Annotated in this window: 96 protein-coding genes (2 of these 96 cut by a window edge); 41 read left to right on the plus strand and 55 right to left on the minus strand. The window is 72.1% G+C overall.

All coding sequences use genetic code 11. The features are described 5' to 3' along the window. Positions 1-588 carry the 3' portion of a LacI family DNA-binding transcriptional regulator gene (locus BLW14_RS03490; RefSeq protein WP_093704192.1) on the plus strand. Its footprint begins 453 nt before the window's first position, so the window shows 588 of its 1,041 coding nt (coding positions 454-1,041); its start codon lies beyond the left edge, outside the window; it ends in the stop codon at positions 586-588. Here the strand turns inward: BLW14_RS03490 and BLW14_RS03495 are convergent. Further along, on the minus strand, positions 551-1,462 hold the full coding sequence (locus BLW14_RS03495; RefSeq protein ID WP_093704194.1) for an oxygenase MpaB family protein: 912 nt from the start codon (positions 1,460-1,462) through the stop codon (positions 551-553). The two genes, BLW14_RS03490 and BLW14_RS03495, sit on opposite strands and share 38 nt — an antisense overlap. Before the next feature lie 238 nt (positions 1,463-1,700). Here BLW14_RS03495 and BLW14_RS03500 point away from each other — a divergent pair, with 238 nt between their 5' ends. Then, on the plus strand, positions 1,701-2,603 hold the full coding sequence (locus BLW14_RS03500; RefSeq protein WP_093704196.1) for an oxygenase MpaB family protein: 903 nt from the start codon (positions 1,701-1,703) through the stop codon (positions 2,601-2,603). Positions 2,604-2,612: 9 nt separating this feature from the next. On the opposite strand, the gene BLW14_RS03505 is transcribed toward BLW14_RS03500, so the two are convergent. The 3 genes from BLW14_RS03505 to BLW14_RS03515 form a co-directional block, all read right to left on the minus strand. Further along, the gene (locus BLW14_RS03505) at positions 2,613-3,245 is read right to left on the minus strand and encodes a TetR/AcrR family transcriptional regulator (RefSeq protein WP_093710635.1); all 633 of its coding nucleotides are present in this window, start codon (positions 3,243-3,245) and stop codon (positions 2,613-2,615) included. 403 nt (positions 3,246-3,648) lie between these two features. After that, positions 3,649-4,623, minus strand: a complete 975-nt coding sequence (locus tag BLW14_RS03510; RefSeq protein ID WP_093704198.1) for a GNAT family N-acetyltransferase — start codon at positions 4,621-4,623, stop codon at positions 3,649-3,651. Positions 4,624-4,652: 29 nt separating this feature from the next. Further along, complete coding sequence (locus tag BLW14_RS03515; protein WP_093704200.1) at positions 4,653-5,129, minus strand: macro domain-containing protein; 477 nt, start codon at positions 5,127-5,129, stop codon at positions 4,653-4,655. A 134-nt stretch (positions 5,130-5,263) separates the two neighbouring features. On the opposite strand from BLW14_RS03515, the gene BLW14_RS03520 reads away from it, so the two are divergent. Continuing rightward, positions 5,264-5,995 carry a MerR family transcriptional regulator gene (locus BLW14_RS03520; RefSeq protein ID WP_093704202.1) on the plus strand — a complete coding sequence of 244 codons (732 nt, stop codon included), beginning with the start codon at positions 5,264-5,266 and terminating at the stop codon, positions 5,993-5,995. A 52-nt stretch (positions 5,996-6,047) separates the two neighbouring features. Here the strand turns inward: BLW14_RS03520 and BLW14_RS03525 are convergent, their stop codons facing one another. Genes BLW14_RS03525 through BLW14_RS03540 form a run of 4 tightly spaced genes read right to left on the minus strand, consistent with a single transcriptional unit; the run spans position 6,048 to position 11,820 of the window. Further along, the gene (locus BLW14_RS03525; protein WP_093704204.1) at positions 6,048-8,219 is read right to left on the minus strand and encodes a 3-hydroxyacyl-CoA dehydrogenase NAD-binding domain-containing protein; all 2,172 of its coding nucleotides are present in this window, start codon (positions 8,217-8,219) and stop codon (positions 6,048-6,050) included. Positions 8,220-8,250: 31 nt separating this feature from the next. Next, positions 8,251-9,465, minus strand: a complete 1,215-nt coding sequence (locus BLW14_RS03530; protein WP_093704206.1) for an acetyl-CoA C-acetyltransferase — start codon at positions 9,463-9,465, stop codon at positions 8,251-8,253. A 52-nt stretch (positions 9,466-9,517) separates the two neighbouring features. Then, on the minus strand, positions 9,518-10,660 hold the full coding sequence (locus tag BLW14_RS03535) for an acyl-CoA dehydrogenase family protein (RefSeq protein ID WP_093704208.1): 1,143 nt from the start codon (positions 10,658-10,660) through the stop codon (positions 9,518-9,520). After that, on the minus strand, positions 10,660-11,820 hold the full coding sequence (locus BLW14_RS03540) for a CaiB/BaiF CoA transferase family protein (protein ID WP_093704210.1): 1,161 nt from the start codon (positions 11,818-11,820) through the stop codon (positions 10,660-10,662). Before BLW14_RS03540 ends, BLW14_RS03535 begins: the two co-directional genes overlap by 1 nt. 212 nt (positions 11,821-12,032) lie before the next feature. Here BLW14_RS03540 and BLW14_RS03545 point away from each other — a divergent pair, with 212 nt between their 5' ends. Further along, entirely contained in the window at positions 12,033-13,223 is a 1,191-nt protein-coding gene (locus BLW14_RS03545) for a saccharopine dehydrogenase family protein (RefSeq protein WP_093704212.1), read from the plus strand. 19 nt (positions 13,224-13,242) lie between these two features. Here BLW14_RS03545 and BLW14_RS03550 read toward each other — a convergent pair whose 3' ends face one another. After that, the gene (locus BLW14_RS03550; RefSeq protein ID WP_093704214.1) at positions 13,243-13,905 is read right to left on the minus strand and encodes an endonuclease V; all 663 of its coding nucleotides are present in this window, start codon (positions 13,903-13,905) and stop codon (positions 13,243-13,245) included. Between the two features lie 59 nt (positions 13,906-13,964). Between BLW14_RS03550 and BLW14_RS03555 the strand changes: the two genes are divergently transcribed. From BLW14_RS03555 to BLW14_RS03570, 4 genes are all read left to right on the plus strand, one after another. Then, positions 13,965-14,258 carry a YciI family protein gene (locus BLW14_RS03555; protein WP_018520194.1) on the plus strand — a complete coding sequence of 98 codons (294 nt, stop codon included), beginning with the start codon at positions 13,965-13,967 and terminating at the stop codon, positions 14,256-14,258. 147 nt (positions 14,259-14,405) lie between these two features. Then, on the plus strand, positions 14,406-14,819 hold the full coding sequence (locus BLW14_RS03560; protein ID WP_093704216.1) for a spore wall synthesis regulator SsgD: 414 nt from the start codon (positions 14,406-14,408) through the stop codon (positions 14,817-14,819). Between the two features lie 302 nt (positions 14,820-15,121). Beyond that, a complete protein-coding gene (locus tag BLW14_RS03565) occupies positions 15,122-16,753 on the plus strand; it encodes an ABC-F family ATP-binding cassette domain-containing protein (RefSeq protein WP_093704218.1) in 1,632 nt (543 codons plus the stop codon). Positions 16,754-16,919: 166 nt separating this feature from the next. After that, complete coding sequence (locus BLW14_RS03570) at positions 16,920-17,894, plus strand: acyl-ACP desaturase (RefSeq protein ID WP_093704220.1); 975 nt, start codon at positions 16,920-16,922, stop codon at positions 17,892-17,894. A 64-nt stretch (positions 17,895-17,958) separates the two neighbouring features. On the opposite strand, the gene BLW14_RS03575 is transcribed toward BLW14_RS03570, so the two are convergent. After that, positions 17,959-18,252: a hypothetical protein gene (locus BLW14_RS03575; protein WP_256332666.1), complete on the minus strand. Its 294-nt coding sequence runs from the start codon at positions 18,250-18,252 to the stop codon at positions 17,959-17,961. A gap of 257 nt (positions 18,253-18,509) precedes the next feature. Here BLW14_RS03575 and BLW14_RS03585 point away from each other — a divergent pair, with 257 nt between their 5' ends. Further along, positions 18,510-19,424, plus strand: coding sequence for a chitosanase (locus BLW14_RS03585; RefSeq protein ID WP_093704224.1), 915 nt, complete (start codon positions 18,510-18,512; stop codon positions 19,422-19,424). A gap of 27 nt (positions 19,425-19,451) precedes the next feature. On the opposite strand, the gene BLW14_RS03590 is transcribed toward BLW14_RS03585, so the two are convergent. Together BLW14_RS03590 and BLW14_RS03595 are read right to left on the minus strand one after the other, a co-directional pair. After that, positions 19,452-21,035, minus strand: a complete 1,584-nt coding sequence (locus BLW14_RS03590; protein ID WP_093704226.1) for a GMC family oxidoreductase — start codon at positions 21,033-21,035, stop codon at positions 19,452-19,454. Between the two features lie 97 nt (positions 21,036-21,132). After that, a complete protein-coding gene (locus BLW14_RS03595; RefSeq protein WP_093710636.1) occupies positions 21,133-21,387 on the minus strand; it encodes a WhiB family transcriptional regulator in 255 nt (84 codons plus the stop codon). 158 nt (positions 21,388-21,545) lie between these two features. Here BLW14_RS03595 and BLW14_RS03600 point away from each other — a divergent pair, with 158 nt between their 5' ends. Beyond that, positions 21,546-23,735, plus strand: coding sequence for a DEAD/DEAH box helicase (locus tag BLW14_RS03600; protein WP_093704228.1), 2,190 nt, complete (start codon positions 21,546-21,548; stop codon positions 23,733-23,735). A gap of 3 nt (positions 23,736-23,738) precedes the next feature. On the opposite strand, the gene BLW14_RS03605 is transcribed toward BLW14_RS03600, so the two are convergent. The 3 genes from BLW14_RS03605 to ligD all read right to left on the minus strand — a co-directional run bounded on the left by BLW14_RS03605 (position 23,739) and on the right by ligD (position 26,904). After that, complete coding sequence (locus tag BLW14_RS03605) at positions 23,739-24,689, minus strand: multicopper oxidase domain-containing protein (RefSeq protein WP_093704230.1); 951 nt, start codon at positions 24,687-24,689, stop codon at positions 23,739-23,741. 146 nt (positions 24,690-24,835) lie between these two features. After that, complete coding sequence (locus tag BLW14_RS03610) at positions 24,836-25,897, minus strand: hypothetical protein (RefSeq protein WP_093704232.1); 1,062 nt, start codon at positions 25,895-25,897, stop codon at positions 24,836-24,838. Next, positions 25,894-26,904 (minus strand): non-homologous end-joining DNA ligase, encoded by a 1,011-nt coding sequence (gene ligD / locus BLW14_RS03615; protein ID WP_093704234.1) that lies wholly within the window; start codon positions 26,902-26,904, stop codon positions 25,894-25,896. The genes BLW14_RS03610 and ligD overlap by 4 nt, the downstream gene beginning before the upstream one ends. Before the next feature lie 98 nt (positions 26,905-27,002). Between ligD and BLW14_RS03620 the strand changes: the two genes are divergently transcribed. Continuing rightward, positions 27,003-28,067 carry an ATP-dependent DNA ligase gene (locus BLW14_RS03620; protein ID WP_093704236.1) on the plus strand — a complete coding sequence of 355 codons (1,065 nt, stop codon included), beginning with the start codon at positions 27,003-27,005 and terminating at the stop codon, positions 28,065-28,067. A gap of 31 nt (positions 28,068-28,098) precedes the next feature. Here BLW14_RS03620 and BLW14_RS03625 read toward each other — a convergent pair whose 3' ends face one another. From BLW14_RS03625 to BLW14_RS03690, 14 genes are all read right to left on the minus strand, one after another. Then, the gene (locus BLW14_RS03625; RefSeq protein ID WP_093704238.1) at positions 28,099-29,325 is read right to left on the minus strand and encodes a lytic transglycosylase domain-containing protein; all 1,227 of its coding nucleotides are present in this window, start codon (positions 29,323-29,325) and stop codon (positions 28,099-28,101) included. A 36-nt stretch (positions 29,326-29,361) separates the two neighbouring features. After that, positions 29,362-30,099, minus strand: a complete 738-nt coding sequence (locus BLW14_RS33960) for a nuclear transport factor 2 family protein (RefSeq protein WP_107468437.1) — start codon at positions 30,097-30,099, stop codon at positions 29,362-29,364. Positions 30,100-30,133: 34 nt separating this feature from the next. After that, entirely contained in the window at positions 30,134-30,664 is a 531-nt protein-coding gene (locus BLW14_RS03635) for a nuclear transport factor 2 family protein (RefSeq protein WP_371128044.1), read from the minus strand. 92 nt (positions 30,665-30,756) lie between these two features. Then, positions 30,757-31,401: a hypothetical protein gene (locus BLW14_RS03640; RefSeq protein WP_093704242.1), complete on the minus strand. Its 645-nt coding sequence runs from the start codon at positions 31,399-31,401 to the stop codon at positions 30,757-30,759. Beyond that, positions 31,398-31,919, minus strand: a complete 522-nt coding sequence (locus BLW14_RS03645) for a hypothetical protein (RefSeq protein ID WP_093704244.1) — start codon at positions 31,917-31,919, stop codon at positions 31,398-31,400. Before BLW14_RS03645 ends, BLW14_RS03640 begins: the two co-directional genes overlap by 4 nt. Then, positions 31,916-33,175 (minus strand): MCE family protein, encoded by a 1,260-nt coding sequence (locus BLW14_RS03650; RefSeq protein WP_093704246.1) that lies wholly within the window; start codon positions 33,173-33,175, stop codon positions 31,916-31,918. The genes BLW14_RS03645 and BLW14_RS03650 overlap by 4 nt, the downstream gene beginning before the upstream one ends. After that, a complete protein-coding gene (locus BLW14_RS03655; RefSeq protein WP_093704248.1) occupies positions 33,172-34,353 on the minus strand; it encodes an MCE family protein in 1,182 nt (393 codons plus the stop codon). Before BLW14_RS03655 ends, BLW14_RS03650 begins: the two co-directional genes overlap by 4 nt. Next, a complete protein-coding gene (locus BLW14_RS03660; protein ID WP_093704250.1) occupies positions 34,350-35,489 on the minus strand; it encodes an MCE family protein in 1,140 nt (379 codons plus the stop codon). Before BLW14_RS03660 ends, BLW14_RS03655 begins: the two co-directional genes overlap by 4 nt. A 1-nt stretch (position 35,490) precedes the next feature. Then, entirely contained in the window at positions 35,491-36,507 is a 1,017-nt protein-coding gene (locus BLW14_RS03665; protein ID WP_093704252.1) for an MCE family protein, read from the minus strand. Beyond that, on the minus strand, positions 36,504-37,535 hold the full coding sequence (locus BLW14_RS03670) for an MCE family protein (RefSeq protein WP_093704254.1): 1,032 nt from the start codon (positions 37,533-37,535) through the stop codon (positions 36,504-36,506). Before BLW14_RS03670 ends, BLW14_RS03665 begins: the two co-directional genes overlap by 4 nt. Beyond that, positions 37,532-38,842 (minus strand): MCE family protein, encoded by a 1,311-nt coding sequence (locus tag BLW14_RS03675; RefSeq protein WP_093704256.1) that lies wholly within the window; start codon positions 38,840-38,842, stop codon positions 37,532-37,534. The genes BLW14_RS03670 and BLW14_RS03675 overlap by 4 nt, the downstream gene beginning before the upstream one ends. Further along, a complete protein-coding gene (locus BLW14_RS03680) occupies positions 38,842-39,645 on the minus strand; it encodes an MlaE family ABC transporter permease (protein WP_026243064.1) in 804 nt (267 codons plus the stop codon). The genes BLW14_RS03675 and BLW14_RS03680 overlap by 1 nt, the downstream gene beginning before the upstream one ends. A gap of 3 nt (positions 39,646-39,648) precedes the next feature. Continuing rightward, the gene (locus tag BLW14_RS03685; RefSeq protein ID WP_093704258.1) at positions 39,649-40,509 is read right to left on the minus strand and encodes an MlaE family ABC transporter permease; all 861 of its coding nucleotides are present in this window, start codon (positions 40,507-40,509) and stop codon (positions 39,649-39,651) included. Further along, entirely contained in the window at positions 40,506-41,501 is a 996-nt protein-coding gene (locus BLW14_RS03690) for an ABC transporter ATP-binding protein (protein ID WP_093704260.1), read from the minus strand. Before BLW14_RS03690 ends, BLW14_RS03685 begins: the two co-directional genes overlap by 4 nt. 771 nt (positions 41,502-42,272) lie before the next feature. Between BLW14_RS03690 and BLW14_RS03695 the strand changes: the two genes are divergently transcribed. Beyond that, on the plus strand, positions 42,273-43,205 hold the full coding sequence (locus tag BLW14_RS03695; RefSeq protein ID WP_177153891.1) for a hypothetical protein: 933 nt from the start codon (positions 42,273-42,275) through the stop codon (positions 43,203-43,205). Positions 43,206-43,285: 80 nt separating this feature from the next. On the opposite strand, the gene BLW14_RS03700 is transcribed toward BLW14_RS03695, so the two are convergent. The 3 genes from BLW14_RS03700 to BLW14_RS34980 all read right to left on the minus strand — a co-directional run bounded on the left by BLW14_RS03700 (position 43,286) and on the right by BLW14_RS34980 (position 46,293). Next, the gene (locus BLW14_RS03700; protein ID WP_256332668.1) at positions 43,286-44,734 is read right to left on the minus strand and encodes a DUF6801 domain-containing protein; all 1,449 of its coding nucleotides are present in this window, start codon (positions 44,732-44,734) and stop codon (positions 43,286-43,288) included. Between the two features lie 214 nt (positions 44,735-44,948). After that, positions 44,949-45,563 carry a hypothetical protein gene (locus BLW14_RS34975; RefSeq protein ID WP_256332669.1) on the minus strand — a complete coding sequence of 205 codons (615 nt, stop codon included), beginning with the start codon at positions 45,561-45,563 and terminating at the stop codon, positions 44,949-44,951. Between the two features lie 112 nt (positions 45,564-45,675). Further along, positions 45,676-46,293 carry a hypothetical protein gene (locus BLW14_RS34980; protein ID WP_256332670.1) on the minus strand — a complete coding sequence of 206 codons (618 nt, stop codon included), beginning with the start codon at positions 46,291-46,293 and terminating at the stop codon, positions 45,676-45,678. Between the two features lie 754 nt (positions 46,294-47,047). Between BLW14_RS34980 and BLW14_RS03720 the strand changes: the two genes are divergently transcribed. The 6 genes from BLW14_RS03720 to BLW14_RS03745 all read left to right on the plus strand — a co-directional run bounded on the left by BLW14_RS03720 (position 47,048) and on the right by BLW14_RS03745 (position 53,566). After that, positions 47,048-48,262, plus strand: a complete 1,215-nt coding sequence (locus BLW14_RS03720) for a PucR-like N-terminal domain-containing protein (RefSeq protein WP_093704266.1) — start codon at positions 47,048-47,050, stop codon at positions 48,260-48,262. A gap of 215 nt (positions 48,263-48,477) precedes the next feature. Continuing rightward, a complete protein-coding gene (locus BLW14_RS03725; RefSeq protein WP_026243061.1) occupies positions 48,478-48,741 on the plus strand; it encodes a hypothetical protein in 264 nt (87 codons plus the stop codon). A gap of 93 nt (positions 48,742-48,834) precedes the next feature. Next, positions 48,835-49,308, plus strand: coding sequence for an SCP2 sterol-binding domain-containing protein (locus BLW14_RS03730; RefSeq protein WP_093704268.1), 474 nt, complete (start codon positions 48,835-48,837; stop codon positions 49,306-49,308). Between the two features lie 4 nt (positions 49,309-49,312). Continuing rightward, positions 49,313-50,527 carry an acyl-CoA dehydrogenase family protein gene (locus BLW14_RS03735; RefSeq protein WP_093704270.1) on the plus strand — a complete coding sequence of 405 codons (1,215 nt, stop codon included), beginning with the start codon at positions 49,313-49,315 and terminating at the stop codon, positions 50,525-50,527. Between the two features lie 83 nt (positions 50,528-50,610). Next, on the plus strand, positions 50,611-51,438 hold the full coding sequence (locus tag BLW14_RS03740; RefSeq protein ID WP_093704272.1) for an ATP-grasp domain-containing protein: 828 nt from the start codon (positions 50,611-50,613) through the stop codon (positions 51,436-51,438). A 55-nt stretch (positions 51,439-51,493) separates the two neighbouring features. Beyond that, a complete protein-coding gene (locus BLW14_RS03745; protein WP_093704274.1) occupies positions 51,494-53,566 on the plus strand; it encodes an MDR family MFS transporter in 2,073 nt (690 codons plus the stop codon). Positions 53,567-53,581: 15 nt separating this feature from the next. Here the strand turns inward: BLW14_RS03745 and BLW14_RS03750 are convergent, their stop codons facing one another. The 3 genes from BLW14_RS03750 to BLW14_RS03760 are packed head-to-tail and all read right to left on the minus strand — an operon-like array spanning position 53,582 to position 55,193. Continuing rightward, complete coding sequence (locus tag BLW14_RS03750; protein ID WP_093704276.1) at positions 53,582-54,037, minus strand: YchJ family protein; 456 nt, start codon at positions 54,035-54,037, stop codon at positions 53,582-53,584. Positions 54,038-54,096: 59 nt separating this feature from the next. Further along, on the minus strand, positions 54,097-54,333 hold the full coding sequence (locus tag BLW14_RS03755) for a DUF397 domain-containing protein (RefSeq protein WP_073965751.1): 237 nt from the start codon (positions 54,331-54,333) through the stop codon (positions 54,097-54,099). Continuing rightward, on the minus strand, positions 54,333-55,193 hold the full coding sequence (locus BLW14_RS03760) for a helix-turn-helix domain-containing protein (RefSeq protein WP_093704278.1): 861 nt from the start codon (positions 55,191-55,193) through the stop codon (positions 54,333-54,335). Before BLW14_RS03760 ends, BLW14_RS03755 begins: the two co-directional genes overlap by 1 nt. A gap of 206 nt (positions 55,194-55,399) precedes the next feature. On the opposite strand from BLW14_RS03760, the gene BLW14_RS03765 reads away from it, so the two are divergent. The 7 genes from BLW14_RS03765 (at position 55,400) to BLW14_RS03795 (ending at position 66,679) form a co-directional block, all read left to right on the plus strand. Next, positions 55,400-55,858 (plus strand): ATP-binding protein, encoded by a 459-nt coding sequence (locus tag BLW14_RS03765; protein ID WP_093704280.1) that lies wholly within the window; start codon positions 55,400-55,402, stop codon positions 55,856-55,858. Continuing rightward, entirely contained in the window at positions 55,852-56,283 is a 432-nt protein-coding gene (locus BLW14_RS03770) for a hypothetical protein (protein WP_018519736.1), read from the plus strand. Before BLW14_RS03765 ends, BLW14_RS03770 begins: the two co-directional genes overlap by 7 nt. 137 nt (positions 56,284-56,420) lie before the next feature. After that, complete coding sequence (locus tag BLW14_RS03775; RefSeq protein WP_256332672.1) at positions 56,421-59,795, plus strand: DUF4132 domain-containing protein; 3,375 nt, start codon at positions 56,421-56,423, stop codon at positions 59,793-59,795. Then, the gene (locus BLW14_RS03780; RefSeq protein WP_093704284.1) at positions 59,792-60,931 is read left to right on the plus strand and encodes an ATP-binding protein; all 1,140 of its coding nucleotides are present in this window, start codon (positions 59,792-59,794) and stop codon (positions 60,929-60,931) included. Before BLW14_RS03775 ends, BLW14_RS03780 begins: the two co-directional genes overlap by 4 nt. Next, positions 60,931-63,465: a DUF5682 family protein gene (locus BLW14_RS03785; protein WP_093704286.1), complete on the plus strand. Its 2,535-nt coding sequence runs from the start codon at positions 60,931-60,933 to the stop codon at positions 63,463-63,465. Before BLW14_RS03780 ends, BLW14_RS03785 begins: the two co-directional genes overlap by 1 nt. After that, positions 63,462-64,640: a VWA domain-containing protein gene (locus tag BLW14_RS03790; RefSeq protein WP_093704288.1), complete on the plus strand. Its 1,179-nt coding sequence runs from the start codon at positions 63,462-63,464 to the stop codon at positions 64,638-64,640. The genes BLW14_RS03785 and BLW14_RS03790 overlap by 4 nt, the downstream gene beginning before the upstream one ends. Beyond that, positions 64,637-66,679 carry a hypothetical protein gene (locus tag BLW14_RS03795; RefSeq protein WP_093704290.1) on the plus strand — a complete coding sequence of 681 codons (2,043 nt, stop codon included), beginning with the start codon at positions 64,637-64,639 and terminating at the stop codon, positions 66,677-66,679. Before BLW14_RS03790 ends, BLW14_RS03795 begins: the two co-directional genes overlap by 4 nt. On the opposite strand, the gene BLW14_RS03800 is transcribed toward BLW14_RS03795, so the two are convergent. The 9 genes from BLW14_RS03800 to BLW14_RS03840 form a co-directional block, all read right to left on the minus strand. Further along, positions 66,676-68,016, minus strand: a complete 1,341-nt coding sequence (locus tag BLW14_RS03800) for a 6-phospho-beta-glucosidase (RefSeq protein WP_093704292.1) — start codon at positions 68,014-68,016, stop codon at positions 66,676-66,678. The genes BLW14_RS03795 and BLW14_RS03800 overlap by 4 nt on opposite strands. Before the next feature lie 177 nt (positions 68,017-68,193). Next, positions 68,194-69,771 (minus strand): cytochrome P450, encoded by a 1,578-nt coding sequence (locus BLW14_RS03805; protein WP_093704294.1) that lies wholly within the window; start codon positions 69,769-69,771, stop codon positions 68,194-68,196. 85 nt (positions 69,772-69,856) lie between these two features. Continuing rightward, positions 69,857-70,471, minus strand: coding sequence for a GTP-binding protein (locus BLW14_RS03810; RefSeq protein WP_093704296.1), 615 nt, complete (start codon positions 70,469-70,471; stop codon positions 69,857-69,859). Beyond that, entirely contained in the window at positions 70,452-70,823 is a 372-nt protein-coding gene (locus BLW14_RS03815) for a DUF742 domain-containing protein (RefSeq protein WP_018519745.1), read from the minus strand. Before BLW14_RS03815 ends, BLW14_RS03810 begins: the two co-directional genes overlap by 20 nt. Then, positions 70,820-71,227 (minus strand): roadblock/LC7 domain-containing protein, encoded by a 408-nt coding sequence (locus BLW14_RS03820; RefSeq protein WP_018519746.1) that lies wholly within the window; start codon positions 71,225-71,227, stop codon positions 70,820-70,822. Before BLW14_RS03820 ends, BLW14_RS03815 begins: the two co-directional genes overlap by 4 nt. Next, positions 71,224-72,843, minus strand: coding sequence for a sensor histidine kinase (locus tag BLW14_RS03825; RefSeq protein WP_093704298.1), 1,620 nt, complete (start codon positions 72,841-72,843; stop codon positions 71,224-71,226). The genes BLW14_RS03820 and BLW14_RS03825 overlap by 4 nt, the downstream gene beginning before the upstream one ends. A gap of 320 nt (positions 72,844-73,163) precedes the next feature. Beyond that, positions 73,164-73,670 carry a MarR family winged helix-turn-helix transcriptional regulator gene (locus BLW14_RS03830; RefSeq protein WP_093704300.1) on the minus strand — a complete coding sequence of 169 codons (507 nt, stop codon included), beginning with the start codon at positions 73,668-73,670 and terminating at the stop codon, positions 73,164-73,166. Then, the gene (locus tag BLW14_RS03835; protein WP_093704302.1) at positions 73,667-75,343 is read right to left on the minus strand and encodes an FUSC family protein; all 1,677 of its coding nucleotides are present in this window, start codon (positions 75,341-75,343) and stop codon (positions 73,667-73,669) included. The genes BLW14_RS03830 and BLW14_RS03835 overlap by 4 nt, the downstream gene beginning before the upstream one ends. Positions 75,344-75,479: 136 nt before the next feature. After that, positions 75,480-76,313 (minus strand): LURP-one-related family protein, encoded by an 834-nt coding sequence (locus BLW14_RS03840; protein ID WP_093704304.1) that lies wholly within the window; start codon positions 76,311-76,313, stop codon positions 75,480-75,482. 116 nt (positions 76,314-76,429) lie between these two features. Between BLW14_RS03840 and BLW14_RS03845 the strand changes: the two genes are divergently transcribed. The 4 genes from BLW14_RS03845 (at position 76,430) to BLW14_RS03860 (ending at position 79,568) form a co-directional block, all read left to right on the plus strand. Continuing rightward, the gene (locus tag BLW14_RS03845; protein WP_093704306.1) at positions 76,430-76,849 is read left to right on the plus strand and encodes a hypothetical protein; all 420 of its coding nucleotides are present in this window, start codon (positions 76,430-76,432) and stop codon (positions 76,847-76,849) included. A 95-nt stretch (positions 76,850-76,944) separates the two neighbouring features. Continuing rightward, positions 76,945-77,595, plus strand: a complete 651-nt coding sequence (locus tag BLW14_RS03850; RefSeq protein WP_093704308.1) for a DUF3105 domain-containing protein — start codon at positions 76,945-76,947, stop codon at positions 77,593-77,595. After that, positions 77,592-78,242, plus strand: coding sequence for a DUF305 domain-containing protein (locus tag BLW14_RS03855; protein WP_093704310.1), 651 nt, complete (start codon positions 77,592-77,594; stop codon positions 78,240-78,242). Before BLW14_RS03850 ends, BLW14_RS03855 begins: the two co-directional genes overlap by 4 nt. Before the next feature lie 81 nt (positions 78,243-78,323). Continuing rightward, positions 78,324-79,568: an ROK family protein gene (locus BLW14_RS03860; RefSeq protein ID WP_093704312.1), complete on the plus strand. Its 1,245-nt coding sequence runs from the start codon at positions 78,324-78,326 to the stop codon at positions 79,566-79,568. Positions 79,569-79,630: 62 nt separating this feature from the next. Here the strand turns inward: BLW14_RS03860 and xylA are convergent, their stop codons facing one another. Then, the gene (gene xylA / locus BLW14_RS03865) at positions 79,631-80,800 is read right to left on the minus strand and encodes a xylose isomerase (RefSeq protein ID WP_093704314.1); all 1,170 of its coding nucleotides are present in this window, start codon (positions 80,798-80,800) and stop codon (positions 79,631-79,633) included. Positions 80,801-81,028: 228 nt separating this feature from the next. Here xylA and xylB point away from each other — a divergent pair, with 228 nt between their 5' ends. The 3 genes from xylB to BLW14_RS03880 all read left to right on the plus strand — a co-directional run bounded on the left by xylB (position 81,029) and on the right by BLW14_RS03880 (position 84,702). Then, positions 81,029-82,519 carry a xylulokinase gene (gene xylB / locus BLW14_RS03870; protein WP_093704316.1) on the plus strand — a complete coding sequence of 497 codons (1,491 nt, stop codon included), beginning with the start codon at positions 81,029-81,031 and terminating at the stop codon, positions 82,517-82,519. Positions 82,520-82,603: 84 nt separating this feature from the next. Next, on the plus strand, positions 82,604-83,869 hold the full coding sequence (locus tag BLW14_RS03875) for a VWA domain-containing protein (RefSeq protein ID WP_177153892.1): 1,266 nt from the start codon (positions 82,604-82,606) through the stop codon (positions 83,867-83,869). After that, entirely contained in the window at positions 83,869-84,702 is an 834-nt protein-coding gene (locus tag BLW14_RS03880) for a hypothetical protein (RefSeq protein WP_093704320.1), read from the plus strand. Before BLW14_RS03875 ends, BLW14_RS03880 begins: the two co-directional genes overlap by 1 nt. A 75-nt stretch (positions 84,703-84,777) precedes the next feature. Here the strand turns inward: BLW14_RS03880 and BLW14_RS03885 are convergent, their stop codons facing one another. The 4 genes from BLW14_RS03885 to BLW14_RS03900 form a co-directional block, all read right to left on the minus strand. Continuing rightward, positions 84,778-85,965, minus strand: a complete 1,188-nt coding sequence (locus BLW14_RS03885; protein WP_093704322.1) for a GDSL-type esterase/lipase family protein — start codon at positions 85,963-85,965, stop codon at positions 84,778-84,780. 64 nt (positions 85,966-86,029) lie between these two features. Beyond that, positions 86,030-86,608 (minus strand): TetR/AcrR family transcriptional regulator, encoded by a 579-nt coding sequence (locus BLW14_RS03890; RefSeq protein WP_093704324.1) that lies wholly within the window; start codon positions 86,606-86,608, stop codon positions 86,030-86,032. A 159-nt stretch (positions 86,609-86,767) separates the two neighbouring features. Further along, positions 86,768-89,047: an alpha-xylosidase gene (yicI, locus tag BLW14_RS03895; RefSeq protein WP_093704326.1), complete on the minus strand. Its 2,280-nt coding sequence runs from the start codon at positions 89,045-89,047 to the stop codon at positions 86,768-86,770. Between the two features lie 58 nt (positions 89,048-89,105). Further along, on the minus strand, positions 89,106-91,970 hold the full coding sequence (locus tag BLW14_RS03900; protein ID WP_093704328.1) for a glycoside hydrolase family 3 C-terminal domain-containing protein: 2,865 nt from the start codon (positions 91,968-91,970) through the stop codon (positions 89,106-89,108). A 522-nt stretch (positions 91,971-92,492) separates the two neighbouring features. Here BLW14_RS03900 and BLW14_RS03905 point away from each other — a divergent pair. The 6 genes from BLW14_RS03905 (at position 92,493) to BLW14_RS03930 (ending at position 101,252) form a co-directional block, all read left to right on the plus strand. Next, entirely contained in the window at positions 92,493-94,100 is a 1,608-nt protein-coding gene (locus tag BLW14_RS03905) for an extracellular solute-binding protein (RefSeq protein WP_093710640.1), read from the plus strand. 100 nt (positions 94,101-94,200) lie between these two features. Beyond that, positions 94,201-95,283, plus strand: coding sequence for an ABC transporter permease (locus BLW14_RS03910; RefSeq protein WP_093704330.1), 1,083 nt, complete (start codon positions 94,201-94,203; stop codon positions 95,281-95,283). Further along, a complete protein-coding gene (locus tag BLW14_RS03915) occupies positions 95,280-96,242 on the plus strand; it encodes a carbohydrate ABC transporter permease (RefSeq protein ID WP_093704332.1) in 963 nt (320 codons plus the stop codon). The genes BLW14_RS03910 and BLW14_RS03915 overlap by 4 nt, the downstream gene beginning before the upstream one ends. A gap of 48 nt (positions 96,243-96,290) precedes the next feature. Beyond that, positions 96,291-98,267 (plus strand): beta-galactosidase, encoded by a 1,977-nt coding sequence (locus tag BLW14_RS03920; protein ID WP_093704333.1) that lies wholly within the window; start codon positions 96,291-96,293, stop codon positions 98,265-98,267. Continuing rightward, on the plus strand, positions 98,264-100,507 hold the full coding sequence (locus tag BLW14_RS03925; protein WP_093704335.1) for a glycosyl hydrolase family 95 catalytic domain-containing protein: 2,244 nt from the start codon (positions 98,264-98,266) through the stop codon (positions 100,505-100,507). The genes BLW14_RS03920 and BLW14_RS03925 overlap by 4 nt, the downstream gene beginning before the upstream one ends. 31 nt (positions 100,508-100,538) lie before the next feature. After that, on the plus strand, positions 100,539-101,252 hold the full coding sequence (locus tag BLW14_RS03930; RefSeq protein WP_093704337.1) for a glycoside hydrolase family 12 protein: 714 nt from the start codon (positions 100,539-100,541) through the stop codon (positions 101,250-101,252). A gap of 50 nt (positions 101,253-101,302) precedes the next feature. Here BLW14_RS03930 and BLW14_RS03935 read toward each other — a convergent pair whose 3' ends face one another. The 6 genes from BLW14_RS03935 to BLW14_RS03960 form a co-directional block, all read right to left on the minus strand. Next, positions 101,303-102,310 (minus strand): LacI family DNA-binding transcriptional regulator, encoded by a 1,008-nt coding sequence (locus BLW14_RS03935; protein WP_093704339.1) that lies wholly within the window; start codon positions 102,308-102,310, stop codon positions 101,303-101,305. A gap of 242 nt (positions 102,311-102,552) precedes the next feature. Continuing rightward, positions 102,553-103,806 (minus strand): cytochrome P450 family protein, encoded by a 1,254-nt coding sequence (locus BLW14_RS03940; RefSeq protein WP_093704341.1) that lies wholly within the window; start codon positions 103,804-103,806, stop codon positions 102,553-102,555. Next, on the minus strand, positions 103,803-105,086 hold the full coding sequence (locus tag BLW14_RS03945; protein WP_093704343.1) for a cytochrome P450: 1,284 nt from the start codon (positions 105,084-105,086) through the stop codon (positions 103,803-103,805). Before BLW14_RS03945 ends, BLW14_RS03940 begins: the two co-directional genes overlap by 4 nt. Before the next feature lie 135 nt (positions 105,087-105,221). Next, the gene (locus tag BLW14_RS03950; protein WP_093704345.1) at positions 105,222-107,288 is read right to left on the minus strand and encodes a phosphocholine-specific phospholipase C; all 2,067 of its coding nucleotides are present in this window, start codon (positions 107,286-107,288) and stop codon (positions 105,222-105,224) included. Between the two features lie 188 nt (positions 107,289-107,476). Further along, entirely contained in the window at positions 107,477-108,499 is a 1,023-nt protein-coding gene (locus BLW14_RS03955) for an alpha/beta fold hydrolase (RefSeq protein WP_371128112.1), read from the minus strand. 147 nt (positions 108,500-108,646) lie between these two features. Then, positions 108,647-111,850, minus strand: a complete 3,204-nt coding sequence (locus BLW14_RS03960; protein ID WP_093704349.1) for an Eco57I restriction-modification methylase domain-containing protein — start codon at positions 111,848-111,850, stop codon at positions 108,647-108,649. Positions 111,851-112,076: 226 nt separating this feature from the next. On the opposite strand from BLW14_RS03960, the gene BLW14_RS03965 reads away from it, so the two are divergent. The 3 genes from BLW14_RS03965 to BLW14_RS03975 form a co-directional block, all read left to right on the plus strand. Further along, positions 112,077-112,805 carry a response regulator transcription factor gene (locus tag BLW14_RS03965; RefSeq protein WP_256332673.1) on the plus strand — a complete coding sequence of 243 codons (729 nt, stop codon included), beginning with the start codon at positions 112,077-112,079 and terminating at the stop codon, positions 112,803-112,805. 103 nt (positions 112,806-112,908) lie between these two features. Beyond that, on the plus strand, positions 112,909-114,909 hold the full coding sequence (locus BLW14_RS03970) for a sensor histidine kinase (RefSeq protein ID WP_093710641.1): 2,001 nt from the start codon (positions 112,909-112,911) through the stop codon (positions 114,907-114,909). Positions 114,910-115,013: 104 nt separating this feature from the next. Further along, positions 115,014-115,343, plus strand: the 5' portion of a protein-coding gene (locus tag BLW14_RS03975; protein ID WP_093704353.1) for a hypothetical protein. 51 nt of this gene lie beyond the right edge of the window; the window shows 330 of its 381 coding nt (coding positions 1-330); its start codon is at positions 115,014-115,016; the stop codon falls past the right edge of the window.

A 115,343-nucleotide genomic window follows, 5' to 3' on the forward strand; every position in this document is an offset into this window, starting at 1 on the left:
CGTTTCCGCGTCCCGGCCGTCTACGGCGGCAGGCCCGGGCGGCCGGGCGCGCCGACCGACGCGGTGCCCTTCGTGGACTGCGACAACCGCGGCGGCGCGCGGGAGGCCGTCCGCCATCTGGCCGGGCTGGGCCGCCGCCACATCGCGCACATCGCGGGGCCGCGCGACCAGACCTCGGCGCTCGACCGGATCGACGGCTACGCCGACGTCCTGCCCGATGCGGACCCGGCGCTGCTGGCGGACGGCGACTTCACGGTGGAGGGCGGTGCCCGGGCGATGGCGGAGCTGCTGGAGCGGCGGCCGGACGTGGACGCGGTGTTCGCGGCCAACGACCTGATGGCCTCGGGCGCGCTGCGGGTGCTGCGCGAGCGGGGGCGGCGGGTGCCGCAGGACGTGGCGCTGGTCGGGTTCGACGACATGGAGTCGGTCGCCGAGGCGACGGATCCGCCGTTGACGACGGTACGTCAGGACGTGGTGGGGATGGGCCGGTTGATGGTCAGGCTGCTGATGGAGCGGCTGGAGGGCGGGGGCGCGGGGCCGGAGTCGGTGATCACTCCGACGCGGCTGGTCCGCCGGGCCTCGGCCTGAGCCCGCCGCCGCGGGCCGCCCGGTGCGCCGCGCGGGCCCGGCGCGCCCGGGGCAGGTAGCGCAGGCGTTCCGGCAGCGCCGGGACCACCGCCCGCACCACCGCGCAGAACCGACGCAGCGCGCGTTCATGCGCGTCGGTCCACTCCAGGCCGATGGCCTCGCGGGCGTCGGGCGGCATCAGTCCGACGGTCAGGAAAACACGGAACCGGGCGAGCGGTGGGAGCAGCACCGGCCACAGCGCCCCGAGCAGCAGCCGCAGCGGCCACGGCCCCCGGTCCGGCGGCGGGACGGCGGTGTCGGTGGCGACGAGTTCCGCGACGACGGGTGTCTTCTCGATCTCGTCGGCGAGCATGGCGCGGTAGTAGGGCCAGAACTCCTCGACGGTCTGCGGCATGTCCCGGTCCTGTATCCCGAGCACCCGGCCCACCTGGAGCCATTCCGCGTACAGTGCGCGTTCCTGTTCGCGGCTGAGCGGGCGCAGCAGATAGCGGGCGCCGTGCCGGTAGACGGGGAACCCGGTGGCGTGCACCCAGGCGTAGTTCGCCGGTGACAGGGCGTGGTAGGCGCGGCCCCGGGTGTCGGTGCCCTGGATGGTGCGGTGCAGCCGGCGGAGCCTGCGCCCCTCCTCGGCGGCCTCCTCTCCGCCGTACACCCAGAGCTGGAGCGAGCTGAGGGAGCGCTCGCCGCGGCCCCACGGGTCCGTACGGAACACGGAGTGCTCGTCGACACCGGCGCCCACAGCGGGGTGGGCGACCTGGAGGGTGAGGGCGGCGGGCAGCATCAGCAGGGCCCGGATGTCCCCGGACAGGCTCCACAGCACTCCGCCGGGCGGCGGTGGCGCCGGGTCGTTCCTGCCGGCTGCTGCGCTGCTCATGCCGTACTCCCGGCCGCTCGACGGGCACCGGACCGAAGCGCCCGGCCCCACGTGATCCAGTATGCGAGCCGCGGGCGGGGCGTGCGCAGCGGGCTCCCGTTCCGCGGTGTTGACGGGGTCGATGAAACAAGTCGATAGTATTTGTAACTTTGACTCCCGGGATCGCACGCCCCGTCATATCGTCTCCGTCACACGCTTGTTGGGGCCGCTGTTCCGGACACGGACAGGAGGGCGCACCATGGGCCGGTACAGCCGCCTGCGTGAGATCCGCCGGATGGATCCGGCGCGGGATTACGCCGAGATCCTCCGGCTGATCTCGCAGTACGAGTTCCCCTGGGACTACCGCCAGGGTGTGAGCGTGGCGTTCCTGCGCGACTACGGTGTCCCCCGGATCTCCGTACTCCTCGACCGCACCCAGGAGTTCGAGCGCAACGGGCAGAAGCGGTACGACGACACGGTGCTGATCGGGTACGAGATGGCCGTCGACGGGTTCGACTCGGAGCGGGGACGGGCTGCGGCGCGGCACCTGAACCGCATCCACGGCAGGTACCGCATCCCGAACGACGACTTCCTCTATGTGCTCGCGACCACGGTCGTGGGCCCGAAACGCTGGATCGACCGGTACGGCTGGCGCCCGCTGTGCGCCCAGGAGGTGCAGGCACTGGCGGAGGCGGCGCGGAAGACCGGGGCGATGATGGGCATCGAGGACGTCCCCGACACCTATGCGGGGTTCGAGCGGCTGCTCGACGCATACGAGCAGCGGATGTTCTCGTACGACCCGGCGAACCGGCGGGTGGCGAGCGCCACGTTCCGGGTGATGGCGAGCTGGTACCCGCGCCCGCTGCGTCCTCTGGTCGCCCGGTTCTCGCTGGCGCTGCTGGACGAGCCGCTGCTGAAGGCGCTGGGCTTCCGGCCGCAGCCCCGGTGGGTGCGGACCTCGGCGTCGGCGGCGCTGCGGCTGCGGGCGCGGTGCGTACGGGGGATGCCGGCCCGGCCGCGCCGGTTCCCGTCCCGGCCGCAGCCGCGTTCGTACCCCTTCGGCTGGCGGCTGGACGACCTCGGGCCGCACTGGGCGCGCAGCCGACCGCTGGAGCCGCTGCCGGACGAGACCGCCGTCCGGCCGGGGCCGGAGCGCGGCTGAGACACCCGGTCAGGCGGCGAGCAGCGGGACCAGGCAGCGGCGGGCGAAGTCGCGGACCTGGGCGTCGTCGTCGAGTTCGAAGCAGCTGACCGGGTTGAGGAGGAAGGAGACGGTGATCCGGACCATGAGTTCGGCGACGGGTGTCGGGTCGGTCTCCGGTCCGCCCTCCAGGCGCCGTGCCTCGCGCAGTCGCCCGGCCAGGTAGCCGCGGATCGCGAGGAAGGCCGGGCCGCTCTCCACGGTGAGGAAGGGCAGCATGGTCTCGGGCTCCAGGCGCAGCAGCCCGCCGATGAGCGGGTGTTCGCGGATGTGCCGCAGCACGGCGGCGAAGCCCTCGACGAGCCGGTCCTCCGTCGTGGGCAGCGCGGCCACGGCCTCGTCGACCTCCACGACGAACCGGCGGTACTCGCGCAGCAGGCACGCCGAGACCAGGCTGTCCTTGCCGCCGATCCGCCGGTACACCGTCACCCGGGAGACCCCGGCCCGCTTGGCGACGTCGTCGACGGTCGAGCGGCGCAGCCCGAAGGTCATGAACTGCTCGCGCGCGGCATCGAGGATCTGCTCCCCCAGCGCGTCGGAGGGCGTCGCGGCTCCCACGGTCCCGAAGGCGGGGGCCGCCCCGCCGGTGTCGCGTGCCGTCATGGGCCCTCCCTGTTCCGCCGGTCCGCCCCACGATAGGAGCCGGATCAGAGTGACACGCGGCGTACCCCCGTAACAGGCCGGGGCGGGACCGCTCGTGTCGAGCCAGGCGATGCGGCTGCCGTCACCGAGCGACGGGGCCGGCTGGGCGTCGGAGGAGCAGGAGACCCGGCTGAACCCGTCGACGCCGGCGAGCACGTCGTCGACCGTGGCGGCCTTCACCGGCACCGGACAGGTTCAGCCGCCTGCCCCGCTCGAAGTGCGCACCTCGGTCCTGGCCCGCCGCTGCACGGTCAGCAGCCGACGCCTGGTCGCCGCGTGCCCCGACAGCACCTCCACCGGCGCACCGGCGCCGTACAGCTGGGCGGAACGGTGCCGTTCGGCGAGGTCCGGACGGGACGGCCTGTCAGCCCCGCAGGGGCTTGCGGTAGCGCACGTACTCGTTGCGGCGCCGGAAGCCGACGCTCTCGTAGAGGTCGTACGAGCGGTAGGGGTTGGCGGTCCCGGTGTACAGGCGGGCGCGGGCGGCCCCGTGGTCGCGCAGGGCGCACAGGCCCGCGAGGAGGACGGCGCGTCCGACGCCGAGCCGCCTGGACCGGTCGCGGACGCTCAGCTCCTCGACCTCGCCCGTAGTGCGGTCCCGGGCGCGGAGCGAGCACAGGGCGACGCCCGCCATCTCCTCGCCCTGCCAGGCGCCCCGCCAGCAGGCCGGTTCCGCCTTGGCCACGAAGCGGGCGTACGGCCATTCCTCGGTGAAGCCGGCCTCCCGGTACGAGTCGACGACCGTCCGCCAGGCCGAGCGGTAGCTGTCCGGGCCGATGGGCCCGAGCCGGATGCCGGCCGGCGGCTCGGCGGGGCCCGGCAGCGCGCCCAGGTCCGGCAGCTCCAGCTCCACGAGGCTGAAGACGCGCTGGTACCCGGTGTCCGTCAGCAGCCGCGCGGCCTCCCGTTCCCCGGCCATGGCGTTGGCACCGAGGACCGCCGTCTCCGCCGTGCCCTGCTCCGCCACGAGCCGGCGGATGTGCTCCTCGGCCCACGCGACCATGGCCGACCCGACGCCGCGTCCCCGGTGTCCGGGCAGCAGGTGTCCTCGGTGCAGATAGAGCTGGGTCCCGTCCCGCTCCCGCCACCAGCGGACGGCCGCGTAGCCGACGACCGCGCCGTCGTGTTCGACGAGGACCTGGTCGCGGGCCGGGTCCGCGAGGGCGGCGGACGCCGTGCCGATCTCCTCGGCGTCGGGCAGCCCCTCCACGACCGAATCGGCGTCGATCCCATCGTGCTCCGCGCTGCCGGCCCGCACGGCGGCCATCGCCTCGTGGTCCGGGGCGCCCCGGTAGGCCCTGAGGACATATCCGGGCACACCGGTGCCGCTCTCCGCCATCGCTCCCCCTCGGACGCCCCGGACGGGGCTCAGTCGAAGTCGTACACGCTCACAGACAGGCCCCGGCCGGTCAACCGGCTTTCTATGAGCGGCTCGATCCGCGACCACGTGCCGCCCGCGAGCCCGCAGCCGATGCGGGGCATGTGCAGCGAGGCGCCGAACTCCAGGGCGTGGTCGGCCACGGTGGCCAGGCCCGTGTCGATGGCCTCGTAGCGCACCGGGACACCCTTGCTCCCGCGGCGCATCCCGTGCTGGCCCACCAGATTCGCCACCCGGACGAACGGGGAGACCTGGACGAACTGCACCGCGCCGAGGCCGAAGTCGTTGTGCGCGCGCTCGCGGTGCCATCTGCGGTACGCGGCCTCGGGCTCGGGCCACCGGCGGGAGAGGGCGAGGACGAACCCCTTTCCCCAGCCGCCGAGATCGTTGCAGACGTGCACGATCACCTTGACACCCTTGCCCTGCGGCGCGGTCGCGTCCCCTCGTACGTAAGTGATCTCGGACATGCGTTCAGGCTAGGGCCCACCACTGACAGCCGCCGGTCACCACTTTCACATCGATGGTGAGACAGCAATACTGTTGCACCGAGCGGGGCGCGCGCATCGCGGCCCGTTCGCAGCACCGGACACGAGGAGCGGAAATGGCGACCGAGGCCGAGGAGCCGAAGCTCACCGTCGACGAGCTGGCGGCTCGCGCCGGGGTGACCGTGCGCACGGTGCGGTTCTACAGCACCCGGGGGCTGCTGCCGCCGCCGGTGATCGGGCCGCGCCGGGTCGGGCGCTACGGGCACGACCACCTCTCGCGGCTGGCGCTCATCGAGGAGCTCCAGCACCAGGGCATGACGCTCGCCGCGATCGAACGGTACCTGGAGCAGCTGCCGCCCGACCTCAGCGCCCACGATCTGGCCATCCACCGGGCCCTGGTCGCCTCCTGGGCACCGGACTCGGCGGAGGACGCCTCGCGGGCGGAGCTGGAACGGCGGGCCGGCCGGTCACTGAGCGAGCAGGACCTCGACCGGCTGGCCGCGATGGGGGTGCTGGAGCGGTCCGCGCCCGACGACGGAGTCTTCCGGCTGGATCCGGGGCTGCTGCGGCTCGGCGTGGAGCTGCTGGACGTGCCGATCGCGCACGAGACGATCCTCGCCGCCCGTACGGTCCTGCTGCAGCACACCCGCTCGGCGGCGCAGGAGCTGACCCGGCTCTTCCGGGACGAGGTGTGGAATCCGTACCGGGAGCGGGAATCGGACCCCGAGCACGTCAGGGCGATGAAGTCGCTGTCGGCGCACATGCAGCCGATGGTGCTCCAGGCCCTGGTGACCGCCTTCCAGCGGTCGCTGAAGGAGGAGCTGCGGGCCGCGTTCACCGCCGAGTGACCGCGGCCGTACCGCCCCGGTGGAGGGGCGGTACGGCACGCATCGCGTCGGGTCAGTCGTGGAAGGTCTCGCCCTTCTCCGCCTTCTCGACCAGCAGCGCGGGCGGCAGGAAGCGGTCGCCGTAGCGCTCGGCGAGTTCCCGGGCGCGGGCCACGAAGCCGGGCAGGCCGCCCTCATACCCGTTGATGTACTGGAGCACGCCGCCCGTCCACGGCGGGAAGCCGATGCCCATGATGGAGCCGATGTTGGCGTCGGCGACGGTGATCAGGACGTTCTCCTCCAGGCAGCGGACGCTGTCCAGCGCCTCGGAGAAGAGCATGCGCTCCTGCATGTCGGTGAACGAGATCCCGGTGTCCGGCTTGGCGAAGTGCTCGCGCAGACCGGGCCACAGGCGCGTGCGCTTGCCCGCCTCGTCGTACTCGTAGAAGCCCGCGCCGCCGCTGCGGCCGGGGCGGCCGAACTCGTCGACCATCCGGTCGATCACCTCGTCCGCCGGGTGGCCGGGCCAGGTGCCGCCCGCCTCCTCGACGGCCTTGCGGGTCTCGTTGCGGATCTTGCGCGGCAGGGTGAGGGTCAGCTCGTCCATCAGGGAGAGCACCTTGGCCGGGTAGCCGGCCTGCGCGGCGGCCTGTTCGACGGAGGCGGGCTCGACGCCCTCGCCGACCATGGCGACGCCCTCGTTGATGAACTGGCCGATGACACGCGAGGTGAAGAAGCCGCGCGAGTCGTTGACGACGATCGGGGTCTTCTTGATCCGGCGGACCAGGTCGAACGCGCGGGCCAGCGCCTCGTCCCCGGTCTTCTCGCCCTTGATGATCTCGACCAGCGGCATCTTGTCGACCGGCGAGAAGAAGTGCAGCCCGATGAAGTCGACCGGGCGGGAGACGCCTTCGGCGAGCACGGTGATCGGCAGGGTGGAGGTGTTGGAGCAGAGCAGCGCGTCGGGCTCGATGACGTCCTGGATCTCCTGGAACACCTTGTGCTTGAGGGCGGTGTCCTCGAAGACGGCCTCGATCACCGCGTCGCAGCCGGCGAGGTCGGCCACGTCACCGGTCGGGGTGATGCGGGCCAGCAGCTCGTCGCGCTCGGCCTCGGTCGTACGGCCCCGGGAGAGCGCCTTGTCGAGCAGCTTCTCGCTGTACGCCTTGCCCTTGGCGGCGGCCTCCGCGGAGACGTCCTTGAGGACGACCTCGATCCCGGCCTTGGCGCAGGAGTACGCGATGCCGGCGCCCATCATGCCGGCGCCGAGGACGGCCACCTTGCGGACCTGGCGCTCCTCGATGCCCTTGGGGCGGCTGGCACCGGAGTTGACGGCCTGGAGGTCGAAGAAGAACGCCTGGATCATGTTCTTGGAGACCTGGCCGGTGACCAGCTCGGTGAAGTACCGGGCCTCGATGGTCAGGGCGGTCTCGAAGTCGACCTGCGAGCCCTCGACGGCGGCGGCGAGGATGTTGCGCGGCGCGGGCATCGGGGCGCCCGCGATCTGCTTCTTCAGGTTCGACGGGAACGCCGGCAGGTTCGCGGCGAACTTGGGGTTCGACGGGGTACCGCCGGGAATCCGGTAGCCCTTGACGTCCCAGGGCTGCTGGGATTCGGGGTGGGCGTCGATGAAGGCGCGGGCCTTGTCGAGCATCTCCTCGGGCGTGGCGGCGACCTCGTGGACGAGGCCGTTCTCCTGCGCGCGCCGCGGGGTGTACTGGGTGCCCTGGAGGAGGACCTTGAGCAGCGCGTCCGCGATGCCCATGAGGCGTACGGTGCGGGTGACACCGCCGCCTGCGGGGAGCAGGCCGAGGGTGACCTCGGGCAGGCCGATGCGGGAGCCGGGCGCGTCGAGGGCGATGCGGTGGTGGGCGGCGAGCGCGATCTCGTAACCGCCGCCGAGGGCAGCGCCGTTGATGGCCGCGACGACGGGCTTGCCGAGGGTCTCGATGCGGCGCAGCGAGTTCTTGATGGCGGTGCCGGTGTCGAACGCGAGCTGCGCGCTCGAAGGACCGATCCTGATCATTTCCTTGAGGTCGCCGCCGGCGAAGAAGGTCTTCTTCGCGGAGGTGTAGATGATGCCCCGGATGGAGTCCTTCTCGGCCTCGGCGCGGTCGGCGATGGCCGCGATGGAGTCCTTGAAGGCCTGGTTCATCGTGTTGGCGGACTGGTTGGGGTCGTCCAGTACGAGGGTGACGACGCCGGTCTCGTCCTGTTCCCAGCGGATGGTCGTGCTCTCGGTCATGGGTTTGTCTTCTCCGTAGGAAGGGGGACGGTCAGAGACGCTCGACGACGGTGGCGATGCCCATGCCGCCGCCCACGCACAGGGTGGCGAGGCCGTAGCGCTTGTCGCGGCGTTCCAGTTCGTCGATGAGGGTGCCGAGGATCATCGCGCCGGTGGCGCCCAGCGGGTGGCCGAGCGCGATGGCGCCACCGTTGACGTTGATCTTGTCGAGGGAGAGCCCCATGTCGCGGGCGAAGCGCAGGACGACGCCGGCGAAGGCCTCGTTGATCTCGACCAGGTCGATGTCGTCGATGGTCAGCCCGGCCTTGGCGAGGGCCTTGCGGGTGGCCGGGGCGGGGCCGGTGAGCATGATGGTGGGCTCGGAGCCGGAGACGGCGGCGGAGACGATACGGGCGCGCGGGGTCAGCCCGTAGCGCTCGCCGGTCTCCTTGTTGCCGATGGCGACGAGGGCGGCGCCGTCCACGATGCCGGAGGAGTTGCCCGCGTGGTGGACGTGGTCGATCTTCTCGACCCAGTGGTACTTCTGCAGCGCCACCGCGTCGAAGCCGCCCATCTCGCCGATCGTCGCGAAGGACGGCTTGAGCGAGGCGAGGGAGTCGGCGGTGGTGCCGGGGCGCATGTGCTCGTCGTGGTCGAGGACGACGAGGCCGTTGCGGTCCTTGACGGGGACGACGGAGCGGGCGAAGCGGTTGTCCTTCCACGCCTCGGCGGCCCGCTCCTGGGAGAGCGCGGCGAACTCGTCGACGTCGCGCCGCGAGAAGCCCTCGATGGTGGCGATGAGGTCGGCGCCGACGCCCTGCGGGGCGAAGCCGGTCTCGTAGTTGGTCATCGGGTCCATGGCCCAGGCGCCGCCGTCGGAGCCCATCGGCACGCGGGACATCGACTCGACGCCGCCCGCCAGGATCAGGTCCTCCCAGCCCGAACGCACCTTGGCGGCAGCCAGGTTGACTGCCTCCAGGCCCGAGGCACAGAAGCGGTTCTCCTGGACGCCGGCGACGGTGTCCGGCAGACCGGCCGCGATGGCTGCGATCCGGGCGATGTCGGAGCCCTGGTCGCCTAGCGGGCTGACCACGCCGAGGACGATGTCGTCGATCGCGGCGGGGTCGAGGCCGGGGATGCGGGCGCGGATCTCGTGGATCAGGCCGACGACGAGGTCGATGGGCTTGGTGCCGTGCAGGGCGCCGTTGGCCTTGCCGCGGCCGCGCGGGGTGCGGATCGCGTCGTAGACGAATGCTTCGGTACTCAAGACAGCTGCCTTTCGAGGGTGGTGGCGCGAGCGTGGTGCGACGAGTGCGGGGTCAGGCGAGCAGCGAGCGGCCGATGATCTCCTTCATGATCTCGGTCGTGCCGCCGTAGATGGTCTGGATGCGGCCGTCGGTGAACGCGCGGGCCACCGGGTACTCCGCCATGTAGCCGTAGCCGCCGTGGAGTTGGAGGCAGCGGTCGGCGACGCGCTTCTGGAGTTCGGTCGCCCACCACTTCGCCATCGAGGCGTGCACGGCGTCGAGGGTGCCGTCGGAGTGGTCGACGATGCAGCGGTCGAGGAAGGCCCGGGTGACGGCGCACTCGGTGGCCATCTCGGCGATCTCGAAGCGGATGTGCTGAAGCTTGGCGAGCGGCCGGCCGAACGCCTCGCGCTCCTTGACGTACGCGGTCGTGATCTCCAGCAGGTGTTCGGCGGCGGCGATCCCGGCGACGGCTATGCCCATGCGCTCCTGGGCCAGGTTGGTCATCAGGTGGATGAAGGCGCCGTCCAGCTCGCCGAGAAGGTTCTCCTTCGGGACGCGCACGTCGTTGAAGAACAACTCGGCGGTGTCCTGGGACTTCTGGCCGATCTTGTCGAGGTTGCGGCCCCGCTCGAAGCCCTCCGCGCCGCGTTCGACGACGATCAGCGAGAGGCCCTTGGCTCCGCCGTCCGGGGTGGTCTTCGCGACGACGACCACCAGGTCGGCGAGGATGCCGTTGGAGATGAACGTCTTGGAGCCGTTGATCAGCCAGTGGTCGCCCTTGTCCTCGGCGGTGGTGCGGATGGCCTGGAGGTCGGAGCCCGCGCCGGGTTCGGTCATGGCGATGGCGGTGATGGTCTCGCCGCTGCAGAAGCCGGGCAGCCAGCGCCGCTTCTGCTCGTCGGTGGCCAGGCCGGTGAGGTAGGGCCCGATGATGTCGTTGTGCAGCCCGAGTGCGAGGCCGGGGGTGCCGGCCCGGGTGAACTCCTCGGCCAGGACGGCGCTGTAGCGGAAGTCGGTGTTGCCGCCGCCCCCGTACTCCTCGGGCACGGCGAGACCGAGGAGGCCCTGCCTGCCTGCGGCGCGCCAGGCCTCGCGGGAGACGATGCCGTCCTTCTCCCACTGCTCGTAGTACGGAAGGACCTCCTTGGCGAGGAAGGTGCGCACGGTCTCGCGGAACGCGTCGTGCTCTTCGGTGAAGATCTGCCGCTGCATCAGTCGGTGGTGTCCTTCCGGGTGGTCCGCAGACCGGGCACGTCCCAGTCGGCGGCGACGGCTTCGGTGTCCGCGCCCGGCAGCGCCGGACCGGTGCGCACCGACGCGGGGGTGGCCGAGAAGCGGGGCGCGGGCGCCGGCTGGGTGAGTCCGCCGTGCTCGACGAAGGTGGCGCGGGCGGCGAGGTGCGGGTGGTGGGGTGCCTCGCGGAGCGAGAGGACGGGTGCCACGCAGGCGTCCGACCCGTCGAAGACCTCGGTCCACTCGGCGCGGGTGCGGGTGCGGAACCGGTCCGCGACGGCGGTGCGCAGCTCGGCCCAGCGGGCGAGGTCGTTCCGGTCCGGGGCGGTGTCCGCGATGCCGAGGAGCCGGACGAACTCGTCGTAGAACCGTTGCTCCAGCGGCCCGACGGCCATGTACTCGCCGTCGGCGGTCTCGTACGAGCCGTAGAACGGGCAGCCCCCGTCGAGGAGGTTGGAGCCGCGCCGGTCCTGCCAGCCGCCGGCCGCGAGCATGCCGTGGATCATCGTGGCGAGGTGGGCGGCGCCGTCGACGACGGCCGCGTCGACCACCTGTCCGGTACCGCCGGGCGTACGGGCGTGCTGCAGGGCCGCGAGGATGCCGACGACGAGGTAGAGCGAGCCGCCCGCGTAGTCGCCGACCAGGTTGGCCGGGACGGTGGGCGGCTCGCCGGGCCGGCCGATCATGGAGAGGGTGCCGGTGAGCGCGATGTAGGAGATGTCGTGCCCGGCGCGCTCGGCCAGTGGCCCGTCCTGGCCCCAGCCGGTCATCCGGCCGTAGACGAGCTCCGGATTGCGGGCCAGGCAGGCGTCGGGGCCCACGCCGAGGCGTTCCGCGACGCCGGGGCGGTAGCCCTCGATGAGGACGTCGGCGCGTTCGACGAGGTCCAGGACGGCGGCCGGGCCCTCGGGGGCCTTGAGGTCGACGAGCACCGAGCGCTTGTTGCGGTTGGTGAGGTCGCGGGCCGGATCGATGCCCAGGCCGGCGCCGCCGGGGCGGTCGACCCGCACCACGTCGGCGCCGAGATCGGCCAGGAGCATCGCGGCGAACGGACCGGGGCCGATGCCGGCGAGCTCCACCACCCGCGTCCCGTCGAGGGGACCGCGCGAGCCGCGCGGACCGTTCCCTGTACTCGCCATCGAGCCCCCAGCGGTATGACACAACTGATGTAACATCGATGATGCTAAGAACGCACCGCGCTCCGCACAACCCCTTGGGGAGAGCAAGCGCTTAGTTCTTTAGCGGATACTCATGGATACTCCCCCATCACCCCCTCCCGCCCGCACACCGCCACGGGGACCGCGCTAACCTCTGCTCGCTCCATCCGGTGCCGTCCTCCGCGGAGGCTTTCGTGAACAGGCAGAACGGGGCCGCGCGCCCCTATGACGTAGTCCTTTTCGGCGCCACCGGGTTCGTGGGTGTGCTCACCGCCGAATATCTGGCCCGGCACGCCCCGGACGACTGCCGCTGGGCCGTCGCCGGGCGCGACCGCGCCAAGCTGGAGAAGCTGCGCGCCCGGCTGAGCGACCTGAATCCGCGCTGCGCGGACCTCCCGATCGTCGAGGCGGACGCCTCCGACGAGGACTCGCTGCGCGCGCTGGCCGAGTCCGCCCGGGTGGTGGCCACCACCGTCGGCCCTTACGTCTGGTACGGCGAGAAGCTGGTCGCCGCCTGTGCCGATGCGGGCACGGACTACACGGACCTCACGGGCGAGCCGGAGTTCGTGGACCGGATGTACGTGGAGCACGACGCCCGCGCCCGCGAGACCGGCGCCCGGCTCGTGCACGCCTGCGGCTTCGACTCCGTGCCCCACGATCTCGGCGCCTACTTCACGGTCCGGCAGCTGCCGGAAGACGTGCCGCTGCGCGTCGACGGCTTCGTCCGCAGCAACGCCGTCTTCTCCGGCGGTACGTTCGCCTCGGCGCTCACCGCGATGGGCCGGGGCCCGCAGACCGCGCGCGCCGCGAAGGAGCGCCGGCTGCACGAGCCCCGGCTGGCCGGGCGCCGCGTCCACGCCCCGCTGGGCCGCCCCCGCTTCAGCCCGGAGACCGGCACCTGGGCGCTGCCGCTGCCCACGCTCGACGCGGGGATCATCGCCCGCTCGGCGCGGGCGCTGCCCCGTTACGGCCCCGACTTCCGCTACCGCCACTACGCCTCGGTCAAGCACCTGCCCGTGGCGCTCGGTGGTACGGCGGCGCTCGGCGCGCTCCTGGGTGCCGCCCAGGTGCCGGCCGCCCGGGACTGGCTGATGGGGCGCTACGAGCCCGGCGCGGGCCCGGACGCGGAGCGCAGGCGGCGCAGCTGGTTCACCGTGCGGTTCGTCGGCGAGGGCGGCGGGCGGCAGGTGTTCACGGAGGTGTCGGGCGGCGATCCGGGCTACGACGAGACGGCGAAGATGCTCGCGGAGTCCGCGCTGTGCCTGGCACTGGACGAGCTGCCGGCGACCTCGGGGCAGGTCACCACGGCCGCCGCGATGGGCGACGCGCTGCTGGAGCGGCTGATCGCGGCCGGGCTGCGCTTCCGGGTGGCGGCGGTCCGCTGAGCGGCCGGCGACCGCCGGCTCAGGCGGCCGCCTCGCGCAGGGCCCTGCGGCACAGGGAGTCGGCCCTGCGCGTCGTCTCAGGCTGCCGGAAACCCCGGGTCAGCGCCAGGGTGTGCGCGACGGCGTTGTCCAGGCCGGTGCGGTGCCCGACGGAGACGTACACCGGTTTGACGCCGTCCCGAGTGCGCAGCGCGCGCCCGACCTCCTCCTCGCCGTCCAGCAGGGGCGACTGGTCGCCGCGCCGGGGGCCGGGCGGCTCGAAGGTGAAGGTGAACGGGCTCTTGGCGACGCCGATGACCGGGAGCCCCGTGAGGACGCCGAGATGGCTGGCGAGGCCGAAGCGGCGGGGGTGGGCCCTGCCGTATCCGTCGCAGACGACCAGGCCGGGATCGGCCCTCAGGTTCTCCAGGGCGGCCAGCACCGTCGGGATCTCGCGGAAGGCCAGCAGCCCCGGGACGTACGGGAAGCTGACCCGGCCGACGGCGGTCGCCTCCTCCACCACCTCCATCGTGGCGGCGTCGAGCACGACGGCCGCCGCCGCCACGATGTCGCGTTCGTCGTCGTAGGCGACGTCGACCCCGGTCACCCTGCCCTGTCCCGGCGGCGGGCCGGGCTCGTCGAGGACCACCCGGGTCCGCAGGGCGTCCTGGACCGCACGGGCCTCGGCGGCGTCGGAAGGCATCTGAAGCGCTGTCATGGTGCGCTCACCCTAAGCGCTGCCCCGGCCGGTAGCCTGAACCCATGTTCGTACTTGAGCTGTCCTACACCGCCCCGCTGGACCGCGTCGACGCGGTGATGAAGGAGCACGTCGCCTGGCTCGACGAGCAGTACGCGGCGGGGGTGTTCATCGCCTCCGGGCGCAAGAACCCCCGGGACGGCGGAGTGATCCTCGCGGTCGGGGACGAGCGGGCGGCGATCGAGCGGCTCGCGGCGACCGACCCGTTCGTGGTCGAGGGCGTCTGCGCGTACCGGATCACGGAGTTCATCGCCACCAAGACCTCGGACGCGCTCGCCCCGTACCGCCAGCGGCTCTGACGGGTGCTCCGCCCGTAACGGGGCACGTGAACAGGCAGCGGTGTGCGGTGATGCAGCTCACGCCGTCTCCCGGTGCACGGATCGGCGGCTTCCGTCGTCTCTACGTGTGCCGGGAACCGTTGTCCGGTCGCGAGAGGGAGCAGGTTCGTGTCCACGGTCATCGAACAGTCCGTACAGGCCCGCATGGTGGCGTCCGCGCCGCAGATGGAGACCCTGCCCGCCGTCCTGAGCTACGACCGGGCCGACCCCTTCGCCGTACGCATGGCGTTCCCCGCTCCGGCGACGCTGGAGGGGACGGACGTGTCCTGGCAGTTCTCCCGGGACCTGCTCGCCGCCGGGATGGAGGTCCCGTCCGGACTCGGGGACGTACGGATCAGGCCGTTCGGCTACGACCGCACGGTGCTGGAGTTCCACGCTGCCGAGGGGATCGCCATGGTGCACGTCCGCACGGCGGATCTGCGCCGGTTCCTGCGGCGGGCGGAGGATCTGGTGCCCTGCGGCGACGAGCGCCGCTACCTCGACCTGGACCGGAACCTGACCGAGCTTTTCGGGTCGCGCTGAGTCCGCGTCCCGCTTCCGCAAGGCCCTAATTCGATTGCTCCCTCCCCGGGCCCCGCGTAGCGTCTGCGTCGTCCTTGTTGTCGGTGAACGGAGCAGGACGTTGCAGATCTGAGGTCTTGAGACACCGTGTCGCGTGCCGTGCCGGCCCTCTGCCGTGACCGCGCGCCCGAGTGCGACCTCAGCTCGTCGAGCCGTCCTCCGTGACCAGGGCCTTCCTTCCGTCATCCCGGAATCCTCGTGGAACGTCCGTGGCCGGTGTCTCGCCCGTTGCCCTGTCATTCCTCGCAACCGGGAGATTCCTCATGTCAACCCCCGCAGCCCACCTCACCTGTTCCTCCCTCTCCTTCGCCTGGCCCGACGGCACCCGGGCCCTGGACGCACTCGATGTCACCGTGGGCCCCGGCCGCACGGGGCTCATCGGTCTCAACGGGGCCGGGAAGTCGACCCTGCTCCGGCTGCTCGCCGGCGAACTCCGGCCCACCGGGGGCCGGGTCAGTGTGTCCGGTGAAGTGGGCTACCTGCCGCAGAACCTGGTCCTGGACACGGAGCTGCGTGTCGACGCCGCGCTCGGCATCGACACGGTCCGCGCGGCGCTGCACGCCATCGAGGCCGGTGACGTCGGCGAGGAGCGGTTCGCCGCCGTCGGCGACGACTGGGACGTCGAGGAGCGGGCCCGCGCCGCGCTCGACGGACTTGGCCTCGGCCACATCGGGCTCGACCGCACGATCGGCGAGATGTCGGGCGGCGAGTGCGTGATGCTGCGGCTGGCCGCGCTGCTGCTGGCCCGGCCCGACGTCCTGCTGCTCGACGAGCCGACCAACAACCTCGACCTGTACGCCAGACAGCGGCTCTACGCGGCCATCGACGCGTGGCACGGGGTGCTCGTCGTCGTCAGCCACGACCGCGAACTCCTGGAGCGTGTCGACCAGATCGCCGATCTGCGCGACTCCACCGTCACCTGGTACGGCGGCAGCCTCTCCGCGTACGAGGCTGCGCTCGCCGTCGAGCAGGAGGCGGCCGAGCGCATGGTGCGGGTCGCGGAGGCCGACGTACAGCGCCAGAAGCGCGAACTGGCCGAATCGCAGGTCAGGTCGGCCCGGCGCAGACGGTACGGCCAGAAGCTGTTCGACGAGGGCAGCGTGCCGAAGATCGTCGCGAGCGCCCGCAAACGCTCCGCCCAGGAGTCGGCGGGCAAGCAGCGCCTGATGCACGCGAGCCGGCTGGCCGACGCGAAGGAGCGCCTGGACGAGGCCGTCGACGCGGTGCGCGACGACGACGAGATCCGGGTCGAGCTGCCGCGCACCAAGGTCCATCCGGGCCGGGTCGTGCTGGTGCTGCGCGATCTGGAACTCGCGTACGGGGCACGGGTGCGGGGACAGTACGAGGTGCGCGGTCCGGAGCGCATCGCGCTGGTGGGGCGCAACGGGGCGGGCAAGACCACGCTGCTGCGCACGCTCGCCGGTGAGCTGGCTCCCGTGTCCGGCGAGGCGGTGACCGAGGTCCCGCTGCGCTTCCTGCCGCAGCGGCTCGATGTGCTCGACGACGCGCTGAGCGTGGTGGAGAACGTGGCGCGGTTCGCGCCGGACGCCACGAACAACCACATCAGGGCGAAGCTGGCGCGCTTCCTGTTCAGGGGGGCGCGGGCGGACCGCGCCGCGGGCACCCTGTCGGGCGGGGAGCGGTTCCGGGCGGCGCTGGCCGCGCTGCTGCTCGCCGAGCCGGCGCCGCGGCTGCTGTTGCTGGACGAGCCGACGAACAACCTGGACATGGCCAGTGTGCGCCGGCTCACGGCGGCGCTCGACGCGTACGAGGGGGCGCTCGTCGTAGCCAGTCACGACGTGCCGTTCCTGGAGTCGCTGGGGATCACGCGCTGGCTGCTGATCGACGGCGAACTGCGCCCCACGACGGCCGAGGAGGTGCGCGCCGGGCTCTGACACGGCGGGTGGGTACGCGGTGACTCACCGCGTACCCATCGGCGGCGGTGACGCAGAGTGAGCGACTTTCGCCCGTTAGGGCTTGGCTCAGGGCTTACCGCCGCTTTAACCTACGGTCTCGTAACCTACGAGTCCGTAGGTAATTCTCCCGTCCCCAGGAGCCTCCATGACGATCACTTCTCCCCATCTCGGCAGTTCACAGGAATGGACCGACGCCCACCTCCTGTTCGCGCTGGAAGAGGTGGTCGAGAAGGAGCTCAACCGGCATCTCAAGGTCGCCAAGGACTGGATGCCGCACGAGTACGTGCCGTTCTCCGACGGGCGCAACTTCCCCGGCGTCTTCGAGGACGGCGAGGCCTGGCAGGCGGACCAGTCCAAGGTCACCGACATCGGCAAGATCGCCCTCGTGGTCAACCTCCTCACCGAGGACAACCTCCCCAGCTACCACCACGAGATCGCCACGCTCTTCGGCCGCGACGGCGCCTGGGGCACCTGGGTGCACCGCTGGACGGCCGAGGAGGGCCGGCACGGCATCGTGATGCGCGACTACCTGCTCACCTCGCGCGCGGTCGACCCGGACAAGCTGGAGCAGTTCCGGATGGCGCACATGGCCGAGGGCTTCGAGTCGGACAACCGGCACTCGATGCTGCACTCCGTGGCCTATGTGGCCTTCCAGGAGCTGGCGACCCGCGTCTCGCACCGCAACACCGGGCACCAGTCGGGCGACCCGGTCTGCGACCGCATGCTGGCGCGCATCGCGACCGACGAGAACCTGCACATGGTCTTCTACCGCAACCTGCTGGGCTCGGCCTTCGAGCTGGCCCCGGACCTGACGATGCAGGCCGTGCGCGACGTCGTCGTCAACTTCCGGATGCCCGGCCACGGCATGCCCGGTTTCGAGCGGGCCGCCGCGCAGATGGCGATCGGCGAGATCTACAACATGCGCATCCACCACGACGACGTCATCCAGCCGGTCCTGCGCTTCCTCAAGGTGCTCGACATCGACGGTCTCGGCCCGGAGGGCCTGAAGGCGCAGGAGGAGCTCGGCCTGTACATGCACGGGCTGGACTCCGAGGCGGCGAAGTTCGACGAGAAGCTGGCCGCGCGCAAGGCGCGGATGGCGGCCCGCGCCCAGGGCTGACCCGCAGGGAGGGCCGCCGCCCCGAATCCTCGGGAGCGGCGGCCGGACGGCTCCGGGAGGCCGCTCACTCCCGGACCGTCACCTCCGCGTACGCCGCGTCCCGCGCCTCCGCCTCCGGGTGCCACCGCAGCAGCCGCAGCTGGGTCCGCCACGGCCCGGTCCAGCCCGCGTGCCGCCCTCCCACGGTGACCAGCTGGACGGCCAGCAGACCGTGCGCGAGGCCGCCGTCCTCGGCGAGCCGCCCCGCCGCGGCGAGCCGGTTCACCAGGTGGACGGTCCGCTGACGGGCCGGGTGGTCGCGGTCGCTGCCCGCGTCATCCGTCTCCACGGTGTCCGCGAGAGTCGTCAGCGCCCCCATGAACGCCTGCGCGGCCTCCCCCGGCGCGGTGGGCGCCGCGCCGGCCAGCGCGTCGGCCGCCGAACGCCACGAGCGGCGGCGCGCAGATCTCCCGAAGCGGACAGCGCGCGTGCGCGGGCGGCGAGTTCACGCATGCGCCGCCGGTACGGAAGCGGATCGAGGGCCTTCAGCAGGGCGTCGGTCATGGGCCGATCGTGCCGTGCGGGGGTATGGCCTCCCCGAGCGGGCGGGGACCGTACTCTGTGCCGGTGAAACCTGTGACCCGCTTCGCTCTCATCGCCGCGCCGCTCGTGATAGCCGTCTCCCTCCTCCTCAACCCCGGCGACGACTCCGGGCTGCCCACGGACTCCCCCGAGGCCGTCGGGGCGAAGGCCACCGGGCCGGTGAACGCGGACCCGTTCGCCGCGGCGGACGACGAGGAGCGCGCGGAGATGAACAGGACGGTCGAGCGGGCACCGGCCGGGCTCGCCGCTCCGGAGATGCGCGAGGTCGCCTGGCAGTTGCTGGCGAGCGCCGAGGGCTCCACCCTCGACTGGCGCACCCAGTACGGGACGATCGAGGACAGCGGCGACGGCACCGGCTACGCGGCGGGCCTCGTCGGCTTCTGCTCGGGTACGCACGACATGCTCGTGTTCGTCGAGGCGTTCACGAAGGACCACCCGGACAACCCGCTCGCCCGGTACCTCCCGGCGCTGCGCGAGGTCGACGGGACCGGCTCGCACGAGGGCCTGGATCCGGGGTTCACGGCCGCGTGGAAGAAGGCGGCCGAGGACCCGGCGTTCCGCAAGGCGCAGGAGGAGGTCCGGGACAAGCAGTTCTTCGAGCCGGCGGTGCGGCTGGCGAAGCTCGACGGGCTCGGCGCGCTGGGCCAGTACATCTACTTCGACACCATGGTGCTCCAGGGGCCGGGCCACGAGGCGGACTCGTTCTACGGCATCCGGCAGGCGGCGCTGGCCGAGGCGGACACGGTCGCGGAGGGCGGTGACGAGTCGGCGTACCTGGACATCTTCCTGGACACCGCGCGGTCCGTGATGAAGTCGAAGAAGAACCAGCAGCACGACACATCGCGCATCGACACCGCGCAGCGCGTGTTCCTGGAGGACGGCGAGCTGGACCTGGAGCCGCCGCTGACCTGGAAGATGTACGGGGAGACGTTCCGCATCCCGTCGTGATCCCGGCCCCGCGGCAGCTCCGGTCGCCTACCCGCGGGCGTCCTGCCTGATCAGCTCGGCGGCCTTCTCCGCGATGGCGACCGTGGGCGCGTGGGTGTGGCCGCGGGTGATGCGCGGCATGACCGAGGCGTCGACGACGCGCAGGCCCCGGACGCCGCGCACCCGGAGCCGGGGGTCGGTGACCGAACCGGGGTCCTCGCCCATCCGGCAGGTGCCGACGGGGTGGTAGAGGGTCTCCGCCCCGGTACGGATCGCCTCGGCCAGCCGGCCGTCGTCGACCTGCCCCGGGTAGTGGCCCATGGGGGTCGAGGTGTGCGGGGCGAGGGCCGGGTGGGCGAGGAGCCGTTCCGCGTGACGGACACCGTCGATCATGCACCGCAGATCGGCCTCGGCGGCGAGGTAGCCCGGGTCGATCCGGACGGCCGAGCCGGGCTCCGCGTGGGCCGGGTCCAGGGTGATGCGCCCGGTGCTCTCCGGCTGGAGCAGGACGATGCCGATGGTGACGCCGTGCTCGGTGGGCGGGGTGAGCCCGTGGTCGACGAACGGCGCCGGAGCGAAGATGAGTTCGAGGTCGGGGGCGGCCGGTTGCGATGTGCTGCGTACGAAGGCGACGGCCTCGGCCAGGTTGGAGCTGAGCGGCCCGCGCCCGGCCAGCAGGTAGCGGGCGATGTTCGCCGGGGTGTCGGCGCCGGTCATGGTCACCGGGCGCGGGCAGTGCAGGGTGACGGCGAAGGACAGGTGGTCCTGGAGGTTGCGGCCGACGTCCGGGGAGGCGGCCACCACCTCGATGCCGGCGTCGCGCAGTTCGCCGGGGTCGCCGATGCCCGAGCGCAGCAGCAGGTGCGGGGAGCCGATGGCGCCGGCGCTGAGGATCACCTCGCGGCGGGCGGTGAGCGTGCCGGAGCCCTCGGTCAGCACCCCGGTGGCACGGTCGCCGTCGAAGGCGAGGGCACGGACGCGGGTGTGCGGGAGGACGTCCAGATTGGCGCGCCGGGCGGCCGGCCTGAGGTAGCCGTCGGCCGCGCTCCAGCGCCGCCCGCGCCGCTGGTTGACGGGTGTCATGGCGACCCCGCTGTGGTCCGGGGCGTTCAGCTCGTCGAGGAACGGCAGCCCGTCCTCGCGGCAGGCGGTGACGAAGTCGGCGGTCAGCGGGGACGGACTGCGGGGCGGCGCGATGTGCAGCGGGCCCTCGGTGCCGTACACCGTGCCGGGCGCGGTGGGGCCGGCCCACCGCTCGGCGCGCCGGAAGTAGGGCACGATAGCGTCGTGGCCCCACTCGGGTCCGGCGGCGCCGGCCCACGCGTCGTAGTCGTCGCGGTGGCCGCGCACCCACATCATGGCGTTGATCGAGGACGAGCCGCCGAGGGTGTGACCGCGCGGCCAGAAGAGCTCACGGCCGCCGAGCGCCGACTGCTTCACGGTGCTGAAGTCCCAGTCGAACGGGGTCTTGAACAGCTTCGGGAAGGCGGCCGGGATGCGGATCTCCTGCTTGCGGTCGGGCCCGCCCGACTCGACGAGGGCGACCCGGACGGTGGGATCCTCGGACAGCCGCGCGGCCAGCACGCAGCCGGCCGAACCGGCCCCGACGACGATGTAGTCGTACTCGCTCAACTCGGCTTCTCCTCCTGGTCGACGCGGGTTCCCGAGCGGTCACGGACTCCGCGTGCCGAACAACGGAAGGCCGAAGTCTCGCACGGGCGGGGCGATTTCAGGCCCGGTCGCGCCCGATTCTGCGCAGCCGCTCGCGCTCCTTCTCGGACAGGCCGCCCCATACGCCGAAGCGCTCGTCGTTGTCGAGGGCGTACTCCAGGCACGCCTGCCGTCCCTCGCAGGCGTTGCAGAGCTGCTTGGCCTCACGGGTGGAGCTTCCCGGCGCGGGGAAGAAGAACTCGGGGCCCGCTTGCGCGCACAGTGCTGTCTCCTGCCAGGAGAAGGCGGGGTCGGTCGAGGTGTTGATCAGCATGGTGGCCACAGTGCCCTGCGTCGATAAACGACTGATCAACGCCGCGTCAATGGGGCGTCATCCCGCCCCGTGTCCGGCCCGGCCGTCGGTGGTGCGTGGGACGATGTGCGATGCCGGGGACGGAGACCGGTGGGGCTCGCGGGGACAGAGGGACGCACATGACTGAGGGCGGGACCGCGGAGGGCGCGGCACCGGCCGGGCGGGCCGCCCGGGAGCTGCTCGTACGCGCCGGCGGACTGCTGGACGCGGCGCGCGGCGTCCTCACGGACCACACCCGGGCCGTCACCGCCGTGCGCACGTGCCTCGACCCGCTCCTCGACGACCTGGTACGCGCCGGTCTCGCCGCCATCCCCGTCGCCCGGCTGAAGGACGTCACCGAGGGCCGGCTGCGCCTCGGCGCGATCGAGCAGGCGGGCCTCACCACGGTCGGCCAGGTGTACGGGGCCGGCCGTTACGAGCTCCGCCAGATCCCCGGCGTCGGCGCGCAGACCGCCGACCAGGCCCTGGCCGCGGCGGGGCAGATCGCGCACGCGGTCCGGGACACGGTCGCCCTGCGGATCGACGTGGACACCCAGGACGAGGCGGTGACCGCGCTCCTCGGCGCCCTGTACCGGCTGGTGGAGGCGGGTCCCGACGTACGGCGGGCGGTGGACGGGGCCCGCGCGCTGGCCGAGCGGCTGGAGCCGTTGATCACGGCGGCCGGACCGGCGCGGGGCCGGCTGCGGATGCTGCTCACGGGGCGGCGGGCGCGGGCCGGGGTGCGGGAGGCCGTGTCCGGCGTGCGGGTGGCCGTCGCCGACGCGGTGGAGCGCGGGCTGCCGCCGCTGTTCGCCCAGGTGTCGGCCGACCTGCTGCGGGAGCCGGAGTCCGCGGTGGCCGCCTGGGTCGACTTCGAGCTGCGGTCCGCCGAGTACTACAGCCTGCTGGCGGAGCTGTCCGGCTCGGGGCCCGACCGGGACGCGGCGGAGGGGTTCCTGCCGTCCGGCATGGCGGACCGGGTGCGCGGGCTGCGGCTGGACGACGCCCGGCTGAGGGTCTCGCTGCGTGGGTACCAGTCGTTCGGCGCGCGCTTCGCGCTGGTCCAGAAGCGGGTGATCCTGGGCGACGAGATGGGGCTCGGCAAGACCGTGCAGGCCATCGCGGCCCTGGCGCATCTCGCGGCGCGCGGGGAGACGCACTTCCTGGTGGTGTGCCCGGCGAGCGTCCTGATCAACTGGTCGCGGGAGGTCCGGGCCAGGTCCACGCTGCGCGCCCTGCCGGTGCACGGGCCCGAGCGGCGGGAGGCGTTCGCGGAGTGGCGCGAGACCGGCGGGGTCGCCGTGACCACGTTCGACGCGCTGCACACGCTGCCGGGCGCGGCGGACGCCGGCGTCCGCCCCGGAATGCTCGTGGTCGACGAGGCCCATTACGTGAAGAACCCGGCGACCCGCCGTTCGCGCGCGGTCTCCGGCTGGTCGGCGCGGACGGACCGGGTGCTGTTCCTGACCGGGACGCCGATGGAGAACCGGGTGGAGGAGTTCCGCAGCCTGGTCCGCCAGCTCCGGCCCGAGCTGGCCCCCGCGGTCAGCGCGGGCCAGGGCGCCGCGGGCTCGGAGGCGTTCCGCCGCGCCGTGGCCCCCGCCTATCTGCGCCGCAATCAGCGGGACGTCCTCACCGAGCTGCCCGCCGTGGTCCAGGTGGACGAGTGGGAGGAGTTCAGCGAGGGCGATCTGCTGGCGTACCGGGAGGCGGTGGCCGCCGGGCACTTCATGCGGATGCGCCGTGCCGCGTACGCCCGTCCGGAGACCTCCGCCAAGCTGAACCGGCTGCGCGAACTGGTCGCGGAGGCGGCGGGCAACGGCCTGAAGGTGGTCGTGTTCTCGTACTTCCGCGAGGTGCTCGCCGTCGTGCGCGAGGCCTTGGGCGACGGGGTGTTCGGGCCGCTGTCGGGCAGCGTGGCGGCGAACAGGCGCCAGGAGCTGGTCGACGGATTCGCCGCGGCGGACGGGCACGCGGTGCTGCTGTGCCAGATCCAGGCCGGCGGGGTCGGGCTGAACCTCCAGGCCGCGTCCGTCGTCATCCTGTGCGAACCGCAGATCAAGCCGACGACGGAGCACCAGGCGGTGGCCCGCGCGCACCGGATGGGCCAGATACGGACGGTCCAGGTGCACCGGCTGCTCACCGCGGACAGCGTCGACCAGCGGATGCTGGACATCGTGGCCCGCAAGGAGCGCCTGTTCGACGCGTACGCCCGGCGCAGCGATGTCGCCGAGACCACGCCGGACGCGGTGGACGTGTCGGACGGCGAGCTGGCCCGCCGCGTCGTCGAGGAGGAGCAGCGGCGCCTCCGGGCGTTCGCGAGCCCGTAGGACCTACGCGTCGTGGCCGGGCACGTGGCCGTCCCGGTCGGCGACGAGCAGCATCCCGCCCATGCCCCGGTCGGCGTGGCTCTGCACGTGGCAGTGGTACATCCAGGCTCCGGCGCCCACGTCTTCGCCGGCGATCACCTGGAAGCCGAAGGAGTCCGCCGGGCCGACGATCTTCGTGTCGACGATCCGGCTCGGGTCCTCGGGGCCGGTGAGCATGCCCGTACGGTTGTCGGCCCAGCGGTGACCGTGCATGTGGAACGTGTGGTAGAAGTCACCGTGCGTGATCATGACCACTTCGAGCCGTTCGCCGAGCGTGGCCGTGAAGTCGGGGGTCTTGCCGGCCGGGGTGTTGTTGATCGACATGCCGTTGAACACGATCGTGATCGTCCTGTCCGGCAGGATGTCGCCCCGGCGCCGGACGATCAGCGGCCCGTAGAGCCCCTGGCGGATGCCCTCGGTGCCGTGGTCGGAGCCGACGGCGTGGTCGTGGTAGTGCCAGTAGCCGGCGCTGCCGGGCTGCCAGGTGCCGTCGCGGCGCAGGCCGGGCCGGTGGGTGCGCCAGGTGTACGTGCGGGTGGAGCCGGGCTCGACGGTGCTGCCGTTCATCCGGGTGCCGTCGCTGGCGATGTCGTAGTCGACGCCGTGGGCGTGCAGTCCGGCCGGCACGTCCAGCGTGTTGACGAACTCGATGTGCAGGGTGTCGCCCTCGTCGAGCTCGATGAGCGGGCCCGGCACGGTCGCCTTGCCCTTCTCCAGGCCGTAGCCCATCCGGCCGTCCGCCAACTGCTCCACGTACATGCGGATGTGCCGGACCACTCCCCCGGCGGCCGCCGTCCGCAGGGCGGTCGGGGCGGCGGCGGCCTGGGCCGGGGGGAGGGACAACGATGTCACCCCTGCCGCCGCGGCGACCCCGCCGCCCATCAGCATCCGCCGGCTGAAGCTTCTGCGGTCCATGTCGAACTCCCCACTGCTGACGGGTGGTGCCGAGGATGTGACGACGGGCCGTCACGAGCCCGGGAAAATCGCTTACCCACAGTAAGGACAAGTGTGCCCCGGCACCGCCAAGGCCGTGGGCGAGTCGCGAAATGCCGTGCGGCGGATCAGGTGAGCGTCGCCGCGTGCTGCGGCATGTGCTCACGGCCGCCGGGGTGCCGGTGGCGCCACACCCAGAAGACGGTGCACGAGACCAGCGCCCAGCCCGCCAGCACCAGATACGGGAAGACGCGCTGGTGCCCCTGGTAGTAGACGGCGGTGTGCTGGGCGTTGACGGAGGCGCCCGGGGGCAGCCAGCGTCCGATGTGGCCCAGCAGCGAGGGCAGCAGCGGCCAGGAGACGGCGCCGCCGGACGAGGGGTTGCCCAGGAGCACCATCACGCCCCAGGTCGGCAGCATCGCCCAGCGGCCGATCAGGGTGTTGAACATGGTGAAGACCATGCCCGAGGTGAACATCGTGAACGCGAGGATCAGCCAGGACTCGACGAATGGCAGGTCCACCGCCCCCAGCAGCCAGTCGACGACGGCGGCGATGGCGAAGGCACCGAGCAGCGAGTACGCGACGGTGAACCCGATCCGCTCCAGCGGGATCAGCGACCGGGCGTGCACGCTGAGCTGGATGGCGCCCACGAAGCCGATGATCACCGCGGCGAGCGAGATGTAGAAGAGCGCGAGCCCGCGCGGGTCGCCCTTCTGGAGGGGCTTCACGTCCTGAACGGCGACGGGGATGGAGAGCGAGTCCCCCACCTTCACGGCGGACTCGGCGAGCAGCTGGGCGACGGCCGCACCGGATGCGGCGGCCACGTCCAGGGACACGCCCCGGTCGCCGGAGCGCACGATCGCGAAGACCTCCTGATCCTCCAGCGCCTCGCGCGCGGCGGCGGCCGTCGGGAAGACGTGGATGACCAGGGAGGCGTCCAGGGCCTTGTCCATCCCCGCGACGAACTCCCGGCCGCGCGCGGTCTCCGGCTCGCTGACCACGGCGGTGGGGATGCTGTGCGGGGTCGGGTTGGCCATCGCGTACGTGTAGGAGCCGGCGAAGAGCCCGGCGGCGGCCGCGAGGATGAACAGCAGGACGATCGCCGGGAAGTACGGGGACTCCTTGAAGCCCTCCCACTTCTGGCTCCGGGTCAGCGGCCGCCCGTGCGCCCCGTGCTCCGGCTCGCTCACGCCTCGTCGTCCTCGTCACGGCGGGCGCGGCTCGGCTGCACGCGTTTGGGTTCGCCCGGCATCTTCGGGTACTCGGGCGGGTAGGGCAGGTCGCCGGGGCCGCCGTCGCTCGCGTGCCGGTCGGCGAGTTCCAGCAGCGAGTCGAGGCGGAACGCCTCCTGGTCCATGTCGGCGTGCACGTCGCCGTGTTCCGCGTACCGCACGGGCATGGTGCGCAGGTCGAAGTCGCGGGGTTCGGCGTCGTCCAGCTCCTCCCAGCGCAGCGGGGCGGAGACCGGTGCGTGCGGGAAGGGCCGTACGGAGTAGGCGGAGGCGATGGTGCGGTCGCGGGCGGTCTGGTTGTAGTCGACGAAGATCCGCTCGCCGCGCTCCTCCTTCCACCAGGCGGTGGTGACCCGGTCCGGCATCCGGCTCTCCAGCTCGCGGCCGACCGCGATGGCCGCGCGCCGCACCTCGGTGAACGTCCAGCGCGGCTCGATGGGCACGAAGACGTGGATGCCGCGCCCGCCGGACGTCTTCGGCCAGCCGCGCAGCCCGTGCTCCTCCAGGACACCGCGCAGCTCCTGGGCGGCGCGGACCGCGTCGGCGTAGCCGGTGCCGGGCTGCGGGTCCAGGTCGATGCGCAGTTCGTCGGGGTGGTCGGTGTCCCCGCCCCGGACCGGCCAGGGGTGGAATGTGAGGGTGCCGAGGTTGGCGGCCCAGAGGACGGCGGCGACCTCGGTGGGGCACATCTCCCGGGCGGACCGCCCGCTCGGGAAGGCAATCGTGGAGGTGGGGATCCAGTCGGGAAGGTTCTTGGGGGCGCGCTTCTGGTAGAAGAACTCGCCCTCGACGCCGTCCACGAACCGCTGGAGGGTGGTGGGCCGGTTGCGCAGGGCGCGCAGGATGCCGGGGCCGACGGCGAGGAAGTACTCGGCGACGTCCCGCTTCGTGTAGCCCTTCTCCGGGAAGTAGACCTTGTCCGGATTCGACAGCCGGACCGTCCGCCCGGCCGCGTCCAGCTCCACCGCTGTGCCCGCTGCTGCCATGTCGGCCACGGTAGGCCGGGCACACATATGGCGCATATCGGGAGACTCCGGTCGCCGTACGGTTCACAATCGGGTCCATGGACCTGCCGGTGATGCCGCCCGTGAAGCCGATGCTCGCCAAGTCCGTGAAGCGGATTCCGCCGGGCATGCAGTACGAGGGCAAGTGGGACGGCTTCCGGGCGATCGTGCACCGGGACGGCGACGAGGTGGTGATCGGCAGCCGGACCGGCAAGCCGCTCACCCGGTACTTCCCCGAGCTGGTCACCGCCGTCCGGGACAATGTGCCGGAGCGCTGTGTGGTGGACGGCGAGATCGTGGTCGCGCACGACGGGCGGCTGGACTTCGACCGGCTCAGCGAGCGCATCCACCCCGCCGAGTCCCGGGTGCGGCTGCTGGCCGAGCGGACCCCGGCCGCGCTGGTCGCCTTCGACCTCCTGGCGCTGGGCGACGACTCACTCCTGGACACCCCGCAGAGGGACCGGCGCACGGTCCTGGAGGCGGCGCTCGCCGGGGCGTCGGCGCCGGTGTACCTGGCCCCGTCGACGACCGATCCGGACCGCGCCCAGGAGTGGTTCGAGCAGTACGAGGGGGCGGGCCTCGACGGGGTCGTGGCGAAGCCGCCCGACGCCCCGTACCGGCCGGACGTCCGGTCCATGTACAAGATCAAGCACGAGCGGACCGCCGACTGCGTGGTGGCAGGCTACCGCTTCCACAAGAGCGGCCCGGTCGTCGGTTCGCTGCTGCTGGGCCTGTACGACGACAGCGGCGCGCTCCAGCACGTCGGGGTGTGCGCGGCCTTCCCGATGAAGCGCCGCGCCGAACTCGTCGCCGAGCTGGAGCCCCTGCTGACCGACGCCGAGGACCACCCGTGGCACGCCTGGGCCGAGGCCGAGGCGCACGCGGGCGCCCGGCTGCCGGGCGCCCCGAGCCGCTGGTCCGGCAAGAAGGACATGTCCTGGGTGCCGCTGCGGCCCGAGCGGGTCTGCGAGGTGGCGTACGACCACATGGAGGGCGACCGGTTCCGGCACACGGCCCAGTGGCGTCGCTGGCGGCCCGACCGTACGCCGGACAGCTGCACGTACGCACAGCTGGAGGAGGTCGTGAGCTACGACCTCGCCCAGGTGCTGGCGGGCGGCGGCTGAGCCCTTCGGAACACCCGGCCGCCGCCCGGGTTCAGTCGGCCTCGGGCGACGAGGTCGGGGTGGTGCAGGGCTCGCCGGTCTCCGTGGGGCCGGGCGAGGGCGAGCCGCTGGGGTCGGCGGTCTCGCTCGGGTCGGGCGACGGGGCGGTCGTGGTGCAGCCCGGGTCCGGCTCCGTGGTGGTCGGGTCGGGGTCCGGGGTGGTGGTCGGATCCGGCGTGGTGCTGGGGTCCGGGGAGCCGGAGTCCGTCGGTTCGGGCGAGGGGCCGGCGGTGTCGGTCGGGTCCGGGCTGGTGCTGGGGTCCGGGGTGGTGCTCGGGTCCGGGTCCTTGCTGCCGGGCGTGGTCGGGCGGGTGCTGGGCTGCGGGCCGACCTCGATGCCGCCGCCGCCCTTGGAGCCGGACTTGCCCACCGGGTGCCTGGCCTTGTTCGGACTGCCGGCGCCCGGGCTCTTCGGGATCGGGCCCTTCCCGTCGGCCACCGGGTGGATGCCCTTGAGGTAGAACCCCAGCCAGGACAGCACCGTGCGCAGATAGGTGTCCGAGTGGTTGTAGCTGAGGATCGCCCGGTTCAGGTCGGCGGGAACCGACAGATCGCGCGTCCCGGCACACAGATAGGCGCCCGCGGCGAGCGCCGCGTCGTACACGTTGTTCGGGTCGCGGCGTCCGTCGCCGTTGCCGTCCCGGCCCCAGTGCGCCCAGGTCGACGGGATGAACTGCATCGGGCCCACCGCCCGGTCGTACGTCGAGTCCCCGTCGAACGCGCCGCCGTCGGTGTCCGCGATGTTGGCGAACCCGGCGCCGTTGAGCACCGGTCCCAGGATCGGTGACGAGGTCGTGCCCCGCTTGTCGACCCGGCCGCCGGCCGCGTGCCCGGACTCGACCTTGCCGATCGCCGCCAGTAACTGCCACGGCAGCCGGCAGCCGGGATCGCCGCGCCCCATCGTGGTCTCGGCCTTGCGGTAGGCGGCGAGCACCGTAGCGGGGATACCCGCCTCGGCCCAGGACTGCTTGGCGGCGGGGCTCTGCTTCTCACCCTTCCTGGGCGGCTTCGGGCTTTTCAGCGGCGGGAGTTCGGTGTGGTACGAGTCGTCGTTGGGGACCTCGGACCAGACGACGTCGTCCGCTTCCTGGCGGTGCTTCGGGGCGGTCTCCTTGTGAGCGGCGGGCTCGGGTGCCTGGGACGCCGTGAGCGCGGCCATCGCGGCGACGGCCGCCGCCGTGCCGCCCAGTCCGCGGCGCATGGTGCCGTTGAACCTCATGCGTGCCCTCCTGAGTATGGGGTCGGCTCCGGCGGGTCACCGGGTGAACGTGTCGATGGAGGAGATCCGCCAGGTGCCGCCCTTGCGGACGGCGTCCACGCTGAACATGGCGGCGGCGTAGGTGGTCTCCTCGGACTTGCCGGTGCGGGTGTTGCGCTGGTCGGCATAGATCAGCAGCCGGGCCCGGTCGCCGTCGAGCATTTCCACGCCGCTGTCGGTGACGGTCGTGGTGAGGACGAGCTTCTGCTTCGGCGCCTGCGCCCGGACCTCGGCGAGCATGTCCGCGTGCTGCTGGACCGCCTTGCCGGTCAGGTACCTCGTCACCGCCGTCTCCGCCTTGGTGGGCGAGGCGTAGTCGTACGAGAAGACCGCGCCGACGGCCTCCGTGATCTGGCCCTTCACCTCGCTGGTGCGGCTGATGTCGGTGAGCGCGGTGTTCTGCCGGCTGGGGTCGTCGCGCAGGCTCGCCGCCGAGGTGAACGCCCAGGCGGCGAAGGAGCCGAGGAGCACGGTGAGGACGCAGAGGATGACGGGCAGGGTCGGGCGCGGCAGGTGCCGGGCGGGGGCTTTCCCGCCGTCCGGCTCGCCCTCCGCGTCGGCCTCCTCGTCGTTCGGGGTGTCCTCGGCCGCTTCCCCGGCCGCCTCGGAAGGCTTCTCCGGGCCGGGTCCGCCTCCGGTGCGGGGGCGGGCCGGAGCGGGCGTCGCGGCGCGATCCGCCGCGGCGACGGTGGCCAGACGGCGCTGACGGTTGACCAGGTGACGGGTCGTCGACATGTCGGGGGTTCCTCTCGGTGCGGGGGCGGGGGTGTCAGCCGGCGGTATTGCCGACGGGCGCCTGGCCGAGGGCGCTGAGCTTCCACCCGTCGGGGGTGCGGGTGAGCTGCCCGAGCATCCGGCTCTCCTTCACCGCGGGCTTGCCCTTCGGCGCGGTCACGGTCACCCGCAGCGCCACCATCACCCCGGCCTTCCCGGCCCGGTCGTCGAGCTCGGTGACCGAACCGGCCAGCACCTTGGCGGTGCTGACGGTCTTCGCCTCCTGGATCTGCTTCACGAACCCGTCCCGTCCGTCGACGAGTTGCTGGTGCAGGTCCCCGGTGGTGGAGTCCTCCCAGCTGTCGAGCCCCTTGTCGAGCTGTGCGTGGTCGAGGGTGTTCATGTTCTGCACGGCCTGCTCCCCCGCCGCCAGCACGTCGTCGCGGGTCTGGGCGTACGCGGCCGAGCTGTCGTGCCCCGCCTGGTACCGGGACACCCCGCCCCAGCCCGCGGCGCCGGTCGCCGCGACCGTCAGCACGATCGCCGCCGCCACCAGCGGATTCCTCGTCATCGCTACCCGTGCCATCGCTGCCTCTCCCTGCCGGCGGTCCCGCCGTGCTGTGCTGTCCGTGCTCGGTGGTGCGGTGGTGCGGTGGTGCGGTGGTGCCGGTCGGCGCGCTACCGGGAGGTGATCTCCACGATCGTCCAGCGGCCCTCGCGCAGTCGGGCCGTGACGGAGAGCTGCGCCGCCGCCTTGCTCGCGGCCCTGCCCTTGCGCTCGTAGACCTGGTCGAGGAGGACGAGCAGGTGGGCGCTGTCGGGCGTGAGCCGGGTGACCCCGGCGCGCACGACATGGGTGGTGAGGGTGAGCTTCTGGTCGGCCGACTGCTTCTCGACCTGGCCGAACAGTGCCGCGTACTGCTGGAGCGCCTTGCCCGCGAGTAGTTTCTGCGCGGACGCCTTGGTCGCGTCGGTGCCGTCGGGGCTGTACGAGAACACCTTGCCGAGGGCGTTGGTGACCTCGCCGGCCACCTGGGCGGTCGCCGCGCTGTCGGTGAGCGCCCGGTTGGAGGTGGCGGGGGTGTCCCGCAGCTGCCGGCCCGCCGCGTACATCACGGCCCCGGCGGCGAGCAGCGCGACGACGAGGACCCCGGCGAGCACGCGCGGCCAACGACGTTCGCGGCGGGCGCCGTTGTCGTCGTCGTCCGTCTGCTCAGGAGGCTCCGGTGCGGGCTCCTTCGCGGCCTCCAGTGCGGGCTCCGCCTTCTCGTCGGCCGCCTTCGCGGTAGCGGTGTCCTCGTTCTCCTCGACGTCCGTGTTCATGCGCCGCTCCCTATGCCGAGCGCCGTGAGCGCCTTGATCTTCCAGCCGTCCCCGGTCCGGGTGAGCGTGGCCTCGAAGCGTTTGCGCTCGGTGCCGGCTTTGCCGGTGCGCGGGGTGATCTCGACGTCGACGGTCGCGATCATCAGCGCGGTGCCGGTGCGGTCGTCCAGTTCGGTGAGCGCGGCGTCGGTGACCTTGCCGCGTGCGGTGGTGCCGGACTTCGCCAGGTCGGCGGCGTCCTTCTTGTGGGTCCGCTTCAGCTGGTCGTGCAACGGACCCGTGGCGGACTCGAGCCAGCCGGCCAGGCCCGCGTCCACGCTCTTCGCGTCCTTGCCGTCCAGGGTGTTGAGCCGGGCCAGCGCCTGCCGGCCGTCCGCGAGTGCGGCGTCCCGGCTCTTGGCGTAGGCCAGGTCGTCGTCGCCGCGCGCCTGGGCGTACGACCAGCCGCCCAGGGCGCAGACGAGGGCCGCGACGAGCAGGACGGCCCAGCCGCCGAGGCTTCGCGTACGGGGGTTCACTCGCCGTCCTCCTGTCCCAGGCCGAGCAGCCCGGCCATGCCGCGCACCGGTGCGTCGTCGGACCCGGCGCCGAGCGCTCCGGGCATCCGGTCGTCCTTGGAGTCCCCGAAGTGCAGCGCGCCGGCCTTCGCCGGTTCGGGGAGCGGGCCGCCCTTGGGGGCGTTGGCGCTGCCCCGGACATCGATGCCGGTGCCGGGCGAGGCGGTGCAGCGGGCCTTGGTGTTGAGCGCGGGGGCGGGTGAGAGGTCGAGGCCGTTGCGGTAGGTCGTACCCCCGTAGCCGGCGGTGCAGGGCAGCGGCTCGAAGAAGGTGACCGACATGCCGAACCGGGCACCGTCCTCGTCGACCGCGCTGGACCCGGCCGCCACGACGGCGGGGAGCTTCACGAGCAGTTCCTCCAGCCCGCGCTGGCGGGTGACGGCGACGTCGGAGGTGGTGAGGAGGTTGGCGACGACGACGCCGAAGCTGGGTTCGACGTCCCGGAGGAGTCCGCTGATCTGGCCGGTCGCGTCGGGTGCGGCGGCGATCAGCTTGCGCAGGTCGGTGTCGGAGCCCTTGAGCTGGGCGGCCAGCTCCTTGGCGCCGGAGGCGAACCCCTTGAGCGCTTCGCCCTGTTCGACCTGGGTGCGCAGGACGGTCTTGCCGTCCTCCATCAGCTTGGTGGTGGCGGGCAGGGCGTCGTCGGCGGCGTCGACGAACTCGCTGCCGGTGTCCAGGAGGACCTGGAGGTCGTCGCCGCGCCCGCTGAAGGCGGTGCCGAACTCGTCGACGACGGTGCGCAGGGACTCCAGGTCGACCGAGGAGGTGAGGTCGTTGACGCTGGTGAGCACGTTGGTCACGGGCGCCGGGACGGTGGTCTCGGCCTCGTCGATGACCGAGCCGTTCGCGAGGTAGGGGCCGTCGGTGCGGGTCGGCCGGAGGTCGACGTACTGCTCGCCGACGGCGGAGAGGCTGGCCACGACCGCCTTGAGGTCGTCGGGGATGCGGGGTGCGTCCTTGTCGATCCGCAGCTCGGCCTCGACGCCGTCGTCGGTGAGCTCGATGGGCCCGACCCGGCCCACCGACACGCCCCGGTAGGTGACGTTGGAGTGGGTGAAGAGGCCGCCGGTGCGTGGGAGTTGCATGTTGACGGTGTAGTAGTCGCGCATGCCGATGTAGTGGCCGAGGCCGGCGTAGCGGACGCCGAGGAAGCCGAGGACCAGCACGGCGATGATCAGGAAGGCGATGTTCTTGAGCCGGATGGCGAGGGTGATCATCGGTTGCTCCCCTTCGAGTCCGTGGGCCGGCTCGTCGTGGGCGCCGAGGTCGTGGGAAGGGGCAGCGGCAGTCCGGCGCCGGCGACCGCCTTCGCCTGCTCGGGGGTCCCGGGCTCGGGGTCGGGGTCGGGGTTGTAGGCGGGAATGATCTGGGTGCCGGGTTCGGCCGTCAGGTCCAGATACACGTTGAGGTAGTCGCCCTTCACGCCGCGCAGCACCTCGTCCGTGAACGGGTAGGTGAGCAGCACCTGGAGGGAGTCGGGCAGGTCGTTTCCGGAGTCGGCCAGGGCCCGCAGGGTGGGGGCGATGGCCTTGAGGTCGGCGACGGTGTCCGCCTTGCTCCTGTTGATGGTGTCGACGGCGACGTCCGAGAGGGTGTCCAGGGAGCGAAGCATCGTCATGAGGGAGCCGCGCTGCTTCTCCAGGACCTTCATGCCGGGGCTGAGCTTGGTGAGAACGGTGCCGACCTGCTGCTTGCGGCCGGCGAGCGTGCTGGAGAGCCGGTTGACGCCGTCGAGGGCGGCGGTGATGTCGCCGCGATGGTCGTCGAGGTTGGTGACGAGCTTGTCGACCCGGTGGAGCATGGACTTGACCTGGGGCTCCTGCCCGGTCAGCGCCTTGTTCAGCTCGGTGGTGATGGTCTTGAGCTGCTGGACGCCGCCGCCGTTGAGGAGCATGGACAGGGCGCCGAAGACCTCTTCGACCTCGGGGTTGCGGTTGGTACGGGTGAGCGGGATGCGGTCGCCGTCGGTGAGGGTGCCCTGCTCCTTGCCCTTGGCGGGCGGTGAGAGCTGGATGTACTTCTCGCCGAGCAGGCTGGACTGCTCCAGGTGGGCGTAAGCGTTGGCCGGGAGGCCGATCTTCCCGTTGACCTTCATGGTGACCCTGGCCCGCCAGCCGTCCGGGGCGAGCGAGATCTTGGTGACGCGGCCGACGGCGACGTCGTTGACCTTGACCGAGGACTGCGGGGCGAGGCTGAGCACGTCCCCGAAGTCCGCGGTGATCTGGTACGGGTGGTCGCCGAGGTCCGCGCCGCCGGGCAGCGGCACGTCCTCGATGCCGGAGAAGTGCGGGACTCCGCATCCGGTGACGAAGAGGGTGCAGCACAGGCCGAACGCGACCAGTACCGTCCCGCTCGTGGTCCCGAGGGCCGCGGGTCTGCGCGGTGTGCGGCTCATTGCTTCGCCCCCTTGGCGTCCTTGGCGGCCTTGGTGTCCTTGCCGGACTTGGCGTCCTTCGGAGTCCCGTAGACCGTGCCCACGGCCGGCAACGGCAGTGCGGGGAGAGTCTGTTGCCGTTCGGCGTCCACCGGCGAGAGCCCCTGGAGGGCGAGGGTGGAGTCCAGGAGCGGGCCGCCCATGCTGAGTTCGTTGAGGTTGGTCCGGCCGTTGAGCGTGCGGTGCTCGGGGTCGTACGCGTTGAGGACGTTGCCCGCCGAGAGCGGCAGGACGTCCATCGACTCGGCCAGCGAGGCGCGCTGGTCGACGAGGGCCTGGGTGATCGGCACGAGGGCGTCCACGTTCTTCTTGAGCTCGCCCCGGTTGTCCTTGATGAAGGTCTTGACCTGGCCGAGGGCGGTGCCGAGTTCCTTGAGGGCTGCGCCGAGGTTCTGCTTGTCGTCGGCGAGGAATCCGGTGACGGAGTTGAGCTGCTCCTCGGCGGCGCGGACGTTGCCGTCGTTGTCCTTCAGCATGGTGGTGAAGGTCTGCAGGTAGGACAGCGTGTCGAAGAGGTTGCCGCTCGACTTGTCCAGGGTCTTCGTCGCCTTGCCGAACTGTTCGATGGAGTCGCCGATGTCCTTGCCGTTGCCCTTGAGGTTCTTGGCCCCGGTGTCCAGGAGCCCGGCGAAGGCCCCGTCGGCGTTGGCCCCGTCCGGGCCGAGCGCGGTGGACAGTTCGGTGATCGACTCGTAGAGCTGGTCGACCTCCACCGGGGTCGCGTTGTTCGCGGCGACCAGCTGGGCACCGTCCTTCATGACCGCTCCCCCGGTGTAGGCGGGGGCGAGCTGGACGTACCGGTCGGCGACGAGGCTGGGGGCGACGATGACGGCGTGCGCGTACTTGGGGACCTGGACGCCCTTGTCGATGTGCAGGACGACCTTGACGTCCTTGCCGCGCGGTTCCACGGATTCGACGCGGCCGACGCGTACGCCGAGTATGCGCAGGTCGGACCCGGCGTAGACGCCGGTGACCCGGTCGAAGTAGGCCGTGACGGTGGTGCCTTCCTCCTCCTCCAGGGCCATCACGCCGGAGGTGGCGGCGACGGCCACGACGATGAGGCCGGCGCCGATGCCGATGAAGCGGGTGAGTCTCATATCAGTGGCCTCCTTCCTGCTTCGGAGGCATGCAGCCGGTAGCCGGGGGCCTGTTCGCGGGCAGGTAGTTCTTCGGGACGACACCGCACACGTAGTTGTCGAACCAGCGGCCGTTGCCGAGGGTGTTGCCGACGAGCCGGTTGTAGGAGCCGGCGAGCGCGAGTACCTGGTCGAGGCTCTTGCGGTTCTTCTTCAGGACCGCGGTGACCCGGCCGAGCGCCTTGAGCGTCGGCTTCAGCTGCTTGTTGTTGTCGGAGACGAGACCGGTGAGCTGGGTGCCCAGGTCGCGGGTGCCGGTGAGCAGCAGGTGGATGGAGTCGCGGCGGGCCTGGATCTCGCCGAGGAGCAGGTTGCCGTCGTCCAGGAGGGTTTCGAAGCCGCTCTTCTTGTTGGCGAGGGTCTTGGTGAGCTTCTTGCTGCCCTTGAGCAGGGTCGCCAGCTGGGCGTCGCGTTCGGAGACGGTCTTCGACAGCGCGGAGAGACCCTTCGCGGCGCTCTTCACGTCCGGCGGGGAGTCCTTGAAGGTGGCGGAGATAGTCTCGAAGCTCTTGGCGAGCTGCTCGGTGTCGATCTCCCCGATGGTCTCGCCCAGTCCGTTGAACGCCTGGGTGACGTCGTACGGGGAGGTGGTGCGGGAGGCGGTGATGCGCTCGTCCGGGTCCTGCGGGGAGTCGCCCAGCGGGTCGACGGCGAGGTACTTCTCGCCGAGGAGCGTCTTGATGGCGATGCCGACGGTGCTGGCGTTGCCGATCCAGGCGTCCTTGACCTTGAAGGTGACCTTCACCTTGGCGCCGTCCAGGGATACGCCGGTGACCTTGCCGACCTTGACGCCGGCGATGCGGACCTCGTCGCCCTCGCCGAGGCCGGCGGACTCGGTGAAGTCGGCGCTGTAGGTGGTGCCGCCCCCGACGAAGGGGAGCGAGTCGGCCCGGTAGGCGCCGAACCCGATGAGGGCCAGCAGGAGGAGTCCCACGATGCCGACGGCGACGGGGTTGCGGTGGCGTATCGGCTTGATCATGACAGGCACCTCGGCTGGGTGATCTCGATGCCGGTCGGCGGGGTGCTGCCGTCACTGGTCGTCACGCCGCTGACCTTGGCCTCGCAGAGGTAGAGGTTGAGCCAGGAGCCGTACGACGTGAGACGGCCGATGGCCTTCATCTTGGCCGGGGTCTTCTGGAGGAAATTCTCGATCTTCGGGGTGTTGTCGGCCAGGTTCCCGGAGAGCCGGCCGAGCTGCTTGATGTCGTCCTTGAGGGGCTTGCGGCCGTCCTCGAAGAGGTCCGCGGTGACCGTGGTGAGCGCGCCCATCGCAGTGACGGCCTCCCCGAGGGGCTTGCGGTCGCCCGCGAAGCCGGTGACGAGGGCCTGGAGGGTGTCGACGAGGTCGTTGAAGCCGGCTTCACGGTCGTTGACGGTCTTCAGGACCGTGTTGAGGTTCTTGATCACCTCGCCGATCACCTTGTCCTTGGCGGCGACCGTGCCGGTCAGCGAGCCGACGTGCTGGAGGATGGAGTCGACGGTGCCGCCCTCGCCCTGGAGCACCTGGACGATGGAGCCGGCCAGCTCGTTGACGTCGGGCGGCGAGAGCCCCTCGAAGAGGGGCTGGAAGCCGTTGAAGAGCTGGGTGAGGTCGAGCGCCGGGGTGGTGCGCGACAGCGGGATGGTGGAGCCCGGGGTGAAGCTCTCCCCGACGGGTCCGGCGCCCTGGTCCAGGTCGATGTAGCGCTGGCCGACCATGTTGAGGTACTTGATCGACGCGGTGACCGAGGCCGGCAGCTTCTTGCTCTTGCGGACGCTGAAGCGGACCTCGGCGACCCGGCGGTCCGCGACCTTCACGGACTCGACCTGGCCGACCTTGACGCCGGCGATGCGGACGCTGTCGCCGGCGATGAGGCCGGTCGCGTCCGTGAACCGGGCCTTGTACGAACGGGTGTCGCCCACACCGGTGTTGGCGATGGACAGGGCCAGGACCGTGGTGGCCAGGCTCGTCACCACGATGAAGACGATCGATTTCGCGAGCGGTCCCGCGAGGGAGCGGCGCTTCACTTGAGCTTCACCTCCACACCGCGGAAGGCCGGACCGATGAGCACGCTGCTCCACTCGGGCAGGGCCTGCGGCCGGACTTTCAGTGAGGGAGCGACCAGTTCGTTGACGAGCCGGCTCTCCTGCGGGGAGTTGGGCATGCCGAGCGACGGATTCGCGGCCGGGACCTCCACCGGGGTGCTGGTGTCCGGGCCGGGCTGCGACGGGGTGTCATCGGCGGTGGTCCTGGCGTCCGCGGTCGGCACGGTCGCGCCGACGTACGGGACGGAGTAGCAGCGCGGTCCGCCGGTGGCGTTGTAGACCGGGGTGTCCTTGCCGGCGACGTACTTCCCCTTGGAGGGAACGGTCTTGAGCGTGACGTGCAGCCCTGGCCGGTCGGTGCCCTTGCCGAGCGCCTTGTCCATCGCCGGCACGAAGTTGGCGACGGTGCGCAGGGTGCAGGGGAACTCCGAGGAGTACTTCGCCAGGGTCTCCAGGGTGGGCCTGCCGCTCGCGGCGAGCCGGATGAGGTTGTCCTTGTTCCGCTGGAGGAAGGCGTTGACGTCGCGGGCGGACGCGGTGGTGGAGCCGTACACGTTCGCGAGGTTCGCCTGCTGTTCGGCGAGGGTGCCGCTGGTGGTGGTGAAGTCGGTGAGGGCGTCCAGGACGTCGGGGGCGGAGTCCGCGTAGAGCCGGCTGACCTTGACGAGTTCTTTGATGTCCTCGTTGAGCGTGGGGAGTTGCGGGTTGAACCGCTGGAGGTGGGCGTCGAGCTTCACGAGGGTGTCACCGAGCTTCTCGCCCCGGCCCTCAAGTGCGGTGGAGACCGCGTTGAGGGTGGCGGACAGCTTCTCCGGCTTCACGGCGGTCAGCAGCGGCAGGACGTTGTCCAGGACCTCCTCCAGCTCGATGGCGTTGCTGGAGCGGTCCTGCGGGATGACGTCGCCGGCACCGAGGGTCTTCGTGGAGGGCACGGCGGGCGGTACGAGCGCGACGAACCGTTCCCCGAAGAGGGTGGTCGGCAGCATCTGCGCGGTGACGTCGGCCGGGATGCGGTCCAGCTTGTCCGGCTGGATCGCCAGGGTGAGCCGGGCCCCGTCGCCGTCGGCCGCGATGTTCCGGACCTGGCCGACGACGACGCCGCGCAGCTTCACGTCGGCGTTCTCGTGCATCTCGTTGCCGACGCTCGACGTGCGTACGGTGACCGTCGCGTCATTCGTGAAGTCCTTGTCGTACACCGCGACCGAGACCCAGATGAGAACGGCGGGCACGAGGAAGAAGGCGACCCCCGCGGTTCTGCGGGTGGTGGTCCTGGTGGCGGGGGATGTCATCAGCCGGCCACCTTCACCGTCGTCGTGGCGCCCCAGATGGCGAGCGAGAGGAAGAAGTCGGTGACGCTGATCAGCACGATCGCGTTCCGCACGGACCGGCCGACGGCCACCCCCACCCCGGCGGGGCCGCCGGTGGCGTGGAAGCCGTAATAGCAGTGGGCGAGGATCACCATCACGCTGAAGATCAGCACCTTGAGAACCGACAGGAGCACGTCCGCCGGGGACAGGAACAGATTGAAGTAGTGGTCGTACGTGCCCGCCGACTGCCCGTTGAACAGGACGGTGACGTAGCGGGACGCGACGTACGAGGAGAGCAGGCCGATCGCGTACAGCGGGATGATCGCGACGACGCCGGCGATGATGCGCGTGGTGACGAGGTAGGGCATGGAGCGCACGCCCATCGATTCGAGGCCGTCGACCTCCTCGTTGATGCGCATGGCGCCGAGCTGCGCGGTGAAGCCGGCCCCGACGGTCGCGGAGAGGGCGAGTCCGGCGACGAGCGGGGCGATCTCGCGGGTGTTGAAGTACGCGGAGATGAACCCGGTGAACGCGGCGGTGCCGATCTGGTTGAGGGCCGCGTACCCCTGGAGTCCGACGACCGTGCCGGTGGCCAGGGTCATCGCGATCATGACGCCGATGGTGCCGCCGACGACCCCGAGGCCGCCGCTGCCGAAGGCGACCTCGGCCAGGAGGCGCTGGATCTCCTTGAGGTAGCGGCGCAGGGTGCGCGGGATCCAGATCAGTGCCCGTACGTAGAAGGTGAGCTGGTCACCGGATCTGTCGAGCCAGCCGAGCATTGACATGGGTCAGCTCCCCTTCGCGGGGACGATCTGCAGGTAGATCGCCGTGAGGACCATGTTCACGAAGAACAGCAGCATGAAGGTGATGACGACGGACTGGTTGACCGCGTCACCCACCCCCTTCGGGCCGCCGCGCGGGTTGAGGCCGCGGTAGGCCGCGACGATGCCGGCGATGAAGCCGAAGATCAGCGCCTTGACCTCGCTGACGTAGAGGTCGGGCAGCTGGGCGAGTGCGGAGAAGCTGGAGAGGTACGCGCCAGGGGTGCCGTGCTGGAGGATCACGTTGAAGAAGTAGCCGCCGAGGGTGCCGACGACGGAGACCAGGCCGTTGAGCATGACGGCGACGAGCATGGTGGCGAGCACGCGCGGGACGACCAGGCGCTGCACGGGCGAGACGCCCATGACCTCCATCGCGTCCAGCTCCTCACGGATCTTGCGGGAGCCGAGGTCGGCGCAGATCGCGGAACCGGCGGCCCCGGAGACCAGCAGGGCCACGATGATCGGGCTGGCCTGCTGGATGACGGCGAGGACGCTGGCGCCGCCGGTGAAGGACTGGGCGCCGAGCTGCTGGGTGAGCGAGCCGACCTGGAGCGCGATGACCGCGCCGAACGGGATGGACACGAGGGCGGCGGGCAGGATGGTGACGCTGGCGACGAACCAGAACTGCTCGATGAACTCCCGCACCTGGAAGGGCCGTCTGAAGGTCTCGCGGCACACGGTCCCGGCCAGCGCGAACAGCCGCCCGGTCTCGCGCAGGGGCGCGGCGAGCTTACTGGGGCGCAGGGCCTCGGGAGCCTTCGCGGGCTCCGGTGCCCGGTCCATCGGCTCCGGTTCGTCGGGGGGCCGTACGGGCATGGGGGCGGTCACAGGCGTCCACCGCCCACGGCCGGGCTGTAGCTGTTCAGGATGGCGGTGCGGGCCGCCTCCGGCAGCTCGCCGAGCATCGACATGACGCGTTCCCGGCGGCGCAGGGCGCCCTGGCGCACCGGCAGGCCGGGCGTGGGCTCCAGCTGGGGGACGACGGTGCGCGGGGCGTTGGCCGAGCTGATGCCCTGGCCGTAGCCGTTGAGCTCCTCGGCGGCGAGGGTGGCGGCGTCCTTCTCCTCGGACATGCCGATGGGCCCCTCGCAGCGGCCGGCGAGGAACTGGTTCACGACGGGCAGGTCACTGGTGAGCAGCACCTCGCGCGGCCCGAAGGTGACGAGGTTGCGGCAGAACAGCATCCCCATGTTGTCCGGCACGGTGGAGGCGATGTCGAGGTTGTGGGTGACGATGAGCATCGTCGCGTCGATCTGCGCGTTGAGGTCGACGAGGAGCTGGGAGATGTACGCGGTGCGGACCGGGTCGAGGCCCGAGTCGGGTTCGTCGCAGAGGATGATCTGCGGGTCCAGGACGAGGGCGCGGGCGAGGCCGGCGCGCTTGCGCATACCGCCGGATATCTCGCCGGGGAGCTTGTTCTCCGCCCCCAGGAGGCCCACGACCTCGATCCGCTCCATGACGGTGCGGCGGATCTCGGATTCCTTCTTGCGGGTGTGCTCCCGGAGCGGAAACGCGATGTTGTCGAAAAGCGACATCGAACCGAAAAGGGCGCCGTCCTGGAACATGAGGCCGAAGAGCTTGCGCGTCTCCATGATGTCCCGCTCGGAGCCGTTCACCATGTCGACGCCATTGACGAGAACGCGCCCGCGTTCAGGTTTGAGGAGGCCGATGATGGATTTGAGGAACACCGTCTTTCCCGTCCCGGACGGGCCGAGCATGACACTGACCTCGCCTGCGGGAAGCGTGAGCGACACATCCTGCCAGATGTTCTGCTTGCCGAAAGACTTGGTGAGCCCTTCGACCACTACTTCGATTCCCATCCCACCTCCTGCGTGCGCTCACGAAGTGACAGAAATGCGCTGAGGGGCGCACGTTAAGTTCACCGGCACCGCCAGGACAAGCCCTTGAGCAGCCCATTCGCAAAGATCCGGTCCGCTTGTCATCGGATGACAAATTCCGGTTCCGATCTTGTGAAGTACTGCGCACTGCCGTCCGTCGGTGCAGGCCGGAACCCCGCGGCCCGGGGAGGCCGGACACGCGTCCGGGCTCCCCGCCGACGGGTGAGCAATCTCCGGACGCGCCGGAGGAGTTGCTGACGGAGGCGACGCTACGGGTGAGTAACCTGGGCCGCAATACCAGGTCATCAAGTTTTCGCGCGAGAGTGCGATGGGGTCGCTTCTTTCGCATCGACTGAGCAGAGCGGCCGGAAAAACTGTCTCCCGATGACAAGTTCCGGGGGCGGCCTGCGAAGCCCGTATGCCGCACAGCGCATCGAGAAGCGCTCCGGACCGGCTCGAATACACAAGTGACAGACGGGATTCCGCATGTCTGGCCGGCCCGAGTCGCCGCGGCGCAGGCGAGGGTCTGCGCACGAAGTGACAAGACGGCCGGATCTCGTACTCATCCCTGACGGAGATACGGGCCCCGCCCATAGATTCTCATACGACGGCATTGTGTCCCGGTGTTTCCCGCCAGTAACCTCACGGCTCGGTGAATGGGATTTCGTATCGGCCCCGTCCGACGCCGTCCCGGCACCCGCATTCCGCATTCCGTGCTCAATTCGCTGCGCACATCGGAAACAAGGGGAAGACATGAGAACCTCGAACCGGGTACGTGTGGGGCTGTTGGCCTCCTTCACCGCTCTCGCCGCCGTCGCCTCCATCGGGTCGGCCACGGCCGCCACCCAGCTGAACGGCGACTGGGCACCCTTCAGCCGCTGCCCGGTGGACGACCCGGCCATGCTGGCGGCGGACGGGGCGACGGACATCGCCATCTGCGTCACCTCGCACTCGGCGAGCGGCTCCATCAAGCTGGGCAACACCGTGGTGCCCTTCGGCGCCAGCGACCTCCAGATCGGCGTGGTCAACCACCCGGGCGCCGTCTCGACCGTGGTCTCCCCGAAGGGAGGGGCACTCGTCGCGGACTCCGCGAAGGTGCCGGGCGGTCTGCTCGGCCTGATGTGCCCCAGCGACGTCCCCGTGATCACGGGGATCTGCAACACGCTCACCGACGCCAGTCTGAACCGGGTGACGGCGACCCTCGAGTCGGTCAACACCCCGACCGGCTTCCAGCTCCTGGCCGGCGCGACCACCGGCAAGCCGATCATCACCCTCCCGGTCCGCATCCACCTGCAGAACCCGCTCCTCGGCGACAAGTGCTACATCGGCTCCGCCTCGGACCCGATCCTGCTGAAGCCGCAGAACCTGACCCAGCCGGCCGTCACGAGCGAGAACTTCGCCGGTGACGGAACCCCGGACCCGAACGGCCCGATGAGCCGGCTCAGCCTCCAGGGCGCCACCCAGACCGACACGACGTACGCGGTCCCCGGGACCAACGGCTGCGGCCTCCTCGGCTCGTTGAACTGGGCGGTCAACCTGAAGACGGGCCTGCCGGCGGCCGCGGGCAAGAACAGCGTCACGCTCAACAACGCGCAGACCGACGTGGCGGCGATGGGCGCCCCGGGTGACATCGCCCCGAACGCGGGCAAGGTCCTGTCGCAGTACTGGCACTCGGCGGTGCGGTAACCGTCCTCGCGTCCGGAGCCCGAAGGGGCCACCTCCCTCGCGGAGGTGGCCCCTTCGGGGTGTGCCGGCCGGGCGGCGGGCTACGACTTGGGCTTCGTGCCGGGCAGTTCCGCCGGAGCGGGCGGGCAGTAGGAGCTTTCGGGGAAAGCGGGATAGCAGGTCGGAGCCTGATTCATGAAGATCCGGTTGCCCGGGCCCGAGATCGCGGCGGTGAACAACGGATTCAAGTCCTCGCCACCCGTTCCGCAGCCGGTGAAGGGCGGGATGGTGACCTCGCCGTCCAGGCGTCCGCCCAGGGCCACGTTCGTATACGCCGACCCGCCGCTCAGCACGACATCGAACGGCTTCGCCGTCCTGCAATTGTTTCCCACGTCCAACGGCGTGCCGTTGACCTTGACGTCGTGGATGCGCAGGGACTGCTTGAAGTAGACCGTGGAGAACGCGGCGTCGAGGTCGTAACCGATGTTGCCGATGGAGATGGTCATGGGTCCGGTCTCGAAGGACACCTTCGCGGTCACCGGCTGGAAGCCGAAGGTGAGAAAGGTCGAATCGGCGTCCGGGAGTTCGATGTTCGCGAGGTTGTCGATGCGGAGGTAGCGTCCGCGGCCCTCCGGATCCTCCCAGTCGTCCGCCTCTCGGCTCGATATGCGCTTCGTCGACAGCACGGAGATGAGCGCCGGGTGATCGGGATCATTGACGACCATGGCCCCGTTCAGCTTTTGGACATTGGCGAGACCCAGCACGTTGGCACACATGAAGGCACCCGGGAGTTCGATCACATTGACAGGACGGCCCGGTGAGGCTTGTGGTGCATGGCTCGAGTCCATCTCTCCCACCGGCGGGTCGACCGGGCAGTAGTCGGGGTCCTCGTCTTCCTCAGCGGCCGACGGTTCCACCGCGATGCTCTTGTCCCTCGTCCGGCCGGAGCCACCAACCGGAGTGGGGGACGTCTCGGGGGTGCCCGACGGCTCGGCGCCGGTGCCGGTGCCGTCGGTCACACGCGTGGTCGCGAGGTGACCGTTCGCGCCCTCCTTCAACCGGCACGTCACCGTGGTCAGAGGGGGCGCGGTCTTCTCGGGTTCCGCCGTGGCGGACCGCAGCTCGATCGTCAGCTCCTTGACGGAGAAGTCGACGTCACCCGCGGCCCCCAGCGTCACGTAGGGGACCTCCCCGGAGTGGACGAGCGCCACGTCACCGTCGGCGGGAAGGGGGGTGCTCGGCGCGTGCAGCTCCCACGGGGCCTCTGTGGACTCGCCGTTCTGGGCGACTTTCACCTTGAGCGACGCCCGGCTCACGAACGCCTCGGTGCCTTCCGGCAGCAGCCCCGCGAGGTCTGCCCGCGAGAGGGTGACGGTGAGCGTCACGGGCCCCGGTTGTACCGGGCGGCCGACCTCGCCGGTCGCCGGCACGTCCACCGCAACGCCGACCGCTGCCGTCACGGTGCCCGTGTCGTTTTCCTCGGCCCCACAGGCTGCGGCAAAGCCGACCGGTCCGGTGCTCTCGTCAGCGGCCGAACCTCCGCCGGACAACAGACCGGCGAGCAGGGCGAGACCGGCAACGGAGGCGACCCTCACGGAACGCCCCGCACGGGTCACGGGTATCTGGGTGTGCATGTCGGGGTTGTCCTCCACGGGTGCGATCGGTAGTACAACTGCGGTGGCGCCCGCCCGCGAGCGCCGGAATCACTGAGGCCGGGCCCGGCCGGAGAAACATCGCGGTCGGCCCACGCCGGCACCTTGAGCCCTACGAGACCCTGATCACTGGTGCTGTGCCGGATGACGCCATGACCATGTGCAACGAGGCGTGGAGCGAGACGACGTCGCCGTTGTTGATGAGCCCGAGGCAGTTCGCACCAGAGGTGAGCAGGCCACCGGCCGTGTCACCGAGGACGAGGTTGCCGGTGCCGTTCTCGTAGTGCCCGTGGAGCGTCCCCTTGAAGTCGGCGGTGCAACCGAACCCCTGCCAGTGTGCCGAGACGTCGCTGACACGGACGTCCACCCACGTCGCATGGGAAGCGTTCTGCCCGAGGAGGTGGATGGCCCACGGAGCAGCGCCCTTCGTCATGACGAACTCGATGCCACCGATCGAGCAGTCGGTGGCGATGGCGTCGATCGCGCCGATCCGGCCTCCGGTCGCAGTGGTTGCCTCGAGCTTCCCAGCGGTCACGTCGAGGGAGGCGCATGCCAGTGCCGCGGCCGGAACATCCAGCCAGGGCTGGACAGCGTGAGCGGTGTACGCCCCTGCGGGCGTCACGCGCCACGAGCCCGTCGTGGCGGCCGAGGCCGACGACACGGCCATCCCGAGGGCAGCGGCAAGGGCAGCGGCCACGACGGTGAACCGTCGTGCGGGGAAGTTCACGAACTCACATCCTCTGGGTCGTGGCGCCGCCTGCGCGATGCCCCCAACGAGAAGGCCGGGCCGGCCGCGAAGAGGCTTCGCGGCCGGCCCGTACCCGTGTGCTCCTGGGCCCTTACGGCGTCGTGATCTTCGGCGAGGTGCCCGTCGAGGTCACCTTGACGAGGTACGAGGCCTTGAAGGAGGCCACGTCGCCGTTGTTGATCAGGCCGAGGCAGTTGGCGTTGGACGCCTTCAGCTCCGTGCCCGAACCGTCGATGACCAGCCTGCCGGTGCTGTTGTCGTAGTACCCGTACGCCTTGCCCTTGAAGTCGGCCACGCAGCCGAAGCCGGTGATGTGGGCCGAGATGCCGGTGACGTTGCCCTTGACTCGGTTCGCGTTCGAGGGGTCCACCCCGGTGACGTTGATCGTCCACGGCGTCGCGGTCATGGAGACGGTGAAGGTGATGCCACCGACCGAGCAGCTGGTGAAGCCGATCGTGCCGATGGTCGCCATGTTGGCTCCCGTGGCGCTGGTCGCATTGACGTTGCCCGCGGTCACGTTGGAGGAGGCACACGTCAGGGTCGCGGCGGGGACGGTCAGCGTCGGGTTGGCCGCGCTGGCGGTGTACGCGCCGTTCGGGGTCGCCGACCACGAGGCCGTGGCGCCGGCGGAGGCCGAGGTGGCCGCCATACCGAGGGCGGCGCTGGCGGCGGTGGCGATGATGGCGGCTCTACGTGCAAGGGTGTTCACGGAATCCGGTTCCCTTCGAGGGTGTGTGACCTACACCGGGGGGCCACTTCCGGCCGGGTAAGGGGCGCTCCCGGAGTGGGGGGTCACGAGACAGGAATGTGGCAGTCCGACCTGACGGGCTGCTCGACCTCTTGCGTTCGGCGATGACGCTACGGGCGAGTAATGTCGCTCCGCAACACGCTGGGACAAAGAATCTCCACAATCATCGTTCTCTCTCAGAAATTGCTTGCGAGGCGAGTACGGCGCGCGGATTTTTTATCGAGAAGTGAGCAGTTCCCCGGAGCCGGGACGCCGACTCCTGCTCACCCGATGACGGAACGGCACCCCGCTCAACCTAACGCCCCACGTCACGGCCCTAACGTACGGCCTCACCCGCCCAACGCGCCGATCGCCCCGCCACACCCTTGACTTCGCCCCGCCGGCCCAGTGGAATTCACCGCGAATAGCGAGGGGGAATTTTTCGGGAGCCGGGACCACGCGGCGGAGCCACCGCCGCATTACCGGAATCCTGGCCCCCGCATCAGCGCCGCACGAGTCATCCGCGAGTCGGTCGCGAGTGCGGAGGCCCATCGAAGCGGTGGCTGAAAACAGCCGATACATGGCCCATACATTTCGTCTTGTCCTGCCTGTGTTCAGAGCCACATACGTGGACTATCTTCGGCAACCGAAGTTGGTACGCACCTGAGAACGGCTGGGAGCGCTCTCCCGTCCGTCACCCCCCATCGGGCGCCGAAGAGCAAGAAGGGGTCAAGGTATGCCGGGAGTTGCGCAACCCTCGGAGCTGGGAGAGCCGCTGGGACCGCTGCCGCAGGAGTTCGCCACGATCGTGCGGCCCGAACTGCCCAGCCTCATCAAGGAGATCGGCCTTGAGGTCACCCGCGCCTACCCCGAGTACGCGCGACTCCTCGACGGCCCGTACGGCCAGGGCATCCGGGTCGGCGTCGAGCAGAGCATCTCCGTGTTCGTGGACCAGGTGGCCGAGCCGACCGCCCCCTCCGCGCTGCGCGACGAGATGTGCCGCAGGTTCGGCCGGTTCGAGGCGTACGAGGGACGCAGCCTGGACCAGTTGCAGGGGGCGTACCGGCTGGGCGCCCGGGTGGCCCTCCGCCGCGCGAAGAAGATCGGCAGGCGTTACAACCTCTCCCCCACGATGATGCTGACGTTCGCGGACGCACTGTTCAGTTACGTGGACGAGCTGGAAGCCCTGTCGCGCGAGGGGTACCTGGAGGTGCGGTCGGCCTCCGACGACCACACGGACACCTTGCGGCGCAGGCTGCTCCACCTGATCCTCGCCGGGCGGCCGGTGCCGCGCGTGGCCATCGCGGAGCTGTGCGAGCAGACCGGCTGGACGCTGCCGGACGAGGTGACCCTCGTAGCCGTCCGCCCGTCCCCCGATCTGGACCGGCTGGCGATCGACCGCGACGTGCTCGTCGACTTCACCGACCCCCAGCCGCACTTACTGATCCCGGGTCCCTTCGACGACATGCGAAGACGCATGCTGGAGCACGCGCTCCCGGGGGTCCGCGCCGCCATCGGCCTGACCGTCCCCTCGTCGCTGGCCTCGGACTCCATCCGCTGGGCCCGGCGGGTGCTGGAATTGGTGGACGCCGGCGTCATCGACGACGCGCCGGCCATCCTCTGCGACGACCACCTCATCACCCTGTGGCTGCTGTCCGATCCGGTCCTCCTCGACCAGCTCGCGCGCCGCGAACTCGCCCCGATGGCCAACATCAGCGCCAACCGGCGTGAACGGCTCATCGAAACCCTCAGGATCTGGCTCGACACCCGGGGCACGGCGGCCCAGATGGGCGAGCTGCTCGACGTGCACCCCCAGACCGTCCGATACCGGATGCGCAATCTGGAATCGATCTTCGGCGATCAACTGGTCGATCCGGAGGCGCGGTTCTCGACGGAGACCGTGCTCCGCGCCATGCAGCTGCGCGCCCGCAGCAACGACACACCCATCTGAACAGCGCGACGCGTCCTCAGCCCGACGAGCACTTCACGCGAAGTCAACCTACTTGCTGGTAAGGGGAAATAGCCGGTCATTCCCAAACGGTTGCCACACGGAGACGTACTCAACGAGAAACCAGGAACTGCGTCTCGTTATATGGAGTGGAGTCGGTCCGCCCACCCGGCGGCCCGAAGCCCGACCTCCTGGCCACCATCGAGAGGGAACCCCCAATGACCGCCTCACACCTGCTCGTCCCCGTCCCGATCCCGGACCGCATCGCCGCGCTCATCGGCGCCTGCACCCCCGCGCACATCCTCCAGGCGGAATTCGACGCCGACTGCGCCGCGCGCGAGGTCCGCAGGTTTCGCGGGCCCCGGCTGGGCATCGAGGACCAGGCCGACCGCGAGCAGGCCCTGTCGGAACTGGCCCGCGCCAACAAGGTGCTCGCCGCCCACCATCCCCGTCTGGTGGTGCGCCCCGGTTCCGCCTGGTGAACCCGTAGGGCGACCCGCTCCCGCACCTTGCGAAGAGACCGCCGCACCCTTACCTTACTCAAAAGTAAGTTTACTCCAGAGTAAGGAACTGGCGTGGCCGACAACAGCAGCGGCAATGTCACCGACGAACTGGCCGCCCTCGACTTCGCGGCCGTCTCCCCGGAGGAGTTCGCGCGGATCGTGAAGGGCCTGTCCGCCAAGCAACTCGGCGAGGTCATGCACGGGGAGCTGCGCGCCCGGGTTCTCGGCGAGGTCTTCGGCCGGATGAAGCAGCAGTTCCGCCCGGAGGCGGCGGGGGCGCTCACGGCGCTGATCCGCTGGAAGATCACCGGTGACACGGAGGTGGTCTACGAGACCTCGATCGCGGACGGCACCTGCGCCGTCAGCGAGGGCCGCTCGGACGCCGAGCCGCGTACGACGCTGATCATGGCGGACGCGGAGTTCCTGAAGCTGGTCTCCGGCAACGGCAACCCCATCACCATGTTCATGATGCGCAAGCTGAAGGTGGCCGGTGACGTCGGTCTGGCCTCGGGCCTCACGCGCTACTTCGACATCCCGAAGGCGTGAGCCGATGAGCTACTTCTCCCTCGCGCTCACCGAGGAGCAGCAGGACCTGCGCAACTGGGTGCACGGCTTCGCCGCCCAGGTGGTGCGCCCGGCGGCGGCCGAGTGGGACGCCCGCGAGGAAACGCCCTGGCCGGTCATCCAGGAGGCCGCGCGGATCGGTCTCTACGGGTTCGAGTCGCTGGCCGACATGTACGGCGACCCGTCGGGGCTCTCCCTCCAGATAGCCAACGAGGAGCTGTTCTGGGGCGACGCCGGCATCGGCATGGCCCTGTTCGGCACCTCGCTCGCGGTCGCCGGGATCTTCGCCTCCGGCACCCCGGACCAGCTCGCCGAGTGGGTCCCCCAGTGCTACGGCGACGAGGACGACCCGAAGGTCGCGGCGTTCTGCGTCTCCGAACCGCAGGCCGGCTCCGACGTCTCCGCGATGACGACGAGAGCCCGGTACGACGAGGCGAGGGACGAGTGGGTGATCTCCGGCCAGAAGGCGTGGATCACCAACGGCGGGATCGCCGAGGTCCACGTCGTCGTCGCCTCGGTCGACCCCGCGCTCGGCGCGCGCGGGCAGGCCGCGTTCATCGTGCCGCCCGGCACGAAGGGCCTGGCGGCGAGCCGCACCATCAAGAAGCTCGGCCTGCGTGCCTCGCACACGGCGGACGTCTTCCTGGACGAGGTACGGGTGCCGGGGCACTGCCTGCTCGGCGGAAGGGAGAAGCTGGACGCCCGCCTCGCCCGCGCCCGCGAGGGCTCCACCGCCAAGGGGCAGGCCGCGATGGCCACCTTCGAGGTCAGCCGCCCCACGGTCGGCGCCCAGGCACTGGGCATCGCGCGGGCCGCGTACGAATACGCGCTGGAGTACGCGGGCGACCGCGAGGCGTTCGGGCGGCCGATCATCGAGAACCAGTCGATCGCGTTCGCCCTGGCCGACCTCCGTACCGAGATCGAGGCCGTACGGCTGCTGATCTGGCAGGCCGCGTGGATGGCCCGCAACGACCGCACCTTCGACGCCGGACAGGGCTCCATGTCCAAGCTCCGCGCGGGCGAACTCGCGGTGGCCGCCACGGAGAAGGCCGTCCAGATCCTCGGCGGCGCCGGCTACAGCCGGGAGCACCCGGTGGAGCGGATGTACCGGGACGCCAAGATCTACACGATCTTCGAGGGGACCAGCGAGATCCAGCGCCTGGTCATCGCACGGGCGATCTCCGGGCGCCACATCCGCTGAGCGCGGGGGCGGCGGGCGGGCGCGGAACCGGGCCAGCGAGGATGAGCGGGTCCGATACCACAGCCGCACCCGGGGGAAACGTCATGCCCGCCGTCCCGCGCCCGTCCGTCCTCCTCGTCACCGACCTCGCCTACGAGGCGCGCGGCCGGCGCTACTGCGACGAGGACATCCGCCTGACGTCGCGGCTGCGCGAGGACTTCGACCTCGCCCTCTGCCATCCGCGCGACGCCGCCGCCCTGCTCGACCGCTTCGACGCCGTCGTCGTACGCAACAGCGGCCCGGTCCTCCACTACCGGGAGGCGTACGACGCGTTCCGGGCGCGGGCCCTGGAGCTGGGCACCCGCGTGTACAACCCGCTGACCGGGCGCGGGGACATGGCGGGCAAGCAGTACCTCGTCGACCTGAGCCGGGCCGGGTACCCGGTCATACCCACCGTGGACCGGGCGTCGGACCTCGGGCTGCTGCCGCCTGCCGAGGGCTATGTCGTCAAGCCGAAGCTGGGCGCGGACTCGGTCGGCCTCACCTTCGTGACGGCGCCGGAGCTCGATCCCGCCGCCGACGGCACCCTGCTCGTCCAGCCCCGGATCGACTTCCGCTACGAGGTGTCCTTCTATTACGTCGACCACGACTTCCAATACGCGCTGCACGCCCCGGACCCGGAGCGGCGGTGGGTGCTGGAGCCTTACGCGGCGAGCGCGGCGGACCTGGCGTTCGCCCGGTCGTTCGTGGAGTGGAACACCCTGGAGCACGGCATCCAGCGCGTGGACGCCTGCCGGACGGCGGACGGCGAGCTGCTCCTCGTGGAACTGGAAGACCTCAACCCGTATCTCTCGCTGGACCGGGTAGCCGCCCCCGTACGGGAGGCGTTCGCCGCCCGTATGACGGTCTCGCTGCGGGATCTGCTCACCTGACACGTCCGGACGTGCCCCGCATGCGGGTGACACCGAGCGATGTGAGGGTGCAAAGGTGACCACTGCCAGCGAGACCGCCCCCGCCGCGCAGAGTGCCGCAGCGCCGCCCGTGCTCGACCCACGCCGCCGCAACATCGTCTTCGCCACGATCGTGCTGGGCATCCTGCTGGCCGCGCTGGACCAGACGATCGTCGGCACCGCGCTGCCGACGATCGTCTCGGACCTCGGGGGCGCCGCCCACATGTCGTGGGTGGTCACCGCCTATCTCCTCGCGGAGACCGTGGCGACGGTGCTGGTCGGCAAGTTCGGCGACCTGTTCGGGCGGAAGATCGTCTTCCAGCTGTCCGCGGTCATCTTCATCACCGGTTCGTTCCTCTGCGGGCTCGCGACGAACATGACGCTGCTGATCGTGTGGCGCGGCCTCCAGGGCATCGGCGCCGGCGGTCTGATGGTCACCTCGATGGCGCTGATCGCCGACGTCATCCCGCTGCGCGACCGGGGCAAGTACCAGGGCGCGATCGGCGCCGTCTTCGGTGTGTCGACGGTGATCGGTCCGCTGCTCGGCGGACTGTTCACCGACCATCTGACCTGGCGCTGGGCGTTCTACGTCAATGTGCCGATCGCGATCGTGGTGGTCATCGCGGCGGCCCGGACGATCCCGTCGGTCAAGGCGGCCGGACGGCCCGTCATCGACTACCTGGGCATCGCGCTGGTCACCGTCGGGGCCAGCGCCCTGATCCTGGCCACCAGCTGGGGCGGCAACGAGTACGCCTGGGGCTCCGGCGTCATCATCGGCCTGTTCGTCCTCGGTCTGGTGGCGCTCGCGCTGTTCTGCCTGGTCGAGTTCCGGGCGAAGGAGCCGATGCTGCCGATGCGGCTCTTCGGCAACCCGGTCTTCACGGTCTGTTCGATCCTCAGCTTCATCGTGGGCTTCGCGATGCTCGGCGCGATGATCTTCCTGCCGACGTACCTCCAGTACGTGGACGGCGACTCGGCGACCCTGTCGGGGGTGCGGACGCTGCCGATGGTCGTCGGGCTGCTCGCGGCGTCGATCTTCAGCGGCAATGTCGTCAGCAAGACCGGCCGCTACCGGATCTTCCCCATCATCGGGTCACTGGTCATGGCGGTGGGCCTGTTCCTGCTCTCCCGGATGGGCCCGGACAGCGGGGTCTGGCTGGAGTCGCTGTTCATGCTGGTGCTCGGCGTCGGGATCGGACTTTCCATGCAGGTCCTGACGATCGCCGTACAGAACACCGTCGACTACGCGGACCTGGGCACCGCGACCTCGGGCGTCACCTTCTTCCGTACGCTCGGCAGCTCCTTCGGCACCGCGGTCTTCGGCACGATCTACGCGAACGCCCTCGGCCCGCACCTCAAGGACGGGATCACCGAGGCCGCGCGGGCGGGCGGCGATCCGGCCGTCCTCGCGAAGGCGTCCCAGAGCCCGGAGGGGCTGCACGCGCTGCCCGCCGCCCAGTCGGAGCCGCTGGCGCAGGCGTACGCGGACACCCTGCACACGGTGTTCCTGTGGACGGTTCCGGTGGCGCTGCTCGGGTTCGTCGTCGCGCTGTTCCTCAAGCAGGTGAAGCTGCGGGACACCGTACGGGCGGGCTCGACGGACATGGGTGAGGGCTTCGCCTCGCCGAACACCCAGGACCCGGCCCGGCTGCTGGAGTTCTCGGTGGCCAAGGTGCTGCGGCGGGTGGACCCGGAGACGGCGCGGCGGATCGTCGTGGAGTCGGACACCCGGCTGGACATGGCGGGCGCCTGGGCGGTGATGCAGGTCGAGCTGTTCACGCGGATGGTCGGTCACGCCGGGCTCCGGCTGATCGCCGCGCGGCACCGGATTCCGCCGGAGGTCCTGGTCCCGGTCTTCGACCGCATGATCGAGGAGGGGTTCCTCACCGGGGACGGCCACCTGTTCCAGCACACCGCGGCCGGCAGCCGCGAGGCCCGGACCATCAACGACGCCTGGGCGCGCTGGCTCAACGACCAGCTCGGCGACGACGGCGAGCGCCCGGACGACGCCCGGCTGCGTGCGGCGGTCGACGTGATCGCGAAGCGGCTGCTGGCGGAGGACCTGACGCAGGAACTGGCTCCGGTGGCCCCGGCGGGCGCGCCGGTCTGAGCCCCGCCCGCGTCCTCAGTCCGCGAAGACCGCGGTCTCGTACACCCAGGCACCCTCGTACCGGACGAAGCGGCTCTTCTCGTACAGGGAATCGGCGCGCCCGCCCGCCGTGCAATGGGCGCGGAAGGTGACGGTGCCGGTGGTGTGGAAGGCGCTGCCCTCCGTGGTCTCCAGGACCTCAAGACCCTGCCAGCGCTGTCCGGGGTCGAGGTCGAGCACGCCGGGGCGGTGGTCCGGGTGCCAGGTGCGCAGCAGATACCCGGCGTCCCGGACGACGAAGGCCGCGTACCGCGACCGCATCAGCGCCTCGCAGGTCGGTGCCGGAGCCCCCGCGTGCAGCCGGCCGCAGCACTCGGCGTAGGCGGCGGGCAGCCCGCAGGGGCACGGCGAAACCGCGCTGATCTCGGGGGCGGGGGTGGTGCGGGGGCTCGCGGCGGACGGACGCCGGGCGCGGGAGGTGCGTCGGGACATGTGTCCATTGTGGCCTGCGGGACGCCCTCGCCCGACGGAGGGCTCTTTGTTCGGGCAGGTCAGGTCAGCAGGAAGTCTGCCTGGCCGGCCTTGGCACCCTGGATGAAGGCGGCGATCTCGTGGTGGGTGTAGATGAGGGCGGGGCCGTCGGGGTCCGCGGACTGGCGCATGGCGATTCTCCCGTCGGCCAGTTTCATGGCCTCGACGCAGTTGCCGCCGTTGCCACCGCTCCAGGGCTTGTACCAGCCCTCGGAGCCGAGGTCAGCGGCCGGCATGCCGTTGTATATGGGTGTCATCACAGCTCCTTGCGGAAGTCCCGGAGGAGTTCCTTCGTGCGTTGTGCAGTCGCGGCCTGGGCCGCCATGCGGTCCATGACTTCGAGGTAGGAGGCCACCTCCGGCCGCGCGTCGAAGTAGACGGCCCCGGTCAGGTACTCGCTGTAGACCATGTCGGGCAGCTCGGGGACGGCGAACCGGAACAGCACGAACGGCCCGTACGTCCCCGGGTGGTGACCGGTGGAGAACTCCGCGATCTGCAGGGTCACGTTGGGCATCGTCGTCGCTTCCAGGAGCTTGTCCACCTGGGCGCGCATGATCTCGTCGCTGCCCACCGGACGGCGCAGAACGGTTTCGTCCATCACCACCCACAGGCGCGGGGCGTCCGGCCTGGTCAGCAGCGACTGGCGTTCCATCCGCAGCGCCACATGGCGCTCGATGTCCTCCGGCCTGGTCTGGCCTATGGCCCCGGTGCGCATCACGGTCCGCGCGTAGTCCTCCGTCTGGAGCAGTCCGGGGACGAAGTGCGGCTCGTACATGCGCAGGAGGCTGGCGGCCCCCTCCAGGCTGACGTACATGCTGAACCAGTCCGGCAGCACGTCGTGGAACCGCTGCCACCAGCCCGGCCTGTTGGCCTCCTCCGCGAGCTCGACGAACGCGTCGTTCTCCGCGTCGGCGATCCCGTATGCCTTCAGCAGCGCCTGGACATAGGGGATCTTGAGAGCGACCTCGGCCGTCTCCATCCTGCGCACCGTCGCGGCGGTCACGCGCAGCACCTTGGCGGCCTGGTCCCGGCTCATGCCGGCACGCTCCCGCAGGTCCTGCAGACGCTTGCCGAGAACGACCTGGCCCACGGTCGGGGCGGACCGCGGTTCGCTCACTTCAGACCTCCCCATGCGCTGTATTGGGTGCAGTGTGCCATGCGCCTGCCGCCAAAGACACAGCCACTCTGGAATTTTCAGAGTGCCCCTTGCCAAGTGTTCCTGACAGGGGGAGAGTTGGTATCCGAATCAGTTGACCTGTCGTGCCCGCGCTCTTTTCCGAAGATCGCGAAGCGTGACGCAGCCCCCACTGTGAGGATTCGGTCGTGGCACCTGGCAGTGCGCTCATCCCCCGGCTCATGGATCTCAGCCCGGGGGCCGAAGCGCTCCGGTACTGCTTCGCGCTGCCCGCGCACCCCGAATCGGTCGCCGCCGCCCGGCGCCTGACGAAGGCCCGGCTCGGCGAGTGGCGCACGGGTGGCGACGCGCGCGACGCGGCGGTCCTGATCGTGTCCGAGCTGGTGACCAACGCGGTCGTGCACACGTCCAGCACGCGAGTGCTCTGCGAACTGCGGCGCCTGGACGGCCGGCTCCGCATATCCGTGCAGGACCAGGGGCGCCGGCCCGGCGGACCGCGCCTGGGCAGAGGCGCCGACGACGAGCACGGACGCGGCCTGCTGCTCGTCGACTCACTGGCCGGGGCCTGGGGGTCGCACGACGCCGGGGACCGCTCGGGCCGCATCGTCTGGGCAGAACTGCCGCACGGCTCGGAGCACTCATGCTGAAGAACGCCATGAACCACTTCCTCGGACACCGCCGCTCCCGCGAGCCCGCCGGTTCCGGCCGGGTCCAGCTGCCGCTGCCCACGACGCTTTCGGCGAGCCTGGGCTGCGACGCGGTCGGGGTGCCCGCGCGCCACGGCTTCCGCCTGATGTCCCATCTGCCGCGCACCGGCTGCGTCTTCGCGGACGCCGAGCGCTGGTGGTGGATCGTCCCGGCCGGCTCCGACCTCGACCTGGACTGGCCCGAGCAGGTCGCGTACGCGCGCGGGACGTGCGTACCCGCGGTGCGGCCCCGGCTGATCCACCAGCCCGACAGCCGTACGCCGTACACTCCGCCGATCCCGCTGTTCCTGATGGTCTGCCAGGTGACCGGCGTGACGCCGTCGTGGACCCAGGCGTACGGACCCCGAGCCGTCTCCGCCCCCTGACCGGACCGCCGGTCCCGTCCTCCCCTCCCCGGTCACACTGCGTTGTCAGTGGTCGGTTCTACTGTGGAACCACTGATCGAGAAGCCCGTGACATGCGGGTTCAAGGGGTAGGAATGGGGGCGGTCCCTGTGGGTGCCGTGGAGTCTGCCGAGTACGCTGCGTCCCGGTTCGGGGAGACCGGGATCGACGAGGACACCTTCGTCCTGCCGGACAAGTGGCGGCGCCTGGTCCATCCCCGGCGCGGGGGCATCGCGCGGACGCCCGCCCTGGCGGACAAGAAGCTGCTGGACGCGGTCGCGCAGCGGACCGCCGAGGAACAGGCGTGGATCCAGGAGTTCCTGGACGCGCCGCGCAGCGACGTCACCCTCGTCGCCGAGGTACGGCGGCATCTGGACGGGGAGCCCTCACCGGCCGGTGCGGCGGCCGTGGCGCAGATGACGGGAATGCACGCGCCGCCCGGCAACGCCTGGGCGGACAGCTGGGTGCGGCTGCACGGGCTGTCCTTCGCGGCCCTGGCCACGGTGGAGCTGTTCATGACCCTGCCGCACTACAAGCAGAGCGGTTCCCATCGTTACGACGCGTGGCTGGAGGCCTGGCCCCCGGACAGGGAGACGCAACCGTACTCCTCCTACGGCCGGGTCGCCGCCGACCGGGTGCGGGCCCTGCTCGCCGCCGCGGACGAGGGGACGTACCGGGCCACGGTCGAGGCGCTCTCCGCCTGCCGCACCGACACCCACCGGAAGGTCGTCGCGGCCTATCTGGCGCCGAGCGAGACCGACTGGGTCGCGGAGCTGTGCACCGACCCGCGGACGACGGGTTCGGCCGACTCCGGCCTCCTCTCCCTGGTCTTCTGCTCCCTCGGTTCGCCCGAGCAGGCCGCCCTGTTCACGAAGGCCTCCGGTTTCGACCGGACCATGAGCGCTATCGCCACGGCCGCCGAGGGCATCGGGACAGCCGTCGTCCCGATGCTCGCCAAGGAGCTGGAGAAGGGGTACTTCTACGCGGAGACGAAGCGGCAGCTCGCCGATGTGTTCGTCGAGTTCCCCACGGACGCGGCGTTCCGCGCGCTGCTGGCCCAGGCGGACGACAAGCAGATCCGCCCCGCGCTCCTGGAGGCGATGCGCCGCTACCCGGCCCGGGCGCTGCGGCTGCTCGCCGCGGACGCCCGCGACCGGGCGGGACTCCCGGCGACCTCGACATCCGGACTGCTCCACGCACACGTCGCCGCGCACCGCGCGCTCGCGGAGTCGGTGCTGCCGACGCTGGACACCGGCCTGGCGGAGATCGTCGAGCCCCTGCTGAACCCGGCGGACCGTATCGCGGACGCTCCGGCCGACGCCCTTCCGACCGTGCTGACGGCCCCGCCGTGGACCAGGGAGCGGACCAGGACCCGGCCCGTAGTCGTCGCCGGCCTCACGGCGGCCGGCGAGCCGGCCGTGGAGTGGCAGGACGGGGAGCGCGAGCAGTGGGCGGCCCGCAGCAGCTGGTACACCCGGCGGGAGCCGGTGAAGGACTGGGAGCAGACGCTCGCGTCGCTCCGCTACGGCCTCGACGCGTCGGACCTGCGGCCGGCCTGGATCTACGTCCACGGGCCCGAGGAGCGGGTCGCGCCCCTGCTCGACATCTGGGACCCCACCGATCTGTGGGACGGCGCGGACACGCTGAAGCCGGTGGCCGCCCGCTTCGGTCTCGCCGCCCTGCCCCTGCTGCTGCGCGCCGTACCGCGCCAGCCCAGCGCGCTCGCCCCGCTGCTGCTCCCCTTCGTCGACGCCCGGATCGCCGTACACATGGCCGACTGGGCGGTGCGGCTCAAGTCCACGGCCTCGGTGACCCGTTCCTGGTTCGAGCGGCACGGGGTGCGGGCCGCCCCGCTGCTGGTGCCCGGCGCCGTCGGCAAGGCCGGCAACGCACGGCGGGCCGCCGAACAGGCGCTGCTCCTGATCGCCACGCTGCACGGCGACGCGGTGGTGCGCGAGGCCGCCGAGGGGTACGGCGCGAAGGCGGCGGAGGCGGTGGCCGGACTGCTGGCCGCCGACCCGCTGGAGCGGGCGCTGCCCGCCACCATGCCGGAGCTGCCGGGCTGGGCGAACCCCGCGCTGCTGCCGCAGGTCGCGGTCGCCTCGGGCGGGGCGCTGCCCGAGGAGTCGGTCCGCCAGCTCTTGACCATGCTGGCCCTGTCCAAGCCGGGCGAGCCGTATCCGGGCCTCGCCGACGCGGTGCGCGTAGTGGACCCGGCCTCGGCGGCCGAGTTGGCCTGGGCGCTCTTCGAGCAGTGGCGCCAGGCACTCATGCCCGCCAAGGAGGCGTGGGCGCTGCACGCGCTGGGGGTGCTGGGCGACGACGGGACGGTGCGCCGGCTGACGCCGGTGATCAGGGCCTGGCCCGGCGAGAGTGCCCATCACCGGGCCGTGGAGGGCCTGGACGTGCTCGCGGTGATCGGCACCGACTCGGCGCTGCTCCATCTGCACGGGATCTCCCAGCGGGTGAAGTTCAAGGCCCTGAAGGTGCGGGCCACCGAGAAGATCGCCGAGGTGGCGGCGGGCCTCGGGCTGACGGGCGACCAGCTCTCGGACCGGCTGGTGCCCGACCTCGGCCTGGACGCGGACGGCTCCACGGTCGTCGACTACGGCGGCCGGACGTTCACGGTGGGCTTCGACGAGCAGCTGCGGCCCTACGTCCGGGACAGCGACGGCAAGCAGCGCAAGGACCTGCCGAAGCCCGGGGCGAAGGACGACCCGGAGCTGGCACCGGCCGAGCGCAAGCGCTTCATGGCCCTGAAGAAGGAGGTCCGGACGCTCGCCTCCGACCAGGTCCGCCGGCTGGAGGCCGCCATGGTGGCGGGCCGTTCCTGGACGGCCCAGGAGTTCACCGAGCTGTTCGTGGGCCACCCGCTGATGTGGCACCTGGTGCGCCGGCTGGTGTGGCTGAGCGACGCCGATGGGGTGACCACGGCCTTCCGGGTCGCGGAGGACCGGACGTTCGCCGACGTCGAGGACGACGCATTCGAGCTGCCCGCCGGGGCGGCCGTGCGGCTGGCGCACCCGTTGCACCTGGGTGAGGGGGTGACCGCCTGGTCGGAGGTGTTCGCGGACTACGAGATCCTGCAGCCCTTCCAGCAGCTCGGACGCCCGGTGTTCGCGCTGACCGATGAGGAGGCCGCCGGCCACCGCCTGGGGCGCTTCGAGGGGTACAAGGTGCCCACGGGCAAGGTCCTCGGCCTGGAGCGGTTCGGCTGGCAGCGCGGGAACCCGGAGGACAACGGCGTGGAGCGCTGGATCTCCAAGCCGCTGGGCGACGACCTCCACCTGGTGATCGCCCTCGGCGGGGGCATCGCGGTCGGCATGGTCGACGTGTACCCCGAACAGGTCCTGGAGACCGTCTGGCTCGACAGCCGGCCCTCCGACTACTGGGGCAGCCGCACCTACGACCTGCGGTTCGGCGATCTGGACGCCGTGGCGGCCTCCGAGCTGCTCGCCGACCTCGCCGCGCTCACCGAGGGCGCCGCATCATGACCGTACGGGACGAGACCCCCGCCGGACCGGGCGTGGCCGGTGCTGGGGCGCCGGTGCAGCGGCCGCCCGCCGAGGTGCGGTACGCGGGCGAGCTGGCCGCGCTCCGGGCCGGGGACCGCGATCCCCGGCCGCCGGGTTGGGAGCTGAGCCTGCGCGCGGCGCGGCGCTTCGTCGTCGGCGACCCGGAGGCGGGGATCAGCCGGAAGTTCGTCGGCAATCCGTCGCTCGTGGACCGGGCGCTGGTGACGCTGGCGACCAGCCGGGGTCTGATGCTCGTCGGGGAGCCGGGCACGGCCAAGTCCCTGCTGTCCGAGCTGATCGCGGCCGCGGTCAGCGGCGACTCGACGCTCACCGTGCAGGGCGGGGCCGCCACCACCGAGGACCAGATCAAGTACGGGTGGAACTACGCCCTGCTGGTCGCCGAAGGTCCCTCGACGCGTTCGCTCGTGCCCGCGCCGATGCTGCGCGGCATGGCGGAGGGGCGGCTCGTCCGCTTCGAGGAGATCACCCGCTGCCCACTGGAAGTCCAGGACTCGCTGCTGTCCCTGCTCTCGGAGCGGGTCGTGGCGATCCCCGAGCTGCCCGGCGCCGACGGCATGGTCTTCGCCCGCCAGGGTTTCAACGTCATCGCGACCGCCAACACCCGGGACCGGGGCGTCAACGAGATGAGCGCGGCGCTCAAACGCCGCTTCAACTTCGAGACGGTCTTCCCGATCCCCGACCTCGACACCGAACTGGACCTGGTGGAGGCCGAGGTGGCGAGGCTGCTGTCCGGCTCGGGCGTGCAACCGCCGCCCGACCGGGACGTGCTGGAGGTCCTGGTCGGCACCTTCCGGGAACTGCGCGCCGGGGCCGGTGCCAAGGACGGCCACGGCGGGGGCGGCGACCGGTCCACGGCGGTCATGAGTACGGCGGAGGCGGTATCGGTCGCCCACGCGGTCGGGGTGCGCGGCTGGTACCTGCGCGGCGAGCCGGGCAACGCGTCCGATGTCGTCGCCTGCCTCGCGGGCACGGCGGCCAAGGACAGCCCCGAGGACCTGGCCCGGCTCCGCCGCTACCTCGAACAGCAGGCCGGACGCCGCCGCACCCCGCAGTGGCAGGCCCTGTACGACGCGCGCCATCTGCTGGACGACTGATGACCGCCGTCTTCCTGGGCGTCCGCCACCACTCCCCCGCCTGTGCCCGGCTCGTCGAGCGCACCATCGACGAACTCCGGCCGGCACACGTCCTGGTCGAGGGACCGGCCGAGATGAACCCCCGGCTGGACGAGCTCCTCCTCGGCCACGAGCTGCCCGTCGCGGTGTTCAGCCACTACCGCGACGGGCGGCGCGCCGCGACGTCCTGGGCCCCGCTGTGCGATTACTCCCCCGAGTGGGTGGCGCTGCGCGCGGGCCGGGCGGCGGGGGCGGAGGTCCGCTTCATCGACCTGCCGGCCTGGCACCCGGCGTTCGCGGAGCGCACCAACCGGTACGCCGACGCGGAGGTCCGGTACGCGCGGGCGACCGAGCGGCTCTGCGAGCAGTTCGCCGTGGACTCCCCGGACGCGCTGTGGGACCGCCTCTTCGAGGCCGAGCCGGACGAGGGCGTCGCGGAACGGCTCGACGCCTACTTCGCGCTGGTCCGCGGGGACGCGGAGGCGGACGCCGGAGACCGGGCGCGCGAGGCGTACATGGCGTCGTGGGTGCGGGCGGCGGTGGCCGCGGCGGACGGCGGCCCCGTCCTGGTGGTGACCGGCGGCTTCCATCAGCCGGCCCTCCGCAGGCTCGCCGCGTCCGGCGGCCCGGAGGCGGTGCGCGACGCTGCACCGGGCGTGGAGCACGACGCGGTACGGGGCGTGGAGCTCGGCACGGCGCCGGGCGTCGACCTCGACGCGGTACGGGGCATGGCGCTCGGCACGGCGCCTGGCGTGGACCTCGACGCGGCGCCGGGCGTCGAACTCGGCGCGGACGGCTGGCCGCTGGTGCCGGAGCCTCCGTCGGGCGCGGACGCGGGGAGCTTCCTCGTGCCGTACTCGTTCCGCCGGCTGGACGCCTTCGCGGGGTACGAGTCGGGGATGCCGTCCCCCGGCTTCTACCAGGAGGTCTGGGAGCGGGGCCCGCAGGAGGCGGCGGACCGGCTGCTGCGGGCCGTCGTCGAGCGGTTGCGGGCGCGGAAGGTCCCGGTGTCGACGGCGGACCTCGTCGCCGCCCGCAGCCTGACCGAGGGTCTCACCGCCCTGCGCGGCCACCCCCGGACCGCCCGGATCGACGTGCTGGACGGCCTCGCGGGCGCCCTGATCACCGACGACCTGGACGGCCCGCTGCCGTGGACGGTCCGCGGCGCGATCCGCGCGGGCACCCACCCCGTGGTCGTCGAGATCCTCGCGGCCTGCGGTGGCGCGCGCACCGGACGGCTGCACCCCGGCACACCGGCCCCGCCGCTCGTCCACGACGTGGCGGCCCAGCTGGACCGGCTCGGCCTGTCCGGCGACCCGGCCCGCGCCCCGCGCCTCGACCTCACGGACCCGGGGGACCTGGAGCGCAGCCGGGCGCTCCACGGCCTGCGGGTGCTGGGCGTGCCCGGATACGAACGGACGGCCGGGCCCGCCCACGGCGTCGACCCGGTGTTCACGGAGCGCTGGGAGCCCCGCCCGGCGGACGGCCGCGACGCGGCCCTGGTCGAGGCGGGTGCGTACGGGGCGACCCTGGCGGAGGCGGCGGCCGCGGTGCTCGCGGAGCGGGCCCGTGAGGAGACGGACGCCGGTGCGCTGGCCGCCGCCCTGTTCGACACCGTGCTCTGCGGGGTGAGCGGCCTCTCCGCGCACCTCCTGTCCGAACTGGGCGCCCGGGTCGGCGTGCTGACCCAGCCGGGACCGCTCGGCGAGGTGCTGTCGGCCGCGCTGGGCCTCTGGCGCCACGACCGGGTGTTCGGGGTGGCCCGTGACCCTTTGCTCGCCGCCGTGATCGGCGGGGCGACGGACCGGCTGCTGTGGCTCCTGGAGGGCGCGCGGGGCCCCGGTGGGGTGGACCTGCCCCGCCTGCGCGCGGTCGTCGCGGTCCGGGACGCGCTGCGGCACGCTCCGGGCGTGTCGGGGCTGGACCGGAGTGCGGCGGCAGCGGTCGCCCGCCGCGTCGGCCGGGACGCCGGGGCGCCGTTCGACGTGCGGGGCGCCGCGTTCGGGCTGCACCACGTCCTGGCGGATCCGGCCTGGGCTGCGGACGGCACGGCGGACGCGGTGCGGGCGGTGGCTCTGTCGGGGGTGGAAGCCCTGGGCGACTGGCTGGCCGGTCTGTTCGCCGTGGCGCGGGACGAGGTGACGGCAGGGGTGCGTACGAACGGGGTCGGTGCGTCGGAGGGCGGAACCGGTGACGGGGCGCGCCCTGTACCGGAGGGGGCGGGTTCGTTGGTCGGGGTGCTGGACGACGTGCTGTGCGGACTGCCCGAGTCGGCGTTCCTGGCCGGGCTGCCCGCACTGCGTCAGGCCTTCGCGTTCTTCCCGCCGCGTGAACGGGAGCGGATCGCCTCGCAGCTGCTGGCGCGGCGCGGCCTGCGGGGCTCGTCGCGCGCCCTGTTGCGGACGACGGCCGACCCCTTGCTCATCGCCCGCGCCGGAGCCCTGGAGGACCGCGTGACCGGCCTGCTCGCCCGCTACGGACTCGACCGCCACGGAATCGGAGGAACCCCGTCATGACCGGGCCCCTCACCCCCGCACCCGGCGCTGACGGCGCGCCCGGACCCGACCCCGGTCTGGAACGGTGGCGTCTGGTGCTCGGCTCACCCGCCGAGCGGCACACGGGCCCGCTCGGCCCCGGACGGGCCGGCCAGGACTCCGCGCTCGACTGGCTATACGGCCGAGACCCGGACCTGGCCCGGCGAGGCGTGCGGCGCGCGGGCGCGGCCCCGCGCACGGGCGGCACCGGCCCTTCCCCGGTGACCGCCGTGGACTGGCTCGACGACATCCACCGGCTCTTCCCCAAGGAGACCGTCGAGCGCCTGGAGCGGGACGCCGTCGAGCGTTACGGCATCCAGGAGATCGTCACCGATCCGGAGGTGCTGGAGCGGGTCGAGCCGAGTGCCACGCTGCTGCGGGCCGTGCTGCGGACGAAGCACCTGATGAACCCGCAGGTGCTGCGCGCGGCCCGGCGGATCGTCGAATCGGTCGTCGCGCAACTGCTCGCCCGGTTGCGCCCCGAGATCCGGCAGGCCTTCCACGGCACCCGCTCCCGCCGCCCCAGCCGTACCCCGCTCGCCCGGAACTTCGACTTCGACCGGACCGTACGGGCCAACCTGGCGCACTACCGGCCCGACGAGCGGCGCCTGCTCATCGAGCGGCCCCACTTCCACTCCCGTACGCGGCCCCAGGTGACGCGGTGGCAGTTGATCCTCCTCGTCGACCAGTCGGGCTCGATGGCCGGTTCGGTGATCCACTCCGCCGTGACGGCCGCCTGCCTGTGGGGGCTGCCCGGCCTCAAGACGCACCTCGTCGCCTTCGACAGCAACGTGGTCGACCTGACGGCCGATGTGACGGACCCGGTGGAGCTGCTGATGCGGGTGCAGCTCGGCGGCGGTACGGACATCGCGCGGGCCGTGGCCTACGCGGCGGACCTCGTGGAGAACCCGCGCCGCACGATCGTCGCCCTGATCACCGACTTCTACGAGGGCGGCGACGCCCACCGGCTGCACCGCACCGTGCGCGCGCTCGTGGAACAGGGCACCACCGTGCTCGGGCTGGCGGCCCTCGACGAGGACGCGAACCCGGAGTACGACCGCGAGCTGGCCGGGCGGCTCGCCGAGGCGGGCGCGCACATCGGGGCGATGACGCCGGGCCGGCTGGCGGAGTTCGTGGCGGAGAGGCTGGGACGGTGACTGCGGAGACCACGCCCTCGGCCGCGCACTCCCCCGGCAGGCCCGATCTGCTGGCCCTCACCCCGGAATCGCTGGCCGCGCTCACCAACCGGGGTCTCGTCAAGCGCGCCGCGAAGGACCTGGACGCGGGCCTCGCACCGGAGTTGACGACCGACGCCGCCGCGACGGTGCGCGCGGTCTTCCCCGACGGCACGGCCACCGTACTGCCCGCCGGCGCCGGACTGGACGACGGGACCTGCGGGTGTGCCGCGACGGGCGTGTGCCGCCACCTCGTCGCGCTCGTCCTCGCGTACCGGCGCGGCGCGGCCGAAGCCCCTGCCGGGACGGCGCCCGCGGACTGGTCCCCGGGCGCCCTCGACGACGACACGCTGACGAAGGCGCTGGGCGCGCGCCCGGTCACGGCCGCGCGCCGCGTCCTGGGGCAGGGGTACTCCGCGGTGGTGCACCGGCCGACCCCGGAACGCCCCGAGCCGTGGGTGGAACTGCCGTCCTGCACGGTCCGTTTCCCGGTCCCGGACGAGATCGGTTACGCCACCACGGACGCCTCCGCCGCGCTGCGCGCCGAGGTCGTCGCGCTCGCCGTCTGGGCCTTCCGCGCCGCCGACGCGGTGGGAGCGGCGGAGCCCTCCGTCACCGTACGGGTGGGTGGCGGCGGTTCCGCGGGTGCGGTGGCGGAGGACGACAGTCCGCCACCCGAGGCCGGCGCGTCCCCCGCCTCGCTCACCGGTCTGGATGCCGCCACCGCCCTGGTCGACGAACTGCTCCTGGAGGGCGCCGCCCAGGTCGGCCCCGTCCTGACCGGGGCACTGGCGCGAGCCCGTGACGCGCTCGCCGCCGACGCGCTGCACTGGCCGGCCGCCGCGCTGGCCGAGCTCGTCGATCAGCTCACCGCGTACGCCGAGCGGGGCGCCGCGCACCGGCCCGAGCTGGTCGCCTCGCTGCTCACCGAGGTCCACGCCCGGCGGCTGGCCTCGGGCGTGCCCGGGGCGCTGGGCACGGGCGAGGCCGCGGACACTCCCCTGCGCCGGGTCCGGCTGACCGCGCTCGGCTGCCGGGTCCGGGGCACCGCCGAGTCCCTCGTCGCCGAGGCCCATCTGGCCCACCCGGACGCCGGGACGGTCCTGGTCCTCCGCAAGCGGTGGGACGACGCGGCCACCGGCCACGCTCTCGTGGGACGGCGGCTGTTGTCCACCACTCTCGGGGCGCTCGCGACCGGCAGCCTCGTCAGCGAGAGCGTCCGGCGCACCGCGGCCCGCACGCTGACGGTCTCGAGGGGCCGGCTGGGCGCCACCGCCGTCACACCGGTCGGCAGCTCCTGGACCCGGTTGCCCGCCCCGCTGCTCGTCGAGGACCTCGCCGCACTCGCCGCCTCGTGGGAGGGCAGGCCGCCCCGGCTGATCCGCCCCCGGGTGGCGGCCGAGGCGGTCCGGGTGGTCGCCCTGTCCGAGGTCGAGGGCATCGGCTACGACCCGGGCGAACAGCGCCTGGAGGCGGTGGTGCGCGACGCGGCGGGGAACCGCGCCGTGCTGTCCTCCGAGTACCGGCCGCAGTGCCCGGGGGCGCTGGACGCACTGGCCGACGCCCTGCGGCGCGGGCCCACGCATGTCAGCGGCGAGGTGCTCCGGGAGGGCGGCGGCATGCGGATCGACCCGATCGCGGTGCTCACACCTAGCGGGGTGACCGTGCCCGACCTGGCACCGGGCGACGGGGCCGGCGGCCTGGGCCTCATGGCGGAGCGGGCCCCGGGCCCGCTGACGGCCGCACTGGACGAGGCGGTGGCGGCCCTCGCCGCACTGGCCCACGGCGGGCTGCGCCGGCCGTCCGTCTCGGCCCTGCACCGGGTCGGCGAAGCGGCCACCGCCCTCAACCGGACAGGGCTCGGGCGCGCGGCGGCCCTGCTGCGTGCCGTGCTGTCCGCGGCCCCGGAGGCGACAGCGGCGGACGCGACAGCCGCGCCCGCCGCCTGGCTGGAGGCCCAGCTCCACGTCCTGGTCGGCCGCGAACTCCTCGCGGCGGAGGGCGCCGTCCCGCAGGGCTAGCCCAGGTACGCCAGCCCCGGGTGCGCCTTCGTGTAGCCGTCGAGCAGGCGGTGGGCGACGGAGACCGAGTCGACCAGGGGGTGCAGGGCGAAGGCCCGGACGGCGTCCGCGCGCGATCCGCTCGCCGCCGCGTCCAGCACCGCGCGCTCGACGGCCTTCACCGAGGTGACGAGGCCGACCGCGTGGTACGGCAGCGGGTCGACGGCGACCGGACGGGCGCCGTTGGCGTCGACCAGGCAGGGCACCTCGATGACGGCGTCGGCGTCGAACACCGAGAGGGCGGAGCGGTTGCGGACGTTGAGGATGAGGGTGGTCTGCTCGTCGCGGGCGACGGCCCGCATGAGGGCGAGGGCGACCTGCTCGTAGCCGCCCGAGTCCAGGTCGCTCTCCTCGCGCTCGCCGGCCCCGGCGACCTCCCGGTTCTCCGACATGTACGTGGCCTCGCGCTCGGCGCGGGTGCGGTCCCAGGTGGCGAGGGCGGGGGTCGCCGGGTCCTTCATCCGGCCGTAGAAACCCTCCTGCTGCTCGCGGAGGAAGGCGCCCCTGGTCTGCGCGGCCTCCTGGTAGGCGCGGACGGCCTCGCGGTTGAAGTAGTAGTAGTGCAGGTACTCGTTGGGGATGGCGCCCAGCGAGCGCAGCCAGTCGGCGCCGAACAGCCGGCCCTCCTCGAAGGAGCCGAGCAGGTCGGGGTCGGCGAGCAGGCGCGGGAGTTCGTCGCGGCCGGCCACGTACAGCCCGCGCACCCAGCCGAGGTGGTTGAGGCCGACGTAGTCGACGCGCGCCAGGTCCGGGTCGGCGCCGAGGACGCGGGCGATGCGGCGGCCGAGGCCGACCGGTGAGTCGCAGATGCCGATGACGCGGTCCCCCAGGTGGCGGGACATCGCCTCGGTGACCAGGCCGGCCGGGTTGGTGAAGTTGATGACCCAGGCGTCCGGGGCGAGCCGGGCGATGCGCTGCGCCAGGTCGACGGCGACGGGGACGGTGCGCAGCCCGTACGCGATGCCACCGGCGCCGACCGTCTCCTGGCCGAGGACGCCCTCGTCGAGCGCGACGCGCTCGTCGGCCGCCCGGCCCGCGAGGCCGCCGACGCGGATCGCGGAGAAGACGAAGTCTGCTCCGCGCAGGGCCTCGTCGAGGTCGGCCGTGGCGCGGACGGCCGGCGCGTCGGGGATGCCCTCGGCCTGTTCGGCGAGTACCCGGGCGACGGCGGTGAGCCGGTCGGGGTCCGTGTCGTAGAGGGTGACGGCCGTGACCCGGCCCTCGGCGTGGTCGGCGAGCAGCGCCCCGTACACCAGTGGAACCCGGAATCCGCCGCCGCCCAGAATTGTCAGCTTCACGCTTCCGCATGGTACGTGGAGCGCGGGGGCGGCCCGGCGGATCTTCGCCGGTCCGGGAGCCCCTGACGCGGGGCCCTGACGCGGGGCCCTGACGCGGGGCCCTGACGCGGGGCGGCCCGGTGACCGGGGCGCCGTGTGCGCCGCCGTTCACCGGGCCGCCCCGTCGTCGCGGGGACCTCAGTCGCCGTTCCACCAGCGGCTCACGACGCGCCAGAGCCGGGCGGGTGCGCCGGGCCCGCGCTGGTGGGGCACCCGGCCGGCGGCCGTGCCCTCGCCCCCGGCGCCGGTCAGCGCGTCCGCCGAACCGTCGACGGTGGCGGTCGCGCCGGCCGGACCGGACGCCGCCGCCGGGGCGTGGGCCGGGCCGCTCGCGAGATGCGCGCGGACCGGGGTGGGGGCGGTGTGCCGTACGGCGGACTGGACCTCCCAGTCCTGGCGGGCCGCGCTGGGCCTGCCCATGGCCGGCGGCTCGCGGTCGTCCTGCGGGGAACGGGGGGCGAACTCCGCGGGGAGTTCGACGAGGTGACGGCTCATGAAGTTGCCGACCCAGCGCAGCTCGTTCTCCTCGACCGCGAGTTCGAGGTCGGGCAGCCGCATCAGCAGGGCGTCCACGCCGACGTCCGCGATGGCGCGGCCGATGTCCTGTCCGGGGCACTCGTGGGGACCGCCGCTGAAAGCGAGGTGCGAGCGGTTGCCCTCCATGTTGGCGGTCAGGTCGGGGCGGACCACGGGGTCGGTGTTGGCCGGGGCGATGCCGACGATCAGGGCGTCGCCGGCCTTGATGTGCTTCCCGCCCAGCTCGGTGTCGCCGACGGCCCAGCGACCGAACACGGCGGTGAACGGGGGCTCGTCCCACAGGGTCTGCTCGACCGCCTCGGGGACGGTCATGTGGCCGCCGCTGAGCCGGGCCCGGAAGCGCGGGTCGGTGAGGACCATGCGCAGGACGTTGGCGATCAGGTTGGCGGTGGCCTCGTAGGAGGCGATCAGGATGAGCCGCAGGTGCTCGGCGACCTCCTGGTCGTTCATGTTCGCGGGGTGCTCGACGAGCCAGGTGGCGAAGTCGTCGGCGGGTTCGCGGCGGCGGCGCTCGACGAGGCGGGTGAGCGCTCCCACCACGTAGGCGTTGCTCTGGACGGCGGTGGCGGTGCCCTTGATCATGTCGCGGGCCGCCTCGACCATCCGGTCGTTGTACTCCTCCGGCATGCCGAGGATGGCGCACATGACCATCATGGGCAGCCGTTCGGCGAACTCGGCGACGAGGTCGGTGCGGCCCTCGCGGCAGAATCCGTTGACGAGCCGGTTGCTGTATCGGTTGACGTGGCGCCGCACACCGCGGGTGTCGATGCGGGCCATGGAGTCGGTGACGGCGCCGCGCTGGCGCTCGTGGGTGGCGCCGTCCGCGAAGACGCAGATCGGCTGCCAGGTGAAGATCGGGGCCAGCGGATGGTCCGGCGCCACGCTGCCGTCCTGCAGAGCCCGCCAGCGCCGCGAGTCCCGGGAGAACTGCGAGGGCGTACGGGTCATGTGCAGGTTCTCGCTGTGGCCGAGCACCAGCCAGGCGGGCACGTCGCCGTGCAGCAGGACGGGGGCCACCGTGCCGTGTTCGGCGCGCAGCTTCTCGTACAGGCCGTGCGGGTCCTGCTCGGCCTCGGGGCCGTAGAGCCGGCGCAGACCGCCGGGTCCGACGCCCAGGCCGTGGGCCGGGCACTCGGGGGGCGGGACCGGGCCGTGTTCGTAGGGGAAGGGGCTTGTCACGATCGCTCCAGGGGTCGGGCCGCGGGGGCCGGACGGTCGGGGGCGCGGTGGGGACGCGCGGAACGGGTTCGGAAGGGGTGCGGGGTCAGCCGATCGGGAGGGCGAGGCTGTGCAGATAGCGCATCAGGGTCATCAGCACATCGCGGCTGGAGCCGCGCAGCCGGGCGTCGCAGTCGATCATCGGGACCTCTTCCGAGAGGTCCAGGGCGCCGCGCAGTGCCTCGACGGGGTACTTCGGCGCCTCGGGGAAGGTGTTGACGGCGACGACGAACGGCACGCCCCGCTCCTCCAGGCGCCCGATGACGTCGAAGCTGGTTTCGAGGCGACGGGTGTCGACGAGTACGACGGCGCCGAGCGCGCCCTCGAACAGGCCGTTCCACAGGAACCAGAAGCGTTCCTGGCCGGGGGTGCCGAAGAGGTAGAGGATCAGCTCCTCGCTGATGCTGATCCGGCCGAAGTCCATGGCGACGGTGGTGGCGGTCTTGCTCTCCACCCCGAAGTTGTCGTCCACGCCGACGCCGGCCTGCGTCATCGTCTCTTCGGTGGTCAGCGGCCGGATCTCGCTGACCGAGCCGACCATGGTCGTCTTGCCGACCCCGAATCCTCCGACGATCACGACCTTCACCGCGGCGGTGGCCGTGGTGGGCAGGACGTCCTCGCTGCGGGGGCCCGTGATCGTGTCAGAGTTTCTGAAGTCCATGCATCACCGCTTCGAGGAGGGACCGGTCCGGGAGGGTCGCGCGGACGATCGGCGCGCGCGATTCGATCAGTCCGGTGGCGAGGAGTTCGGTGAGGAGCGAGGTCACCACGCTGAACGGCAGGCTGAGGTAGGCCGAGAGTTCCGCGACGGATAACGGTGCCTGGCAGAGCCGGAGGATCACGGCCTGCTCGGGCTGGACCGTGGGTGACGGTTCCGACTTCGAGACAATCATCGTGACCAGGTCGAGCGCTGCCCGCTCGCTGCCGTCGGGATCGCCGGTGATGACGTACAGCCGCTCCGGATCGCTCAGTGCCGGGTCGGCCTTGCGGCGTTCTCGTCGGGGAGAGCTCATACGGCCTGCCCGTCGTGTCGGGGCGGGCTCGTGAGGTGGCCGCCGATGCGTACGACCATGTCGCGCATCCGCGCCCCGACGAGTCCGGCGTCCACCGTCTCGCCGGCGAGGACGGCGAGATAGGCGCCGGCCCCCGCGGCCATCAGGTAGAAGAAGCCACCGGTGACCTCGATGACGACGAGCCTCATCCGGCCGTCGCTGTACGGAATCTCGGAGGCGACGGCCGCCGCCAGGCTCTGGAGGCCGGCGCAGGCCGCCGCGAGCCGGTCGGCGACGTCGGGGTCGCCGCCGTGCCGGGCGATGCGCAGGCCGTCGGCGGAGAGGACGACGATCTGGTGGATGTCCGGGACGTCGTCCGCGAGCTCCTTGAGCATCCAGTCCATGTTGCCCCGCTGCTGGATCACTGCAGATCTCCCTTGTCCCACGCGTCGTCAGAGTCTTCGTCCGGCCCGGGCTCGTGGGGCACACCGTTGGCGGCCTTGGTGAACGCCTCCAGCCAGATACCGGGGGGCGGTTCCTTGCTGTTGTCCTGGCCGGGCCCGTAGCTGTGGCCGTGGCCGTTGGTGCGGCCGGCGGTGGGGTCGGCGGCCTGTGCGGGGAGGTTGTGCGAGCCGAGCGGTGCGCGGCCGCGGCTGCGGCGCTGGGGCAGTCCGCCGGCGGTCCACTCGGTCACGACGGGCAGGTCGTCCTCCATGGCGACGGCCGGGGTGACCGGACGCGGCTGCTCGGCGGTCACCGGGCCGGTCGCGGGGCGGGCGGCGACGGGGCTGGGCTTGCGGCGCCTGCCCCGGGCCGGCACGACGTGCTTCATGTCGGCGAGGTCGATGTCGGCGGTGGGCCGCGAGGTGGCGCCGATGCCGTGGGCGATTCCGGGCGCCGGGCCGGTGGTGATCATGGCGCGGGGCACGATGAGCACGGCGCGCACACCGCCGTACGCGGACTGCCGCAGCGAGACCTGGAGGTCGTACATCCGCGCCAGGCGGCCGACGACGGCCATGCCGAGGCGGGGGGACTCGCCGAGGTCGTTCATGCTGGATCCGGCCTGGGCCCTGGCGAGCATGTTCTCGGCGCGTGCGCGGGCCTCCTCGCTGAGGCTGACGCCGCCGTCCTCGATCTCGATGGCGATGCCGGTCTGCACCTCGACCGCGGTGACGTGCACCCGGGTCTGCGGCGGCGAGTAGCGGGTGGCGTTGTCGAGGAGTTCGGCGCAGGCGTGGATGAGCGGTTCGACCGCGGTGCCGATGATGGCGACCTTGGCGATCGAGTGCAGATCGACGCGCGGATACTCCAGGATGCGCGACATGGCACCGCGCAGCACGCTGAACAGCGGTACGGGCTTGGGCCACTGGCGGCTGGGCCGGGCGCCGCCGAGTACGGCGATGGAGTCGGCGAGCCGGCCGATCAGCGCGGTGCCGTGGTCGATGCGGAGCAGGTCGTCGAAGACGTCGGGGTTGCGCCCGTGGTGCTCCTCCATCTCCCGCAGCTCACTGGCCTGCCGGTGGACGATCGCCTGGACGCGGCGGGCGACGTTGACGAAGGCGCGCTGTGCGGAGTCGCGGGTCGCCTCCTCGTTGTCGATGATGTCGAGGACGGTGTAGACGAGGGAGCGCTGGGCGTCGGGCAGGTGACGGTAGACCGGGTCGGAGTCCACCACGTCGCGCAGCACCTCGTCGGGCGAATTGCCCACGCGCAGACGGTGGATGGCGGACGGCAGCAGCTCCTTGCCGATGCGGACGGTCTCTTCGTCGTGCTCGGCGATGCGCCGTTCCAGGGCGGTGACGCGCTGCTGGTACTCGGTGGTGCGGCGGCGGATCGTCCGGCCGCGGCGGGCGATCTCGACGGCGAGTGCGGCGACCACGACGGTGGCGAACGCTCCGCACCAGACGACTGGTATCCGCGCGGGCTCGGCAACCAGCGCCGCCGCGGCGGCGGTTGCGCCCGCCATCACGACGACGGGAAGCAACAGGGCGCGGGCGACGGGGGCTTCCCGGCCGGCCTGCGGTGATTCAACACGGGCCATCTGAACCTCTGGCGGTTGATTCGGGCTGTATTCCGGAGATTCGGCGCTTGTGTGAACGAAGGGAACAAGCGCGCGAATTCATCTCAACTCGGCTTCACTGCGCGTGAGCTTAGTCAGATCGAATCAGCGCTTTCACACATTCCTCCAACCCCCTGCGCGAGCGCTTCCGCGGTAGTACGCTCACGAGTTTTTGCACGCACCGCCTCCACGCGTGTGCGGGGAGTGACGGGCCGGAGGAATGAGGAAGAATCGCCCCACGGGGCCACGCATGGGCACATACGAGCGAAGGTGCCCGTACGAGTGATGCCGGGCGGAGCCCTTCAGCGGCGGGCGCCGCCGATGCGCCCCTCCAGCTGCACGAGCAGCTCGCTGAGCTGAGCGCTCAGCCGGTCGCGGGTCTCGGCGTCGAGACCGGAGAGCACCGCGCGTTCGTACGCCAGCTGCCGGGGCAGCAGCCCGTCGACCAGGTCGCGGCCCTCATCGGTGAGGCGTACGTAGGCGACACGGCGGTCCCGTTCGTCGCCGCGCCGGGAGATCAGGCCGCGCTCCTGGAGGACCCTGAGGCGCTTGGTGACGGCGGCCCCGGAGGAGAAGGTCTCGCGGGCCAGTTCACCGGGGGTCAGCTCACGGTCGGTACGGCGTACGGCTCCGAGCAGGTCGAACTCGGCGCGAGTCAGGCCGGCCGCCCGCAGCGGGGCGTCCTCGGCCTGCTGGAGCAGGGCGGAGCAGCGGTTGATCCGGCCGATGAGCTCCATGGGCCCGGTGTCGAGTTCCGGGTTCACGGCCTGCCACTGCCGGACCACCGAGGCCACGATGTCGTCGGTCACACCGCTCCGTTCTCCTGGGCGGGGACGGTCGGCCCCCGCCGCTTCGCTGTCGCCGCGAGCGTACGGTGTCCGGCCTGCTCGGCGGCGAGCACCGCCTCCTGGGACAGGGCGGGCTGCCACCACTCGCCGGCCGCGGTGTCGTCCGCCTCGCGCAACTCCACCAGCGAGCCGGTGAGGCGGCGGCGGGCGGCGTCCAGGGCGGCCGGGGTGGGCTCGGGCGCGGCGAGGGTCCGCACGGCGTGGGCGCGGGCCTGTTCGGCGGCGGCCAGCGCGCGCTCGACGCGGCCGGTGGCGCGGCGGTTGGTGACCAGGACGGCGGCGAGGAAGCCGACGGCGGCGCCGATGACGGTGTCCAGGACCCGGTCGCCGATCAGCTCGCCGGCCGGGTGGCTGCCCGCGTACTCCAGGACGAGGAGTGCCATCGGGGTCACCGCGACGGAGCCGAGCCAGTAGTTGCGGGTGATCAGCGCCTCGGCGGCGAAGCCGAAGAGGAGGCAGAAGCCGATGAGGGCGAGCGGGGTGGTCCGGGCGACCGGGAGGACGGCCGCGAAGACCAGGACGCCGATGAGGTTGCCCAGGGTGCGCTGGAGCGTCCGGTTCCAGGAGAGCGTGACGTTGGCCTGGTAGAGCGAGGCGGCGGTGACGATCGCCCAGTAGGGGCGGCCGACGCCCGCGGCGGAGCAGACGTAGCCGGCCAGGGCGCAGCCGACGAGGGTGCGGGCGGCGACCGGGAGCAGCGGGGAGCCGGGGGCGAGGCCGCGCAGCAGCGTCCGGAACCCGCTGCCGCGGGCGGCGCGTTCGGCGTCGAGGCCGAAGAGTTCCGCGCCGGTGCCGGGGGCGGGCGGCGGGGTGGGCACGGGGCCGCGGGCGCGGGTGAGGCGGGCCCATTCGCGCAGCCGGGCGGCGTCGGCGGGGTCGGGCTCGCTCGCGAGGACGGAGGTCTCGGCGTGGACGACGAGGCGTTCCAGGGCCCGGCGTGCCGGGGTGGCGCGGCCGGCGGCGAGGAGGGTCTGCCAGGCGGCGTGCACGGCGGTGACGGCGGCGCGCCGGGTGGTGTGGCCGGGGTCGGCGGCGTGCGCGGCGGCGGCGTTCAGGGCGCGGGCGGTGGCGCGGCGCTCGGGTCCGTCGCGGCGGACGAGCGCGGGGGCGACGACGGCGACGAGCCAGGCGACCGCGCCCGCGCCGAGCGTGAGGACGAGGTGGCCGGGGACCTGCCCGAGCGTCTGGGGGACGAAGAGGGCGGCGGAGCTGACGAAAGTGAAGATCACCGGGCCGGGCGGCCCGATCCGGGTCGCGTCGCACAGCAGCTTCTGCGCGGCGGCCAGGAGCGCGCCGACGGCGATGAGCACGGCGGCGGACCCGGTGAGCGAGGCGACGACGAGGGCGGTGCCGAGGCCGAGGGTCATGCCGAGGACGACTCCGGCGACGGTGCCGGCGCGGCGGGCGTACGGGAGATTGTGGCCGTACAACGCGCAGAGCGAGCCGGCCATCGTGTACATCACCAGATCGAGCCGGCCGAGGGCGAGGAGCACCAGGTTGGGTATGGCGGTGGCCACGACCACGCTGGTGGCGGGCTTGAACCACATGCCGGAGGGCCGGTTCAGGCGCAGCGGTCCGGTCAGCGGGAGGCGGCGGACGGCGGGCCTGGCCGACCTGATGGTTGTATCGCTCACCCATATATATTAACAGGTATTACACAAGTAAAACACCTGGAGCGAGACCGCCCCGGGACACGGAACCGCCCCCGGACACGGAACCGCCCGCGCTCCTCGGCGAGGGGCGCGGGCGGTCGGACGTACGCAAGGGGGATCAGCCGAGGCCGCGGGCGTCCTGCTTCAGAGCGGTGTCCACGGTCAGGGCCGTCGCCACCACGAGGCTCAGCAGCGGTTCGGGGAGCTGGTAGTGGATCTGGAGGACGTAGTTGTCCGCGGTCGTGAAGAGCGTCTTCGCGAGCCCTTCCCAGGTCTTGGTGATCCGGGCGACCTCGGCGTCGTTGTGGTCGACGATCGCGAAGTTCCAGGCGCGCCAGTTCTCGGCCTTGATGGCGCCGATCTTCTGACCGTTGGCCATGATCGCGAAGTTGATCTTGCCGATGGCGTTCTGCTGGACGATCTCGCCGACCGGCTGCCCGTCGGGGCGCTGCACGATGACCTTCGACTTGATGAACTTCGCCGGGCGGGTCAGCAGCAGCTGCGGCTGCCCGTAGGCGTCGCGGATCTCCAGCCGGTGGGTCAGGTACTGGTCGATGCTGGTCAGGAAGCGCAGCACCTTGCGCAGCGCGCCCTGGCCGACCTGGACGACCGACCCGATGGTGTTGCCGTTCTGGTCGAAGACGCTGTACTCGTTCGTCAGCTCGATCAGCTTGGCCTTCTGGTTCACGACCAGGACCTGCTGGGTGAAGAGCGAGCCGACCGGTCCGCCGCCCTGCGGCAGCCGCACGCCCTGCTGGGGCGCCTGCGCCGGCTGCTGGGGCGGGGCCTGCTGCGGCACCGGGGCCTGCGCGGGAGCCTGCGGCTGCGCGGGGGCGCCACCGGCGGGATTGGTGTGCTCGGTCCACTGGGAGCCGTCCCAGTAGCGCAGCAGCTGGGAGTCGCCGTGCGGATCCGGATACCAGCCCGCAGATACGTTCGAGTGCGTTGTCACCGGGGCACACTATCCCGCCATGGCCGGAACGGACCCGGCTGTCCGTGAATCCATGGGCTCACCGGTCCTCCTCCCGCACTGCTTGAATGTTCAACGCGCCGCGTACGATGTGCGGGATGAACAGGCAGAGCAAGGGCGCCGAACGGGTGCGCGGCACCGGTGCGGCGGTCGTGCTCGCCTGGGTGTTCGTCCTGGTCTCCCTCGTCGCGTGCTGCTCACCGCAGTCCGTACGGGCCCACACCCCGCCCGATTTCGCGCCCTCCTCGGCCCTCGCGACCCTTACCGACCTCACGGTGGTCCGCGTCGTGGTGGCCGACTCCCCCCGCGACCGGGGCGTCGGCGACTCCTGCCACGGCACGTCGGGCCACTCCGCTCCCGCCGTACCGTCCGCCCGGCCGGGACCGGCCGCCGTGCCCTCGGCCGCCGTGGTGCTCCTCCCGGCCCGGCCCGCCACCTGCGGCCCCTCCATCCGGGGCCCCTCCAACGACGCAGTCGACGACACCGACCCCGTACGCCTTCAGGTTCAGCGGACCTAGGACGGCCCGGGATGCCCCGTGCCCTTCTCCGGTACGGCAGCTCCCTCCGCCGTACGCGCTCCGTCCTGCCGATCCGATGAACCGAAGGACCTCTCATGGCCACCGCCAACAAGCAGAACAACGCCTCCGCCGCCCGCCGCGCCAAGCTGGAGGAGGCCCGCCGCCAGGAGCGGGCCCGCGAGCGCCGCTCCCGCATCATCACGCTCACCGTCGGCGTCCTGGTGGTCGCCGGCCTGGTCGCCGGCGGCGGCTACCTGATGAACGCGGCCGACGAGCAGGACAAGGCCGAGGCCAAGGTCAAGACCTCGCCCGTCACCGGCGAGAAGAGCTGGGACAAGCTCACGCAGAACCACGTGGAGAAGACCGTCGACTACCCGATGAACCCGCCGGTCGGCGGCGACCACAACCCGGTCTGGATGAACTGCGACGGAGACGTCTACACCCAGGCCATACCGAAGGAGAACGCCGTCCACTCGCTGGAGCACGGCGCGGTGTGGGTCACGTACACCAGCAAGGCGAAGCCCGCCGACATAAAGAAGCTGAACGAGCGGGTGTCGTCCACTCCGTACTCGCTGATGAGCCCCGTCGAGGACCAGGCGGCGCCGCTGATGCTCAGCGCCTGGGGCAAGCAGCTCATCGTGAAGAGCGCCACCGACGCCCGCGTCGCGAAGTTCTTCACCAAGTACGTGCAGGGCCCGCAGACTCCGGAGCCGGGCGCCGCCTGCACCGGCGGGATCGCCAAGTGACGACCGCCCCGCGCACGTCGCGGCCCCTGGTGCTGGCAGGCGGTGCGGTGCTGCTGCTGGCGCTCGCGCTGATCGCGCTGACGTTCGTACGCCCGTCGACGTCGGCGCCCGCCGCGTCGGCGTCCGCGTCCGCGCCGGCCGAGTCGTCGGCCGATGTGGGGTTCGCGCGTGACATGGCGGTCCACCACCAGCAGGCGGTCGAGATGTCGTTCATCGTCCGGGACCGCACCTCGGACGAGGCGGTGCGCCGCCTGGCGTTCGACATCATCAACACCCAGGCCAACCAGCGCGGCATGCTGCTGGGATGGCTGGAGATGTGGGGCCGGGCGAAGAGCTCCCCCGGACCGCCCATGGCGTGGATGGGGCACTCCTTCACTCCGCGCGGCGACGGCGCGCTGATGCCCGGCATGGCGACCGACGCCGAACTGGACGCCCTGCGGGCGGCCAAGGGCAAGGCCGCCGAGGTGCTCTTCCTGAAGCTGATGACCACGCACCACAAGGCCGGTGCGGAGATGGCCCGGGCCGCCGCGTCGGCGGCGGGCACCAAGGAGATCCGGAGCCTGGCGTCGGGCATGGCCCTGGCGCAGAAGTCGGAGATCGCGCTCATGGCGGACATGCTCAAGGAGCGCGGGGCGTCCACGTCCTGAGACGGGCCGGGGCCGCCCGCCGGTGGCCCCGGCCCGACACGACCGTACTGGCGTACGGAATCGCATAGGCTCAGGACCGATATGAAGAGCAACCTCACACCGCTGGGGCCCAAGGCCGACAAGGACACCGTCCGGCGCAGCAATCTGAGCCTCGTGCTGCGGGCCGTCCGCGACGAGGGCGAGGGGGAGGCCACCCGGGCCGGCGTCGCCGCGCGCGTGGGGCTGACCCGGGCCGCCGTGTCCTCGCTGGTCGAACAGCTGCTGGAGACCGGTTTCCTCACCGAATCCGGCAAGACGTTCAGCGGGCAGGCCGGACGGCCCGGGACCGCGCTGAAGACCGCCCGCACCGGGCCCGCCGGGCTCGGCGTCGAGGTCAACATCGACTACGTCTCGGTGTGCGTCGTCGACCTGGCGGGCACCGGCCGGGTCCGCCTCACCGAACACCTGGACAACCGGGGCACCCCGCCCGACGAGGTGCTCGCGCGCGCGGCCCGGATCGCCGCGCGCACCCTGGACTCGGCGCGCGAGCAGGAGCTGTACCCGGTCGGCGTGGCCCTGGCGCTGCCGGGCCTGGTCTCTGGCGGCGCGGTCCGCCAGGCGCCGAACCTGGGCTGGAACCAGGTCCCGGCCGAGGAGCTGTTCGCCGCCGCGCTGGCCGTCGAGCACCCCGGCCACCCGGAGCTGCCGGTCCGCTCGGAGAACGAGGCGAATCTGGCGGCCCTGGCCGAGCTGTGGTTCGGCGGCCTGGAGCGCATCCGCAGCTTCCTCTACCTGACCGGTGAGATCGGCGTGGGCGGCGCGGTGGTCATCGACGGCGAGCTGCTGCGCGGGGCGCACGGCTTCGCCGGCGAGATCGGGCACGTCGTGGTCGACGCGCGGGGTCCGCAGTGCCGGTGCGGTTCGCGGGGCTGCCTGGAGCAGTACGCAGGACAGGCGGCGCTGCTGCGGGCGGCCGGGATCGACGGGGGCGGCGGCGGGCTGGGCGTCGCGGAGCTGGAGAAGCGGGTACGGGCCGGCGACGAGCGGGCGGTCGGCGCGGTCGCGGAGGCCGGGCGGATGCTGGGGCGGGTGCTGTCGGGCGCGGTCAACCTGCTGGACCCGGACGCGGTGGTGCTCGGCGGGATCTACCGGAACCTGATGCCGTGGCTCTCCCCGCCGGCCGACGAGGAGCTGACGGGCCGGGTCGTGTCGGGGCTCTGGTCGCCCCGCGGGGGCCGGCTGCGCGCGTCGTCGGTCGCGGGTGACGCGGCGCGGGGCGCGGCGGCGCTGGTGATGACGGACGTGCTGGCCGACCCGGTGGCGTACGCGCGCCCGGCGATGGCCTGAGACGTACAGAAGTAGGGGGGCGGACGCACAGCGCGTCCGCCCCCCTCTCTTTGCCCATGGTGTCAGCGGACGCCGAGCAGGTGGTCCATCGCGAGCTGGTCCAGGACCTCGAACGCCATACCGCGTGCTGCGGCCGCGTCCACGTCGAACTCCTCGAAGGCGGAGCGGTCGGCGAGGAGCCCGGCCACGCCGTCCTCGGCGGTGCGCTGCGCCAGCTCGTCCAGGCGGGAGGCGCGCAGGGCCTCCTGGACGGCCGGGTCGGCGCGGAAGGCGGCGGCGCGCTCCTTGAGGATCAGGTAGTTGCGCATGCAGCCGGCGGCGGAGGCCCAGACGCCGTCGTAGTCCTCCGTGCGCGGCGGCTTGAAGTCGAAGTGGCGGGGGCCGGTGTAGTCGGAGTTCTCCAGGAGGTCGACGAGCCAGAAGGCCTGGCGCAGGTCGCCGGCGCCGAAGCGGAGGTCCTGGTCGTACTTGATGCCGGACTGGCCGTTGAGGTCGATGTGGAAGAGCTTGCCCGCCCACAGGGCCTGCGCGATGCCGTGCGGGAAGTTCAGCCCGGCCATCTGCTCGTGGCCGACCTCCGGGTTGACGCCCACCATCTCGGGGCGCTCCAGGCGCTCGATGAAGGCGAGGGCGTGGCCGATGGTGGGGAGGAGGATGTCGCCGCGCGGCTCGTTCGGCTTGGGCTCGATGGCGAACTTCAGGTCGTAGCCCTGCTCGGTGACGTAGTCGCCCAGCAGGTCGAACGCCTCCTTCATCCGGTCGAGCGCGGCGCGGATGTCCTTGGCGGCGCCGGACTCGGAGCCCTCGCGGCCGCCCCAGGCGACGTAGGTGGTGGCGCCCAGCTCGACGGCCAGGTCGATGTTGCGCATGGTCTTGCGCAGGGCGTAGCGGCGGACGTCCCGGTCGTTGGCGGTGAAGGCGCCGTCCTTGAAGACGGGGTGCGTGAAGAGGTTCGTCGTGGCCATGGGGACGACGAGGCCGGCCGCGTCGAGCGCTTGGCGGAAGCGCTTGACGATGCCCTCGCGCTCGGTGTCCGAGGAGCCGAACGGGATCAGGTCGTCGTCGTGGAAGGTCACGCCGTACGCGCCCAGCTCGGCGAGGCGCTGGACGGAGTCGACCGGGTCGATCGCGTCGCGCGTCGCGTCGCCGAAGGGGTCGCGGCCCTGCCAGCCCACGGTCCACAGACCGAAGGTGAACTTGTCCTCGGGGGTCGGTGCGAAGCGTTCCGTCATGATGGTGCCGCCTTAGAGCCGGGGTTCCGCAGCCGGTCGGGCGGCCGAACCTCTATTTGTTCACTGTCATGACTAATCATGCACGGACAGCCCGTGCGACGTAAAGCCCCAGGAGTGTGGGCATCCGAGCGCGGCCGCCGGGCGCACGGAACAGGCCCTGTTCCGGACGGACCCGATCGCGTAATTTGTTTTGCGCACGATCAAATACACGAGCGAATGAGGTCAGCCATGCCGCCGCATACCGTCGTCATCGGTGTGGACAGCTCCACCCAGTCCACCAAGGCGGCGTTCACCGACACCGCCACCGGGCGCCTGCTGGCCGTCGGCCGCGCCCCGCACCTCGTCACCGGCGAGGGCGGCGCGCGCGAGAGCGACCCCGAGGTCTGGTGGCAGGCGCTGCGCGACGCGGTTGCCGCCGGGCTCAAGGAGTCCGGCATCGCCGCGGCGGACGTGGTCGGGATCGCGGTCGCCGGCCAGCAGCACGGCCTGGTCGTCCTGGACGCCGAGGGCAGGCCGCTGCGCCCGGCCCTGCTGTGGAACGACACCCGGTCCGCCCCGCAGGCCGCGGCCCTCACCGCCGCACTCGGCGGCCCCGAGGCCTGGACCGCGCGCACCGGTTCGGTCCCGGTGGCCGCGATGACCGCGTCCAAGTGGCAGTGGCTGCGGGAGAACGAGCCGGAGACAGCCGAGGCGGTGGCCGCGGTGCGCCTGCCCCACGACTTCCTGACCGAGCGGCTGTCCGGACGGGCCGTCACCGACCCGGGCGACGCCTCGGGCACCTGCTGGTACTCCACCGCGACCGGTGCCTACGACCCCGAGCTGCTGGCACTCGTCGGCCTCGACCCGGCGCTGCTGCCCGAGGTGGCGGCGAGCGGCGCGGCCCGGGTGGGTTCGCTGACGGAGTCGGCCGCCGAGGCGCTGGGGCTGCCCGCCGGGATCGCCGTCGCCGCCGGCACCGGGGACAACATGAGCGCCGCCGTCGGGCTGGGCCTGGGCGGCGCCGGCCTCCTCGACCACCCGGTGCTGAGCCTGGGCACCTCGGGCACCGTCTTCGCCGCGTCCGGGACCCGGCCGGCCTCCCCCGCACTCTCGGGCTTCGCGGCGGCGGACGGTGCGTATCTGCCGCTGGCCTGCACCCTCAACTGCACGCTCGCCGTGGACAAGGTCGCCGCCCTGCTGGGCCTGGAGCGCGATGACGCGGCGCCCGGCGGTGCGGCGGTTCTGCTGCCCTACCTGGACGGGGAGCGCACCCCGGACCTGCCCACGTCGGCCGGTCTCCTCACCGGACTGCGGCACGACACGACCCCGCAGCAGCTGCTCGGGGCCGCCTACGAGGGCGCCGTGTTCACCGTGCTGCGGGCGCTCGACGAGCTGTTGCGGGCCTGCGGGCTCGACCCGGCCGACCCCGAGGTGGCCGGCCGTCCGCTGCGGCTGATCGGCGGCGGGGCGCAGGGCCGCGTGTGGGTGGAGACCGTGCGGCGGCTCTCCGGGCGCCCGGTGATCGTGCCGGGGGCCGGGGAGTTGGTGGCGCTCGGGGCGGCGGCGCTCGCCGCTTCGGCGGCGACGGGGGCGGACCCCGTCGCGGTCGCCGCCGGCTGGGACACCGGCGAGGACGTGGTCCTGGAGGCGGTGGAGCGGGACCTGACGGCGTGGGACCGGATCGGCTCCGTACTGGAGAGTGCGGCGGGTCCGCTGCTGGGCGGGGACCGTTCCGCCTGATCCGCCATCAGGAAGCGGCTGTGCGCGCGTACCGCGCCAACCAGCCGTTTTGGATAGCGAACTGATGTTCACTACTATCCGGCGATGATCATAAGAAGAAGGCTGACGGTCGGGGTGGGCATCCTGCTCGCCACCCTGACCGCCGGGCTCGGCTCGGCGCTCCCCGCATCGGCCGATGAAACCCCCACCAAAGCCTCCCCCAAGGTCGAGCTGGTCCTCGACGTCAGCGGTTCCATGCGGACCCGCGACATCGACGGCCAGTCCCGGATGAGCGCGGCGAAGCAGGCGTTCAACGAGGTCCTGGACGCGGTGCCGGAGCAGGTGCAGCTCGGCATCCGCACCCTCGGCGCCGACTACCCGGGCGACGACCGCAAGGTGGGCTGCAAGGACACCAAGCAGCTGTACCCGGTCGGCCCGCTGGACCGCACCGAGGCGAAGACCGCCGTCGCCACGCTCGCCCCCACCGGCTGGACCCCGATCGGGCCCGCGCTGCTCGGCGCCGCCGACGACCTGGAGGGCGGCGACTCCACCCGCCGGATCGTGCTCATCAGCGACGGCGAGGACACCTGCGGCCCGCTCGACCCGTGCGAGGTCGCCCGCGACATCGCGGCGCGCGGCATCCACCTGGTCATCGACACGCTGGGCCTGGTGCCGAACGCCAAGATCCGCCAGCAGCTGACCTGCATCGCCGAGGCGACGGGCGGCACCTACACCGCCGTCCAGCACACCGACGAACTCTCCGGCCGCGTCAAGCAGTTGGTGGACCGGGCCGCCGAGCCCGTCGTCACCCCGGTCGCCACCGAGGGCGCCGACAGCTGCGCGGACGCCCCTGAGCTGAAGCCCGGTCTCTACACCGACCGCGAGAAGTTCGCCGAGCACCGCTGGTACAAGGTCGCCGTGCAGCCGGGTCAGGAACTGCGCGCGTCCGTCAGCGTGTTCGCCGACCGCGCCGTCAACAACGACTACGGGATGCTGCTGCGCGCGGTGACCACGCACGGGCGCGAGATCGTCCGGGGCTCCGAGTCCGGGACCGGGCGCACCGACGCCATCTCGTCCGGGCTGCGCTACCCGAAGGCCGAACTGGACGACGACGAGTCGACGCCGGAGACCGTCTGCCTCCAGGTCAGCAACTCGTTCTCGGCCCCGGCCTCGGTGAAGACCTCCCCCGGCATGCCGATCGAGCTGACCATCGACCTGGTGGACGGCCCCGACGAGGCGGCGGACGTCGCCGCGTTCGGCCTCGGCCACGGCTGGTGGCTGCTGGGCCTGCTCACTCTGACCGGACTGATCGTGGGCCTGCTCTTCGGCTGGATCTCGCGCTGGCGCGTCGCTGTCTGGAGGACCAACTGATGTCCCGTACGAGACGCGTGCTCGCGGGCGCGCTGCTGACCGGCCTGGCCCTGCTGACCGGTGCGTCGGCCGCCGCGGCCGACGACGCGTCGCCGAGCCCGAGCGCCTCCGGTGACGGCTCGGGCCCCACGGAGGCGGGCACCACCTTCCGCACCGCCACGGCGATCCAGCAGGGCGAGACCGCCACCGCCGGGGCCTCCACCGGCGACTACCTGTACTGGGTCTTCCCGGCCGACGCCGGGCAGCGTGCCACGGTGACGGCGAAGGTCACCCTGCCGGAGAGCGCCGCCCGGCACGGGGCGCAGACCTGGCAGGTCGACGTGTACGACGGGCTGCGCCGCCGCCAGGCCTGCATGTACGGCAAGCAGACCGGCACCGCCGCGGCCGACGCCGCGACGGTCGAGCTGACCTGTGTGCTGCGCACCGTGCGAGCCAACGCCGAGCAGTGGGCCAACGACCCGCTGCCGGGCAGCTACTACGTCCGCCTCACGGTCGTCGGTCTCGCCCAGGCCGACCTCGGGCTCCCGGTGCACACCGAGGTCGAGGTCAACTCCAAGGACCAGGGCGGGTCCGCCGACGTGGACGGCAGCCTGTCGAAGCCCCTGATCCCCGGTGTCTCGACGGCCGAGCAGGCCTCGGACGACGGCACCAACGCCTCCGCCGAGCCGGTCGCGCTCGCCGGTGAGCCGGAGGACGGCTGGTCCTCGGGCTGGTGGACGAGCCGCTGGCTGTGGACGGCCGGAGGCGGCGTGCTCGCCGCGCTGGCCGGCGTCTTCGGCTACTCCGTGACCAGGGGCCGGGGCCGCCCGACCCACGTGCCGCCGGGCGTCTGACGCAGGACCCACCGCCGGACCGGCCCGCACTTCGGGGGCCGGTCCGGCGGCGTTTACGGGCCGCACTGCCGGGCATCACGCGCCCCCGAACACCCCGTCCTCCCCGAAGGCCAGCTCCGCGAAACGGTCGCCCATGCGGAGGTGGGTGGCGGCGTCCGGGTGGAGGGCGTCGGGGAGCGGGAGTTCCTCGGTGTCCGCCTCGCCGTAGAGTTCGCGGCCGTCCAGGTAGTGCAGGTGCGGGTCGTCGGCGGAACGCTCCTCCACCAGGCGGACCAGTTCGTCGCGGATGACGCGGAGGGTCAGCTTGCCGGCGGCTCGCTCGTCGGGGTCGCCCACCGCCGCGAAGCGCACCTTCCCCTCACCGAGGCGGCTGAAGTCGGGGATGCTGGGTCCGGGGGTGTCCTCGTGGATGGGGCACAGGACGGGCGAGATCACCAGGAGCGGGGCGTCCGGGTGGCCTTCGCGGAGGGTGTCGAGGAAGCCGTGCACCGCCGGGGCGAAGGCGCGCAGTCGCATCACGTCGGCGTTGACGAGGTTGATGCCGATCTTGACGCTGATCAGGTCCGCGGGCGTGTCCCGCATCGCGCGGGCCATGAAGGGGTCGAGCAGGGCGCTGCCGCCGAGCCCCAGGTTGACCAGCTCGACGCCGCCGAGCAGGGCGGCACGCGCGGGCCAGGTGGCCGTCGGGCTCGCGGCGTCGGAGCCGTGGCTGATCGAACTCCCGTGGTGCAGCCACACCTTGCGGCCCGTGTCCGGGGCCGGTGCGACGGGCTCGTCGGTGCGCAGGGCGACGAGTTCGGTGCGCTCGTTGTACGGCAGCCAGATCTCCACGTCCTTCTCGCGGGCGGGGAGGCCGTCGAACCGCACGGTCCCGACCGGCCCCGAGCGGAACTCCGTCGAGCCGGTGGACATGTCGACATTGAGGACGTTCCCCCCGCTCGCGGAGCCCTGCCCCGCGAGGACACCGTCCACCAGCAGGTCGTACAGCCCGTCGGGCCTCGGCGGGACGCCCTCGTAGGCGGTGCGGGTGCGCCGCGCCTCCAGTTCGACGACGGTGGCCCGGGTCCGGAGGGCCAGCCGCACGCCGGAGGGCTGGGCCTCGGCCAGCGCGATCTGCCCGTCCGGCGCCTGGGCGCGCGCCTCGGCGGGCAGGCGGTGCGGGAGCAGCCCGACGTCGGTGCGCTCCACGTCGAGCGCGCCGCGCAGCAGGTCGGTGGTGACGGGCGTGGTGCACGGGAGGGGTGCGGGCGTGTCGGTACTCATGGCTCCACCTGGGGTCGCGGGGATACGAGGGCCGGGGTCCGGGTTACGAGGGCCGGGGTCCGGATTACGAGGGCCGGGGCGCCGGCCAGTTGCGGAGGAGGGCGTCCAAGGCGTCCAGGGACCGGTCCCAGGACTCCTGCGAGTCGGGGGCGCTGTGGCTGAACCCGCCCTGGGCCTCCAGGCTGACGAACCCGTGGAACACGCTGCCGAGCAGCCGCACCGCGTGGGTCTGGTCCGGCTCGTCCAGGTCGTAGCCGCGCAGGATGGCCCGGGTCATCCGCGAGTGGCGCCGGCCGGCACTGGCGGCCGCCGCTCCGGGGTCCAGCTTCAGCTGGGCCGCCGCGTAGCGGCCGGGGTGCTCGCGGGCGTAGTCCCGGTACACGTCGGCGAAGGCGCTCAGCGCGTCCCGGCCCGCCCGGCCCGCGAGCGCGGCGGCGCCCCGGTCGGCCATCTCCTCCAGGGCGAGCAGGGCGATCCGGGTCTTCAGATCGTGGGAGTTCTTGAGGTGCGAGTAGAGGCTCGCGACCTTGACGTCGAAGCGCCGCGCCAGCGCCGACACGGTCACCTGCTCGAAGCCGACCTCGTCGGCCAGCTCCGCGCCGGCCCGGGTCAGGCGTTCTGCGGTCAGGCCCGCACGCACCATGGTCGCCTCCTCGTCGATGACAACCCATCATGCGCTGCCTAATAGGTTTAGGCAAATTCTGAATGCCTCAAGGAATCCAGCGACCGGACGCAGGCGGCGGGCAAGCGCGGAGGCGGGGCGGCACGGACCCCTCGTGCCGCCCCGCCTCCGCTCGACCGGTCAGGCGCCGCGTACCGTCACCGCGCCCGTCCCCTCCCCCGTCGTCCCCGTCGCCTCGTCGACCACGCGGTACGGGCGGTCGATGCGCTCGGAGGTGACCGTCAGGGTGTCGCCGTCGCGCGCCACCCGGAAGGTGGCGGCCGCGGCTCCGGCGTGGTCGGGCACGGTGACGGTCGCACCGTCCCCCTCGGGACCCCCGCCGAACACCCGCAGCGTGAGGCCGTCCAGCCAGTCGCCGTCCGGGCGCCGGTCGTCGCCGCCCCAGGGCAGGACCGCGCCGGGGCGGACGAGGACCGGCAGGCTGTCGAAGCCGTGGGTCTCGTGGCGCCAGGCGGGGCCGGTGACCGTCTCGCCGGTGAGCAGGTGGGTCCAGGTGCCCTCGGGGACGTAGTACTCGACCTGCCCGTCCTCCGTGAAGACCGGGGCGACCAGCAGATCGGGGCCGAGCATGTACTGCCGGTCCAGCATGCGGGTGGTCGGGTCGTCCGGGAATTCGAGGAGCATGGGCCGCATCATCGGGACGCCCGTGCGGTGGGCGGTGGCGGCGGCACCGTACAGGTACGGCATGAGCCGGTGCTTGAGCAGGGTGAACTTCCGGGCGACGTCCACCGCTTCCTCGCCGAACTCCCACGGCACCCGGTACGACACGTTGCCGTGCAGCCGGCTGTGCGAGGAGAGCAGCCCGAAGGCGAGCCACCGCTTGAAGACGGCCGGGTCCGGGGTGCCCTCGAAGCCGCCGATGTCGTGGCTCCAGAAGCCGAACCCGGAGAGCGAGAGGGACAGGCCGCCGCGCAGGGACTCGGCCATCGCGGTGAAGGAGGCGAAGCAGTCGCCGCCCCAGTGCACCGGGAACTGCTGGCCGCCGGCCGTGGCCGAGCGGGCGAAGAGGACCGCCTCGCCGTGGCCGCGCTCCTTCTCCAGGAGCTCGAAGACGGTCCGGTTGTATATCTGCGCGTAGTAGTTGTGCATCCGCTCGGGGTCCGAGCCGTCGTGCCAGACGACGTCGGTGGGGATGCGCTCGCCGAAGTCGGTCTTGAAGCAGTCGACGCCCTGGTCGAGCAGCACGCGGAGTTTGGCGGTGTACCACTCGCGGGCGGCGGGGCTGGTGAAGTCGACGAGGGCCATGCCGGGCTGCCACAGGTCCCACTGCCAGACGTCCCCGTTGGGGCGGCGGACCAGGTGGCCGAGTTCGGCGCCCTCCGCGAACAGGGCGGACTTCTGGGCGATGTACGGGTTGATCCACATGCTGATGCGCAGCCCGCGTTCCTTGAGCCGGGCGAGCATGCCCTCCGGGTCCGGGAAGACGTCCGGGTCCCACAGGAAGTCCGACCACTGGTACTCGCGCATCCAGAAGCAGTCGAAGTGGAAGACGGAGAGCGGGATGTCGCGTTCCGCCATGCCGTCGACGAACGAGGTGACCGTCGCCTCGTCGTACGAGGTGCAGAAGGACGTCGTCAGCCACAGGCCGAACGACCAGGCCGGCGGGAGCGCGGGGCGGCCGGTGAGCGCGGTGTAGCGGGCCAGCACATCCTTGGGCGTCGGGCCGGCGACGATGTAGAACTCCAGCGACTGGTCCTCGACGCTGAACTGCACCTGCCCGACCGACTCCGAGCCGACCTCGAAGGAGACCTTGCCCGGGTGGTTGACGAAGACGCCGTAGCCGCGCGAGGAGAGGTAGAACGGGATGTTCTTGTAAGCGAGTTCGCTGCTGGTGCCGCCGTCCGCCTGCCAGATGTCCACGCTCTGGCCGTTCTTGACGTACGGCGTGAAGCGCTCGCCGAGGCCGTAGATGTTCTCGCCGACGGCCAGGGCGAGTTGGGTGACCATGTGGTGGGCACCGTCGGGGGCGGTGGCGAAGGCGGTGCCCTTGGTGTCGACGCCGGTGAGGCGGTGCCCGTCGGCGTCGAGGAAGGTGATGCCCCAGGGGCCCTCGCCTTCCATGCGCAACGTCAGCGGACCGCTGGTGAGTTCGGTGACGCCGCCGTCCTGCCGGGTGCGGGCCCCGGAGGCGGCCGGGTCGAGCCCGGGGAAGGCGAAGTCCGGGCCCCGTCGGGCCTTTCCGGCGTGGTGCGTGGTGCGGACGCCGATGATCCCCTCGGCCGGGGAGAAGCAGTCCACCGTGATGAGGGGGGTGTTGAGGGTGTCGCCGCGCGCGGCCACCCGTTTGACCGCGGCGTACGCGGTGAACTGGTCGGCGCTGACGCGCAGATCGCGGATCTCGGTCGCGTAGGAGGCGCGTACGCCCTCACGCATGAGCCAGAAGCCGTCGGTGAACTTCATGCGGACTCCTTGCCGGGGGCAGCCGGAGGGGGGACGGGGGGACGCGCGGCGGTGCGGTTCACTCGCCGGCCCCGGTGAGGCCGAGCCGGGCCAGCCGGACCGTGCCGCGCAGGCTGATCCGCAGGTCGCGCACACCGGAGGCGGTCAGCCCGGCCGGGAGCGAGCGGTAGTCGTACGGACCGCCGGTGGCGGGCACCGGGACGGTGACGGTGGTGCCGTCGACGGTGATCAGGACGGCCCCCTCCCCCGAGGCGGAGACCTCGACGCCGCTCGTACCTGCGCCGAAGTCGCAGCGCCGGTAGAGGAGTTCGTTGGTCTCGTCGGTGGCGGTGACCGCGTCGCCGTCCGTCTTCGCCCGGTCGACGATCTCGGTGCCCAGCTGCTCGTCGTAGTCGGCGGCCTCCAGACCGCGGGCGAGGAGCGGGCGCGGCCCGGCCGGTTCGCCGTCGACGGTGACGACCGTGACGGTCCGGATGTCCGTGCTGGAGGCGCCCGCCTGGATCTCGTACGCGCCGGGCTCGACGGTCCAGCGGCCGTGCGCCACGTCCCAGTGACCGAGCTCCTCGACCGGCACGGTGAACGCGAGGCGCTCGGCCGCGCCGGGAGCCAGGTGCAGCCTGCGGTGGCCGGCCAGTTGGCGCAGCGGCCGGGTGACGGACGGGGCCACGGCCCGTACGTACAGCTGGGCGACCTCGTCGGAGGCGACGGCGCCGGTGTTGGTGACGTTCAGCGAGACGTGCAGCAGGTCGCCCTCGCGTACGGCTTCCAGGTCGCTGTAGGTGAAGTCGCTGTACGTGAGCCCGTGGCCGAACGGATAGAGCGGGGTGCCCTCGTAGTACAGGTAGGTCTGCCGGGAGCCGATGATGTCGTAGTCGAGCAGGCCGGGCAGCTCCGCGTCGGAGGCGTACCAGGTCTGCGGGAGCCGGCCGGCCGGGGAGACGTCGCCGGCGAGGACGCGGGCGAGTGCGGCGCCCGCCGCCTGGCCGCCGTGCGCGGTCCACAGCAGCGCGGGCAGTGCGGCGGCGGCGTCGGCCAGGGCGTACGGGTAGGCGGAGGTGACCGCGAGGACCGTGCGCGGGTTGGCGGCGTGGGCGGCGCGCCAGAGGCGTTCCTGCTGGGCGGGCAGGTCCAGGGTGGCGCGGTCCTCGGTCTCGCGGCCGTTGATGTGCGGGTCGTTGCCGACGACCACGATCACGGTGTCGGCGGCAGCGGCGGCGCGGGCGACGGCGTCCTCGCCGCGCTCGGTGACCTCGGTCCGGAAGACGGTCGCGGTGGCCGCGGAATTTCCCTCCTCCGGGGCGGCAACCTTTACGCCGTCGGCGGCGACTGAGACATACCCACCCGTTCCGATGTGCAGAAGGCGGTGACCGCCGGCGTGACCTTCCACCGCCTCCCACCGGAAGGTCTCCTGGACGATCCAGCCGCCCGGCTCGTCCGCGGAGGCGCGTACGAAGCCGTCCTCGGCGACGGACAGATAGCGGCCGTCCGGCTCCCGCAGGGTGATCACGCCGCCGCCCCAGTCCACGAGGGCCAGCTCGGACGGGGTGTCGGAGCAGGTCAGCGGGGGCAGGTCGGTGCGGCCGGCGAGGAGTGCCGGATCGAGTGCCCCCTCCGTCCCGCCCGCCGCGTCCCCGGCCGGGTCCGCCCGGGGGATGTGCAGCCAGCCGTCCGCGCACCTGACGCGGACCAGGTCGGCGCCCTCGGCGTGGATCACCCGGTCGGCGCCGAAGCGCTCGCGCAGTCCGTCGAGCGGGGTGGCGCGGTGGATCAGGGTGCCGCTGTACCAGTCGAGCTTGCAGGCGTCCGCCAGGAGTCCGACGACGGCGACGGTCCGGCCGGCGGCGGGGTCGAGCGGGAGCGTCCCGTCGTTCTTGAGGAGCACGACCGCCTGCTCGGCGGCCTCCAGGGCGAGCGCCCGGTGCTCCTCGGTGTCGAGGGCGGTGGTGTCGGCGTACGGGTCGAGGTCCGGGTCGAACTCGCCGAGGGCGAAGCGCATGTGGAGCAGACGGCGGACCGCGGTGTCGATGTCGTGGTCGTCGAGCAGTCCGCGTTCCAGGGCCCGCCGGATGCGGCCGGTCATGACGGAGGAGTCCTGGCCGTGGTCGGTGAAGCTGTCGACGCCGGCGCGCAGGGCGGCGGCGGTCGCCTCCTCGTGGGTGTCGAAGTAGTGCTCGGAGTCGACCAGGTTGGTGGGCGCGCCCGCGTCGGAGCAGACGGCCAGGGGCTGTTCGGTCCAGCTCCGCAGATGCCGGGAGAGCAGTGGCGAGACATGGTTGGGGCGGCCGTTGACCAGGTTGTACGCCGGCATCACCCCGGCGACCGCGCCCGCGCGGACGGCGTCGCGGAAGGCCCGGAGGTCGTATTCGTGGAGCACCCTCGGGCGGACCGAGGAGGACGAGGTGTCTCGGTCGGTCTCGTTGTTGTGGGCGAGCCAGTGCTTGAGGACCGGGGCGGTGCGCCAGTAGTGCGGGTGGTCGCCGCGCAGGCCGCGGGTGTAGGCGACCGCGATGGCGGATGTGAGCCCGGCGTCCTCGGAGTACCCCTCCTCGCCGCGCCCCCACAGCGGGTGGCGCAGCAGGTTGACGGTGGGGGCCCAGACGTTGAGCCCGACGCGGTCGTCCTGCGCGCGCTTGGCGCGGACCTCGTCGCCGACGGCCTCGCCGATCCGGCGGACCAGGTCGTCGTTCCAGGTGGCGCCGAGTCCGACGGCCTGCGGGAAGACGGTGGCCCGTCCCATCCAGGCGACGCCGTGCAGGGCCTCCTGGCCGGTGCGGAAGGCGGCGAGCCCGAGCCGGTCGACCGCCGGTGCGAACTGGTGCAGCATCGCGACGCGCTCGTCCGGCGTGAGCCGCTGGAGCAGATCGTCGACGCGCTTGGCGAAGGGCAGCCGCGAGTCGCGGAAAGGCTGCGGGTGTTCCGTCACGTGCGGGTCCTTCTTCAAAGGTGGGAGGTCTGGCGGTGCCGGCGCATCGTGCGGGCCCCGAGGGACCTCGGACGATCTTTCGAAGCGCTTCGATGCTCAACGGCCAACCCGGCGCGTGTCAAGGGGCGGTGGCCGAACCGTACGTCCGGGACACGCCGAGCTCCTCAGGAAACGGTTCGGAAACGCGTCGGAGGAATCCCGCAACGAACTCTTGTGTCACACAGACCCTTCACTTAACCTCGCTGCAACATCGAAGCGCTTCGACGGAGCTTCGATGGGGCGCCCGGCGCCCTGGATTTACCGGGACGGCGACACGTGCAGCCGCTTCCCTGTTGAACCGCTTCACCTGGGGCCGGTGACACCGGCTCAGCCAGCAACGCTCCACCTCAGACACAGGAACCGAACGGCGGTCGCCCCGCCGCGTGTCGTCCTGGTGCGCCTCGAAGGGTTGACGCAATGACGCCGAATTCCTCCCCCTCCGCCACGGCCCCGAGCCGGAGAAGCTTCCTCGCCACCGGCGCGGTGGCTGCCGTCGCCGTGGCCGGCGGGGTGCCGCTGCTCGCCGCGTGCGGCGGTTCCGGCTCCGGTGCCGGGAGCAAGGAGGGCACGACCACGGGCAAGGCCCTGAAGAAGGTCGTACCGAGCTACGCCCCGCTGAACCTGGTACAGCCCGATGTTCCCGGCGTCAACGGTTCGAGCCCCGGCTTCACCAAGCTGCCGGACCCGCTGGTGGTCTCGGTCAAGTCCGTCCCGGGCAAGGGCTCGGAGTTCCGGGTGATGACCCCGCTGTGGGGAACGGTCCCGAAGAAGAACAACCCGTACTACACGGCCGTGAACAAGGCGGTCGGCGCGAAGCTGAACTTCGACCCGCAGGACGGCAACACCTACCAGGACAAGATCGGCGCGGTCCTCGCCGGCTCGGACATCCCGGACGTCATGACGATCCCCGGCTGGAACATGCAGGGGCAGATCCGCAACGCCATCACCGCCAAGTTCGCCGACCTCTCCCCGTATCTGGCGGGCGACGCCGTCAAGAAGTACCCCAACCTGGCCAACATCCCGACCGGCGCCTGGCAGTACTCGGTCTTCGGCGGCAAGCTGCGCGGCCTGCCGATGCCGACGCCGATCATCGGCAACGCGATCTTCTACCGCAAGGACCTGATCGGCTCCGGCGCCGTCCCGGCGAGCGCGGACGACCTGCTGGCCTTCGGCAAGGAGTACACGGCCCCCAAGAAGAAGGTGTGGGCCTTCGACGACCTGTGGACCTGCATCCAGAAGATCTTCGGTCTGCTCCCGGACGCGCCGCACTACTGGCAGCTGGAGGACGGGAAGCTGGTCCACAAGATCGAGACGAAGGAGTACCGGGAGGCGCTGGCCTTCGCCCGCAAGCTCCACGACGGCGGGTACGTCCACCCGGACGCCGAGGCCAACAAGGACGCCGATTCCAAGATCCGCTTCACCAGCGGCCACGTCGTCATGTACAACGACGGCACCGGCGGCTGGAAGGGCATGGTCACCGAACAGGCCTCCGCCAACCCGAAGTTCGACATGCAGGCGCTGGACTTCTTCAGCCACGACGGCGGCAAGCCGCTGCTGTGGCAGGACGACCCGGCGGGCATCTTCACCTTCCTCAGCAAGAAGCTGTCCAAGGAGAAGATCGAGGAGTTCCTCGCGATAGCCGACTACGCGGCGGCGCCATTCGGCACCGAGGAGTTCATGCTCACCAACTACGGCGTCAAGGGCACCCACTACACGATCAAGGACGGCTCCCCCACGTACACCCCGCAGGGTGTCGAGGAGGCCCAGCCCTCCACGTTCCTGTTCGTCGCCTCGCCGCCCACTTCCATCGCCTACCCGGACCAGCCGCAGCTGGCCAAGGACTACGCCGGCTGGATGGCCCGCCAGGCGCCGAACATCAAGAAGCCCCTCTTCTTCGGCATGCAGGTCGTCGAGCCGCAGCGCTACGCCTCCCTTTACACGCCGTTCGACGACCTCCAGAAGGACATCCGCCGCGGCCGCAAGAAGGTCAGCGACGTCGACGACGCGGTGAACACCTGGAAGAAGAGCGGCGGCGACAAGCTGCGCGACTGGTACCAGGACATTCTCGACAAGAACGGCTCCGGCAACTGACGCGTACGCCGCGCACCGCGCGTACGCACGACAGGGAAAGGGCCGCCGGGCACACGCAGTCCGGCGGCCGGGGTCAGGAGCACGACATGGGGAGCACACGGTGAAGTCACGGGCCACGGTCGCGGCCGCCCCGGACCGCACCGCCGACGGGGCGAGCGCCCCGGCCGGCGGGAGCGGCGCCGGGGACGGCGACGGCGCGGAGACGAGAAGCGTCCGGGCGGGCAGGTCGCGAGCGCGGGGCGTTCCCGGCCCCCGGAGGGAACAGGGCGGGATCACCTGGCGTCAGCGGCTGCGGCGCGACCGCACCCTGATCCTGATGACGATGCCGGCCATCGCGCTGCTGCTGATCTTCAACTACATCCCGCTGCTCGGGAACATCGTGGCCTTCCAGGACTACGACGTCTACGACCTGGGCATCACGGGCAGCCCGTTCGTCGGGTTCGACAACTTCACCCGGATCTTCGAGGACTACCGGTTCTGGGAAGTCCTCGTGAACACGCTGGTCATCTTCGTGACCCAGCTGGTCCTGTTCTTCCCGATCCCGATCGCCATCGCTCTCCTGCTCAACACGATCATGAGCGCGCGGGTCAGGGCCTGGGTGCAGGCGGTCGTCTACCTGCCGCACTTCTTCTCCTGGGTGCTCGTCGTCACCGTCTTCCAGCAGATGTTCGGCGGCGCCGGACTGGTCGCCCAGTGGCTGCGCGAGCACGGCCACGAGGGCTTCGACCTGATGACCGACCCGGGCTTCTTCAAGTTCCTGGTCAGCGCGCAGGCCGTATGGAAGGACGCCGGCTGGGGTGTCATCGTCTTCCTGGCCGCGCTCGCCGCCGTCAACACCGACCTGTACGAGGCCGCCGCCGTCGACGGGGCCGGCCGCTGGCGCCGCATGTGGCACGTCACGCTGCCCGCGCTGCGCCCGGTCATCGCCCTGCTGCTCGTCCTGCGGGTGGGCAGCGCGCTCAACCTCGACTTCGAGCAGATCCTGCTCCAGCGCGACCAGGTCGGCGCGGGGGCCTCGGAAATCCTGGACACCTACATCTGGTGGACGGGCATCAAGACCGGCGACTTCGGCTACGCGGCCGCGGCCGGCATCTTCAAGGGGCTGTTCAGCGTCGCCATGGTGCTGGGTGCCAACAAGGTCGCCCACATGCTGGGCGAGCAGGGGGTGTACTCCAAGAAATGACAACTCTCCTGGACCAGCGGGCGGAGCCGGCGCCCCCCACCGAGACACGCCTCCAGCGCGCCCTGCGGATCGAGCCGCGCCCGGTGTGGGAGGAGGAGCCGACCAGGGCGGGTCTCGCCTTCAAGGGCTTCGGACTCATAGCGATCTGCGCGGTCGTCATCGTCCCGATCTGGGTCGTTCTGGTGACCAGCCTGTCCGACACGAAGACCATCAACGACGCGGGCGGCCTGGTCGTCTGGCCGAAGCACATCACGTTCGTGGCGTACAAGGAGCTGCTGAGCGGGGGCGCGGTGACCCGCGCGGCCGCCGTCAGTGTCGGCCTCACCGTGGTCGGTACGGCCGTCAGCATGGTCGTCTCGATCCTCTGCGCGTACGGGCTCAGCCGCCGCGACTCGTACGCGCACCGCCCGCTGCTGATGACGCTGATGGCGACCATGTTCTTCGGCGCCGGCCTCATCCCGACGTATCTGCTGGTCACCGGCATCGGGCTGAGCGACAGCTACTGGTCGATGATCCTGCCGAGCGCGATCAGCGTCTTCAACGTGCTGGTGCTGCGCGGCTTCTTCATGGACACCGCGCCCGAACTCATCGACGCGGCCCGCATTGACGGGGCGGGCGAGTGGCGCATCCTGCTCCAGATCATCATGCCGCTGTCGCGTGCGGTGATCGCGGTGATCTCGCTGTTCTACGCGGTCGGCTACTGGAGCCAGTGGTTCAACGCGATGCTCTACATCCAGGACAGCGACAAGTACCCGCTTCAGATGATCCTCCGCCAGCTGGTCCTCCAGCACCAGGTGCCGCCGGGTGCGATGGGCGCGGCCGTCAGCAACGGGCAGATCAACAGCCTCGCCGTGCAGATGGCCGTCATGATCCTCGCGCTGATCCCGGTCGCGGTGCTGTCCCCGTTCGTCCAGAAGCACTTCCAGAAGGGCATGCTCACCGGCGCCGTGAAGGGCTGACCCGCACCCGTACGCAGATCAGATCACCGGTAAGGAACGGGAGACGCCATGCCGTCCCTGCGCGACGCAGCACGTGGCCGCATCCTCTTCGGAGGCGACTACAACCCCGAACAGTGGCCCGAGGAGGTGTGGGAGGACGACGTCCGGCTGATGAAGGAGGCCGGTGTCAACTCCGTCACCCTCGGCGTCTTCTCCTGGGCGCGGATCGAACCACGCCCAGGTGCGAGGGAGTTCGGCTGGCTCGACCGGCTGATGGACCTGATGCACGCGCACGGCATCGGTGTCGTGCTCGCCACCCCGACCGCGTCCCCGCCGCCCTGGATGGGGGCGCGGCACCCGGAGACCCTGCCGCGCGCGGAGGACGGGTCGATCGTCTGGTACGGCTCGCGCCAGCAGTTCTGCGCCAGCTCCCCGGTCTACCGGCGGTACGCCGCCGCGCTCACCGACGACCTGGCGGCGCGATACGCGCAGCACCCCGCGCTCACCGTGTGGCACATCAACAACGAGTACTGCACGCACTGCTGGTGCGACGAGACCGCCGGGCACTTCCGCCGCTGGCTCCAGAGCCGGTACGGGACGCTCGACGCCCTCAACGAGGCGTGGGGCACGGCCTTCTGGAGCCAGCGCTACGACGCGTGGACGGAGATCCTGCCGCCCCGCAAGGCCCAGTACATGCGCAACCCCGCCCAGGTGCTGGACTTCAAGCGCTTCACGTCCGACGCGCTGCTGGAGTGCTTCACCGCCGAGCGGGACATCGTCGCCCGGCACACCCCGCGCATCCCGGTGACGACGAACTTCATGCCGCTGTGGTCGGGCCAGGACGCCTGGGTGTGGTCGGCCGAGGAGGACATCGTCTCGGTCGACGTCTACCCGGACCCGCGCGACCCGCAGGGCGGGCAGTACAACGCGATGCTCGCCGACATGACGCGCTCGCAGGCCGGCGGTCCGTGGATGCTGATGGAGCAGGCGGCGGGCGCGGTGAACTGGCGGCCCGTCAACCAGCCCAAGCCGGAGGGGCTGAACCGCCTCTGGTCGCTCCAGTCCGTGGCGCGCGGCGCCGACGCGGTCTGCTACTTCCAGTGGCGGCAGTCCCGGCAGGGCGCGGAGAAGTTCCACTCGGCGATGCTCGGCCACGCCGGTGAGCACGGCCGCGCCTTCCGCGAGACCCGGCAGGTGGGCACCGAACTCGCCGCGATCGGCCCGGCCGTCTCCGGCACGGGGGTGGCCGCCGAGGTGGCGGTGCTGCACGACTGGGACGCCTGGTGGGCGGGCGCGCAGGAGGGCCGCCCGTCCTCGCTGCTCGACTACACCGAGGTGGTGCGGCACTGGCACCGGGCGCTGTGGGAGAACGGCACGCCCACGGACTTCGCCCGCCCCGACGCCGACCTCGGCCGGTTCAAGGCGGTCGTCGTCCCGCACCTCTACCTCCTCGACGACACCGCGGTCGACAACCTCGTGGCGTACGTGCGCGGCGGCGGGCGGCTGGTGTGCGGCTTCTTCAGCGGCATCGCGGACGCGGACGACCGGGTCAGGCCGGGCGGGATGGACGCCCGGCTGCGCGAGCTGTTCGGGATCGCCACCCTGCACGAGTGGTGGCCGCTGGAAGCGGACGCCACCGTGGAGTGCGACGGCTTCCGGGGCGCCCTCTGGTCCGAGGAGCTGGAGGCCGCCGAGGACACCGAGGTGCTGGCGACCTACCGCGAGGGCGAGCTGGCCGGGCTGCCCGCCGTGCTGCGCCGGGGCCGCGCGGTGTACGTGTCGACGCTTCCGGAGCCGCCGGCGCTGCGGGCGCTCCTGGCCGACGTGGTCCGGGAGGCCGGTGTGGAACCGGTCCTGGCCGGGCTGCCCGAAGGGGTGGAGGCGGTGCGCCGGGGCGAGCTGCTGTTCCTGCTGCACCACCGCCGCGAGATGGTCACCGTGGCCGTCCCGGGCACGTACGAGGACCTGCTGACCGGGCGGACCGTGACGGACCGGATCGCGCTCGGCCGGTACGGCGTCGCCGTGCTGCGGAGAGCCGCGCCGTGACCGGACGCACCGGCATCGACTCCACCTGGGAGCCGCGTCCCGCCGCCCGCTGGGAGGACGCCTTCCTGGCGGGCAACGGCCGGCACGGGGCCATGGTGTACGGCGACCCGGCGGACGACCGGGTCGTCGTCAACCACCACACCCTGGTGCGGCCCAACGGCAGCGAGCACGTGCGCCCGCCCGAGCTCGCGGACCGGCTCGACCGGCTCCAGAGCGCCCTGCTCGCCGGGGACACACGGGCGGCGGAGGGTTTCGGGGCGGGCCGGCCCCTGGTGTGGGTGCAGCCCTTCCACCCGGCGTTCCGGACCCGGGTCCGGCCGGTCCCGGGGAACGCCCCGGCGGCGGACGCGGCCTCCGGGTACCGCCGGTCGGTCGACTTCGCCACCGGTGAGATCACGGCGGCCTGCGAGACGTGGTGCAGCCGGGTCCACGTCTCGCGCGCGGACGACGTGATCGTCCAGTACGTCACGGGGCCCGGGCTCGCCGCCGACGTGACCCTGGACCACGCCCTGCCCGGTGCCCCGCCGCGTCTCGCCGTCGGGCGGAGCACGGTGCTGACCCCGGACGGCGCCCGACTGACGCTGCGCGCGGGCTACCCGGACAGCGACCAGGCGTACACCGGTGTGACGGTGCTCCGCGCGGAGGGCGGGCGGGTCTCGGTCGCGGGCGAGGGCGTCCGCGTCGAGGGCGCCCGGAGCCTGCTGCTGCTCACCCGGGTGCGCCGGCACACGGGCCGCCTCGACCTGGCGGCGGAGTGCGCGGCGCTGCCGGGCGACGACTACGCCACGCTGCTCGCCCGCCATGTGGCCCTGCACCGCACCGCGTTCGAGCGGGCCGCGCTCACCCTGGACGCGGACCCGGCCGAACGTCTCCTGCCGGGCTCCGAGTTGGTCCGGCGGCCGGACAGTCCAGCCCTGCTGGAGCGGCTGTGCGCGGCGGGCCGCTACCACCTGCTGTCCGCGTCCGGAGCGCTGCCGCCGCGGCTGACCGGGCTGTGGACGGGCGACTGGGACACCGCGTGGTCGGGGGCGTTCACCACCAACGCCAACCTCAACCTCCAGATCGCCTCGGCCGCGGCGGCGGCGCTGCCAGAAGTGTCCGAGGCCCATGCCGCCCTGGTGTACGGGCAGCTCGCGGACTGGCGTGACAACGCCCGGGCGGTGTTCGGCGCGCGCGGCATCGTGGCCCCGTCGCACACGGACGGCGAGTCCGGGCACACCCGCCACTACCAGCGCGCCTACCCGCTGCACCTGTGGACGGCGGGCGCGGACTGGCTCCTGGAGCCGCTGGTCGAGCACGCGGAGACGACAGGGGCGGAGGACCCCCGGCTGACCGCGGCCCTGCACGAGACGGCCCTGTTCTACGAGGACTTCCTCACCCGGACCGGCCCGGACGGGCGGGTGGCCGTGGTTCCCTCGTACTCGCCGGAGAACCGTCCGGCCAACGCGAGCTGGGGCACGGTCGACGCGACGATGGACCTCGCGGCGGCCCGCCACGCGCTCACCGCTTCGGCCGACCGCTGCCCCGGTGATCCGGCCGCCGCGCGCCGCCGGGCGCTGGCGGACCGGCTCGCGGAGTACCGGGTCAACGAGGACGGCGCGCTCGCCGAGTGGGCGTGGCCGGGCCTCGATGAGACGTACGACCACCGCCACCTCAGCCACCTGTACCCGGTCTGGCCGCTGGACGCGATCAATCCGTACGACACCCCCGGGCTGGCCGCCGCCGCGCACCGGGCCCTCGAACTGCGGGGCGCCGAGAACGATTCGGCGCACGGTCATCTGCACCACGCGCTGATCGCGGCGCGGCTGCGGGACGGTGCGCGGGCCTCGGCGGCGGTCCGGGCGGTGCTGGCGGGCGACTTCTTCCACGACTCGCTGATGAGCGCGCACTACCCGTCCCGCAACGTGTACAACGCGGACGCGGCGCACGCCCTGCCCGCCGCCGTGATCGAGTCGCTGGTGCAGTCGACCCCGCACCGGCTGGTCCTGCTGCCCGCGCCGCTCGCAGGGTGCCCGGCCGGTGAACTGCGCGGTGTGCGTACGCGGTTCGGCGCGTCCGTGGACCTGCGCTGGTCGGCCGACGGCACCGCGACGGCGCTGCTGCGTCCGAAGCGTGACGCCCGGGTCGATGTCCGTACGGGCGACGGCAGCGCCCTCACCGAAACCTCCGCCGGCTCCCCCTCGGCTCCCCTGGAGCTGACGGCCGGCGTGGACCGCGTCCTGGAACTCCGGCCGCGGTAGCACTCCCCCCACCCACCATGGAAGGACGACCATGGCACGACGCACCCGTACCCACAGCAGGCTCGCGCTGACCCCGGCGGTGGCGCTGGCGGCGCTCGTCGGCTTCGCCGCCGCCCCCGCCCAGGCCGCCGTCTGGTCCTCGTCGGACCAGTGGGGCACGTACACCACCTCCGACGATTACATCCTCTACAACAACATCTGGGGCTCCGGGGCGGGCGCCCAGTCCATCTGGGCCAACTCCTCGTCGAACTGGGGCGTGTGGGCCGACCACCCGAACACCGGCGGCATCAAGTCGTACCCGAACGCCAAGAAGGTGGTGAACAAGCCGATCGGCTCGCTGTCGTCGCTCACCAGCACGTACAACGTCACCGTCCCGTCGTCCGGGGCGTACAACACCTCGTACGACATCTGGGACAGCGACTACGACTACGAGGTCATGCTGTGGGTCAACTACAACGGTGCCGTGGGCCCGTTGGGCACCTCGCAGGGCACGCTGACGCTGGGCGGGCACACCTGGGCCGTGTACAAGGGCGACAACGGCTCCAACCAGGTCTTCTCGTTCCTGCGGACCTCGGACTCCACCTCGGGCACGGTGGACATCCTGCCGATCCTGAAGTGGATCAAGGACACCAAGGGCTGGTGGGGCAACGAGACCATCGGTGACGTCCAGTTCGGGTACGAGATCACCTCGTCGGCGGGCGGTCTCGACTTCCGTACGAACGGGTTCGGCGTCTCCGCGGGCTGAGCCGCGCGCCCGACGGGCCGGTCCCCGCGCGCGGGGGCCGGCCCACGCGGTCACACAGGGGCGGGCCCGGTGCTCTCCCGTACCGTCAACTCGGGTGCCAGCAGCTCGACTTCGTCCACGCCCCGGCCGGAGAGCTTGGCGACGACCTGCTCGACGGAGCGGCGCCCCATCTCCTGCGCCGGTATGGCGACGGAGGTGAGCCGCACGGACGCCTGGGTGGCCACCTGTTCGGGGCAGATCGCGACCACCGACACGTCCTCGGGCACGGCCCGGCCCTGCTGCCGCAACAGGTTGAGCAGCGGCTCCACCGCCGCCTCGTTCTGCACGATGAAGCCCGTGGTGCCGGGGCGCTCGTCGAATATCCGCGACAGGGTCTGGGCCATCGCCGCGTACCCGCCCTCGCACGGCCGGTGCAGGATGCGCACACCGGTCTCCTGCGCCTTGGCGCGCACGCCGTCGACGGTCCGCTCGGCGAACCCGGTGTGCCGCTCGTACACCGCCGCGGCCTCGCCGATGACGGCGACCTCTCGGTGCCCGAGACCGGCCAGGTGTTCCACGCAGAGCGCGCCGGTCGCCTCGAAGTCCAGGTCCACGCAGGTCAGCCCGGCGGTGTCGGCGGGCAGGCCGATGAGCACGGCGGCCCGGTCGGTCTCGCGCAGCAACGGGAGGCGCTCGTCGTGCAGTTCGACGTCCATCAGGATCATCGCGTCGGCCAGCGAGCTGCCGGCGATCCGCCGCACCGCGGCGGGCCCCTCCTCGCCGGTGAGGAGGAGGACGTCGTAGCCGTGGGTGCGGGCGGTGGTGGCGACCGCGATGGCGATCTCCATCATCACGGGCACGTACATGTCGGTGCGCAGCGGCACCATGAGCGCGATGATGTTGGACCGGCTGCTGGCGAGTGCCCGGGCCCCGGCGTTGGGGTGGTAGCCGAGCTGCTGGATGCTCTGCTCGACGCGCTCGCGGGTGGCGACGGAGATGGAGCGCTTCCCGCTGAGGACGTAGCTCACCGTGCTCGCCGAGACTCCGGCGTGCTGCGCGACCTCGGCCAGGGTGACCATTCAGCTCTCCCTCACGGGACGTCGTCGGACCCGGCAGGCGAAACCGGTCTGCTCCGGCGCTTCCGGTCAGATGTGGCGAAGCGCTTCGACTCCGCTCCCTCCACCTGTGACATGGAGAGACAGCGCGAGCCTAGCCCTGCCGCGACAGCATGTCCAGACCACTGTCGAAGCGCTTCGACACACGAGGGCGCTTGCGGCTACCGCAACGATATGCCCGTCACACTCCTGTCTGCCGCACCGGCTCAGTTGCCGAGCAGGACCGGGAAGGACTCCATGTCGTTCTGCGTCATCACCGGGAGGTTGCGCAGCTCCGCGTCGGGCACGGCGAGCCGCAGCTCCGGGAAGCGCGCGAAGAGCGCCGGCAGGGCGATGCCCGCCTCGACCCGGGAGAGGGCCGCGCCGGGGCAGATGTGCGGTCCGTGCCCGAAGGTCATGTGCCGGATCGGGGTGGAACGGGTGATGTCGAAGGCATCGGCGTCGGGTCCGTGCTGCTCGGGGTCGCGGCCGATCACCCGGTACGAGATCACCACGCCCTCGCCCTTGGCGATGACCGCGTCTCCGACCTCGATGTCCTCGGTGGCGAACCGCATGAGCAGATGCGTGGTCGGGGTGTCCCAGCGCAGGGTCTCCTCGATCACGGTGTCCCAGGAGACCTCGCCGTCGAGAACCATCCGCAGCTGGTCCGGGTGGGCCAGCAGGGCGCGTACGGCGTTGAGGATGAGCCCGATCGTGGTCTCGTGTCCGGCGGCGACCATCGCCTTGAGGTTGCCGATCACCTCCTCCTCGGTCAGCGGCTCGCCGCCCTCCTCGGCGAGGATCAGCGCGGAGGTCAGGTCGTCGGTGGGCTGCGCGGTCTTCTCGCGCACGAGTCCGGCGTAGAAGACGTCGAGGTCGGCGAGGAGCGCGAGGCGCTCGTCCTGTGGGGTGAGCATGGAGAAGAACGCCTTGTACTGACGGGTCAGCATCGCGTTCTCCGCCGGGTCGACGCCCATCAGCATGCCGACGACCCGCATGGGCAGCGGCTGGGCGAACACCGACTTGAGGTCGACGACGGCCCCGTCCCGGCCGCCTTCCTCCAACGCGTCCAGCAGCTCCGCGGTGAACTTCTCGATGTCGGGGCGTATCGCTTCGAGCCGGCGGGGCGTGAGCGCCTGCGAGGTCTTGGTCCGCAGCCGGCGGTGCTCAGCGCCGTCCACGGTGAACATCGACCGCCCGGCGTCGATCATGCCGATGAGCGGCCAGGCGTGCGTCACCTCACCGCTCTGCCACAGCCCCCAGGCGTTGATGTCCTTCACCAGCCGAGGGTCCACCAGGAGCCGCCGGGCGTCCGCGTGCCGGGTGAGGGTCCACGCCGGCACGCCGAGGAGCTCGATCCGGGCCAGCGGCCCGGCCTCGCGCAGCCGGACCGTCTCGCCGTCCAGGTCCTGGACCATGGGATCGATGACGACGGTCGCGCCGCTCTGGGCCGCCGCCTGTGCGGCGTGGGGGCAGTTCACGAGAGATCTCCTGTCGTGCGTACGGGGGTGAACCGGACGGGGAGCACGGTCGTGCCGCGGAGGAAGGCGGAGGGCCGCCGGACGAGGTCCTCGGCCGGGACGCCGAGCCGGAGGTCCGGCAGCCGGTCGAGCAGCACCTCGATGCCGGTCCTGGCGATGATCTCGGCGATCTCCTGGGCGGGGAACGGGCACCGGTACTCGCCGTGGCTGAAGGCCAGGTGGGCGCCGTTGCCGCCCTGCGCGGGGCCAGGCCCCGACACGCCCTGGCGGATCAGCGGGTCGGTGTTGGCCGCGCCGAGCCCGAGCAGCAGCATGTCCCCGGCCCTGACGCGCTGCCCGCCCAGCTGGGTGTCGCGGGCGGCCCAGCGGCCCGCCAGGATCTGGGTGGGGGTGTCCTCCCACAGCACCTCGTTCATGGCCTCGCCGATGCTGCGCCGGCCGCCGGACATGGAGTGCGCGAACTCGTCCTCGGTGAGCATCAGCCGGACCGAGTTGCTGATCCAGTCGGCGGTCGTGAGGTGCCCGGCGGCCGTGATGGCCATCAGGTCGAGCGTGTACTCCTCGTCGGTGAACTCCTCCGGGAAGTCGAGCATCCGGGAGGCCACGTCGTCCCCCGGCTCGGCCCGCTTCGCGGCGAGCAGCCGCGCCATGTGCTCACCGAAGCGCAGATGGGCGCTCTGTGCCTCGGGCCCGCCGTCGGCCAGGTCCTTCAGCACCCGGGCGATGGCGGCGCCCTCCTCGTCGGGGAAGCCGATGAGGCGGGCGAGGACGAGCACGGGGAGCGGTTCGCAGAATTCGGCGACGAGGTCCGCGGTGCCCCGGGCGCACACGTCGTCGATCAGCCGGTCGGCCAGCTGCTCGCAGTGGCCGCGGATGCGGAACGGGTCGGCCCCTTCGAGCGCGGGCGCGACCATCCGGACGTGCCGCCGGTGTTCCTCCCCCGCGCTGAAGTAGATGGACGGCATGGGGCGCCCCACCATCGGCAGCAGCGGCCAGTCGTCCGGGACGTTCGGCCACTGGTTCCAGAGGCCGACGTCGCGCGGGAACAACTCCCCGTCGCTGGTGACCCGGTGGAGCTCCCGGTACCCGATGACCAGCCAGGCCGGGAAGCCGCCCGGCAGCTCGACGGGCACGACAGGCCCGTGGTCGCGCCGCATGGAGCGGTAGACGGTCTGGGGCTCGGCCTGGAAGCCGGGCCCCCAGAGCGGCACTGCACCGGCGTGGGCGGGGCAGCCGGCGGGGGCGGCCGGCGCGGACTCTGCCGGAGAAGGGCGTGTCATGAATCCTGACTCCTGTGGCGACGACTGCACGCGTCAAGATCACGCGACAACACTCGTTCACTATAAGGAGTTTGTGTGACGCAAGCCGGTCGATCGCGATCAATCCCGAACCGTGGACGATCGCGCCGGCCGCCCTCACCCCGTCCGCAGCCCCGGGTCGCTCACTCCCGGCTCGCCCGTCTCGACGTGCCCGGCGAAGCGCCGCAGGAAGGTGTCGTCCGCGTCGCCCGTGACGGTGACGTCGTACCAGCGCTTGCTGCGCCGCAGGTCGAGCGTGTGCTTGACGCTCTCGCCCGCGCGCACGGCGATCGTCCGCACCTCTCCCCCGTAGGCGCCTGCGCTGCGCAGGGTGAGCCGGACGGTTCCGGTTCCGGAGTGCGTGAGGGTGAGCTCCAGGGCACCCGATGAGGCACTATGACGGGCCGCCACTTCCGGGCCCGGGTTCTTGCCGGGGCTACGGAAGGAGCGCAGGAAGCCGTTCGGCCCGTGGACGGTGAGGTCGGTGACGCCCCGGGAGTACTTGGTGTTCCAGGTGTCGGCCACCGACGCGCCCGCGTGGGCGGTGTAGGTCCAGGGCCCGTCCGTGCGGTTGCCGGACGTCACGAGGAACTGGGCCCCGGCCTCCGGACCCCCGCCGAACGTGAGCCGGAAGGTCCCGGCGGCCGCGTCGGCGACGCCGTCGACGAACGGCGCGTACGGCAGCGGGCGGGTGGGCCGCGAGCCCGGCTCCTGGGCCGGCACCGCCCCGATGGAGGGCGGGACCGGCACGTAGTCGGGGTGCCGGTCGCCGTCCGGGGGCTCGTACGCGGCCGTGGACGGCAGTTCGGGCGCGGAGGCGTCCGTACTCCGAAAGTCGAAGGCGGAGGTGAGGTCGCCGCACACGGCCCGCCGCCAGGGCGAGATGTGCGGCTCGTGCACCCCGAAGCGCCGCTCCATGAACCGGATGACGGAGGTGTGGTCGAAGACCTCGGAGCAGGCGTAGCCCCCGGTGCTCCACGGCGACACGACGGTCATGGGCACGCGCTGGCCGAGCCCGTACGGCCCCGCCGCGTACCGCAGGTCGCCGGGGAAGTAGTCGGCGGCGGTGTCCACGGTGGACAGCCCCTGCGCGGGTCCGGACGGGACGAACGGCGGCACGACGTGGTCGAAGAACCCGTCGTTCTCGTCGTACGTGATGAACAGGGCGGTGCGGCCCCAGACCTCCGGGTCCGAGGTGAGCGCGTCCAGGACCTGTGCGATATACCAGGCGCCGTAGTTCGCCGGCCAGTTGGGGTGCTCGGTGTACGCCTCCGGGGCGACGATCCAGGAGACCGAGGGCAGCGTCCCGGCCCGGATGTCGGCCTTCAGGTCGTCCAGCAGACCGCCCCCGTTCTTCAGGTCGCTCCCGGTGCGCGCCTTGTCGTAAAGGGCGTCGCCCGGCTCCGCGTCGCGGTAACTGTTGAAGTACAGCAGCGAATTGTCCCCGTACGTGCCCCGGTACGCGTCGCTGATCCAGCCCCAGGAACCGGCCGCGTCCAGCCCGTCGCCGACGTCCTGGTACACCTTCCAGGAGACCCCGGCCTGCTCCAGCCGCTCCGGGTAGGTCGTCCAGCCGTACCCCAGCTCGTCGTTGCCCAGCTCGGGCCCGCCGCCCGCGCCGTCGTTGCCGGTGTAACCGCTCCACAGGTAGTAGCGGTTGGGGTCGGTCGACCCGATGAACGAGCAGTGGTACGCGTCGCAGACGGTGAACGCGTCGGCGAGCGCGTAGTGGAAGGGGATGTCGTCCCTGGTGAGGTGGGCCATCGTGGTGGCCGTCTTGGCGGGCACCCACTGGTCGTAGGCCCCCTTGTTGAACGCCCGGTGACCGCCCGCCCAGTCGTGGTTCAGGTCCTGGAGGAACTGCAGGCCCAGCTTGTCGGCAGGCGGCCGGAAGGGCAGCACCTCCTTGCCCGTCGCGTCCGCCTGGTGCCACACCGGCTTCCCGCTGGGCAGCGTGACCGGGCGCGGATCGCCGTAGCCGCGTACGCCCTTCATCGTCCCGAAGTAGTGGTCGAAGGAACGGTTCTCCTGCATCAGGACGACGATGTGCTCGACGTCCTCGATGGTGCCCGTGGTGCCACGCGCCGGAAGGGACGCGGCGCGGGCGATGCTGCTCGACAGGGCGGTGAGGGCGACGGATCCCCCGGCGAGCTTCAGGAGCCGGCGGCGGTCGATTTCTGCCATGGGTGGGGGCCTTTGCGGGTGGGGGGATGTGGGGGAAGCGACTGGAGTGTTCCAGACCCGGCGGGCTCCCGGTAAGACCCTTGCGGCGTGCACGGAGTGACGCCGGGCGGAACAGTCGGCGAACCTACCCGGCGTGGCCGGGTTCATTCCCCCCGCTGTGCGGGGCCCTCACACGGGTCGGTCCCGCCTCACGTGGCGCTCCGCTCGCTGACCAGCCTCAGGTCGCGGACCACCGCGCGCTGGTGCGCCGCGCCGACCAGGCCCAGGGTGGGGCCGGGGCGGCCCTCGCGCAGCAGCACGCGCCAGCGCTCCGCGCTCCAGTCGGCCGGGGTGGTCGTGCTGATGAAGTCGTCGACGAGGGCGCAGAAGCGTTCCGGATCGGCGTGGAAGGGGAAGTGGCCGGCGCCCTCGAAGATCTCCAGGCGGCTGCCCGGCATCGCGGCGTGGGCGCGGTGGGCGTGGCGGACGGGGACGACGCTGTCACGGGAGCCCCACACGAGCTGGGTGGGCATGCCGGCGGTGAGGTAACAGCGGTCGAGCATGGTGATCATCTGGCCCTTCCAGTCCACCACCGAGCGCAGCGTGGCGATGAACGCGGCGCGGGACGTGGCGTCGGGCAGGGCGTCCACGACGTTCAGCATCTCCGTGGCGTCATGGCCGATGTCCGTGTCCATGAGCTTCATCAGGCCCGTGATCAGGCCCATCTGGCCGCGCATGCCGGGCAGCCGGAGCAGCGACAGCAGGAGGTCCGCGCCGGGCAGCGACACCGCGCGCAGGACCTTGGTGACCTCGCGGCCGACGCCACCGGCGCTGACGAGGATGAGGCGCTCGGTGTGCTCGGGGAACTGGTAGGCGAACTGCATGGCCACGCCGCCGCCCAGGGAGTGGCCGATCAGGGTGGCGTGGTCGATGCCCAGGACGCCCAGGAGGTCGCGTATCCCGTTGGCGTACGCGGCGACCGAGTAGTCGGCGCGCGGCTTGTCGGAGGCGCCGTGGCCGAGGAGGTCGGGGGCGATGACCGTGTGGGTGCGCGCCAGTACGGGGATCAGGTGCTCCCAGGTCGCGGAGGAGCCGCCGATGCCGTGGATGAGGAGGATCGCCGGGCCGTGTCCGGCGGTCCGGTAGGCGCGGCGGTATCCGTGGACGGTGTGGAACCTGAGGTGCACGTCCACGTCGTCCGGCTGCTGCGGCGGGCTGGTCCGCGTGGGCAGGTGCTGCGCTGGTGCTGCGGAGCTGAGCACGAGATCGCCTCCCGTTTTTACCGGCTCATGTGGCTCATGCGGTGAGAGTTCCGAAGCTCCTCCATCTCAGCGTATTTCCACTAGTGCCTGTATTGAGTTGTGACGCGGCCCCACAACTCAATACAGGTACTGGGTTCCGGGTGGAGCGGGGCACCGGTGGCGCGCTCCCCGCCCCGGTGGCGGGCCGAGCGGGGAGGTGTAGATGCCGCCGGCCGCGATATCGGCGGCCGCCATGGCGTCGTACGCGGTCAGGATCAGCTCCTTCGTGCGGTAACCGCCGTACCGGGCCTCGTCCTTGCGCCGGACGATGGGAAAGGTGTCCAGGATGTGTCCGGTGTCCGCGCGGTCGATCCCGTAGAGGTGGAAGAAGAACGCGTCGAGTTCGGCGCGGATCCTGCTTCGGCGCTCCTCGTCCCAGCGGAACGGGGCTCCCGTGTCGCCCAGGTCGGCGGCGAACGGGCGCATGTCGTGGGCGGTGTAGGTGAGTTCGAGGACACGCGGGGTGAGGAAGTCCGTGTGGCGGCGGACGGTTTCCGGCGGCAGTACGGGGAGCTGGCGGATGTAGAAGAAGCTGAGGTTGAGCCCGGCCGCCTTCTGGCGGGTGACGTAGTCGTAGACGAAGGAGTTGAAGTGGGCGACCAGGGCGGCGCTGTCCCGTGAGGTCCTGGTGCGCAGCAGGAAGACGGAGTCGCCGATCGCGGCCGGCGGCAGGACGGCGGAGATCATGGTGCGCTGGTTGGTGGGGCTGCTGATACGGAGGAAGGCGAGCCAGCCGGGCGGGGCGTCGGGCGGTGTGTCGGCCCGGTCCACCCAGGTGCCGGGCACGGCGAGACGGGACGCCGAGGTCCAGGCGTCGGCCGTCAGATAGGAGGGCTGGTTCTGGCGTTTCACCGCGGTGGCGCTCTTCACCACGTCGGCCGCGCGGTGGTTGTAGGCGTCGACCATCTTCGCCTCGTACAGCGGCAGCATGGCCCGCTCCCCCCGGACGAAGGTGTTTCCGGCCGGCTGCCAGCCAGTGGCCGTCAGCTCGTCGCAGGTGCGGAAGCGGTGCGAGTCGTTGGCCATGTGGAACATCGTCGCGAAGGTGACACCCCACGGGTTGCCGTCCGGGTCGCCCTCGTCGACCAGGACGGGGACCCGCGAGTAGATGCCGAGGGTGATCTCGGCGTCGCGGCGGGAGCGGAAGACGGGGCAGGTGCCCGTGTTGGGGTTGAGGAGCGTGATCTCCCCGGGCGTCAGCATGAACACCCGTCCCGGGTCTTCGAGTTCGGCCGGGTCGCGTAGGAAGAAGGCGAATCTCGCGGCGGGTTCGCGCAGAGCGTCCCCGGTGACGGACAGGATGCTGAACTTGAACGAGCGGTGGACGTCCGGGAAGACAGGCGCCGCGTTCTCGAAGTCGTAAAGGGCGGCCAGTGCGCCCGTGAGCACCAGGTCCTTGAAGAAGAACCGGGTCGTCGCGTCGGTGGCGATGCCCGTGGGCACGATCACGCCCAGCCGGCCTCGTGGGCCGGTCAGCGCGCGGCCCGCCTCGGCGAAGACGGTGTACGTGTTGATGTCTCCGCGCCCGGTGAGCGGGAACCGCCCGCTGTCGCGAAGGAAGTGGCTCGTCCCCTCCGCCCGGCGTTTGGCCGCCTCGAACCCGGTGTGCAGAGCGGCCCGGTCCGGGTCGTCCTTCAGCGCGGCGATCAGCCGCTTGCGGGCGGCGGCGGTCGTCGCGGCGGCGATCTCCGGGTCGTGCTGGGCGAAGAACTCCTGCTCCTGGAGCTTGATGCGCTCCCACGGCGGGTTGCCCAGTACGCAGTCGAAGCCGCCGGCGGCGAAGACCTCGGGGAATTCCAGGTGCCAGTGGAAGAACCGGAAACGGTCGCGGAGCCGCGCGATCTCCTCGTGCGTGGCCCGGGGCGCGTCCCGCAGTTCGCGGAGGACCGCCTCGGTCACCGGCGGCGGTGCGTCCGCCGTCCTGCGCCACAGGAACGCGGCGCACCAGGCATCGGCGGTCCGCCGCGCGCCCACCCGGTCCGCCTCATCGCGCGGGGCGGCCCGCTCGGCCCTGTTCCGCTTCTTCAGCGCCCTGGCGCACCCCTTGTCGTCGCCCGCCGCGGGGGTGAACGCCGCCTCGGGGATGCCGAGCCGCAACAGGTCCGGCGTGGCGCCGATCAGGGAGTTGCCGTGCTTGACGCGGGCGTCCAGGAAGCCCAGCGGCCGGCCCGGCTCCGGGGCCTCCAGCCACAGCGACACCTTGGTGAGTTCGACCGCCATCGGGTTGAGGTCGACGCCGTGGACGCAGCGGGCGACGACCTCGCGGAGAGCCCGGCGGACCGCCTCCGGGGCCGGCTCCGCGGTGTGTTCGCGTACGGCGGCGACCCGGGCGGCGATGCGGCGGGCCGCCGCCACCAGGAAATGGCCGGAGCCGCAGGCGGGGTCGCAGACCGTGACCGCGAGCAGTTCCCGGGCGACGGCCTCGGACGGTTCGGCTTCCGTCGCGGTGGCCGCCTCCCGGCCGCGTGCGACGGCGGCGTCCAGCACGGGGTCCAGGGCCACGTCCAGCAGGCACTCGACCAGCGCGGACGGGGTGTAGTAGGAGCCGGTGGTCTTACGGGTGTTGCCGGGCAGCCCGACCAGCGCGAAGGTCCGGTCCGCCGCGTCGATACGGGGGACGAGCTGGAGGAGCGATTCGTAGACGGAGCCCAGTTCCTCGGCGTCCAGGACGCGGTGGTCGACCGTACGCGAGCGGCGTGCTGCCGGGTCCGGAGCCTGGGAGAGGTGGCGCACGGCGGCCAGCAGGTGCGCGTCGGACAGAGCAGGTCCGTCCAGCGGGGCATCGGCCTCCGTGACGCCGAAGATCCCGCCGAGACCGGGCAGGCCCAGGTCGGGGCGGCCGGCGTCACCCAGGCCGTCCAGGACGGTCCGCAGGGCCGCGTACAGCTCACCGTCGTCCTCCGTGCCGCGCTCCTCCCGGGCGAGTCCGCGCAGCCGGGCCGACGAGAAGTGTGCCGCGTACCGCTCCCTGGCGCGGGCGCTCGCGTCCGGGAGCAGAAGGGCGTCGCGGTCCTCGGCGACGAAGACGACGAGGAGGCGGAAGACCAGGCGCAGGAGCGCGTCGTACAGGGCGTGGGCGTCGGCGTTCTCACGCAGGGCCGTGTTGGCGGGGTGCCGCAGGAAGCCGGTGCCGAGGGTGGTGAGGGCGACCCGCACGCCCTTGCGGAGCCGGTCGCCGGTGCGGAGCCTCTCGCCCTCGCGGGGCCTCTCGCCCTCGCGGATCCGGTCGCCCGTGCGCAGCCGGTCCGGTGGCCGGGGCCGGCTGCTGGCGGTGGCGGGCATCAGGCGGGCTTCCCGGCGGAGTCGGTGGGAGGGGCGGGCGGAGGCCGGTCGAGCCGGGGACGGCCCGCGCCGGGTGCGGAAAGCGTATACGAGGGGGGTGCGGACGCCGAGAGGTCGCTCATCCCCGGCCGCGCTCCCGCGTCGGCCGTCCCGACCGGCGGTCCGGGGCGGCCGATGGCCAAGGGCCCGGCGGCCCGGAAATCGCCCCCCCTCTACGATCGATCAGGTGTGCGCAAACGTGATCGTCGCCGAAGACGACGAGAATCAGGCCGAACTCCTCCGCCGCTACCTCGAACGGGAGGGCCACCGGGTGACCGTCGCCCCCGACGGTCTCGCGGCGCTCGACGCGGTCCGGCACCAGGAACCGGACCTGCTGGTCCTCGACGTGATGATGCCCCGGGCCGACGGCCTCGACGTCGTACGCGTGCTGCGCGCGGAGCACCGTGAGCTGCCGGTGCTGATGCTGACGGCCCGCACCACGGAGGACGACCTCCTGCTCGGCCTCGATCTGGGCGCCGACGACTACGTGACCAAGCCGTACAGCCCACGTGAGCTGATGGCCCGGGTGCGTACGCTGCTGCGCCGCAACCGGCGTGCCTCGGGCGGCGATCCGGACGACGCGGGAGTGCTGCGGGTGGGGGCGCTGGTCGTCGACGCGGTCCGGCACGTGGTGTCGGTGGAGGGGCGGGGCGTGGAGTGCACGCCGGGCGAGTTCCGGATCCTGTCCACGCTCGCCGCCGAGCCCGACCGGGTGTTCTCGCGGCAGCAGCTGCTCGCCGAACTGCACGGCTTCGACCGGTACATCAGCGACCGGACGGTCGACGTGCACGTGATGAACCTGCGCAAGAAGATCGAACCGGCCCCGCGCCGGCCGGTCCGGCTGCTCACCGTCTTCGGTGTCGGCTACAAACTGACGGACCCGGCGAAGGCGGCGGCCCGTGCGGCGACTTCGTAGCGCGCGGCGAGCTTCCGCGCCGGAGCGGGCGAACGGTGCGCGGCGGTGCTCCGATACCGGCGCACGGCGCTCTCCCGGTACCGGGGCGCGGCGGTCCGTACCCCTGCGCAAGAGTCTGTTCGCCCGGCTGCTGGCCGTATCGGCCCTGGTCGCGGCGTGCTCGGTGGCGGCGACCGCCTGGCTCGCCGTGCAGACGACGTCCGGCGCGATCCGCCAGGAACAGGGCCAGAACCTGGCCGCCGACGCCCGGATCTACCACCAGCTGCTCGGGTACGCGGCGGCTCATCCCACCTGGGACGGCGTCGAGAAGACGGTACGGGAGCTGGCCGGGCAGTCCGGGCGGCGGATCGCCCTGACGACCCAGGGGCGCGCCCCGCTCGCCGACTCGGCGGCCCCGGACGCGGCGGCCCTCCCGGCCCAGGCGTCGGCCGTGGTCGACCCGTTGTCCGTGGACACCGCGCTGGCCTCCGAGGGCGCCGGGGTGACGGGCACGAGCACGGACCGGGTCGATCCGCGCGCGGTGGGCCCGTTCCGGCTGCCGGCGTCGGAGCGGGCCCGGCTGCGGAAGATCGCGGACCGGGGTGTGGCCTGCCTCGGCGACTTCGGGATCGCCGCGGACGTGGTGGCGGGTGCCAGCGGCCGGCCCCTGATCCAGGTGGTGGGCGGCAACGACCCCGAGCGGATCCAGGGCACCCGGTGCGCCGTCGACGCGCTGGACACCCCGACGGCCACCGAGCGGAAGGCCCTCAAGGCACTCAACCAGCTGGCCGACGCCTGTCTGGAGCGCCAGGGCCGCGACGGTGTCCACCTCAAGCTGGGCCTGTCCTGGGGGCAGGCATCGGAGACCGTACCGGCGGAGGCGGTTCCGGTGCCCGCGGCGGCGGCGCCCACCCTGCCGCCGTCCACCGCACCGAGCGTCCGGGCGACCGAGGCGCCCCGCGAGGAGCCGAGCCCGGTGGCGAGCGCCGTACCGGGTCCGGGTGATCAGCAGGCGGCCGCCACCAGTGCGGACGACCGGGCCGTCGCCTCCTGCGTGGGCACCGCCCGCCGGGAGCAGCTCAGTTCGTACGTCGCCTCGCCCGCGCTGCTGTTCATCGGCGACCCGGGCGGCGCCACCGTGCCCGGCTTCGACCTCTCCCCGGCGAACACCGCGCGGATCGCGGGCGCGGCGGCCCTGGTGCTCGCCCTGACCGTCGGCGCGTCGGTCCTCGTCGGCGCCCGCCTCGTACGCCCGCTGCGGGACCTGACGGGGGCCGCCCAGCGGATGCGGGACGGGGAGGACACCGCGCCGGTGGTGGTCGCCGCGGACAACGAGATCGGGCGGCTCGCCGCGACGTTCAACGACATGTCGGCGCACCGCGCCCGTCTGGAGGCCCAGCGCAAGGCCATGGTCAGCGACGTCGCCCACGAACTGCGCACCCCGCTCAGCAACATCCGGGGCTGGCTGGAGGCGGCGCAGGACGGGGTGGCCGATCCGGACCCGGCGTTCATCGAGTTCCTGCACACCGAGGCGGTCCAGCTCCAGCACATCATCGACGACCTCCAGGACCTCGCCCAGGCCGACGCCGACGCGCTGCGGCTGCATCCGGAACCGGTACGGGTGGCGGAGCTGCTCGATCAGGTCGCCGCCGCGCACCAGGCCCGGGCGGACGCGGCGGGCGTCGCGCTGCGCGTCCGGCCACCCGACTCGCCCCTGCCGCCGTTGACGGCCGACCCGGTCCGGCTGCGGCAGGCCGTGGGCAACCTGGTGTCCAACGCGGTGCGTCACACCCCGGCGGGCGGGGGGGTCACGCTGCGGGCGTACGGCTCCGAGGACGGGGAGGCGGTGTTCGTGGACGTCGCCGACACGGGGAGCGGCATCCGGGCGGACGACCTGGTCCACGTCTTCGACCGGTTCTGGCGGGGCGAGAAGTCCCGGAACCGTCGCACGGGCGGCAGCGGGCTGGGCCTGGCGATCGTGCGCAAACTCGTGGAGGCGCACGGGGGTTCGGCCACGGCTGTGAGCACACCGGGTGAGGGCTCGGTGTTCACGCTCCGTCTCCCGGCCGACGAGGCGGCCCCTGGTACTCCGGACGACGCTGATGCGATGAACACAACGATCTGACAGCTTCCTCACAACTTGGCGCGAGCCTGTCCGCATGCCTCGCACCGCGGTGCGCACCCGCACCGCGGCCGCCGCCGAGGCGATTCCGGAACGGAGCCCTGCCCATGCCCCTGCGCACAACCCTGCGCACCGCCCTCCTCGCCGCCGTCGCGGCCGGCGCGGTGTGCGTCCCGGCCACCGCGGCCTTCGCCGACTCCTCGGCCGAGCCGTCGGCCGCGCCGACCCGTCCCCCGGCGGAGCAGTCCTCCGAGCCGTCCGTCGTTCCTTCGGCCGAGCCGTCCCGCGCGGCGTCGACCGAGCCCACCGAGCCGCCCAGGGCGGTGCCCTCCGCAGCCCCGCGCGGCGGTGTCGCAGCCGGTGAGCACCCGGCCGGCACCTCCGGCGACAACACCACCGCCATCGCCGGCTCCGCGGCCGCCGCGCTGGTGCTGGGC

The organism is Streptomyces sp. 2131.1 (assembly GCF_900105515.1).
In the GTDB taxonomy this organism is placed as follows: domain Bacteria; phylum Actinomycetota; class Actinomycetes; order Streptomycetales; family Streptomycetaceae; genus Streptomyces; species Streptomyces drozdowiczii.

What these genes read in the sequence shown, in the direction of transcription:
- BLW14_RS03495 (WP_093704194.1), bottom strand. Translation starts at nt 1,462, where the DNA reads ATGAGCAGCGCAGCAGCCGGCAGGAACGACCCGGCGCCACCGCCGCCC.
- BLW14_RS03500 (WP_093704196.1), top strand. Translation starts at nt 1,701, where the DNA reads ATGGGCCGGTACAGCCGCCTGCGTGAGATCCGCCGGATGGATCCGGCG.
- BLW14_RS03505 (WP_093710635.1), bottom strand. Translation starts at nt 3,245, where the DNA reads ATGACGGCACGCGACACCGGCGGGGCGGCCCCCGCCTTCGGGACCGTG.
- BLW14_RS03510 (WP_093704198.1), bottom strand. Translation starts at nt 4,623, where the DNA reads ATGGCGGAGAGCGGCACCGGTGTGCCCGGATATGTCCTCAGGGCCTAC.
- BLW14_RS03515 (WP_093704200.1), bottom strand. Translation starts at nt 5,129, where the DNA reads ATGTCCGAGATCACTTACGTACGAGGGGACGCGACCGCGCCGCAGGGC.
- BLW14_RS03520 (WP_093704202.1), top strand. Translation starts at nt 5,264, where the DNA reads ATGGCGACCGAGGCCGAGGAGCCGAAGCTCACCGTCGACGAGCTGGCG.
- BLW14_RS03525 (WP_093704204.1), bottom strand. Translation starts at nt 8,219, where the DNA reads ATGACCGAGAGCACGACCATCCGCTGGGAACAGGACGAGACCGGCGTC.
- BLW14_RS03535 (WP_093704208.1), bottom strand. Translation starts at nt 10,660, where the DNA reads ATGCAGCGGCAGATCTTCACCGAAGAGCACGACGCGTTCCGCGAGACC.
- BLW14_RS03540 (WP_093704210.1), bottom strand. Translation starts at nt 11,820, where the DNA reads ATGGCGAGTACAGGGAACGGTCCGCGCGGCTCGCGCGGTCCCCTCGAC.
- BLW14_RS03550 (WP_093704214.1), bottom strand. Translation starts at nt 13,905, where the DNA reads ATGCCTTCCGACGCCGCCGAGGCCCGTGCGGTCCAGGACGCCCTGCGG.
- BLW14_RS03555 (WP_018520194.1), top strand. Translation starts at nt 13,965, where the DNA reads ATGTTCGTACTTGAGCTGTCCTACACCGCCCCGCTGGACCGCGTCGAC.
- BLW14_RS03565 (WP_093704218.1), top strand. Translation starts at nt 15,122, where the DNA reads ATGTCAACCCCCGCAGCCCACCTCACCTGTTCCTCCCTCTCCTTCGCC.
- BLW14_RS03570 (WP_093704220.1), top strand. Translation starts at nt 16,920, where the DNA reads ATGACGATCACTTCTCCCCATCTCGGCAGTTCACAGGAATGGACCGAC.
- BLW14_RS03575 (WP_256332666.1), bottom strand. Translation starts at nt 18,252, where the DNA reads ATGGGGGCGCTGACGACTCTCGCGGACACCGTGGAGACGGATGACGCG.
- BLW14_RS03595 (WP_093710636.1), bottom strand. Translation starts at nt 21,387, where the DNA reads ATGCTGATCAACACCTCGACCGACCCCGCCTTCTCCTGGCAGGAGACA.
- BLW14_RS03600 (WP_093704228.1), top strand. Translation starts at nt 21,546, where the DNA reads ATGACTGAGGGCGGGACCGCGGAGGGCGCGGCACCGGCCGGGCGGGCC.
- BLW14_RS03605 (WP_093704230.1), bottom strand. Translation starts at nt 24,689, where the DNA reads ATGGACCGCAGAAGCTTCAGCCGGCGGATGCTGATGGGCGGCGGGGTC.
- BLW14_RS03620 (WP_093704236.1), top strand. Translation starts at nt 27,003, where the DNA reads ATGGACCTGCCGGTGATGCCGCCCGTGAAGCCGATGCTCGCCAAGTCC.
- BLW14_RS03625 (WP_093704238.1), bottom strand. Translation starts at nt 29,325, where the DNA reads ATGAGGTTCAACGGCACCATGCGCCGCGGACTGGGCGGCACGGCGGCG.
- BLW14_RS33960 (WP_107468437.1), bottom strand. Translation starts at nt 30,099, where the DNA reads ATGTCGACGACCCGTCACCTGGTCAACCGTCAGCGCCGTCTGGCCACC.
- BLW14_RS03635 (WP_371128044.1), bottom strand. Translation starts at nt 30,664, where the DNA reads ATGGCACGGGTAGCGATGACGAGGAATCCGCTGGTGGCGGCGGCGATC.
- BLW14_RS03640 (WP_093704242.1), bottom strand. Translation starts at nt 31,401, where the DNA reads ATGAACACGGACGTCGAGGAGAACGAGGACACCGCTACCGCGAAGGCG.
- BLW14_RS03650 (WP_093704246.1), bottom strand. Translation starts at nt 33,175, where the DNA reads ATGATCACCCTCGCCATCCGGCTCAAGAACATCGCCTTCCTGATCATC.
- BLW14_RS03655 (WP_093704248.1), bottom strand. Translation starts at nt 34,353, where the DNA reads ATGAGCCGCACACCGCGCAGACCCGCGGCCCTCGGGACCACGAGCGGG.
- BLW14_RS03660 (WP_093704250.1), bottom strand. Translation starts at nt 35,489, where the DNA reads ATGAGACTCACCCGCTTCATCGGCATCGGCGCCGGCCTCATCGTCGTG.
- BLW14_RS03665 (WP_093704252.1), bottom strand. Translation starts at nt 36,507, where the DNA reads ATGATCAAGCCGATACGCCACCGCAACCCCGTCGCCGTCGGCATCGTG.
- BLW14_RS03675 (WP_093704256.1), bottom strand. Translation starts at nt 38,842, where the DNA reads ATGACATCCCCCGCCACCAGGACCACCACCCGCAGAACCGCGGGGGTC.
- BLW14_RS03680 (WP_026243064.1), bottom strand. Translation starts at nt 39,645, where the DNA reads ATGTCAATGCTCGGCTGGCTCGACAGATCCGGTGACCAGCTCACCTTC.
- BLW14_RS03690 (WP_093704260.1), bottom strand. Translation starts at nt 41,501, where the DNA reads ATGGGAATCGAAGTAGTGGTCGAAGGGCTCACCAAGTCTTTCGGCAAG.
- BLW14_RS03695 (WP_177153891.1), top strand. Translation starts at nt 42,273, where the DNA reads ATGAGAACCTCGAACCGGGTACGTGTGGGGCTGTTGGCCTCCTTCACC.
- BLW14_RS03720 (WP_093704266.1), top strand. Translation starts at nt 47,048, where the DNA reads ATGCCGGGAGTTGCGCAACCCTCGGAGCTGGGAGAGCCGCTGGGACCG.
- BLW14_RS03725 (WP_026243061.1), top strand. Translation starts at nt 48,478, where the DNA reads ATGACCGCCTCACACCTGCTCGTCCCCGTCCCGATCCCGGACCGCATC.
- BLW14_RS03735 (WP_093704270.1), top strand. Translation starts at nt 49,313, where the DNA reads ATGAGCTACTTCTCCCTCGCGCTCACCGAGGAGCAGCAGGACCTGCGC.
- BLW14_RS03740 (WP_093704272.1), top strand. Translation starts at nt 50,611, where the DNA reads ATGCCCGCCGTCCCGCGCCCGTCCGTCCTCCTCGTCACCGACCTCGCC.
- BLW14_RS03750 (WP_093704276.1), bottom strand. Translation starts at nt 54,037, where the DNA reads ATGTCCCGACGCACCTCCCGCGCCCGGCGTCCGTCCGCCGCGAGCCCC.
- BLW14_RS03755 (WP_073965751.1), bottom strand. Translation starts at nt 54,333, where the DNA reads ATGACACCCATATACAACGGCATGCCGGCCGCTGACCTCGGCTCCGAG.
- BLW14_RS03770 (WP_018519736.1), top strand. Translation starts at nt 55,852, where the DNA reads ATGCTGAAGAACGCCATGAACCACTTCCTCGGACACCGCCGCTCCCGC.
- BLW14_RS03780 (WP_093704284.1), top strand. Translation starts at nt 59,792, where the DNA reads ATGACCGTACGGGACGAGACCCCCGCCGGACCGGGCGTGGCCGGTGCT.
- BLW14_RS03785 (WP_093704286.1), top strand. Translation starts at nt 60,931, where the DNA reads ATGACCGCCGTCTTCCTGGGCGTCCGCCACCACTCCCCCGCCTGTGCC.
- BLW14_RS03790 (WP_093704288.1), top strand. Translation starts at nt 63,462, where the DNA reads ATGACCGGGCCCCTCACCCCCGCACCCGGCGCTGACGGCGCGCCCGGA.
- BLW14_RS03810 (WP_093704296.1), bottom strand. Translation starts at nt 70,471, where the DNA reads ATGGACTTCAGAAACTCTGACACGATCACGGGCCCCCGCAGCGAGGAC.
- BLW14_RS03815 (WP_018519745.1), bottom strand. Translation starts at nt 70,823, where the DNA reads ATGAGCTCTCCCCGACGAGAACGCCGCAAGGCCGACCCGGCACTGAGC.
- BLW14_RS03825 (WP_093704298.1), bottom strand. Translation starts at nt 72,843, where the DNA reads ATGGCCCGTGTTGAATCACCGCAGGCCGGCCGGGAAGCCCCCGTCGCC.
- BLW14_RS03845 (WP_093704306.1), top strand. Translation starts at nt 76,430, where the DNA reads ATGAACAGGCAGAGCAAGGGCGCCGAACGGGTGCGCGGCACCGGTGCG.
- BLW14_RS03850 (WP_093704308.1), top strand. Translation starts at nt 76,945, where the DNA reads ATGGCCACCGCCAACAAGCAGAACAACGCCTCCGCCGCCCGCCGCGCC.
- BLW14_RS03860 (WP_093704312.1), top strand. Translation starts at nt 78,324, where the DNA reads ATGAAGAGCAACCTCACACCGCTGGGGCCCAAGGCCGACAAGGACACC.
- xylA (WP_093704314.1), bottom strand. Translation starts at nt 80,800, where the DNA reads ATGACGGAACGCTTCGCACCGACCCCCGAGGACAAGTTCACCTTCGGT.
- xylB (WP_093704316.1), top strand. Translation starts at nt 81,029, where the DNA reads ATGCCGCCGCATACCGTCGTCATCGGTGTGGACAGCTCCACCCAGTCC.
- BLW14_RS03875 (WP_177153892.1), top strand. Translation starts at nt 82,604, where the DNA reads ATGATCATAAGAAGAAGGCTGACGGTCGGGGTGGGCATCCTGCTCGCC.
- BLW14_RS03880 (WP_093704320.1), top strand. Translation starts at nt 83,869, where the DNA reads ATGTCCCGTACGAGACGCGTGCTCGCGGGCGCGCTGCTGACCGGCCTG.
- BLW14_RS03885 (WP_093704322.1), bottom strand. Translation starts at nt 85,965, where the DNA reads ATGAGTACCGACACGCCCGCACCCCTCCCGTGCACCACGCCCGTCACC.
- BLW14_RS03890 (WP_093704324.1), bottom strand. Translation starts at nt 86,608, where the DNA reads ATGGTGCGTGCGGGCCTGACCGCAGAACGCCTGACCCGGGCCGGCGCG.
- yicI (WP_093704326.1), bottom strand. Translation starts at nt 89,047, where the DNA reads ATGAAGTTCACCGACGGCTTCTGGCTCATGCGTGAGGGCGTACGCGCC.
- BLW14_RS03915 (WP_093704332.1), top strand. Translation starts at nt 95,280, where the DNA reads ATGACAACTCTCCTGGACCAGCGGGCGGAGCCGGCGCCCCCCACCGAG.
- BLW14_RS03920 (WP_093704333.1), top strand. Translation starts at nt 96,291, where the DNA reads ATGCCGTCCCTGCGCGACGCAGCACGTGGCCGCATCCTCTTCGGAGGC.
- BLW14_RS03930 (WP_093704337.1), top strand. Translation starts at nt 100,539, where the DNA reads ATGGCACGACGCACCCGTACCCACAGCAGGCTCGCGCTGACCCCGGCG.
- BLW14_RS03935 (WP_093704339.1), bottom strand. Translation starts at nt 102,310, where the DNA reads ATGGTCACCCTGGCCGAGGTCGCGCAGCACGCCGGAGTCTCGGCGAGC.
- BLW14_RS03945 (WP_093704343.1), bottom strand. Translation starts at nt 105,086, where the DNA reads ATGACACGCCCTTCTCCGGCAGAGTCCGCGCCGGCCGCCCCCGCCGGC.
- BLW14_RS03950 (WP_093704345.1), bottom strand. Translation starts at nt 107,288, where the DNA reads ATGGCAGAAATCGACCGCCGCCGGCTCCTGAAGCTCGCCGGGGGATCC.
- BLW14_RS03960 (WP_093704349.1), bottom strand. Translation starts at nt 111,850, where the DNA reads ATGCCCGCCACCGCCAGCAGCCGGCCCCGGCCACCGGACCGGCTGCGC.